We start from the raw sequence: 115343 nt of genomic DNA on the forward strand, positions 1-115343 counted from the left end.
TTTTTATTTGCAGGCTTATTTGAAAATTTATATGCTCTAATACATTTTTTTTCGCATCTGGATATCTATAAGATACATCTAGAAATTCTATCGCACTTGAAAAGTTTAGATCTATTTTTTTTCTCTAGATTTCATGTGTATCATTTGAAGACTTTCTAATAATCTATCAGTATAAACTTTTTGAGCTTCCAATTCTGCATCTGCTCCTGATATATTTTTCACAGCATCAGAAAACATCGAATAATACATGGCAAATACCAATAGCTGACCTATGTCCAACTTTTGAAGTATAATAAGTATTCCTCCAAGAAAATATAAACAAAACTGCATAAAAAACTCATCCTTAAGCTTTGGAATAACCAATCTCCTTGCAGTCCAGCAGTTAATCCATTTTGCGTTATAAATCATATCTTGATGTGCAAACTTATAGAATCATCTGGATTCATGTTTTGATATATCAAGCGCTTTTACTTCTCTCCAGCCAAGCAGATCTTCGTGAAGCCATGTCATCCATTTTTTCTGATTTTTATATTGTTCCTTCACTATTTTATTTTCATAGTTACTTACCAAATGATCCAAAGCAAATGTTAACGGAACTACAATGCTAGAAAAAACTGCCAATCTCCAATCAATGCCAAATAATAAAATCACACAAACTCCTGCTGTAATATATGCTAATATATAGTTAATGGTCTGAGATTCCACAAATTTATCAATATGTTTTGTATCATCTTCCATTCGCATTTTTAAATCTCCAATATCAATCTTTTCATTCCCTTCAAGCGGAACATCAAGAAAATAACTCAAAATGTTGCCTTTTACCGCTTTTGTAATTGAATTACTAAGATGAATTTTGGTAGCAATACGAAAATATTCCATTGCTGTTTCAATTAAATAAACCCCTAAAGATCCCACTATAACAACAAGCAGCTTTCCTTTTTCTCTTTGAATAATTACCATATCAATAAAGATTCCATAAAGAATTGGTTTCAAAAACTGTACACTCATAATTATCACATCAGCGATATTTAAGATTAAAAAATAGCGTTTTATTCCAAATGCATAGGCCTTCAATTGTTTAATTACGTTAATACGATATATAATCTTATTAAGCATTTTCTTTCTCCTCACTTGTAAACAATTTCTGAAATGCACTTTCTGTCTGATTCAACTTATCTACCGATTCTACTTCAACAATTTCTCCATTATTCATAACGGCAACTCTATCACATGCTAAAGCCACTTCTTTCCTATGAGTTATAACTATTGAAGTCTTATCCGAAAATAATTTTTTCCAATAACGCAAAACTTCTTTTTCTGTTTCTAAGTCTAATGCTGATGTAGCCTCATCAAAAATAATAATCTTAGGGTTTTTTAAATAAATTCGTGCAATAGCAATTCTTTGTTTCTGCCCTCCTGAGAGATTAATACCATTATTACCGACTACCGTATCTAATTTTTCTGGAAATGAATGTATTAATTCTTCTATTCCAGCGGCCTTACATGCATCCCAAATTTCCCTTTCTGTTGCATGTATATTCCCTAGTAAAAGATTTTGACGAATAGAACCACTAAAAATCAATACATTCTGCTGAACTAAGCCAATTTGATTTCGAATAGACTTTAAACTACACTCATTTAAAGATTTTCCATCAATAAGAATTTTACCTTTTTGGAGCTTATAAAAACCAAGCATAAGGAATGCTAATGTTGTCTTTCCACAACCACTTTTTCCAACCAGTGCAATGCTTTCACCCGGAAAACTTATTAAATTAATATTTTTCAAGGTAATGGATTGGTCATTGTATGAAAAGTATAAGTTACTAATTTCAATCTTCCCTTTTGAAACCTGTAAATTGTCCTTTCCATCCCATACTTTCTCAGTTGGTGTATGCAGAAAATCATATATTTTTTGAATATAAGATATTCTATTCTCTGAATCAAGATACCTTTGACTTACAGAACTTACATTCCTGGTTAGATATCCATAAAACGTCAATATTACAGTTAATACACCAACACTCATTGTATTTTCCCAAACCATAACGGCCGATAAACTATAAAGGCATAATTTAATCAGCAAATTTATAAGCGAAATAACACTATTGGCATTCATTACAGAAAAACTTGTTTTTTTAGCTTCATATAATATTTTCTCTTCTTGCACATAATAGTCTCGCACAACTTTTTTTGTGCCCCTAAAAAAACAATCTCTTTTAGAGAGTCAATCTTCTCCAAAAGCCACCCCATGTACGCTTGATATGCTTTACTTTCTTTTTCTCCATGATTACGAATTCTTTTCTTAAATTTAAAATTAATAAAAGTAGAGAGAGGTGCTGATATAACCGATAACAATCCAATTCTCCAAAGATAAACCGCATAAATTACCATCATAATACTTTCATTTATAATATGTATTATGTTTCGAATCACAAAATGCATACACTCTTCCGGATAATCCTGCAATAAAGTAATATTTTCTCCTGAGCTTACTCTTGATAAATAACTTGCGTTACATTCCTTTAAATGCTCAAATATGTCTTTTTTTATCTCAAAGTAAAACATATTCAACAGATACCCATGCTGTGAATAGCAAAGAAAAAACAATACACAAGACAACAAACAGCATCCAATTAAAAAAAGGAGAGTTGAAGAAACGTATTAAAGTTATGATAATATACCACTTCATCAATCATAATACCAAAGACAACCGGTAAGAGAAAATTTAAAAATAATTCAAATACTCTTCCCAAATAAAACATGATAAAATTTTTCTTATATCTATCTATGTATTTTTTTAAAAATCGAATACAGGAAAAGTAAGTTAATTTTTCTTTCATGATCCTCCTCCTACCTTTATAAATAATATATGAATAAGAGTTCTTTTTTCTGTGACAAATTCCACCGTTACATTGCCTGACAATTTATTGGCTTTGTTTTGCATAGTCAAGTATGTTTGTCCATTTTTTGTATTTACATTCAAAACTTTCTCTTTCCATACACTCTGGCTTTTATCTTTATAAATAAAGATTTCATCATCTATCGGGCTTTTAATTCTTTTATCCAAGATAATTTGATTATCCATTAAAACTCCTGGAAGTGTTTCTCTAACATCTAATTTGATGTAGTTGGCCACAAATATAATAAAAATTAAAAAAAATATTAAATATCCATAATACAAAATTGGTGACTTTATGATATATTTCACAAAAAGATACTGCCATCTCTTCCTGTTATCTTTTATTTTGTTTCCCAACATCTTGAACACCCCTTTGTTTTATAATTTCTAATCAAAATTAGTATTTCGGAATACCTATTATTATATGTATTCTATCAGCTACATGTCAATAATGCTTAATGTGTTCTTTACCACCACCTGCTCGGCAACTAAAATTAAATAACTTCTATTAATATAAACTTGTTCTTTGTATTCCAAAACTCTACACTTAAAATAAAATACAGAATTTTTTTGGGGGATAGCGCAAAAGATATTTTGCAATAACATGAGGACTCATTTCTTTTCATTCTTTGCAAAAAGTCTCATCCTTCGAAAAACGCAAATGGATAAGATTAATTCTCGTATCATTGATACTATGATGATCGCTGACATGAACTTAAAGTCCTACTCAAACATATCTTACCACAATGAAGAGCTAAAGTCACTCACTCGTTATTGTTTTAATAAAGTCGAAGAACAGACAAAGATAAAAAGTTATCTTTTAAGACTGGTCTATATTTTTTTCCAGAACAGAAAAAACTTGTTCCCACACTTCATATAGCGTCCGTGTATGCTGTGCTTTTCGAATTTCTACGCACTAATACTGTCGCATCCGCACACCTCCCAAGACTTTCTAATCAACTTACTGAGACTTAGAAAGTTAGATATAAAGTAAACGCTAAATAATGCAAACCACTTTCTGCAGACAACAGGGCAGAGAGTACTCTGCCCTCCTGATCAGCATGAATCGGTTGTTTATGACCGAGATCAACTCCTTATAATCAACGTGGTTCCTCCTTAAAATCACTATTGTTAGACAATTGCAATTACTCATTCATACCTTGATAACATTTATCAATGCATTACCGAAATTAAGAATTTCACCGAGATAGCGTTGCAAATGAGTCCTTGAATTTTCTGCAATTTATTTATATTCTATAAAGTTACATAAGTATACAGTGACGATTATAGGGAAGCATTATGACGAAAATGGGGAAATTGCTCGCCGAAAACACCGCTTACGCGTCCGGATGGGGGCACCATGTTTGTTATAGACATGGATTTCTTTTGTACCAACCCGGATTTCAAGTTCCTATCACAGATATTTCCGGGGCATGCTATAATGAATCTTGACGAAGGTGAAGGAAAAATCTTGTGCTATTTTAGCAGTCTTTCGTTCAAAATATTCAAAACAGCTAGTCGAAAGATGTAGGAGGGTCTCTTTTTCTTCTGTTGTAAAGAGATGTACCGGGAATAGGTAAGTCCTTCAAAGGGCTTCCGATTCTCGGCATTCACCTCTTCCATCTGAACACAGTTTAAATCATCCAGCGAATCAAAGACCATATCTTCCATATCCATAAGGATGTGCATGGTAATAATTTTTACGTAGCTTTCTACAACTGGTTTCCTGCAGGGTGATTTCACTTTATCTGGGGTTAAAACCGTATTGTTATGTTCTTCCCATGCCTGGAAATTTTTATTCAGGACAGGGCTGATCCAGTCTTTGTTCCGGGCAACTGCTACTTTGCAATTATCCGTGACTATTCCAGGGCTCTTTGAGCCACCATTCCGTAAAATGAGTGTTGCATATTCTGGTAATTCAGCGCCACCTTAGGCTCTATTGCATAGATTTTTATACTGTGAGAACACATCATCAGATGTGAATCCAGTTAAAGGAGTTCACAATTATGGCCTAGTATCGAGAAATCCTCCGTCTGAAAAGCTTAGGATTCAGTGATCGGAACATCGCACACAGCTACGGTGTATCCCGTAACACAGCTGCTAAGATCGTCAAAAAGGCTACGGAAATAACCCTTTACTGTCCAATGGATCTGAACTGAATGATCAGTTTTAACCAATGTTCATTATTTGAATCTGTACTCATTTGACTCATCTCCTCCAATGTAAGATTGGGGAGTAACCAAGTACAACAAAAGCGACTGAAGATGTGACGTTAAAGCGAAGCTTTTGTAACTACGAGAACCAAATAGGAAGTGAATTACTCCAAGTATCGGAAGTATTAGTTGACACATTTTCCTCAAGGATATCACTAACTATGCCGCCAATTCCAAAGTCTCATAATACTGCCTGCGTTTTATCATGGGAGGAAGCCCACCATTGGCAGAGCAGATCCTCCGGTTGTTCCAGTAGCTTAGGAAGTATCTCCAAATGAGTACCTTTAGTTCCTCTACCGTCATCTGCTTTGTGTCATAGCGGTCGTAAAGAAGTTCTGTCTTCATCCTGGCCCACATGCTCTCGCAGCGTGCATTATCATGGCAGCGCCCTCCGGCACTGTTCATGCTTTGATGGATGTGATGTTCCCGGATAGTCTGACGGTAAGCCTCGCTGGTATACTGTGTCCCACGGTCACTGTGGATGACAGCGCCTTCCAGCGCGGGATAAGCAGTCAGGGCGTTTTCCAGTGTATGGATACAAAGATCTGCTTTCATGTTTGTTTCCATTGCCAATCCGAGAACGCTAAGATCAAAGCAGTCAAAAATTGCGGATACATCCAGTTTCCCATTGGATTCCGGAATCTCCGTGATATCTGTAATACACTTTTTCAATGGGGCATCGGAATGGAAATCCCGCTTCAGCAGATCATCCGATTTCATGGCTTCTCGATCCGCCTTTGTAATCCCATTTGGCGTTCTCTTTGGCCGATGGCTCAGGCTGGTCTGATCCATAACCCGGTATACAGTCCTCTCACTGGGAATATGTACTCCCTCCGGCTGTTTCAACAACAGTGCCTGATACATCCGGATCCGTCCGTAAGTAGCGTTACATTCGTCCTCATTGACGATTTCATTCATGGCATCCGCCAAGTCCTGGTACTTCCAGGGACGGTCTTTATTCGCGAGATATTTGTAGAAACCTTGCCAGCTAACACCAAGCATCCGGCAATAAAATGAGATTTTCCCGGTAATCCTGCCGTCCTCTGTTTTCAAAGCCAGAAAGATCATTCTCTGGTTTTTGCTGACTTCCGACGGCTGGAGGCGAAAAAAGCGCTGGCTTCCTCCAGAAATTCGTTTTCTTCCTTCAAGCGACGGATTTCTTTATCCTGCTCCTTAACCCGCTTACGCAGCATAGTAATCTCTTCTGACAGGCTTATTGCACTGGCAGGAGTATGGGAACCTTCCCCGATATCTAACTTACCGACCCTTACGGCTTTCAGCCATGTATGGATGGTTCCTTCAGGGATTCCTAATTCTTTAGCAGCCTTAGCGCCGCCGATATCTTTGGCAAGTTTTACTGCCTGTACTTTGTATTCATGGTCATATTTGCGTGCCACTTTGAATACCTCCTTATTCTCTTGATTTTATTATGAAATCCCTGAGAATAAGCTGTCAACTTTTTTATACCACACCATAATGTGTGAACAGCGAAAAATTTAAACGACTGTGGAATTTAACTCTGAACTGGAATTTAAAATTTCAAGTCAGCTAAAATTTTTTTAGACTTGACTTTTAATAGTTAGTCTTTCCGTTCTATAAAAGTTCTCCATAATGCCTTACATATGCTTTTTTCAAACTGGTGGCCAGCGCCATATACAATAAAATACAAGGTATCAAATAGGCGAAAAATACTGTCGGAGGCGCAAGAAAGCCCAGCAAACGTCCAAATCCTGTAAACGGAATGAATGTCAGAACTGCAATACCTGTAAACGTCAATAAAGTTACAGGCGCCGATGCCATACTCTGAATAAAGGGAATCTTCGGTGTCCGAATCATATGAATCACAAGTGTCTGGCTCCACATAGATTCAATAAACCAGCCTGCCTGGAACATTGCCGCATAATCGCTCTGTATTCTCGCCAGCTCCGCTCCTCTATAATGGGCAGCCAAATCATTATACAGGATTCCATGTGATACAAACTTTGGACAGAATACGAAATACATAAAGGCATAGGTCGTCCAGTCAAACACAGAACTGGTTGGCCCGATCCAGATCATAAAACTTCCAATGGAAGATGCATCCCATGTCCTCGGCTGTATCAAAAATTCCTCGTCTACATTATCCCATGGAATTGCGGTGCAGGATAAATCATAGATCAAATTGAGTAAAATCAGGTGCATGCTCATCATCGGTAAGAACGGGAGCAATGCCGACGCTGCCAATACCGAAAACATATTTCCAAAATTGGAGGAAGCTGTCATCTTAATATACTTGATCATATTGGCATAAGTCTTTCTTCCTTCAATGATCCCTTCCTCCAATACCATCAGATCTTTTTCCAGCAGGATAATATCGGCGGATTCCTTCGCAATATCAACCGCCGTATCCACTGATATTCCAATATCCGCTGATTTCATTGCCGCCGCATCATTAATTCCATCTCCCATATATCCGACCGTATGTCCGTTATTTCTTAATATCGTTACCACACGGGCTTTTTGGTCTGGAGAAAGCTTTGCGAACACGTCTGTTACTTCCGCTGCTTTAGCAAGCTGGCTGTCATTCATATGTGCAATATCTTTTCCAAGCAGCATATTCCGTACTTCCATCCCTACTTGCTTACAGATACACCGGGTTACTTTTTCATTATCCCCTGTCAAAATTTTTGTGGTTACTCCGTATTTCTTTAAAGCCAGAATTGCATCTGCAGTGGATTCCTTTGGCGGGTCTAAAAATGCCAGATAACCTAACAGCACCATGTCACACTCATCCTTTTTTCCAAAGGCTCCCACCGGGGAAGGGTTGGTTTTCTGTGCCACAGCAATCACTCTCATGCCATCTTCATTCAGATCTTCTACTTTCACTAAAATTTTCTTTTTCAGTTCTTCGGTAAGCGGCTCCACTTTTCCTTCATACTCTACGCTGGAGCAAATAGACAGCATTTCTTCGACTGCTCCTTTGGTAATCATCTGTGTTTTTCCCTGTGTATCCCGGACAACTGTAGACAGCCGCCTTCTGCTGAAATCAAAGGGAACTTCATCGATTTTTTCATACGCCTCTGACAAATCTAAAAGCTGCGGATTTTCGGATTCTTCCTCCTCTGTCTTTTGAATGATTGCCAGATCCATCAAGTTCTTATACCCGGTCTGGAAATAACTATTTAAATACGCATGGCGCAGAACCCTTACGTCCTCATTTCCAGTAACGTCCATATGATATTCTAATACTACTTTATCCTGAGTCAAAGTGCCTGTTTTATCTGTGCATAAGATATCAATGGCTCCAAAATTCTGTATAGAATTCAAATTCTTTACAATCGTTTTCTTTTTTGACATGGAAACCGCTCCTTTTGCAAGGCAAGTTGTTACAATCATAGGCAGCATTTCCGGAGTCAAACCTACCGCAACAGAAATTCCAAATAAAAATGCTTCCAGCCAGTCTCCTTTTGTCAGTCCATTAATCATAAAAACAATGGGAACCATGATCAGCATAAACCGGATCAAAACCCAGGAAACTGCATTTACACCCTTGGTAAAATTTGTTTCCACCGCCTCCTGGGCTACGGATGATGCCATAGAACCAAATAATGTATCATCTCCCACCGCCACAACTACGCCCACAGCACTTCCGCTGATCACATTACTTCCCATAAAGGCAATATTCGTAAAATCCGTAACGGAAACGGATTTTCCAGAGCATACGTCCGCCGTCTTTTCAACAGGATCGCTCTCCCCTGTCAGAGAAGCCTGACTGATAAACAAATCCTTTGCCTCTAAAATCCTCAGATCTGCAGGAACCATATCGCCGGCAGATAAATGGACAATATCGCCAACTACCGTTTCCTCTAATGGTATTTCCATTTTCGTTCTTTCTTTTCTGTCTACCGTACAAGTCGTGGTAATCATCGCCAATAATTTTTCCGCTGCACTCCCTGAACGGGATTCCTGTACAAACCGCAGCGTTCCGGAAATGAACACCATGGTACAGATAATGATAACCGTCAAGGGATCCACATCTTCCGGTGTTCTCTGCATGATTGGCATAATAATATCCGTAATGGCAGATACGACAGCTAAAAAAAACAAAATCGCCGTAAATGGATTGACAAAAGCACCTACAAGCCTCTGAAACAATGTTTTTTTCTTTTCATGGGTCACTTTATTCTTTCCATAGGAAGAACGGCTCTCCAATACTTCCTCCTCTGAAAGTCCCCGCAGCGTTGTATTCATATTCAGTAAAACCGGTTTGATTTTATTGGTCGCCACAAATTCCAGAATTTTATCTGCGTGATCCCGGCGCACCCTTCTTTCCGCAATTTTTTTCGTATTGATTCTCTTATCTTCTCTTGTCATAGCACGCCTCCTGTTCTTCCTGATTTTTCAACAAATATCTTTTCGATTTTTCCATATCGTATACATCAATTCCCGTCAAAACAAGCCATGCAATCATACACCAGACAAACGCCTTTTCCTGAAATCCCGGAAACCAGGCTGACATTTCAAAAATGATTCCCGCACTCATAAGTACTGTACCGACATTTTTTCCTAAAAGACTCATATTGATCCCTTTTCGTTCCTTTTCTGAAAGATTTTTCCAGCCTTTCAGCATTGGAATTGCTTTTCCAATAAAAAAGAAAAAGCCAATTCCGAAAAAAAGTAAGCCTAAAACCATACATTGCAGTCTCATCTCTATTTCCTCCTCTCTTTTGCTTACGAGAAAAGTATACTGAAAGCAAGGCGAGAATCCTATGGATAAAACCTTGCGATTTTCTTGCGATTTGGCATGATTTATATTGACGAAGAATGAATAATCAATTTTTAAACATATATTTTTCTCTGTCTTATTGTAAATCCCTCTGAATCCTGCTTCATAAAGAACGCATAAAAATAACGGGGTAAATCCGACTGCCTGCTCTGTACAAATCCTGCGGTGTTTAGTATAATTATCATCAACCTTTAAGAAATGAGATGATAGTTTGCAAGTATAAATCCAACCTACAAGAAAAAACCATTCAAAGAGGTATAAAATGATAACCGAAAAAAGAGAAAAACTGAGTTTAAAGATGTCCTTTTTTTCTGGACTTTTATTTGCAATAACGGAGTTTATCTTTGCCATATACAGCCATTCCCAATCATCCTTGACGGACGCTGTGTATGACACGGCAGAGCTTGTATTTATTGCCCTACTGCTGTTCCTTACCCCACTCTTTCATCGACCAGTTTCGGAAAAGCATCCTTTTGGCTACTTTCAGATTGAAACGGTATTTATTATTGTCAAAGGTATTATGATGTTATCTGTTACTCTGGGGGTGTCTGCTGAGGTGCTTCATTCTACCCTGTCCGGCGGGAATCCTGTGGATAGTGCACTGGTTTCCATATTCCAGTGTATTCTGGGAATTGCCAGTATCATTATTTTTGTAACCATGAAAAAGCTGAACCGAAACCTTTCGTCGCCAACCATAAAGGCAGAACTTCTGGGCTGGAAACTAGATATTGCTTACAGCTTAGGTATGTCCTTTGCCTTTTTTCTGTCGCTCTATCTGGAAAAGACACCTCTTGCTTTCCTTGCTCCCTATTTTGACCAGATTATCGCTGTCATCATCATGGCATTGATTCTTCCAGAAAGCATTAAGATTTTGTTGCGGGCTATCAGGGATATATTTTTATTTTCGCCAGATAAGGAGCTCATTGAAGAAATCAAAGGGCTTTGCAATCCGATTATGGAACAGTACCGATTTGTTCCTGTTTTCTATGATATTACAAAAACAGGCCGGCATTTATGGGTAGCCATTTACTTTCAGATTGAAATGGGCAGTCTCGCCGTCCATGATTTATCCGAAGCATTAAAAGCAACCAATAGAACGGTCAATGAGAAGTTCCATAACTGCACCTGTGAACTGATTTTAGAGCCGTAGGCAGGATAACAAGAGACGGCCGGGTTATTGGATCTTCCATGTTCCTATCACTTAAACGGTATAGAAGAAAAATGCTATATGGATGATAAGTTACCGGGAAAGAGGCTTTCCCTAGGAGTAAGGTCATAGAAGCAATCCTTATTTATATAGTCGTTTTCATACTGACGGAATTTTTAACAACAGTATTACTACATGGATCATAAAGAACCGGAACACTACCCTGCGATTTGACAGATTCGTGAAATACAGTTTCCACTTTTCTTCTGTCATATAAGAAATATGGATTTTGAAGTAAATAACCAGTATCAGCAGTAATTTTTCAAAAAAATTGCTGCTTTTTTTTCATAAAAAAAGACACTCTATTTCAAGTGTTCTTTTTCCTTTAACTGATTGCTGATAGATACTGTATTTATACGGGTGTTCTCCACTTTTCAACTGTTTTTATATAGAGAATAGCCTTACCCAGATTCGAGTCATTTCAATAATCTTTTTCTTTTATACTATTTTTTACCTTTAATAAACCTGCGGCAATCTCATCTTTTGTTGATTTTCTATACTTGCACAGACTGTATACGAAGCCTGCAAGAAAAATCATCAAAGCAAGAAAGAATGGATATAAAAAGTTCAACCAACATAAAAGCAAATAACAGATAAATACAGAAATAATAGCCGATAAAAGATAGAGAGAGATTGCAAACTGGAGAACTTTTCTTTCTTCTAGGCTAAGAAAATATTTATCCCACTCTGACGAATTTTTATGTAAAGCTTTTCCCTTTATTGCCATACACAGGAGCAAGAAACCTAACATAAGTCCCTTTGTCAATAATATCTTTACACCGATAATCAGTAATAAAAGAATAACCTTACTCATACTTGTTTTTTCCTCCTTGTTATTGAAGTCAAGACTGTTCAACAATTTTAATCATAACCTGTGTGATGTACTCTTTTTCGCTGGCAATCGTATAATCGGTAAGCTCACGCTCAAAAGAATATCCTGTAAGCCTAAGTCCATGTTCGTCGGCATAGCTTAACATTTTTTCATATAGCTCTGGAAGTCTGCTCCACCTACCTTTCAGATACCCGCACAGGTACGCTCCCTTGGGTTTTGTCATAGAACCGTTTTGCAGTCTATGCTCTGTTATCACAGTGTATAAACCGTCATATTTGTCAAACTGTCCTGCCTGTATCTTATCTAGGGAAAGATAGCTCCCCACGCCTGCTCGATACTGTTCAGGCGTCCAGACGCTTTGTATATATGCAAAAACTTTCATAGGATTATCTTCTTCAAATTCATAAGGGACAGTCAACAGATATTCTTCTTTTAAATCGGATATTTCTATACGCATATCACTGATTTGCCGGCAAAACAGAAGATGTTCCTTTTTCTGTTTCAGAACAGACTTTACCGTTTTCAATTTTCTGATTTCCCTGTCGATTTCCTTTTGCTTACTGGATACAATTTCAAGAAATTTCTGTTCATCAAAGGAATGTATAAAAGCTTTGATTTCCTCAATGCTTAAATTGATTTCTTTCAGCATACGAATATACTCAAAGTCTATACTCTGGGAATAGTCGTAATATCTATATCCGTTCTCTCCCTTGTGACATGGAGAAAACAAACCGATATCATCATAATAATGCAGTGTCCTCTTATTGACGTTGTGCAATTTTGCAAACTGTGCTGTCGTAAGTCGTATAGTTTCCTGTTGCATGAAATACCTCCTTGACATTACACTTACTGAATAGTTTACGATTAGTATATACCAAAGGAGAACAAAAGAAAAGGAGTTAGACAGAATATGGAAAACAACATAAAATTAAGAGAGCTAAAGAAACAGGATTTACCAGCATTGGAAAATGTAATAAGAAAAACATGGGACTATGATAAGTTCGCAACACCAAAGACAGCCCGTAAGCTGGCAAAAGTCTATCTTGCGACCTGTCTGACAAACCAGACCTATACACGGATTGCGGAAGTAGACGGCGTTCCTGCGGGACTGATTCTGGGAAAAAATATAGAAAAACATCACTGTCCTTTGAAATACCGTCTACGTCAAATCTCGGCATTATGCGGACTGCTGATTTCTAAAGAGGGACGTGGTATTCTGAATTTCTATAAGAATGTGGACGAAATATACAGCCAGCTCTTAAAACAGTGCGACAAGGACTATCAGGGGGAGATTGCTCTATTTGCTCTGTCCCCTGAATACAGGGGGCTTGGGATTGGAAAAATGCTGTTCCACAGTGTTTTAGCCTATATGAAAAGCCAGAGCATTAGCGACTTCTACCTTTATACCGATACAAGCTGTAATTTCGGCTTTTATGAACATCAGGGCATGGTGCGCCAACAACAGTATAAACATCTTGTCAATATGAAAGGGCAAAAAGTCGAACTGGAATTTTATCTTTATGATATGGCTGTATAGCGGCATTGCAGGCTGGTGCAAAGGTGACCTACGCCAGAGGAATATATACACCATATGGCAGGAAATACCCTTCTCTGGTTAATATATTCCTCTGCTAAGTTTGTGCCTCCGGTAAATGCCACTTTCCCATCAATCACAATTTTCTTTCATTCCTCAATCTTCATTTCCTTTTATTTCTCCGCATGAACACCTACCAGGCCAATTCCCAGACCTCCCGGTCCGATATGAGCTCCAATACTCATGGTAAGCGGCATATAGATACATTCCATATCCGGATAATGTTCTTTTAATTCCTGCCGGAACATAGCCAGTTTTTCCGGTTCCATCCAAGTACTTGCGATTCCCGCCTTTAGTCGCCCCTGCTTATACAAATCATAAAACCTTTCCTCCAACTCTGCGTCCAGCGCCTGACACATCTTTTTAAAGGCCGTCTTCATTCCCCTGCATTTTGCGTATGCATCCAGCTTACCGCCTTGTATCGTAAGGATTGGTTTCAAATTTAACGCTGTCCCCAGTAAAGAGGCCGCTGTTGTAATTCTGCCGCCTTTCTTTAAATATGTCAAAGAATCTACGGTAATATAAATCGTCGCATTCATTGCCTCTTTTTCCAGTGTTTTTCGTATCATTTCTCCGGAGTATCCCTGCTTTGCCATCCTTTTTGCGTCATAAACTGACTGGGCCTGCGTAACAGAAATTCTATGATTATCTACCACATGCACCCGGCCCCGAAACGGTTCCTCTTCCGCAAGTAATTGGGCGGTCTGGCAGCTACCGCTCAAACTGCTTGACATTGGAATATAGACAACCTCACCATAGTGTTCCAAAAGCCGTTCCCAACTTTCCATTACCACACCGGCTGATGGCTGAGAAGTTGTTACAGAATTACCGTTTTGCAGCCGTTCGTAAAACTGCTGCTCGTTAATTTCGTATCCTTCATAAAATATCTGTTCCTGTATGATGACCGGCATAGGGAGAATATAGATTCCCTGCTCTTTCCCCTCTTGTGGCGAAATCCCGCAATTACTGTCCGTTAAGATTGCTATTTTTTTCATCTGCGCCTCCTGCTTTCCTTAATATTGGATTCATATATTCAGGTATATAAGTAAAATATTATGCTGTACAGTTAGTGTAAAGTCAATGTTTTTCCCGTGAATTACTATTAAAAAAGTATAAAATTTTCATGCCAGATAGTTTTGCAAAGAAGATCTGCAATACGAATGATACAAAATCAGAAAAGTTTATGGTCATCCTTGAATTATTTAAGTCCAGATCAAAAAACAATCTGGACTTTCTATTACAGTCTTTCATTATATTTATATCCCACACCCCAGATTGTCAGGATATATTCCGGCGCATCCGGATTCGGCTCAATCTTTTTGCGGATCTTCCTGATAAATGCCATGATATTACTGTCCGCCATCATATATTCATCTGCCCATACAGCCTGATAAATCTGCTCTTTCGTAAACACTTCCCCCTTGTTTTGGAAAAGGAAATAAAGAATGTCAAATTCTTTGGGAGTTAGATTTACTTCCTGACCTCTGCATAAAACCCTTCTGCTTTTTGGATTAATCATCAATTCCCCGGACTGATATTCTCTGTCTCCGTCCGATTCTTCCGACTTTTCTAAAAACAGGGCGTTTTCCTGGCTATGTAAAAGCCCTTTTAAACCCTGTACAAATTCCTCTGCCTCCTTTATGTCCTGATACTCTGTCTGCACTTTTTGTGAAATCCACTGAATTAAATCAGAAGGAAGGGTAATATAAGTAATATCTTTTTTCATGGCGACCCTCCTTAAATTAATTCATGGTATTGTTTTACATATCTTCGCTTGATCCGGTTTGTCAGGAACATATACACTAAAACAACTACAAAAAGGAAAACAAAATATCCTGCCGGAAGTGTTGTTAATCCTAAAATGGTTCCTAATGGAAGCATTGTAATGCCGGAAAATACAACAACTCCAAGCGCGGTAATAATGACCACACTTTTTGACGGCCTGCTTTGGATAAAAGGTATCTTTGCTGTCCTTAGCATTTGCAGAATCAATATCTGTGACCACATAGATTCGAGAAACCATCCTGTCTGGAAAACCGTAATATATCTTGCAATCATTGCCGGATCTGATAAACCCTCAAAAGTCACACCTCCGCAAACTGAAGGACACAAGATGAAATACAGGAATAAAAATGTCAATATGTCAAACGCAGAACTGATCGGTCCAAACCACCGCATAAATCTTCCCAATGTTTTTCCCGACCACTCTCTCGGTTTCCGGTAATCTTCCGGATCTACAAGATCCCATGGAAGAACGATGCAAAGCGTATCATACAGTAAGTTCAACAAAAGAAGCTGTATGGCTGTCATAGGTAAAAAAGGAAGGAACGCACTGGCGCATACAATAGAAAAAATATTTCCAAAGTTAGAACTGGCCGTAATACGAATGTATTTTGACATATTGATAAATGTCTTTCTGCCCTCTAAAATTCCTTCTTCCAGTACATTTAAGTCTTTGTCCAACAAAACAACGTCCGCAGCATCCTTTGCCGCATCCACCGCAGTATCTACAGAAATTCCCACATCAGCTTCGCAGATTGCCGGAACATCGTTTAGCCCGTCTCCTAAAAAACCTACTGTATGCCCATTTTCCCTTAATACCTGAATAATTTCTACTTTTTGGTTCGGTGTCAACTCTGCAAATACTTCCCCATACTCTACGGCTGTTTGAAGCTGTGATTCTTCAAGATTTTCTATTTCCTGCCCAGTTAAAATCCTGCTGCAATTTACCCCTACCCTCTGACAGACAGATAATGCTACATCTTTTCTGTCTCCCGTCAAAATCTTTGTCCTGACCTCTAAGTCCCTTAATTTTTTTATTGCTTCCTTGGCAGATTTTTTAGGTGCATCAAAGAATGTAAGATAGCCTAATAAGATCATATGGTTTTCGTCCGCACAGGTAATTTCTCCGGTAGTTATCATCTCTTTTTTCGCTACGGCAATGACTTTCATTCCATCTTCCAGCATTTCTCCGATGATTTCATCCATATTCTTTTTTGCATCGTCCTGTATCGGAAGTATCTGATTCTGGTATTCTACTCTGTCGCAGCATTTTAGCACCGCGTCTGGTTCACCCTTTAAGACTAACTCCTGCCGTCCTTTCTGATCCTCGATCAAGACACTGACACACTTTCTTTCATAATCAAAAGGTATTTCATCTTTCTTTTGATAGGTTTCCGTCAGTGTTTCGTAATAGTCCTGCTTGTCCGGCATTTCAGAACATTTTAATACCGCTTCATCAATCGGATTTCGGATTCCCGAATGATAAAAGCTATTCAGATACGCATAGTTCAAAACCATTTTGCTGTCATTCCCCAGAATATCCATATAATATTCCAGTATCATGGTTTCATTTGTAATTGTACCTGTCTTATCAATACACAAAACGTCCATGCTCCCAAATCCCTGCATGGAATTCATATTTTTTATCAAGGTTTTCTTTTTGGACAACTGCAAGCTCCCTTTTGCAAGGCAAGCCGTAATAACCATCGGCAACATTTCCGGCATCAGCCCGACTGCCACCGACACCGCAAACAAAAAAGCTTCCAGCCAATTTCCTTTTGTAATTCCAGAAACAACAAATACGATGGGAACTAATACAAACATAAATTTCAGCATCACTCTTGCAATTGAATTAGCGCCTTTTTCAAAACCATCAGAGCTTCTTATTCCCTCCATGTAGGATTTTCCATATAGTGTATTGCGCCCCGACGCAAGAACAACCCCTTCTCCTTTTCCACTAATCACAGTAGTTCCCATGAATGCCAGATTGGGATAGTAGATTGGCGATCTCTGAATTTCTCCTTCGTATTTTCTGCTGTTTTTTTCTACAATCGCGCTTTCCCCACTTACCGCAGCCTGAGAAAGAAATAGGTCCTGTGTATTCGTCAACCGTAAATCCGCCGGAATCCTGCTCCCTGGCATTACATACACACAATCTCCCGGAACTAATTCTTCTGCTGCTACTTCTAAAAGAACTCCCCCTCTTTTTACTTTCACATTCGTATGAATCAGGCGCTCCATTTCCTCGGATGCGTGGTGTGATTTCATCTCCTGAATCAAACGTATCCCACCGCTGACAAAAACCATAATCAGCAAAATAAAAGAAGAATATAAATTTCTTTGTTCATCTGCCTGCATCCAATGATTTGTAAGAAAAGAGATTCCTGCTAAAAAAATTAATACCCCGGTAAATGGATTTAAAAAAGCCCTCCTTATGCGATACCATATAGTATCTTCCCTCTTTTCCAACAAGGGATTGTCCCTTTTTCTTCTTTCTTCTACTTGTTTGATACTTAACCCCTGCCCAGACGTCTCTAAAAATGTATATACTTCTGAAACTTCTTTCCACGCTGCCTGAATCAAAAATTTTTTAGATTCTGTCTGTTGTTCCATATCTGCCTCCTTTTGGATTCTATTTAAACATAGTCAAAACAAAAAGTTATTTTCCGACCTATCAAGCATCTCTTTAAGTTTAGAAGTAGCTTGTATTTCTGAAAGCATCCCCTTATAAAACGTCTGTACGTGATTATTTCTTATTCTCTACAACTCATGCGCTCGTTTTGTATAGAGTTATTGCCCTATTTTAGAAAGTTTAAAGTTGTACTCTCGAATAAAAGAAGGAGCGTCATAATCTATTTCAAAAGTATCTTTCTTAAAAGAATATATTGGTTCTCCGATAGCTCCCTTAAAAAGAAATGTTCGGGCAATCCTTATACACCCTGGGGAATCCAACTTATCTACGTCAAAAAGTATTTTTGCCTCGATACTTTTCGGATAATTCTCTCCACGAAAACGATGGGTACGAATACATTCTTGAATATGCTTTATTTGATAAACTGTATAAGGAAATCTGCTTAAAATATCTTTTCAAGTTCCCCTCCTCGTTCCGCATGACAAATAGATACTAAAAAATTATCTATATCTCCTTCCTGCTACAATATATTTTCAATAAATAGTATAACCATTTATTAAACTTGGTTCAATCCAGATTTACTGTTTGAGCCACTTCTTTTGAAAAAGATATAACGGCCAAGCCCCATTATTCTATTTCATCGATATCCGTCTTTCTGATATACTCAATAGTTTCTGTTTTTAGATAAGGTTCCATTGATCCGGACAATGTGTTCACAGGTTTTATTCCGATCCATGTGGGATACAAACTTGAATGGTATCCTTTACAGTACCATCTTGATTTCTGTCTGCCAAAAGTTCAAATGTCTGGAATTTTTCTTTCCTCCTTTTGATTTTCATTGACTTTTTATTAGTCTACATTTAGATATCTCTAAACACAAAAAGGACGAATCCCTTTTGTGCTTATAAGGGTTCGTCCTTAATAGAGTGTCAAATATAAATATTTTATACTATCTTCTATTTTCCTGCATTGTTGATAGCTGCCTGTGCTGCTGCAAGTCTTGCGATCGGCACACGGAACGGTGAGCAGGATACATAATCTAAACCAATCTTGTGACAGAACTCTACGGAGCTTGGATCTCCACCGTGCTCTCCACAGATTCCAAGATGCATCTTGTCGTTTGCACCCTTTCCTAATTTAATCGCAGTTTCCATCAGCTTGCCAACGCCTGTCTGGTCAAGTTTTGCAAACGGATCGTTCTCGTAGATCTTAGCGTCGTAGTAAGCGTTGAGGAACTTACCAGCGTCGTCACGGGAGAATCCGAATGTCATCTGAGTCAGGTCGTTTGTACCGAAGCAGAAGAAGTCAGCTTCTTTTGCGATCTCATCTGCTGTAAGAGCAGCTCTTGGGATCTCGATCATAGTACCAACTTCGTATTCAAGGTCGATTCCAGCCGCTTCAATCTCAGCGTCAGCAGTCTCAACAACGAATTTCTTCACATATTTCAGCTCTTTTACTTCTCCAACAAGCGGAATCATAATTTCCGGTTTGATGTTCCAATCCGGATGAGCTTTCTTTACGTTGATAGCAGCACGGATAACCGCTCTTGTCTGCATCTTCGCGATTTCCGGATAGGTAACTGCAAGACGGCATCCACGATGCCCCATCATCGGGTTGAACTCGTGCAGACTGTCGATGATCGCTTTAATCTGCTCTACAGTCTTGCCCTGAGCGTCAGCCAGTTTCTTGATGTCCTCTTCCTCTGTCGGAACGAACTCATGCAGCGGCGGATCCAGGAAACGGATCGTTACCGGGTTGCCTTCCAGAGCTTCGTAAAGAGCTTCGAAGTCTCCCTGCTGATATGGAAGAACTTTTTCAAGCGCTTTTTCTCTTTCTTCTTCTGTCTCAGAACAGATCATTTCACGGAATGCATCGATTCTTCCTTCACCGAAGAACATATGCTCTGTACGGCAAAGCCCGATACCCTCTGCACCAAGTTCAACTGCTTTCTTAGCATCTTCTGGAGTATCTGCGTTTGTACGAACTTTTAATGTTCTGTATTTGTCAGCCCAGTTCATAATACGCTCAAACTCTCCAGCGATTGTAGCATCTACCGTAGGGATTACTCCGTCGTAGATGTTACCTGTTGTACCATCGATAGAGATAAAGTCTCCTTCGTGGAACTCTTTTCCACCAAGTGTAAATTTCTTGTTTGCTTCATCCATCACGATATCACCGCATCCGGATACACAACATTCACCCATACCACGAGCAACAACGGCTGCATGGGATGTCATACCACCACGAACTGTCAGGATACCCTGAGCGCTCTTCATACCTGTAATATCTTCCGGGGATGTCTCAAGACGTACAAGAACGACTTTCTCTCCTCTTTCCGCCCATTCTACAGCATCGTCAGCGGTGAACACAACTTTACCACAAGCAGCTCCCGGAGATGCTCCAAGACCTTTCCCCATCGGTGTAGCAGCTTTTAGAGCCGCTGCGTCGAACTGCGGATGAAGTAATGTGTCAAGGTTACGAGGATCGATCATAGCAACTGCTTCTTCTTCTGTTCTCATACCCTCATCAACGAGGTCACATGCAATCTTCAAAGCAGCCTGAGCTGTTCTCTTACCGTTACGTGTCTGAAGCATGTACAGTTTACCGTGCTCTACAGTAAACTCCATATCCTGCATATCTCTGTAGTGTGTCTCCAGAGTCTTGCATACTTCTTTGAACTGTTTGAACGCTTCCGGGAATTTGTCTTCCATCTCGGAAATGTGCATCGGAGTACGAACACCGGCAACAACGTCTTCTCCCTGTGCGTTTGTAAGGAACTCTCCGAACAGCCCGTTTTCTCCAGTAGCAGGGTCACGGGTAAATGCAACACCTGTTCCACAGTCGTCTCCCATGTTACCAAATGCCATCATCTGTACGTTGACAGCCGTTCCCCAAGAATACGGGATATCGTTATCACGACGGTATACGTTCGCACGTGGGTTGTCCCAGGAACGGAATACAGCCTTTACAGCACCGATAAGCTGCTCTTTTGCGTCAGACGGGAAGTCTGTTCCGATTTTCTCTTTGTATTCAGCTTTGAACTGTGATGCGAGAGTTTTAAGATCCTCAGCCGTCAGCTCAACGTCAAGCTTCACGCCTTTTTCTTCTTTCATCTTGTCAATGAGTTCTTCAAAATATTTCTTTCCAACTTCCATAACAACGTCAGAATACATCTGGATAAATCTTCTGTAGCAATCCCATGCCCAACGTGGATTTCCGGAAGCCTCTGCCAGAGTTTCAACAACTTCTTCATTCAGACCAAGGTTCAGGATCGTATCCATCATACCTGGCATGGAAGCTCTCGCACCGGAACGTACAGAAACGAGAAGCGGATTCTCTTTGTCTCCGAATTTCTTTCCTGTGATTTCTTCCAGCTTTGTCATTGCCTCCATGATCTGAGACATAATCTCGTCATTGATCTGTCTTCCGTCTTCATAGTACTGTGTACAAGCTTCTGTGGTAACTGTGAAGCCCTGCGGTACAGGAAGTCCAAGGCTTGTCATCTCTGCAAGATTGGCACCTTTTCCGCCAAGAAGGTTTCTCATGGTAGCGTTACCTTCTTTAAACATATACACCCATTTCGTAGCCATGTTTCAAAGTCCTCCTAATATAATTTTTGTAATATTGACACGCAAAACACGACTTTTCGATCTGTTTTTGCAAAAGCCGTACGTTTCTGTCTCAAATATCACGTTCTTTCGCAGTTTCCTGCTGGTAATATTGTAAATGTTTTAACATAGTTCGTCAAGAAATTTATCGCATTTCTAGCCGATCTTTTCGATAAATGCCTTGTATCCTTTGACTGCTTCATATACGTCTGCCTTACTGGAGATTTCGTACAATGCATGCATACAAAGAACTGCCACACCGCTGTCGATGACTTCCATTCCATACTGTGCCATGATGTATGCAATCGTTCCGCCGCCGCCGACATCAACCTTACCAAGCTCTGCGTACTGATATCCGACTTCTGCCTCGTCCATGACTTTGCGAATCTGTGCAAGATACTCTGCGTTTGCGTCATTGGACCCGTTCTTTCCGCGGCTTCCTGTGAATTTGTTAAATACAAGCCCTTTTCCGAAGAATGCGGAGCTTCTCTTTTCAAATGCGGATGCAAACATCGGATCATAAGCAGCGCTTACATCTGAGGAGAGCATCTTAGAATTCTGAAGGGCACGTCTTACTTTCAATTCAGATTCCCCTTCTGTCATAGCGATCAGCTCTGCTACTGTGTTCTCAAAGAATTTGGAGTGCATACCTGTTGCGCCCACGCTTCCGATCTCTTCCTTATCTACGAGGATGCAGCATGCAGTACGGCTGATCTGCGGATTATCGAGCATTGCAAATAAAGAAGTAAACGCACACACTCTGTCATCCTGTCCATAGGATATAATCATGCTTCTGTCAATCCCACAGTCTCTTGCTTTCCCCGCCGGAACTATCTCAAGTTCAGCGGACGTGAAATCTTCTTCTCCAATGCCGTACGTCTCAGCAAGAAGACGAAGCACACCTGCCTTTACTGCCTCTTTTTCTTCTTTATCCAGTCCCTCTGCTTCTGTGAGCGGTCGGCTTCCGATGAGAAGATCCAGGTTGTCTCCTTCTACCACCTCAGACGCTTTCTGTGACATCTGTTTCCCTGCCAGGTGAACTAATAAGTCTGTGATCACAAATACCGGATCATTCTCGTTTTCACCGATATTAACACGCACTTTTGTTCCGTCTTTCTTTACAATCACTCCATGCAGAGAAAGCGGGGTGGCAAGCCACTGATATTTCTTAATCCCCCCATAGTAGTGGGTGTCAAGATATGCCATCTCATCTGTCTCATAGAGCGGATTCTGCTTAATATCAATTCTTGGAGAATCAATATGCGCTCCAAGAATGTTCATTCCGTTTTCCAGAGGTTCCTTACCGATCTGGAAGAGAAGGATCATTTTTCCCATGAAAGATGCATAAACTTTGTCCCCTTCTTTCAGCGTTTCGCCCGCTGCTTTATAGGCGCAAAGCGAACGATATCCTGCTTCCTCCGCAAGGCGCTCCGCAACTTCCACACATTCTCTCTCTGTCTTCCCTTCATCCAGACAGCGTTTGTAACGTGTACTGATGTCCTCCATCTCTTTCAATTCTGCCTGTGTATAGGTCTTCCATACATTTCTTCTGTCCACTGTTTTGTTCCTCCTTCAGACATATAAATTGGAGCGCTTGGCTCCCCATTGGCTTCATTATACCTCATTTTTATCAAAAGTCACAGAGATTCTTTCATTTTCTTTACATATTCTTTTACATAAGGCACACACTTCTCTTTGTACTGTCGGCAAAGCTTTACGATTGCCGAGCCGACGATCACACCGTCCGAGAAACCTGCCATCTTTTTGGCCTGCTCCTCCGTAGAGATGCCAAATCCCACCGCACATGGAATCTTGTTTATTTTTTTTACCAGTTCAACCATGCCCTGAATATCTGTTGTAATCTCTGAACGCACTCCCGTAACTCCAAGAGATGAGACGCAGTAAATAAATCCGGCGGCCTCTTTTGCTATGTTACAGATTCTCTCTTTTGATGTAGGAGCGATCAGAGAAATAAAGTCAATCCCGTGCATTTTACAGACATGGTCAAACTCTTCTTTCTCTTCAAAGGGAACATCAGGCAGGATCAACCCATCCATACCCACTTCCGCGGATGTCCTGATAAACCGCTGTGTTCCGTAAGAAAATACCACATTGGCGTAAGTCATAAATACAAGTGGAATTCTCGTCCGTTTCCTCAGCCTTCTCACCATCAGAAAGATGTCATCCGTAGTAACACCTCCGGACAGAGCCCGTAAATTGGCTTCCTGAATGACCGGGCCTTCCGCTGTAGGATCAGAAAACGGGATCCCAAGTTCTATAAGATCCGCTTCTGCCTCTTCCATGGCAAGAACCAGCTCCTCCGTCACATCAAGCGATGGATCGCCGCAGGTGATAAATGGGATAAATGCCTTTCCCTTTTCAAACGCATGTCTGATATTACTCATAAAGATCCTCCCCTCTGTATCTCGCAATAGCTGCACAGTCTTTATCCCCTCTCCCGGACAGATTGATCACAAGACATTCTTCTTTTTTCATCTCTTTCGCAAGTTTCATGGCATATGCCACGGCATGAGCGCTTTCAATGGCCGGAATGATCCCTTCCGTTCTTGACAGATATTCAAATGCGTTTACTGCCTCGTCATCCGTTACCGCCACATATTCTGCACGTCCTTTATCGTACAGATCCGCATGTTCCGGGCCGATCCCCGGATAATCCAGTCCGGCTGAAATCGAATAAACCGGCGCAATCTGACCGTATTCATCCTGGCAAAAATACGATTTCATTCCATGAAAAATGCCGGGTTTTCCGGTGGCAATGGTTGCCGCTGTCTCTTTTGTATGTATCCCTCTTCCTGCCGCTTCGCATCCGAACAGCCGGACGTCTTTATCTTCAATGAAATGATAGAACGCTCCGATGGCATTGGATCCTCCGCCTACGCAGGCCAGAACGGCATCCGGCAGTTTCCCCTCCATCTCCATCATCTGCTCTTTGATCTCTTTGGAGATCACTGACTGAAAATCCCGTACAATCGTTGGGAACGGGTGTGGTCCCATCACAGATCCCAGAACATAGTGAGTGTCGTCAATACGCTTTGTCCATTCCCTCATAGTTTCGGATACCGCGTCTTTTAAAGTTGCCGTTCCTGTCGTAACCGGATGAACCTTTGCTCCCAGAAGCTTCATCTTATAAACATTGAGTGCCTGTCGCTTCATATCCTCTTCTCCCATGAATATTTCGCACTCCATTCCCATCAGAGCGGCAACTGTTGCCGTTGCTACTCCGTGCTGCCCTGCTCCTGTCTCGGCAATGACCCTCATCTTACCCATCTTCTTTGCAAGCAGCACCTGTCCCAGGACATTGTTAATCTTATGTGCTCCCGTGTGGTTCAGATCCTCCCGTTTCAGATAAATCCTGGCTCCTCCCAAATCTTCTGTCATATGTTTTGCAAAATAAAGACGGGATGGTCTTCCGGCATACTCGTTCAGAAGGTCTGTCAGTTCCCGTTGAAACTCCGCTTCCCCTTTGTAGTAATAATACGCTTCTTCCAATTCAATCACCGCATTCATCAGGGTTTCCGGAATATACTGCCCTCCATGGGCGCCAAATCTTCCTTTTGACATCTCTGTTTCTTCCTTTCTTCTATCTTCTCTTATTCGGCCAGCGTCCGAAGCATCCGAACTGCCGCCAAAATTTTCTTTCCATCTTTTTGCCCGTCCGTCTCCACGCTGCTGTTTACATCAAGCGCAAACGGTGAAAAACGTCGAAGGACTTCTTCCATATTGTGCGTCCCGATCCCTCCTGCCATAAAATACGACCTCGGGATATCCTCAAGCAGATTCCAGTCAAAGGTCTGTCCTGTACCGCCCTCTCCACAATCAAATAATAAGTAATCAGCCGGAGACAACACCGCTGAGCGTACATCCTCTTTGCTTCTGACAGAAACTGCCTTAATGACAGGCACCTGTGCCTTGCTTTGAATCGTATGGATGATTTCACCATTTTCCTGTCCATGAAGCTGAACCATCCGGATTCCGGATTCTCTTACAATTCTCAGGATAACATCTGTCTTCTCGTTGACGAAGACTCCGATTGGGACAATCTCCGGATTCAGCATGTCCACCAGTATGTTAAGCTGCTCAGCCCCGATGCTTCTTCTGCTTCCCGAAACATTGAAAATAAATCCACAGTAATCCGGCTCCGCCACATTGACAGATATTACATCCTCGATTCGTTTCAGGCCGCAGATTTTGATCTTTGTTTTCATCTATGTTTCCCTCTCAGCACATCCAGTGCTTTCCTTTTATCTGTTGCCCGCATTAACGTCTCCCCAATCAGTATCGCGTCTGTTCCATTTTCCCGCAGAAGCCGGACGTCCTCAGGGTTGCGGATACCGCTTTCAGACACATACACTGTCTCCGGCGGCACCAGATCTCTCATCCGGATACTGGTTTCCAGATCCACCTGAAAGGTGTGCAGATCCCGGTTATTCACTCCGATCACCCTTGCCCGACACTGCTTTGCCATCTCCACCTCTTCTTCTGAATGTGCCTCCACCAGAGCCGAAAGACCGAGCTGCTCCACCAGTTCCAGATATTCCATCAACTCTTCTTCGCGAAGAATAGTGCAGATCAGAAGGACGGCATCCGCCCGCATGGCTTTCGCTTCATAAATCATATATGGATCGACGGTGAAATCTTTTCTCAGGACAGGGAGCTTTACTTTCCCTGCGATCTCTTCCAAAAACACATCACTTCCCTGGAAATAAAAGGGTTCTGTCAAACACGAAATTGCCGATGCCCCGGCTTTTTCATACTCCCTTGCAATATCCAGATACGGAAATGTTTCCAAAATGACCCCTTTGGAGGGAGAGGCCTTCTTCACTTCACAGATAAAGGAAAGTCCTGGCTGCTTCAGGTTTTTCTCAAACAAAAAAGGCTCTTTTTCTCCGGCCCGTTCCGCAATTCTTTCTTTCAGAAGTAAGACAGGGACTTCCCGCTTCCTATGCTCTATCCGTTCTTTTGTCTTTGCCGCAATTTCACTTAGTATCGTACCCATAGAGACCTCCTACCGCTCTTTTTCCAGGCCGCCGGATTCCTGGATAAATTCATCCAGCTTCTTTCTGGCTGCCCCACTGTCAAGCAGCTCCTGAGCCATTCTGACGCCTTCTTTCATTGTCGGAACTTTCCCTGACAGGTAAAGAGCAGCTCCGGAATTCAGCGCAACGGCGTCTCTTTTTGCCCCTTTCTTTCCATTTAGAATCTCCATGGTAATCTTTGCGTTCTCCCGCGGCGTACCGCCGGTCAAATCTTCTTTTCGGCAGCGAACAAATCCAAAGTCTTCCGGACAGATTTCATATGTCCGGTAAGAACCATCCCTGATCTCGCAGACTTTCGTCGGAGCGCTCATGGAAATCTCATCCAGTTGATCCATGCCGTAGACGACCATCCCCCTCTTCACTCCCAGATTGTTCATCACCCTTGCCAACGGTTCTACCAAAGTCTCCTCGTAAACTCCCATCAGCTCCATATTGGCTCCCGCCGGGTTGGACAGCGGTCCCAGAATATTAAATATCGTACGGATTCCAAGTTCTTTCCGGATGGGTGCCACATATTTCATCGCAATGTGATAGTTCTGAGCGAACAGAAAACAGATTCCGATCTTTTTCAGCATCGCCGCACTTTTCTCCGGAGAGACGTTGATTTTCACCCCCAGCGCTTCCAGTACGTCTGCCGCGCCGCTTTTGCTGGAAGCGGCGCGGTTGCCGTGTTTCGCCACCGGTACACCCCCTGCCGCAATGACCAGGGCGGAAGTGGTGGAGATATTAAAGGAATTTGCTCCATCCCCTCCCGTCCCCACAATCTCCAGTACATCCATCTCATGCAGCAGACGGATACAGTGATCCCTCATTCCTTTCGCCGACCCTGTGATCTCTTCGATGGTTTCTCCTTTCAGGGAAAGCGCCGTCAGATAGGAACTCATCTGCACCGGACTTGCTTTCCCGTCCATGATCTCATTCATCACTTCCAGCGCCTCCTGCGCTGTCAGATCATTTCGCTGTGCCAGTTTTAAAATTGCTTCTTTAATCATGTCTGTAACCCTCCACTAAATTCTGAATTATCTTTTCCCCTTCTGGTGTAAGTACGGATTCCGGGTGAAACTGCAGCCCGTAAACCGGATATTTTTTATGTTCCACTGCCATAGCTTCCTGGTCGTCGGCTCTTGCCGTAACTCTCAGAACGTATGGCAGCGTCTCCTCTTTCTGGTCTGCCGGAAATTTTCCGTTATAAAACCAACAAAAAATCCCTGATACAGACAACTTGCATATATCTGTATCAAGGACGATATCTACTTACCGCGGTGCCACCTTGATTCACGGAAATATCCCGTGCGCTTTGCGAAATACTAACATATCTCCGGCAACTGACGTATGCCCTACGTCGCAGAGTACTGGGCAGGAATATCTGCTTTTGACTGCGCCCTCCGTGGTCCATTTGGCTGACTGCGTTCCATCCGGCTCTCACCTTCCCGGACTCTCTGTGGGTGCATGACAACTTTGATCTCCACTTCAACGGTTTATCTGGCTAAATTCAATTTTTATTTATTATATGATCAATTCAGGGATCTGTCAATACTTTTTTCAAGGTTTTCCATCTCCGTCAGAATCTCTTTCTGACGCTCATCAAAGAGGAGCCCTTTATTGTATTTGTAATAATACGGGCAATCATTCTCCCGCAAGAATCGGATACTGTCACCGTTTGTGTGAAGCTCGGCCAGAAAAGCCGCCATCTCCTGACTCTCCCCGAAGGCTTCCTCCAGAAAGCAAAACGTATGTTCCAACGCATCCATCGTTTTGTCAATAACATTCTCCCGCTGCTTTGTCTGTAGGGAAAATCGTTCCTTGATAAAAGCGAACTCCGCCTCCCAGCCGCTATCCCCGGCCTTCTCTGTTCTCAGTTGCCACTGACGGCTATAGGATTCCAGTTCTTCCAGAACTGCCCTCTCCAGTTTCTCTGCTTCTCCTGATAAAAGATCCGCACGCTTCTTTGCAAGATAGTCTTCCCGTCTTTCTCTGATGACTGCCTCCAGATCCTTCTTTTCCTTGCAGTTTTTCAGTGCATCATAGAGACGCGCAGTCTTTTCATCCTCCACACAATAGGCACGGAAAAACTCGCAGAGCTTTCCACTTAACATCCCGACGATACTGAACCGCTCGTCAAAGGAAGCAAACCGAAGTTTTTCCAGCGTCTCCTTACTGTAGACGCCCTGCACAATCTTTTCGAGCCCGTAATCCTTTTTATATTTTTCATAAAGTTCCATGTAGTTGGCAAACTCCTTTGCCACCTCCCAATTTTGCAAATACTGGTGTACCACTTCCCGGTCCGCCTTTTTTCCTAACATACGGTAGACTTTCAGAAGCTCAGATAAGTCCTCCCACCCCCTGGCAGTCACAAACTGTTTCCCGTCTACCGTATTTTCCACCCGGTAAAAATGAGATTTTCGGAGTTCCAGGTAGGCCAGAATCACCGGGTCAATGCCTGCTTCGTAAGCATATTCCCGCCACACATTATAGTTTTCCTCGATATCGATCCTCTTTAAACGGTCCAATGTTACGATATCAAACTCCCGGACAGATTTATTGTACTCCGGCGGATTGCCTGCCGCCACGATGATCCATCCTTCCGGAACCTTTTGATTTCCGAACATCTTGCACTGTAAAAACTGCAGCATCGTCGGCGCCAGCGTCTCCGATACACAGTTGATCTCATCCAGAAAAAGAATTCCTTCCTTTAACCCGGTCCGCTCCATCTTCTCGTAAACAGAAGCGATAATCTCGCTCATCGTGTACTCCGTGACCGAACAGGTTCGATCCTGGTAAACCTTCTCTCTGATAAAAGGGAGACCCACAGCGCTCTGTCTGGTATGATGGGTGATGGTGTAGGAGACCAGAGCGATCCCGCATTTTCTTGCGATCTGCTCCATAATCTGTGTCTTCCCGATACCAGGAGGCCCCATGAGAAGAATCGGCCTCTGCCGGAAAGATGGTATCAGATAATGCCCGTCCTCGTCTTTTTGCAGGTAAGCCTCAATGGAATCCAGAATCTCCTGCTTTGCTCGTTTGATATGCATCCTTATGCTTCCTCGCTTTCCGTAAATATTGCCTCATCCAAAATGAGCCGGATGGCCCACGCCGGGGTTCGTATGTCTCTTCTGCCGTCATCAATAAAGACAAAGGCTGTGTCATACGCCGGCATCTGCGACGGATAAGTACCGTATCCGTCTGTAAAATAGATCACGCCCCGCAGGTTTGTAAATTCTCCTTTTTCGATCAGACTGTCAATATAGGCAAAGGACGGACGGAAGTCTGTTCCTCCGCCTCCGTAAAATTTCAGATGCTCCATATATTCTTTCCAGTCCTTCCGCTTCGTAATACGGACGTCCTCCCGGACTTTCTCGTCACATTGCAGGATGCGGATGTGAACTTTCCGGAAGAAACTTTCATTCTCACTTAATACATCGTAGGTCTCCTCCAGAAACTTCCGGACCAGTTCTCCGGAACAGGACATGGAGGTATCCACCACAATGACAAATTCTTCAATCTTTTTGACCTCTTTTGTCTCTTGGGGCTCGATCAGCGGCATATTGCCGTACATGGATAATCCGTAAGTGTAAAAGGTGTAATCAAAGCTGTCGTCATCCACCCCGATCTCCTCTTTCCACACAGAAAACTTCCTCAAAAATTCCCGATAGTCATACCGCTTTTTGTTGGCAATCCGCAGCTCGTCCATCAGATCCCCGGATGTTTCATCCTCCTCTTGTGCGAAGGTGTCAAGATCCAGCTCCATCTGTTCACTGATCTGCTGCCAGTTGTTCTGTGTTTCATTGGGCTGTCTTCTTTGCTCGTCCGGTTTTGGCCAGTAGAGATGGCTGTCTGTGGCAAATTCCTCCTCCATCTTTTGCCTCCTCGTCTCGCTTAGTCCCCATGCCGTCAGACAGTGGTAGATCTTTTGGGCACTCAAGACGTCCGTCTTTTGTTTTAGCTGTCGGTATGTCTCCTTGCGGAGCCAGGAAGACGCCTTTCGGACACAGGGGTGGGAAAGGCTGTCGATCACCGACTCCACCGCAATATTACAGGCCAGATCCCAGAACACTTCATTGCGCTTCCCTTTTAAAAACAGGTGGCCGAACAGACAGTGCAGTACTACATGGAGGTACGCCCGGTTCACCCCTCTTCGATCCGTCCGGTACGTACCGCCAAGCCATCCGGGATGGAAATACAGCATCTGCCCATCTGTTCCGATAGAACCAATCTCCCCGTCCATCTGAAACCGGAGACTGGAAAGCGCCACATCAAGGTAACGCATCTTCAAATACAGCTCATTTCTGGCTATCTTTAAAATCTCCTGTCCGAGCAGCTCCAGACGCCGAAGCTGCTCTTCTTCCTGATTTTTCTCCATCTTTTTCTCCTTTTATAGCTCAAACGTCTTTTTGCCTGCCGTCCCCCGGCGTTTTGAAAGAAGCAGGGCGGCCGCCTCCGCCTGTCCTATCTCCTGGGCTTTATCAAGTGCCTCCTCCAGACTCTCTCCCTCCCAGATTCGATGCTCCAGGAGAAAAAGAACCGTCTCCATATCGTCCCGGACAAAAAGCAAATCTGCCGTGTCCCCGGCACATTTTCTCAGAAAAGAAGTATACTCCTCCCTCGCCTGTTCTGACAACCGGTAGGGAAAACAAAGCCGTGCCAATGCGATTTCAATCAATGTCCGCACGCTCTCCCTTGCCTTTGCTTTGGCAAACAGGGAATCGTACTCCTCATAGTCGATCTCCTTGTGATAGACGCACTGCCGATAATCCCCACCCGCCCCATGGTAGTGGGTTTCCACGATCCGTGCCGGAGTATTCTCCACCGCCTCTTCATAGTGTTCCGGGAAAATGAGCCGTGCCACTTCCACGTTGTCCCCGTCTTCGTAAGAAATCCGTACCTCCAGCTCAAAGCGCTGTTCCTCCAGAAACTGTCTGAGACAAGTCCGCCTTGTCTGTCTGCATGCTATATCCAATCTGGCAAGCTGGCATCCGGTAAACGCTCCGCCCTCGATGCTTTGGAGGCTGTCTGTAAAAGACAGACGTTTCAACCGGGAGCACCGGTAAAAGGCATACCGCCCGATCTCCCATACCTGAGACGGCAGATGGACCTCCTCTACAAGCTCCCCGCAAAGCCGTCTACGTTCTTCGGGCATATTTCCCTCTTCTTCCGGCAAAAAAATGAAAAGGCTGCGCTTCTCATCTGTCTTTGCAAAGCCATAGTCCCCGATCTTCGTCACTGGAACACCATGAATCTGTGCCGGAAGATAAATCTCCGGACTTACACCGTAGCATCCGAAAACTGTGGCCGTCCGGGCACCGCCCGACTGTCTGCTTTCTTCTATTTGATAATGGATTTCCGGATACATGTCGTCCCTCCTTTTTTAAATTTCACCTTATCAGCACTATGCTCATCACCGGAAGTACCAAAAGGCACCTTCCGGGATCGCAGGCATCCGACAAGGTTTCTGACAAGCCTGTATTTCGGCTTACCGCCAAAACAAATAACGGCCGGAAGACAACTGCTCCCGGCCTCATTTTTAGTATTCAAACTTCTTTTCAAAATATGCTTTGAGATCTTCGATCTTGACTCTTTCCTGCTCCATGGTGTCACGATCACGGACAGTCACTGCTCCATCCTCCTCGGACTCAAAATCGTAAGTCACGCAGAACGGGGTTCCGATCTCATCCTGACGACGGTAACGCTTGCCAATGTTTCCACGGTCGTCGTATTCACAGTTGTAATATTTACTCAGTTCGGTATAGATCTTTTCTGCGCCTTCGTTTAACTTCTTGGAGAGCGGAAGAACACCGATCTTCACCGGAGCCAGGGCCGGATGGAAATGAAGGACAGTACGCACGTCGCCGCCTTCTAATTCTTCCTCATCGTAAGCCGCACAGAGGAACGCAAGAACCACGCGGTCCGCTCCCAGAGACGGCTCAATGACATATGGGAGGTATTTCTCTTTCTTCTCATCGTCAAAGTAGGCCAGATCCTGCTTGGATACGTCCTGATGCTGTCTCAAATCGTAATCCGTACGATCCGCGATTCCCCACAGTTCGCCCCATCCGAATGGGAATAAGAATTCCAGGTCAGTCGTCGCACGGCTGTAATGGGAAAGCTCTTCTTTCTCATGGTCACGGGCACGCAGCTCGTCCTCTGTCATTCCAAGACCTCTCAGCCAGTTATAGCAGAAATCTTTCCAGTACCGGAACCACTCCAGATCTGTTCCCGGCTCACAGAAGAACTCCAACTCCATCTGCTCGAACTCTCTTGTACGGAATGTAAAATTTCCAGGTGTGATCTCGTTACGGAATGACTTTCCGATCTGACCGATACCAAACGGGATCTTCTTTCTGGAAGTCCGCTGAACATTCTTAAAGTTTACAAAGATGCCCTGGGCTGTCTCCGGACGAAGATATACAACATTCTTTGCGTCCTCTGTTACGCCCTGGAATGTCTTAAACATCAGATTAAATTCCCGGATCTCCGTGAAATTGTGCTTGCCGCAGCTCGGACACGGGATCTGATGCTCATTGATGAATTGCATCATCTTCTCATGGGACCAGGCGTCTACGCTTTCCTTGATCTCAATCCCATGCTCTTTCGCATAATCTTCAATCAGTTTATCTGCACGGAAACGCTCCTTACACTCTTTACAGTCCATCAGAGGGTCGCTGAAGTTCCCAAGATGTCCGGAAGCGACCCATGTCTGCGGATTCATCAGGATCGCGCAGTCTACACCGACATTGTAAGGATTTTCCTGAATAAATTTCTTCCACCATGCTTTTTTTACGTTATTTTTCAGTTCCACACCGAGATTTCCATAATCCCATGTATTGGCAAGACCTCCATAGATTTCAGATCCCGGATATACAAACCCCCTGGTTTTGGCAAGAGCTACGATTTTTTCCATTGTCTTTTCTACCATCGTCTTTTACCTCACATTCTTCTAAAATTGTTACCATTATACGGTAATTTTCCCCCTTTTGCAAGCAGTACACTCCATTTAAAGGAATTCCAGCATCTCCAGAGACCGGAACGTATGGCCTATGTATACATCCACGCATCTCTTCGCCGACTGTTTTAACTCCTCCAGTACTTTCTCAGTGACGGTAAAGGTGTAGAGCTTCTCTACCGGAGTGGCCACAATAAAAGCAAGCGCATAGACTGTGGACTGCCCCACTCTCCGGGCATCGGACGCTTTCGACACACAATCCCGGCAAAGGAGCCCTCCTTTCGCGGCACTGAACCAGTACGGCTCACCCTGCTTTCCACATCCGACACAGGAAAAGACCTGTGGGGCCTCCCCTTCAAGACAGATCATCTTCAGCTCGAAAATGCATCGGATCAGCGAAAGAGAAATGCTTCTCTTGACGACAATCCGCATCGTCTGGTAGAGAAGCTTTAAAATTTCCGTCTCGTCGTTGTTTTCTCTCGTAACATATTCTGCAAATTCCAGGAAATAAAACCCATATGATACAGCCTCAATATCTGTCCTTAGCTCCCCAAAATAATTCTGGATTTCCGCCTGCTGCATTGTATAGGAGGAGCGTCCCTCGTACAACGTAAACGTGCCGAACAGAAACGGGCTTGTCGTTCCGACAAGCATACTGTTCGGCCGCCTTGCGCCTTTTGCAAAAGCGGAGATCTTCCCCCGCTCACGGGAGAGGATCACCACTCTTTTATCGTATTCTCCAATCGGAAGCGCTGACAGAATCATTCCTGTCACGGTAATCGTCTGGCTCACTTTCTTCATCCTTCCGGCTTTCGTTCTGATACCGGTTCATCACGGCTTCACACCGTGCCATCCCTCTGTAGGTCAGATAATCTTCCACCTTTCCGGTTTTTACAAACCGTTCCCAGTAGTCTTTTTTCATCGGATCACCTCTTCATCTTTTGGAATAAACTTAGGTTCTCCGATTTTCCCTTTGTTATTCTTCTTCCCGGTATCCAAAATTTCTCATCAGAAATTCACTGTCTCTCCAGTCTTTTTTGACCTTCACCCACAGCTTTAAATTTACCTGGCAGTCAAGCATCCGCTCGATCTCAAACCGTGCTGTACTGCCGATCTTCTTCAGCATACTGCCCTGCTTTCCGATGATGATCCCTTTATGGGAATCCCGCTCGCAGATGATAGTCGCGTCAATGTCTGCAATCGTCCCCTTTTGACCTTTCCTGAATTTCATCCGGTCAATCACAACCGCGATCCCATGCGGGATCTCCTCATTAAGGCTGTGGAGTGCTTTCTCCCGAATCAGTTCAGAGACGATCTGACGTTCCGGCTGGTCCGTCACCGTGTCCTCGTCGTAAAACCGCGGGCCGTACGGAAGGTACTGTAAAATGACTCTCACCAGCTCGTCTGTGTTCTCCCCGGTTCTTGCACAAACCGGAACAATCTCGGCAAAATGATAAATATCTTTATATTTTGCGATACACGGAAGCAGCTCTTCCCGTTTCACCTGATCTACTTTATTCATCACAAGAATCACCGGCGTGCGGACCTTCTCAAGCTGCTGTGCGATGTGCTGCTCACCCGCTCCGATAAAGGTAGACGGCTCCACAAGCCAAAGCACCACGTCTACCTCGTTTAACGTACGCTCCGCCACATTGACCATATAGGCGCCAAGCTTATTTTTCGCCTTATGAATTCCCGGTGTATCCACAAAGACGATCTGTCCCTCCTCAGTCGTAAGTACCGTCTGGATCCGGTTTCTCGTCGTCTGCGGTTTATTCGATGTGATGGCGATTTTCTGCCCGATCATACGGTTCATCAAAGTGGATTTCCCTACGTTCGGACGGCCGATCAGCGTTACAAATCCTGATTTATACTGTTTGTTTTCTATCAAACCATGTTCCTCTTTCCTTCGTAAGCATGTTTTTTCACATGTCTGTTTCCTTTGTCCGGGTCTGCTTCTAAAAGAGCGCCTTTATCTCAGTGAATACTTCCCGATCCTGCTCAATCTTCTCCTCGTTTCCGATCACGCAGACCTGATCTTCCCGTAATACCTGCTCTACAATCCCGGCCAGATTGCGGATATCCTGCTGTGTAGCGTGGAGAACCTCTCTTCTCTCCTGTTCCATCATCTCTTTTGTCACATGGTTCATATAGAGATTCATGGATCGGTCTCCCTTGACAGCCGGGGTCATCGGCTGATCCATGTTGCTGATTGTACCGATGATGAATTTCGTCATATCCCGGTCGCTGACCGCAAAATTTCTCAGATAATCCGTTACGCCCTGATAAATATCCAGCGTATTTTTGAGATGCGGATCCCGGTAGGATGCAAAATACCCCTCTCCCAATCTGTTGAAGCTGCTCATACAGCCGTAAGCTCCGCCCTTGACACGGATGTTCTGCCAAAGATATTCATATCCCATAATCACTTTCAGAATCTGAAGCGCTCCATGGTATTCCATTCCCGCATCAATAAAGTTTCCTGCCATTGCCACATACTGTACTTTAGACGCAGTCTGGAAGCCCTCGTTTTTCTTTGTACAGGTGAGAAGAAAGCCGCCCTCTTTTACCTTTTCTTTCCACAGGCGCCCAGAAAATGCCGCAATTCCGGCAAGAACCGCGTCAAAGCTTTCTTTTGCTCCTGTATAGCTTACGATCATCCGCTCTTTCCGGAAGATCTTCTTACAGAGCTCTGTCAGGATGCTCACGAGCCTTCCCTTCTCCTCATCAAAATGATCGGCAATCCGACTGACAGTCTCGTAGTACTCGATACCGTTTGTCATATCCTTAAAACGGGCCGCCGGAGAATGATAGGACATGGCCCGCAGCACGGCGGAACTATGTCCCGCGGAGAGGAATTTCATCTGGAGTCTCGATTTGAGCATCTCAAGAATCTCCTTCAACCGCTTCTCATCGCTTAAGACGGACCGCATCAGAATCTCTTCCATCATGGAAAGAGCGAATGGAAGCTCTGCGTAGAGTGCCTTCGCCTTGATCTCAAAGGTCGGACGAAACTCCTTTTCCTTTACCTTGGTAACGTCGGTATACATCTCCAGGGACGTCTCAATCCCCCCGGTACGCCGGTTAATCTCATGGAAGAGCTTGCCGTACTCGTAGTGTTCTGTATCGATGATACCAAGCACTGCCTGCAGGAGTCCTGCATACGGGATCTCTTCTTCCGTCAGTGTCCTGAGGTCAAAGATCATCGTCAGATATCCGATGCCGTTCGTCTCAATCGGATGACAGATACAAGTGACGTCGCCTGCTTTTCTCTCCTCGTTATAGACCGGAGCTGCCTCCTCAGAGATATCGCTGACTTTCAGAACCGGAATCTTCTCCAGAATCTCCGGCGGGGTCGGCTCCTCCTGGTACGCGCGCAGCTCTTTTGTATCCTTTACAAGCTTTTCCACTTCTTCCCGGCTCAGGCTTCTTTTATAGTCCTGAAGCCTTTTCTGAATCTTCCGGTCTGCCTCCGCCGCCATCCCTTTCTTCGGACAGATCATCACAATAGAAGCGTGGGTATTGTCAAGCAGATACTCCTGAATCAGATCTTCATAATATGATGTTCCAATCTGCTCTTTTAAAAACGCAAACGTGTCAAGCGCATCGAGGTGAAGAAACGGTCTCTTCTCATCATAAAGCCAACTGTCGAGCATCTGAAGACCATACATCAGTCCCTTCGGATAGCTTCCAAAATCAGCTTCCCGGTAACGGAACTCATGGTAATGAATACCCGCAGCCAGCGCATCCGGATCGATCCCTTCTTTTACAAGCCTTGTAAGGGTAGACTCAATCACCTGAATAAAGGCATCTTTTTGGGACTCCTCCGCATTTTTGGCAATGACGGAGAAAATAGGCTGGCATATTCCATTTTCGTAAGAGCCGAGAATATCGTGTCCGATTCCGGCGTCTGTCAATGCTTTCTTAAGCGGCGCCCCAGGGGCGGACAATAACGCATAATCCAGAATGGAAAATGCCAGATACAGCTTCTCATCGAGGCTCGTTCCCACAACCTTATTATAAGAAAGATAGGTGTTCATCTCCTCTGTCTCCGTATTGGAGATGGAGTAATACCGCTTCCATTCCACCGGATGTTCAAATGGCTTTTGCATCTTGATCTCAGAGTCAATCCAAGCACAGTCAAACCGGCTCAGATAATGCTCATCCAGCCAGGTAAGCTTTGCTTCCATATCCATATCGCCGTACAGATAAAGATAACTGTTGGAGGGATGATAATACTTGCGATGAAAATCCAAAAAGTCCTCATAAGTCAGGGACGGAATCTCATCCGGATCCCCGCCGGACTCGTTAGAGTAAGACGTATCCGGAAACAGGGAATTCAAAATCATCCGGTCTAACACACCGTCCGGCGAGGAGAATGCTCCTTTCATTTCATTATATACGACGCCATTGTATTTCAGTTCTCCGTCTGCATCCTCCAGTTCGTAACTCCATCCCTCCTGACGGAATGTCTTATCATTTTCATAAATATTCGGGTAAAATACCGCATCCATATAGACGTGCATCAGGTTCTGAAAATCCTGGTCATTGCAACTTGCAACCGGGTATACCGTCTTATCCGGATATGTCATCGCATTTAAGAACGTATTCAGCGACCCTTTCACCAGCTCCACGAACGGATCTTTGGCCGGAAATTCTCTTGACCCGCAAAGCACCGAATGTTCCAGGATATGTGGAAGTCCTGTACTGTCCTGCGGAGGCGTTCTAAACCCCACGGAAAAAACTTTATTTTCATCCTCATTCTCAATCAAAACAATCCTTGCCCCACTCTTCTTATGGCGGAGCAGATATCCCTTGGACTGGATCCCCTTTAATTCCTGCTCCTGCATGAGCTCGTATGCCTGTAATCTCTTTGTCTCCATTTCCAACCTCCTCATTGTGACATCTTGTCTCTGCTCTATAGTATACCATGATTTCCCTGCCCGTAAAACACGAGAACCGGAAATCCTCTTGTTCTTTCCCTACTCCGTCTTTCCATTGCTCTTTTCAATCATATTGCGGATATCCTGCATTTCCTGGTCAAGCTGGGAGATGATCGTAGCGCACCGTTTCAGTTTTCTCTGGATCTCTCCCTCATCATCGATCTCTTTTTTGTATCGGAGGCGATGATCCACACTGGCCCAGAAATCCATGGCGATCGTCCGGAACTGCACTTCTACTTTCATATACCGCTTTCCATCAGCCAGAAAAATCGGAATCTCCAAAATCAGATGGAGGCTTCGGTAGCCGTTCTCCTTTGGATTTTGTATGTAGTCTTTCGTCCTGAGCAGTCGGATATCGTCTTGTCCTGTCAAAAGCTCAGCCAGCTTATAGATATCCTCCTGGAACGCACATACTACCCGAATTCCTGCCACATCAAATAAATGCTCTTCAATATTTTCCAGCGTCGGCTCCAATCCCTTTCTTTTCAGCTTTTCCATAATGCTGGCCGGAGACTTCAGCCTCGTTTCTATGGATTCAAAAGGATTCCGGTCGTAATTCAGCGAAAACTCGGCGTCCAATACATTAAGCTTCGTCTCCACTTCCATAATCGCGCATTTATATTGATTCATCAATGCTGTAAATTCCACGCTGTTTGCCATATCACAGCTATCTGTACGCTGTGTATAGATCTCCTTCAAGTTTTCTTTCATTGACTACACCTCTTTTATCCAATATCGCATGATTAATCCTCAGTATAGTATAGCAAAGGCATGGGGGAAACTCCAATGAAAAATCTATAAACAATTTCTGTCCTAAAGTTCAATTTGTGCTATTATAAGAAAGAGAAATCTTTTTATCGGGGAGGAATGTTATGATGACAGAACATACACGTACATGGCTCAAGACCGGACTTGTCTCCGGATTGATTTATCTTATTTCCATCACACCACGTCTTCTGGGAAGAGCCAGACGAATGCCAGGAAAATTTTATGCTCACCGGGGACTTCACAATCTCTCCGAAGGTGTCCCGGAGAATTCCATGGCTGCTTTCCGACGTGCGGCAGAGCATGGCTACGGCATTGAGCTGGATGTCCAGCTTACCCGGGACGGACAGGTTATCGTAGCCCATGATTATGACCTGAAGCGCATCTGCGGTATCGAAAAGGAAATCGATTCTCTCACTTATGAGGAACTTTCCCGTTTCCCGATTCTCGGGACGGAAGAACGAATTCCACTCTTAGAGGATGTGCTGAAACTGGTAAAAGGGCAGGTGCCGCTCATCGTAGAGATCAAATATAAGCATCTTGGCAGCACCATCTGCAAAAAAACAGCAGAACTTCTGGATCATTACAGCGGCTCCTTCTGTATTGAGTCCTTCCATCCGGCAGCTCTGATCTGGTTTCGGAAATACCGCCCATATGTGTGCCGTGGACAGCTTGGAATGAATTTCCATAAGGACGACGGCCGGGTGCACCCGGTTTACTATTTCCCACGCCACCTGCTGACAAACTTTCTAACAAAGCCGGACTTTATCGCCTATGACCATCACGCAAGAGGCGCGTTATCTCTGACACTTTGCCGGGTCATTTTCGGCACGCCATGCTTTGCATGGACTGTAAAATCCAGCCGGGAACTCTATGCGTGCGAGCAGGCCTTTGATTATTTTATCTTTGAGGGTTTCCTTCCAGAAGACCAGGAACGGTCCTGAATTTTTTATAATTTAAGCTTGATACTTGGAAAGAGGGGGCATAAAGCCCCCTCTTCTGATGTGGCGGACAGAATCCGCCGAACTGATTTTTATTTGTCGTAGATGGTTTTAATCTCAAGAAATTCTTCGTATCCTTCCACTCCGCCTTCTCTTCCGAGTCCGGATTGTTTATATCCTCCAAACGGAGAAGTAGGATCCCACTGTCCTTCATTGACATAAACAGTTCCTGTCTTCATCTGGCGTGCAACTTTATTTGCCTCTTCTTCCGGCCCGTATACAGCGCCCGCCAGTCCGTAAATGCTGTCGTTTGCAATTTTTACCGCTTCCTCTTCCGTCTCATACGGAATGACAACAAGTACCGGTCCGAAAATTTCTTCCTGAGCAATCCTCATATCCGGTTTTACATCGCTGAAGATGACCGGTTTTATATAATAGCTGCCGTTATCCTCCGGAACTTCTCCAGATACCATTCTTGCCCCTTCCTGAAGTCCGAGTTCAATATACCCTTTCACACGGTCAAACTGCTTCTTCGATGACAGTGGTCCCTGTGTCACAGCCGGATCTTCTGCCGGCCCATATTGATACTCTTCCAACTGCTTTTTGATGATTTCCTCTGCTTTTGCAAGTCCGTTCTTTGGTACAAGAAGCCTGGTTAATGCATTGCATGTCTGTCCCGCATTCGGCACAACGGTTTCCAAAACGCCATGAATACCGTTCTCCCAGTCTCCACCGTCCAGAAGGATTGCTGCTGATTTTCCACCCAGTTCCAAAGCGATCTTCTTAATATTTCCAAGCGCCATTCTGGCCACTTCCCGACCTGCTCCTGTAGATCCGGTAAAAGAAATCATATCCACATCTTCATGGGTAGCAAGCGCGTTTCCAACTTCTCCACCCCGTCCTGTCACAAGATTGAAGACGCCGGCCGGATATCCTGCTTTATCAATTTCTTCGGCAAGAATATATGCGGTCAGTGGTGTAAACTGACTTGGTTTTAATACGACACAGTTTCCTGCCAGAAGAGCCGGTACTACCTTCTTTTCAATCTGTTCCAATGGGAAGTTCCATGGAGTCAGACCTCCGACAACTCCGACCGGCTCCCTTCTTACGACGGAAGTGAGGCGTCTCTGCTCATACGGGAATTCGGACGCTGTCTGGATGTAGTGCTTTGCCTCCAGAATAAACGGATCTGTATGCACTTCAGCGGAAACTTTGTACGGGGAGCCAAGTTCTTTTGTGATGGTCTCGATCAGTTCCTGGCGTCTGCTCTCCAGTCCTTCCACCACTTTTTTCATCAGCGCCACTCTTTCCTCCAGAGGAGTATACTGCCATGTTTCAAAAGCTGCTCTCGCCGCCTTGACCGCTTTATCCACATCTTCTTTGTTTCCTCTTGGTACTTTTGCGATGATCTCATGTGTTGCCGGATTCTCGATCTCAATCCACTCGTCGTGAACAGAATCTACCCATTCTCCATTAATGTACAGTTTACGGATTTCCATACTGCTCTTACCTCTCTTTCTGAACTGTAACAAACTGCTTACCCTCTCTTCTATCGAAGTGTTTCAAACTTCATAGCTTCCGAAAGATATGTCTTCTCTTCCTCATTTAATTCCATACGTGGTCTTCTGACATATCCTCCATTTAATCCTTTCTTGCTCAGGCCGTATTTCAATGCCTGCACCGGTTTTGGGAACGATTCCAGTACATTTAAAGCAGGCAGGATCTCTTTGTAAATTTCCTTTCCTTTCTTCAGGTCTTCTTCCACATAAACAGCCTGGTAAAGATCCACGCACTGTTTCGGAGCTACGTTTGCCAACATACAGATCCATCCACATGCACCGTCCGCAAAACTTTCGTATGCAAGATTATCGCATCCGCAGAATACAGAAACTTTCTCCGGGGCGTCGATCAGTACTTCTGTCAGTTTTTGCATACTGCCGCTGGATTCTTTCACAATCGCGGTATATGGGAGCGCCATGATCTGCCGGAAAGCATCCTGTCCGATCTCGATGCCTGCGGAGCCAGGATTGTTGTACGCGACAATCGGAAACTGTGTCTGCTCTTCAATATAGCGGTAATGCTCCACAATTTCGTCCTGTGCCGGATGACAATAGAAAGATGGCAGCACCATCGCTGCATGCGCACCACATTCCTTGATATTGTTGACCAGCTTCACCACATCCTCCGGCCGCTCTCTGGACGCACCTACGATCACGCTCACACGGTCTTTTACATACGGCACAATCTCTTTGACATAAGCCATATGCTCCTCGTCTGAAATACTCTGGTATTCTCCTGTCGCTCCCAGAATACAGACTCCCTGCACACCTTGTTCAATCAGCCAATCCAGATTTTTCTTTGCTGACTCAACATCAAACGTCCCATCCTCGTGAAACGGTGTGACTACTACGGCATAAATACCTTGAAATTGTTTGTTCATTGCTTACCTCCTTGATTGATTCTCTTTCTCTATAAATTCCAGCCTATTCTTACGCAAAACGGTCAAATCGAAGCGGACTTAAATCCATGAACGGAGTTTCCCCCGCAATCATATCCGCCATCACTTTTCCAGTGATTGGGGAAAGTCCGATCCCGTCTCCTTCGTGTCCGGCCGCAATATAGAAACCATCCACCGGTGTATCTGACACGATTGGCATATGATCCGGCGTGTACGGCCGAAGTCCGCTGTACGACCGGATTACCTTAATATCCGCAATCACCGGGAAGAACCGGATGGCCCGTTCTGCCATAGCTTTCATTACCTCAATACTGCTTCTGGTATCTTCTCCTGCAAAGGTTCTGGAAGAACCGATGAGGAAATTGTTGGAGGCCGTTGGTTCAAAGACAAAAGCGACTCCATATTTCTCCACCCGTTCTGATACCGGACGCTCATAGCCGTCGCTCTGGAATTTGGTAGACATATAACCAAATTCATGTACTTTCCTTCTCGCCACCTGGAAAGTCTGCTCCGAGACAAGGATCTGTCCCTGACGGGCTTGAATCGGAATGGTAAGCCCAACCATCTGTCCGATTACCGGGGACCATACTCCGCAGGCATCCACAATATTTTTAGCCGCAATCTCCCCGTTCTGTGTATCAAGGATAAACGCGTCCCCATCCCGTCGGATGCCTCTGACACGATTATGCAAAGAAAGCACCGCACCCTTTTTTTCCGCGCCCAGCGCCATACCATACGTCAGGCCGATTGGATAGACAGATCCATCCGACATCGTCTCCAGTCCTCCGTAGACGTCTTTTGCAAGATACGGTTCATCGTCCTGCACTTCTTTTTGATCCATCATCCGCATCGGGATTCCGCATTTTTTCATAGATTCACAGAACTCGGACGCCATCTGGAATTCTTCCTCTGTCTCTGTCAGGAAGAGACTTCCTCTTTGTTTCCATTCAAAATCATAATCCAGCTCTTTGCTCAGTCCCTCGAACATATCCTGACTTGCCTTTGCAAACAGAGCGTCAAATCCCGGTTGCTTATCGCAGACAAGGACATTCCCATCACTTCGGCTGCTTGTAGACTGGGCGATGTCTCCGGCGTCGATCAGGACGACAGAGGCTCCCTTTTTTGCGTTAAAGTACGCCACAGATGAACCGATGGCGCCGGCCCCGATAACCGCTACATCATATGCTTTGCCCATGTGTTTATCCCTCCTGATCTTCTCCATCTTCTGCTAGTTCTCCAAATGTCACAGGGCGTACCGGCGGCCGGTCCGTGCTTCCCTGGATTTCACTCATCTTCTTTCCTGTCTCTTCCGCAATAATCCGGCTGACCAGCTTGCCGCATGTTCTTCCCTGGCAAAGCCCCATTCCGGCGCGGACTCTCCTTTTGACTTCTGTCACGGTAGTTGCATGGTATTTTCGAATCGCCTTCCTGATCTCTCCCGCCGTAATCTCTTCACAGCGGCATACAATCACGTCATCGTCCAGCGGGCCTTCTGGTTCCACCGCACGGAATCCCTCATGTTCTTCCGGAAGCTTCAATCTTCTCATCGTCCGGACAGTGTCTGCGTATTCCTTTGGAATCGCCAGTGTGACAACCGGTGTGTGATCGTTTTTCTTCGGATTCATCACTTTGACGACATGACCCTTGCAGACATACTCTCCCCCACGGGAAAGGGCGTCCACTTCTGCTCCCGGCTCCGGAAGTGGGTCGTATTCGAACGGAAAGCTTACTGTAGCCTCCGTTTCGGAATAACTTTTATCCACAAGGAAAATAGCCAGTCCCGGACAGGCTGCCACGCACATGCCGCATCCGATACATGTTTCTTTGTCCACTTTCGGCGTGTTGGTAATCGGTTCCCCGATGTGAATCGCATGGAACGGACAGGCAGATTCACAAGGATTACACGGGATCTGCTGTACACATTCTACGACTGCCACCGGTCCTTTTAAAAAGCGCTCTTCGTCCGGCCAACCATTTGCCTCTTTGATCTCTTCCATTGACGGAAACCCGTCATAAATGATTCCTGCTGCCATTTTTCAAACCCCCTTCTCGATGATCCGTTCCTTTGCCGCCATTCTTCGGTCGCCGAACGGCCCTTGTCTCAGGGAATCCAGTCTTTCTCTGATCCCGGTCTTTATCTTTTCTGCTTCTTCCTTACTCAGATATCCAAGCGCTTCCGCAGCAGCCGCAGCAGCGAGCCTTCCTTCATCCATGGCTGTGCTTGCCTCCTCTACCCCTGCCGTATCACCTGCTACATAAATTCCCGGTACACTTGTCTCCATATCCATATTATGAAGCGGCATCCATCCACCCATTTCCGGAATGAAATCATGCTGTACGCCTGCCATCTGCGCGAGTTCGGAAAGTGGCCGCAAGCCGACCGCCACGCAGATAACATCCACATCGGTCTCCATCTCTGTTCCTTTTACAATCTGTCCGTTCTCAAATTTGGCGATCACCGCTTTTTCCACATGATCTGTCCCTTTTGCCTCCGCAATCGTACTGCCAAGATAAAACGGGATTCCGGCACGTCGAATCTTCGCCGCATGGACACCATAGGCGCCGATCTTTGGCATCCCCTCCACAATTCCGACGACATCCGCCCCTGCCTGAAGAAGCTGGTACGCAACAATCACGCCGACATTTCCAGATCCGATCATCAGAATTCGTTTCCCAGGAAGCACTCTCTGTACATTCGCCATTGTCTGCGCTGCTCCGGCTCCCATCACACCTGGGAGCGTCCAGCCAGGAAATCTGAGTGGATTTTCCGCGCCTCCGGTACACAGAAGAAGCTTCTGTGCCTCCACAATTTCTGTCTTTCCATCTCTTAAAATCGCTGCTCTTTTATCCGGAAAAATTCCGATACAGGCACTATTCAGCCAGAAATCGATTCCCAGTTCCTCTGTTTCCATCAAAAGCTGCTTTCCGATATCAATCCCTCGCACGCCCGCACGGTGCGCCCTGGAGCCAAAAAATTTATGTAACTGTTTAAAAAGCTGACCTCCCGCACGTCTGTTCTCATCTACAAGAAGCACGTCACAGCCATCCCTTTTCGCTTCGATTGCCGCGGCAAGCCCCGCAGGACCTCCGCCAATGATTACTACCTCTCTCTTCATTCTTTCGTGCCTCTCTTTCCGAATCCCTGCTGTGTCTCGATTACCATTCCTTCTTCCACCGGAGTGATACAGGTACGGACGTTTGGCTTCCCATTGACTGTCATCACACAGTCTGTACATTGTCCTATTCCACAGAATACTCCCCGTGGCTCATGCTTCTTTGTCGTATATCTATGAATATGGATTCCATTCGCCATTAACGCTGCCGCAATCGTTTCTCCGCTTTTTGCCCGAAGTTTCTTTCCATCCACGATAATCTCCACGTAGTCATCCTGACTAAGTTCTCCCAAAATCGGATGGTGTAATACTCTCATTGTATCTGTTTCCATCTTGTTGTCTCCTTTCCTCCTTTATGCCAGTTGATATCCTTCCTGAAAAATATCGTCCGGATCCAGCAGGAACGTATGAATCCCTGTCACCCAGGCTCTTCCAGTCACCTTTGGAATCACGGCCGGACGTCCGGCAACCTCCGCGTCGTCCAGGTATTCACACCGGAACTGTCCTCCGATGATACTTTGGTGAATGAAGCTCTCTCCTTTTTTGATCTGCCCCTTTGAGGCCAGGACAGAGAGCTTTGCGGACGTTCCTGTTCCACACGGCGAACGGTCGATTGCTCCCGGAGGAATAATCACCGCATTTTTGATTGCTCCATCTTCCTGGTCCGTCGGCTCATAAAATTCAATATGAGTCACATGGTTTTCAAACGGGATCGTCGGATGATGAACCTCAATCTGTTCGTTAATCCGTTGTTTCAGATAATTTCCGGCCTCAATCAGAAGCATGGAACTCTGTGGATTGATATGAAGTCCTACCGATGCCGAAGGAAGAATCGCGTAGATATTGCCGCCATATGCGATGTCAGCTCTTAAGGTTCCGTATTTTCCTGTCCTGATCTCCGCGTCCTGTACCATTACAAATGCCGGAGCATTGACAAACGTCACGCTGACAGCCGAACAGTTTCTGACTTCTATCTGAAGCTTCACCAGCCCTGCGGCGGTGTCCAATGTCACATAGGTGTGCGGCTCCTGCACCTCTACCATACCAGCTTCCACAAGAGCCGTTCCTACGCCGATCGTATCGTGTCCGCACATCGGCATCCATCCGCCTACCTCAAAATAGAGAACTCCAAAATCCGCCTCCGGATTGCAGGGCTCCATAATCAGTGTGCCAGACATAACCTCATTCCCCCTTGGCTCATATGTCAGCAGTTTCCGAAGCCAGTCGCCCTTTGTGGACATATAGTGCAGTTTCTCCTGCATCGTCTCACCCGGTATATGAGGAATTCCTCCAATCACATTTCGCGTCGGTTCCCCACAGGTATGTGTGTCTATCGTGTGAAATGTTTTTCTGATATTCACCCCAGTTTCCTCCTCTTTCTGCTTTTCGTACGTATTTGTGTTTTTAGACCGCGTTCTACTTTATAGATATATTATATCATAAATTTCATTTTCGTCAATCTTTTTATTCATATTTATGAAATAATTTATTTATTTGTGAATTAAATATCGAAGTATTTTGTCATTTTTTTATCATTTTTGAAATTTGTGAAATAATTAGCGGTTTCGTTTTCATATATATGAATTCTTGTCATAAGGGATCTCTGTTGACTCAGACATAAAAAATGAATATACTGTTAGTACAATAGATTGGAGGAATTCCATATGAACCAAAATACAAGTATCGGAGAAAAAATCAAGGCTCTACGGACTTCGCAGAACCTTACACTCAAACAGCTTGGAGAAATGACAAACCTTTCTACCGGGTTTCTTTCTCAGATGGAGCGGGGCCTGTCCTCCATCGCGATTGACACCCTGGAAACCATCGCCGGTGTGCTCGGCGTAAGCCTTGGCAGTTTTTTCAGCGAGGAACCGCACGCAGACTGTTCGGATCCGGTGGTCCACAGCTTTTCCATGCCCACCACACCTGTGGGCCCTCAGATTATTCAGAATACCCTTAGCCACGATGTAGCCGCCTTCGATTTTCTCCCCCGCATTTTTACCCTTCTTCCTCTCGCCAACACGGAGGAGGAAAACCTGGAGATGTACAGCCATTCCGGGGAAGAATTCATCTATATACTGGAAGGTATTGCGACGATCCAGTTGGAGTCGATTCAGTATACGCTCTATCCGGGCGACAGTATCCAGATTCATTCTAATGAAAGGCATAACTGGATGAACCACACAAACAAAGTTGTCCGTCTTTTAACAGTCAATATTCCAAACCCATTTCGTTCGATTGAAAGCGGACACATCATGCCGCCGGACCTTACCCTTTAGACGCACGGAAAAAGGAGATATCGCTTTAGACGATTTTCGTTCAAGCGATATCTCCTCTTTTCGTTTTTCTTTATTTTTCATCCATGAGATGACATGCTACTTTATGTCCTGGACATACTTCCCGTAATTCCGGCACTTCCTTAAAGCAACGCTCTGTCGCGTATTCACATCTCTCTGCAAACCGACAGCATGCCTTCGGATTAATCGGGCTTGGGATCTCTCCCTTAATCGGAATCCGGCGGTTCGCTTTTGCCTTGTCCGGATCCGCCTCCGGGATCGCGGAAAGCAACGCTTTCGTGTACGGATGCTGTGGATTGCTATAGAGCTCTTCTGTCTCTGCCTCTTCGACAACCATACCAAGATACATAACGATTACACGGTCCGAAATATATTTTACGACACTCAAATCATGAGCAACGAACAGATAGGTCAGACCTCTCTGCTCCTGAAGATCTTTCAGCATATTGATGACCTGAGCCTGGATCGAAACATCCAGAGCTGAGATCGGCTCATCACAGATGATGAATTCCGGATCCACAGAGAGCGCTCTCGCAATACCGATACGCTGTCTCTGTCCTCCTGAAAACTCATGAGGAAACCGTGACATATGGTCTTTGTTCAGACCAACTGTCTCCAGAAGCTCCTGCACCCGCTTCTCAATCTCTTTTTTCGGCGTTCCGTGCTGTTTTAATCCTTCCCCGACAATCTCTCTGACCGTCATACGAGAATTCAAAGAAGCATATGGATTCTGGAAAATCATCTGTACTTTCTGGCAGAACTTCTTCTGCTCCGCTTTGGAAAGCTTGGTGATATCCTTGCCGTCATAGAACACTTCTCCTTTAGTCGGCTCATACAGGCGAATCATGCATCGTCCTGTTGTAGATTTCCCACATCCGGACTCTCCTACGAGGCCAACCGTCTCCCCTTTATAAATATCAAAGGTTACATCGTCCACGGCCTTCAATTCCGCATGTCTTCCTACTTTGAAATATTTACATAAATGCTTTACCTGAACGAGAGGCTGTTTTTCTTTATTTTCCATCTGCTACCTCTCCTTTCTCTACTGCCACGGCTTCTTCTTTCTTAAATTCCGTATCCGGGGCAAATTCATGCTGTAACCAACAATTTGTCACATGTTCTTCTGATAACTGATATTTATACGGCGGATTCTCCTTACATACGTCCATCGCATATTCGCAACGAGCTGCAAACGGACATCCCTTTGGCGGGAAAAACAGATCCGGCGGAGTACCTTCGATCGGTTTCAGTCTCTCGCCCTTTTTCGTATCGAGTTTTGCAATCGAATCCATCAGTCCCTTCGTATATGGATGTGCGGTATTATAGAAAATCTCCTGTGCAGTTCCCTGCTCTACCACCTTGCCACCGTACATGACAACGACACGATCGCACATTCTCGCGATAACACCGAGGTCGTGCGTAATCATAATGATGGAAGTACCAAGCTTCTCCCTCAGTTCCAGAAGCAGATCCAGGATCTGTGCCTCAATCGTAACATCTAAGGATGTCGTAGGCTCATCACAAATCACCAGACTCGGCCGGCTTACCAGCGCAATCGCTATCATCACACGCTGTTTCATACCGCCGGAAAGCTCATGCGGATACTGACGGTAACGCTTTTCCACATCAGAGATTCCTACCAGCTTCATAATCTCCAGTGCCTTCTCTTTGACTTCCTTTTTAGAGACGCCGGCTCGTCCGATAAAGACCTCCTCAATCTGCGCCCCGACTCTCATCGTCGGATTTAAAGACGTCATCGGATCCTGGAATACAAAACCAATGTCTCCTCCACGAAGCTGACGCAGCTCTTTTTTATCCATCTTTAGAACATCTTTTCCATTGAAAAGAATCTCTCCTCCCTCGAAGAATCCTGGCGGCTCCGGGTTCAGACGCATAATGCACTGTGCTGTTACGGATTTTCCGCATCCGGACTCTCCTACGATTCCGAGGATCTCTCCTTTGCGTACTTCAAAGCTGACGTCGCGGACAGCCTTGACCTCCCCACCATAGGTATGGAAAGAGTACACGACATTTTTTAATTCAAGAAGTTTCTCTTTTTCTGCCATTTCTTCCGTTCCTCCTATTCCGTTCCACGCAGTTTCGGGTCAACCGCGTCTCTAAGTCCGTTTCCAAGAAGGTTCAGCGCCAGCATTGTCGTACAGACAAAGAATGCCGGAACCAGAATCTGATGCGGATAATAGCGCAGATACTGAATTCCCTCTTTACAGATCACACCCCAGCTACAGTCAGGAGGTGTAATACCAAGTCCGATATAGGACAGGAATGCTTCCTGGAAGATCGCTCCCGGAATTGCCATACACAGGTTTGTAACAAGCATTCCAAGGATATTAGGAATAATATGTTTGATAATAATCGTAAAATCCGGTACTCCGAGCACTTTCGCCGCCATGACGAAATCCTGCTCCTTGATCCGGTAAACCTCACCACGGACAAAACGACAGGTACCGATCCATCCGACAACGCACATTGCGACGATCAAAGGCGTCACGCCTTTCCCAAGTACCATCATAACAAGGATCGTAATAATCAGACTTGGAATACCATAGAGCAAATCAACGATTCGCATCATAATCATATCCAGTTTCCCGCCGTAGAATCCGCAAAGTCCTCCGATGACGGCGCCCACACACATATTCAGGATAGCGGAAATCAAACCGATAGAAAGGGATACACGGGCTCCCATCCAGATACGCGTCCAGAGATCACGCCCGGTAGAGTCGGTTCCAAGCCAATGCGCCGCCGACATCATCGCGTTTCTATTGTCTACGTCCATCTGGGACTGTGTATACTGGCTGAACATCGGAGCAAAAATCGCAAGCAGCGCATAGAGTACTACGATACAAAGTCCGATGAACGCACTTTTATTTTTCCGAAGCCGTCTCCACGCATCCGACCAGAAGGAGAGGGACGGCCGACTGATACTCTCCATGCGGACAGTATCTTTTCCTTTGATAATAAATTGTTCTTTTTTCAAATCTGCCATATCTCTCACCTACTTCTTTCCAATACGTACACGTGGATCAGCCACACCGTAAAGCACATCGACTACCAGGTTACAGAACACAAGGAAGATGCCATAGAATACAGTCATTCCAAGTACCATAGAATAGTCGCTGTTGGAAACACTTTCCACATAATATTTACCCATTCCAGGGATCGCGAAAATGGACTCGATAACGAACGTACCGGTAAGCACGGACGCTACGGTCGGTCCCATGACGGTCATAACCGGCATGATCGCGTTACGGATCTGATGCTTGCATGTGATCCGAAGCTCGGATACTCCCTTAGAACGTGCTGTCTTGATGTAATCCTGAGACGTTACTTCCAGCATACTTGCCCGCATGATTCGCGAGACGGAAGCTAACGTATAAAATGCCAGGGCAAAGGCCGGCAAAATCGTATACTCAATTCCCTCATATCTGGCGACTGGGAACAGCCCCCATTTGATTCCGAAGAAATACTGAAGCGCGGCACCCATGATAAAGTCCGGAATACTGGTTCCAAGTACTGCTACGATAACACAGAAGAAATCAAGCTTCTTTCCCCTGTTTCTCGCGGAAACGATTCCGAGTACAAGACCGATGGAAAGCGCCAGAAGAAGGGCACGGATACCGAGATCCGCGGAGAACGGGAATGTCTCCCCGATAATATCATTGACCGTCTTATTTGTATATTTCATGGAATAACCGAAATCTCCATGAAGCAGATTCACCATATAGATTCCATACTGCACAATCATCGGCTTGTCAAATCCATAGTACGCTTCCATATTCGCACGGACTTCGTCTGTCAGCTTGGCGCTTGTAAACGGATCACCTGGCATCAGACGTACAAGGAAAAATACGATGGTAATCAATACCCAGATCGTCAGGATGGCAGCAATCACTCGCTTGATAATATATTTTGCCATATTCATCCTCCTGCTGTATATGAAATCATCCAGGAAAGATCAGATTCCCCTGCTTGGGCTTTCCTGGATCATTTCTTGCTTTCAATATTTCCGCTGTCCGGACATCTTTCCGGACAGCGGGATTTTATCTCGTCTGTTTTTTCAATTCACTTTTATTCTGTCATGTCTACATATACCCAGTCAAGATTGATTGAGCTGTAAAATTGTACAAGACCTTCCACATTGTCTCTGACAAGGTAATGAACCTCTCTTTCTGCCTGAGGAAGAAAAGCAGCATCATCTACGATGATCTGGTCTGCCTGATGAAGCATATCCATACGTTTTGCAGCATCCACTTCTAACTGTGACGCATTCAGAAGTTCGTCAACCTTTTCATTCTTATATCTGCTGTAGTTGTACGGGCTGTCGGACTTGAAAAGCTCCAGATAGCTGTATGGATCATCGTAATCTGATACCCAGCCGCCCCATGCGATCTCATAGTCGCCGGACTGCTGACGTGTCAGACACTCATTATATGTAACCTGTTCAATTTCAATTTTAATGCCAAGGGCTTTCTGCCACATTTCCTGGCATACTTCAGCCTGTTTCTTAGCAGAGTCACTATCTGTCGTCGTGATTGTCACAGTGATATCAGACGGATTGGAAACGCCCAGCTCGGACATCGCCGCGTTTAAGTACTCTTTTGCTTTTGCCTCATCTCCGTCAAGTGGATATGACTGCAGATTCGACTCCTCTCCCCATGTACTTTCAACGCCTGTCAGGCCACTGAAAACGACATCTACGCTCGGCGCGTAAAGCCCATTGTTTACAAGGGTATTGTAATCATTTCTGTTCAGCGCATAGTTGAGGGCAAGACGGAAGTTCTTGTTTGTCATCGCCTTGTTCTCCCCGCCACAGTTGAAGTAGAAGTAGTCTACGTTACCATTACGGAAGACTTCAGCTTCATCTTTATATTTATCTGCGGATGCGGAAGGAATTTCAACGTAATCCAGTTCGCCGTCCTCATACATTGCAAGGGCAGTCTCCTGATTCTGTACATAGCTCATCTCTGCACGATCCAGTTTAATGGAATCTTTGTCCCAGTAATTTTCGTTTGGCTCAAATACATATTTCTGATTTGCGGAGCTTGTCAGTTTATACGGTCCGGAATATACATTCTTTTCCGCGTCCGCCGCAAAATCTTTGCCGTATTCTTCCACGATATCCTGACGAACCGGCGCAAAGTTTCCGGAAGCACCGATCAAACTCAGGAAATAAGCGGTCGGGTGAACCAACGTAACAACGAGTGTCGTATCATCCTGTGCTACTACGGCGAGTTCAGACGGATCTACTTTCCCCTTTTCAACTTCTGCGCCATTTACAATATATTCACCGATGAATGCATATGGAGCCGCTGTTGCAGGATCTACCAGTCTCTGCCATCCATATACGAAGTCCTGCGCTTTGATCTGCTCTCCGTCGCTCCATTTTGCGTCCGGATTCAGATGGAATGTATATGTAAGGCCATCTTCCGAAACCTCCCATGACTCCGCAACTCCCGGCTTAATCTCTCCACCGGTGTTTCTTACAAGTCCTTCTGTGATCGCATGTTGAAGTTCGTTGTCAGGAATACAATTTGCCTTTGTCGGATCCAGAGTTGTAGGCTCTGTTCTCGTAGAATAGCGGAATACTTTCTCATCGCTGTCTCCGCCCTTATCCTTGCTTCCCGGTGTGCCGCATCCTGCAAGAAGTGTTCCTGCCATAGCTGCTGCCAATAATGCTGCCAAAACTTTTCTTTTCATAATACCTTCCTCCTTTTTAAGGTTTTAGAGCTCTACGAGCTCGTGTGTAGCACTTATCAGGTTTTCATATCCGCTCTGAGTGATGATCCCCTGGTCTTCGACCCGGATGCCTCCCCAGCCCGGAATATAAATTCCCGGTTCTACCGTCATAATGTTCCCCTCCTGGAGAACAGCGCTGGAATTGCTTCCGATAAATGGTAGTTCATGTACGAATAATCCAATACCGTGTCCAATTCCGCCATAATTATATTCCATATATGGTGTGTCCTTAATGGCCTTCAGTGATGCCTCATAACATTCTATGCCTGTCACACCCGGTTTAATGACCGCTTCTACATCTTCTGTCATCTGTCTGCAAAGATCATATACCTTTCTCTGCTCCGGTGTCGCCTTCCCGACTATAACCGTCCTTGTCATATCAGAGAGATAGCCATGATACTGACATCCATAATCCATCAGAACCAGGTCTCCATACTGAATCGCCTTATCTGACGGAATTCCATGGAGAAGAGACGTCCTCGCTCCGGAGATCAGGATTCCTCCATATGGCTTGGTGTCTGCTCCTTCCATCACCATATAATGGGAAAGTCTGGACGCAAGCTCTTTTTCCGTCACGCCAACGTGGATATCCTGGATAATTTTATCAAATGCCCGGGACGCAATCTCACACGCAGCCCTTAAATATCCCTCTTCCTCTTTTGTCTTAACGGATCGGAATTCCTCAATCACATCGACCGTAGGTACCAGTTCCGCGTCTCCCTGGCTTCGGATCGACTCATAAAAAGAAAAGGTGAGATAATCTTCCTCGAAAGCGATCGTTTTTACTCCCGCTTCCCTTGCCAACCGTTGTACCGTCATACCAATCGTATTCTTTGGTGTCCTCCAGTTTACCACTTCATAGTCCGGACACTCATAAGACGCCTGCTCCGTATATCTCGGATCTGTGATAAAAAACTGCTTCTTCTGTGTCACAAGCAAATAAGAGTCGTCCCCTGTGTAGGAACTGATGTATCGGACATTGGCCGGTTTCGCAATAAAGAAAGAATCCACCTTTTTCTCTTCCATAAAATTTCTCAGCTTCTGGATGGTATCCATCTGGTATTACCCCCCCCCTATCGAAAATGTATATTTATATTATATCTATTTATCAATGATTGTCAACCTGACAACAAACATTTTGTCATGTTTTTCCCCATTTTTCGATATTCTTTTATTATATTCGTTATTCTTTTATCATTTTCATTTATTTTTCGTTTACTATTTATTATTTTCTAACAATTTGTTTTTGTCAAAAAAACACTTGTGCAATATACACTAGAATAAAGTTCATTTTTTGTCTACTATTTCACATAATTGAAAACTTTATAAATTATATAAGTTGTCACTTTTTGTATTTTTATTCTTTAAATATGCATTTTTATTCCAGTATTTGCTATTATTACAACTGTTTTTATCAATACCTATTACCCTTTCTGGATCCTTTATGCAAATTTATATCCCGCAGAAAGTTGTCAGAGCTCAAATAGATTCGCAAGTACTAAACATTACATTTTAGAATGACAACTAGCCTATAACGCAAAAAAGGATACAGGGATGATCGTCCCTGTATCCTAAAAGTATCTGTCATATTATGACCGTTCTTTATTCTGTTTTTCCGTACAGTGCAACAAGTTTGTTCAGATATTCATATCTCTCTTTTGCTTCCTGCTCGTTCTTTTCGAATAATACTTTTGCTTTTTCCGGATCCTGTCTTACAAGAGAGTTGTAACGAACTTCTCCGTTCAGGAATTCCTGATAATCTCCGGTCGGAGCCTTGCTGTCCAAAGTGAACTTGTTTTCCGCAGCTGGATTGAAACGGAAATTGTTCCAATATCCGCACTCTACCGCAAGCTGTTCCTCTGTCTGAGCTTTGCTCATGCCCTTCTTGATACCATGGTTGATACATGGAGCGTAAGCAATAATCAGGGATGGTCCCGGATAAGCCTCAGCCTCAGAGATCGCCTTCACTGTCTGGTTGAAGTCAGCTCCCATTGCGATCTGAGCAACATATACATAGCCATAGCTCATTGCAATACCTGCCAGATCTTTCTTCTTGGTTTCCTTTCCGCCTGCCGCGAACTGTGCCACTGCACCTGTCTTTGTAGCCTTGGAGGACTGTCCACCTGTGTTAGAGTAAACTTCAGTATCGAATACCATAATATTGATATCCTGTCCGCTTGCAAGGACATGATCCAATCCACCGAATCCGATGTCATAAGCCCATCCGTCTCCGCCGAAAATCCACTGTGACTTTTTAGCGAGGAAATCTTTATTATTTACGATATCCTTACATACTTCACAGTCACATCCAGAAAGTGCCGCTACCAGCTTATCTGTAGCAGTTCCATTTGTAGCTCCACAGGAAAAGGTATCAAGCCATTCCTGACATACTGCCTTCACTTCTTCGGAAGCTTTATCAGATGCCGCGACAGATTCTACTTTTGCTTTCAGTCCATTTCTGATCGCTTTGTTTGCAAGCATCATACCGTAACCAAACTCTGCGTTATCTTCAAAGAGGGAGTTAGACCATGCAGGTCCTTTACCTTCTGCGTTCACAGTGTAAGGTGTAGATGGTGATGAGTTACCCCAGATAGAAGAACATCCTGTTGCGTTCGCAATATACATTCTGTCTCCGAATAACTGTGTAACGAGTTTTGCATAAGGCGTCTCTCCACATCCCGCACATGCTCCCGAGAACTCAAGAAGCGGCTGCTTGAACTGGCTTCCCTTTACTGTATTTTCTTTAAATTTGGCTACTACTTCTGGTTTTACCGGAATCTCTCTTCCGAAATCGAAGTATACCTGTTCTCCTGCATTCGCTTCCATGTTACCCATAACAAGAGCCTTCTCGCCCTTCTTACCAGGACATACATTTGCACAGGAACCACATCCTGTACAGTCGTAAGCAGAAACCGTGATACTGAACTTCATATCAGGCATACCGATCATCGGAATTGTCTGGATTCCTTCCGGTGCGTTTGCAGCCTCTTCCTCTGTCAGAGCTACCGGACGGATAACAGCGTGCGGACATACATACGCACAACGGTTACACTGAATACAGTTCTGAGGCTGCCAGATCGGGATATCTACCGCGATACCACGTTTCTCATAAGCGGCCGTTCCAGACGGTGTGGTTCCGTCTACATAGTCTGTAAACGCAGATACCGGCAGGGAGTTTCCTTCCTGAGCGTTTACTTTTGCCTGAATATTCTTAACAAAGTCTACAACTTCTTTTCTTCCGCCTTTGACTTCCGGTGTGAATAATCCTTCATCAGCAGCGTCTTTCCAGCTTTCCGGTACAGCAACTTCTACAACCTGTTTTGCACCTGCGTCGATTGCGTCGTAGTTCATCTGAACAATCTTGTCACCTTTTCTTCCGTAAGTAGCTTTTGCTGCCTTCTTCATCAGGTCGATCGCTTCTTCCTCCGGAATGATGGCTGCCAGCTTAAAGAACGCAGACTGAAGAATCGTGTTGATACGTCCTCCAAGTCCGATCTCCTTACCAATCTTAATACCATCAATCACATAGAACTTGATGTTGTGGTTAGCGATAAATGCCTTCACCTGTCCCGGAAGGTGTTTTTCCAGTCCTTCCATATCCCATGGGCAATTCAGAAGGAACGTACCTCCGTCAACAAGTTCCTGTACCATGTTGTACTTGTTGATGTAGGACGGATTATGGCATGCTACAAAGTTTGCCTTCTTAATCAGGTATGTGGACTTAATCGGTTTCTTTCCAAAACGAAGGTGGGACATCGTCACACCGCCGGATTTTTTGGAATCATAATCAAAGTATGCCTGTGCATACATATCTGTATTGTCACCAATGATCTTGATAGAGTTCTTATTTGCTCCAACAGTACCATCAGCACCAAGTCCCCAGAACTTACAGTTGATTGTTCCTTCTGGTGTAGTAACAAGTGCTTCGCCCTCATCCAATGACAGGTGTGTTACGTCATCAACGATACCGATTGTGAATCTTTCTTTTTCTGTGTTGTTGTATACAGCAACGATCTGAGCCGGTGTCGTATCTTTGGAACCTAATCCGTAACGTCCTGTAAGCACTTTCACGCCGTCGAACTTTGTTCCCTTTAATGCTGCGACAACATCAAGGTAAAGCGGCTCTCCCTGTGCTCCAGGCTCTTTTGTTCTGTCAAGGACAGAGATCACTTTCACACTCTCCGGAATGGCCTCAATAAGCGCTTTTGCGCTGAATGGTCTGTAAAGTCTTACCTTTACAACGCCGACTTTCTCGCCTTTAGCGAGCAGATAATCTACTGTCTCGTCGATCGTCTCACAGACAGATCCCATTGCGATGATCACATGCTCCGCGTCTTCTGCTCCATGGTAATTGAACAGCTTGTAGTTTGTACCGATCTTCGCGTTTACTTTATCCATGTACTCCTGAACAATAGCCGGCATAGCGTCATAGTACGGGTTGCATGCTTCTCTTGCCTGGAAGAATACGTCCGGATTCTGCGCGGACCCTCTTTCGCAAGGATGATTTGGATTCAACGCATGTTTACGGAATGCGTCGATCGCATCCAGATCTACCAGATCTTTCAGATCTTCATAATCCCATGTCTCAATCTTCTGGATCTCATGAGATGTACGGAATCCATCGAAAAAGTTGATAAATGGAAGGCGTCCCTTGATTGCCGCACAGTGGGCAACCGGCGTCAGGTCCATGACTTCCTGAACACTGGATTCACAAAGCATTGCACATCCTGTCTGACGGCATGCGTATACGTCAGAGTGATCTCCGAAAATGGAGAGCGCATGGCTTGCAAGCGCACGGGCAGATACATTGAATACACCCGGAAGCTGTTCACCTGCAATCTTATACAAGTTCGGGATCATCAGCAGAAGTCCCTGAGATGCTGTGTAAGTAGTTGTCAGAGCGCCTGCTGCAAGAGAACCGTGTACAGCACCTGCTGCTCCGGCCTCAGACTGCATCTCCGTAACCTGAACTTCCTGTCCAAAAATGTTCTTTCTTCCCTGGGTAGCCCACTCATCAGTAGCTTCTGCCATAACAGATGAAGGGGTGATCGGATAGATCGCGGCTACATCGCTGTATGCATATGAAGCATGAGCGGCAGCATGGTTACCATCCATGGTTTTCATTGATCTTCCCATTTCTTTATTCCTCCTTAAGTTTCAAAAAATGTTTCTAAATTCATAGATATTCATATTATATCGCCATTACCTACAAAAGTCCAGTAGACTCGTCCCATAATTTTGTACCTTTTTGTGAACAAAATAACTATTCACAGCCAATATCTTTCTTTCAAAACGAGCAGCAAAACGGGCGTCCTGCCTCTGCCGTTTCCGACAGCTTCATGGCGCCCGTCTCCCTTATACGTTAAACCGGAACAATACTACATCCCCGTCTTTTACAACATACTCTTTTCCTTCGGACCGAACCAGACCCTTTTCCTTTGCGGCTGTCATATTGCCGGAGGCGATCAGATCATCGTAGGCCACGACCTCTGCCCGGATAAAACCTCGTTCAAAGTCAGAATGAATCTTTCCGGCTGCCTGAGGTGCTTTTGTACCTTTCTTAATCGTCCACGCCCGGACTTCCGGCTCACCGGCTGTCAGATAACTGATAAGCCCAAGCAGACGATAGCTTGCCTTAATCAGCTTCTCAAGGCCGGACTCTTTCAGGCCGAGGTCTTCCAGAAACATTGCTTTTTCATCCTCTTCCAGCTCCGCAATCTCCTGTTCAATCTCCGCACAGACTACGAATACCTCGTATCCTGCTTCTTTTGCGAACTTGCGGACTTCCTGTACACCTTCGTTCGCGACACCGTCATCCGCCAGATCGTCCTCCGAAACATTGGCCGCAAAAATCACCGGTTTGGCAGTCAGAAGATTGTAGCTATTCATCCACTCCTCTTCCTCCTCATCCCTGAAATCCGCAAAGCTGCCTGCCATCTTTCCTTCTTCCAGATGCGCTTTGATTCTCTGCATCAGCTCTACTTCCTTGGCGACCGCTTTGTCGTTTCTCGCCGCACGGATCTGTTTGCTGATCCGTCTCTCCAACACTTCCAGGTCAGAAAAAATCAACTCCACGTTAATCGTCTCAATATCTCTAAGCGGGTTGATGGATCCATCTACATGGACAATATTGCCGTTTTCAAAGCACCGCACGACATGGACAATAGCATCCACCTCACGAATGTTGGCAAGGAACTGGTTTCCAAGTCCCTCTCCTTTGGAAGCCCCTTTCACGAGGCCCGCGATATCCACAAATTCGATGACCGCCGGAACGATCTTTTTCGTGTGATACATCTCGCCCAGAACATTTAACCGCTCATCGGGCACCGTCACAACCCCCACATTCGGGTCGATAGTACAAAACGGATAGTTTGCTGACTCCGCTCCCGCTTTTGTCAGAGAATTAAACAGGGTACTTTTCCCTACGTTAGGTAATCCGACAATTCCAAGTTTCATTTCATTTCTCTCCATTCTCTTTGTAAATTTCTTACTCGTCTTTTGTTTCCATCAAAATGAGTGTCCCGGATGAGAAGGTGATGACAAGCTCATCCTCCTCGATCTCGTTGCTGACACACAGACTGTCATTCGGGAGCAGATGATGATGATCCAGCGGATATTTCGCGCCCACAAGCGTCAGGTTCTCCACCTCTCCCCCAAACGGGAACAGGGAAAAATACTTCCCAAATGCCTCTCTTCTTTTCAAACGAACTTCCCCGTCGCAGAGTCGGATTCTGTTGCATGTATCCCGTATCTCCGCATGGACTCCCGCCTTTCTCGCAATCTCCAAGGACTGGACATTGGCCCAGATATGATCGATCCGGCTCCCGGTAGCGCCAAGAATGATCATCTGATCACATCCAAGGGCAAGCGCCGTCCGGATGGCAATCTCCGTGTCTGAAGCGTCCTTGACCGGATTGTATTCCCGGATCGGAACCTTCGTCTCCTCCCTGTAATAGCGGATGACCTCCTCGGAGATACTGTCAAAATCTCCTACAATATATTCCGGAAGGATCTGGTGCCGATATAAGAATTCGACTCCCTTGTCTACTCCGATAATACGTTTTGATTCGTAAGATTCCAGAACGGAAAGGGCAAAATCATCCTCGATCGCCCCCCCGCTGATGATGATTGTCACTCTACTCATATTGTTTTAATCTCTCCATCATAACCCTTGTGTTCTCTCCCGGATTTCCCCCAAATACAGCGGAACCGGCCACGATTACATTTGCCCCTGCTTTCAGGACTTCCTCTACGTTCTCCTGGTAAATGCCCCCGTCCACTTCCAGATCGATGGCCTGTCCACTCTTCTCGATCATGCCCCGTACTTTCCGAATCTTTTCCAGGGACTCCACAATAAACTTCTGCCCGCCAAATCCCGGCTGGACGGACATGACAAGAATCATATCTGTCAGATCCAGATATGGCAGGAGCTCCTCCGCCTCCGTCTGAGGACAGATGGAAAGCCCTGTCTTTTTTCCACAGGCTTTAATCTCTCGAAGCGTATTTCCCACATCAGAACACGCTTCCAGGTGGACGGTGATGATATCTGCTCCGGCCTGTGCAAAGTCTTTTACATAGCGGATTGGTTCCTGCACCATCAGATGCACATCCATCACCTGATTTGTGGCACCTTTGATAGACTTTAACACCGGCACTCCAAACGAAATGCTCGGCACAAACATGCCGTCCATCACATCAAAATGCAGATACTTTGCCCCGTTTTCCTCTGTCTGCTTCATCTGTTCTGCAAGACATTGAAAATCCGCCGCCAGAAGAGACGGCGCCAAAATATAGTTCATACTTTTCCTCCTCAATATCGCTGTTTCTGTTCCAGTTCACGGTACAGTTCCAGATAGTTTTCATATCTGCTCTTCGGGATCTTCCCTGTCTCCATGGCATCCTTAACGCCGCATCCCGGTTCGTGAATATGACTGCACCCCTGAAACTTGCAGTTCCCCTCATACGGCTCAAATTCTCGAAAATAATATTTCAGATCTTCTTTTTCAAAGTCATTGACATACAGAGAGCCGAATCCCGGCGTGTCCATGATGTACGTCTCCCCGCCGATGGCAAAGAGCTCAGAGTGCCTTGTCGTATGCCGTCCCCGCTCGATCTTTCTGCTGATCTCCCCGGTTTCCATATTGGCGCCCGGTTCCAGAAGATTGATCAGAGAAGACTTCCCTACTCCAGATGGTCCTGCAAGAGCGGTTGTCTTTCCCTCTAAAATCCTGCGGATCTTGGTGATGTTTTCCTCCTTCAGGGCACTTGTAAATACAACCGGATAGCCGCAGGTCTCATAGACCTCCTTTAACCCCCTCCACTCTTCATCCGCTGCCAGATCTTTTTTATTGAAGCAGAGTGTTACCGGAATGTCTTTGCTCTCCATCATGATCAGAAACCGGTCCAGTAGATTCAGATGCGGCTTTGGCTTTGTCACCGCAAACACGATGAGCGCCTGATCGATATTGGCTACCGCGGGACGGATGAGCTCGTTCTTTCTCGGACAGATCCTCACAATATTCCCGGTCTTTTCTTTCTCATCGATCACATCCATCTCCACGTTATCGCCTACCAATGGTTTGATCTTTTCCTTGCGGAAAATTCCTTTTGCCTTACATTCATAAACACCGGATTCTACTACGTGAACGTAGTAGAATCCGGCAATTCCTTTCACAATCTTTCCCAGCATGAAAGTCTCCTTGTGTGTTTTCTGTCGTCATCCTTCTTCTAGCTGATGCTGACATAGAAGGTGTAGCTTCCGTCAGAATTCTCCTCGTACCGGATGACTCCGCCGTGTGGTACGGAAGTATCTTTCTCGTACTCAACATTGTATTTAACGCCCTTCTCCTTCGCCCAGGCATCAATATTACTTTCCCATTTCGGGCCGTCTGTAGATGAGGAACCGGAATCATCCCCATTCTCCTTATCGTCAGTATTGTTATTATTGTTGCCGCCGCTATTATTACTGTCGCTGTTATTATCGTTGTCAGACGGCTTATCCTGATCCGGATCTTTTCCAAGGCTTACCACATAGCTGATCGTTGTATCCTTGGAGATCTCACCGGAAGTCAGAGACTGGGAAATAATTCTTCCCTCGTTCACCTCATCACTATAATCCTCAGAGCGGGAAACATTGATCCCATTCTCCTTTGCCCAGGAAGTCAGGCTACTTTCCGGCATTCCGACAAAACTTTGCACAGTCACCTTTTCGTCTTCCGGATCGATCCCCTTGCTGACAACAAGGTTGACTGTAGATCCCTCCTCGACCTCTTTCCCGGAAGACGGAGTAGTCCGAATGACTTCGCCCTCATCGTATTCATCGCTGTACTCTTCTGTTGTGGAGCCGGCTTTCAGACCTTCTGCTTCAATCTTTTCTGTTGCCGTGCTGATATCATCACCTGTTACATCCGGCACGGTCACGGTGGACGGTCCTTCACTTAATACTACAGAAATGGTAGCTCCTCTTTTCGCTTCCTCTCCGTATTTCGGATCCTGATCGATCACAGTGCCCTCCTCCTGGTCGGACTTCTTCGTACCGGAAACTTCCAGCTTAAATCCGGCCTTCTCAGCAGCTTCTCTTGCCTGCTCTTCTGTCAGCCCGAGATTGGAGAGATTCGGAACTTTCTCTTTTCGCTCTTCCTCTGTCTTTTTGGAGTCGCCTCCGAACAGACCGACAGCGTTTCCGATCCCGTATCCAGCCGCGCAAACAACCAGTACCGCAATCAGAATGATTACCATCTTCATCACACCGCTCATTTTCGGCTTCGGTCCATCGTCCCCGCGGTTTTGCCGGCTCTTCACGCTTCTTGTATCATAATCGTCCTCGTCATACCGGTCATTATAGTCATCTTCATAATGTTCATCATACCGGTCGTCGTAGTCGTCCTCGTATTCCTCATCATCATACTCATCATCGTACTGATTCTGAATCTTTCTGCGGTCCGCCTCTGAGATCATCACGGTATCCGCTCCGACACCATAAGCTGACGCGCCGTTCTTTACGAAATCTCCGTTTGGATCGGAGAGAGATCTTCTTAAATCCTGCGCCAGCAGTGTCACATTCGGATATCTGAGATCCGCATTTTTCTGGGTACATTTCAAAATGATCTGCTCCAGAGAGTACGGCATTGGAACGTACTCTGACGGCGGCACGATCTCCTCCTGGAGATGCTTCATGGCAATCGCCACAGTTGAGTCTCCATCAAACGGCACCCGTCCCGTTACCATCTCGTACATGGTGATACCGATGGAATAGATATCACTCTTCTCATCGGAAAATCCGCCCCTTGCCTGCTCCGGTGATGTATAATGCACGGATCCCATGGCATTGGAACTTGTCGTATTGGAACTTGCGGCTTTGGCAATTCCAAAGTCCGTTACCTTCACTTTTCCTTCGTTGGAAATAATAATATTCTGCGGCTTAATGTCACGATGAATGATGTGACCTTTATGTACCGCTTCCATTCCGGCACATACCTGCAGCGTGATGCTGATCACCTCTTTTGGCGACAGCTTCTGTTTTTTCGCAATATATTCTTTCAGCGTGATCCCCTCGACCAGCTCCATTACCATATAGTAAAGCCCCCGGTCCACGCCTACATCATAGACATTGACAATATTCGGATTCATAATTCCGGCTGCGGCCTGTGCCTCGGACCGGAACTTCTTTACATATGTTTCATCTTCCCGGTATTCTTTTTTCAGTACTTTTACGGCAACGTAACGATTCAGCACATTGTCGCGTCCTTTGTAAACATCGGCCATCCCGCCGGCGCCGATCTTACTGAGGATCTCATACCGCTCCCCTAATACAATACCATCTTTTACCATATACTCACCTCATCTGCATACGGCTGCGCCAGTACAATGCCAATATTATCGGAGCCGCCGTTCTCATTTGCTCTTTGAATCAGAGTTTCTACTGCTTCTACAATATCACGTGCGCTTTTTACAATTTGAAAGATCTCATCATCGTCTACCATATTTGTGAGGCCGTCACTGCACATCAGAATCGTGTCTCCGCCTTTTAAGCGGTACTCAAAGAAGTCCGGCTCCACCTTGTCTTTGACACCCATCGCACGTGTAATAATGTTCTTATCAGGATGGTGCTTTGCCTCCTCCTCAGTCAGTCCGCCAAGCCTGACCATTTCTTCAACCATGGAGTGGTCTTTTGAGAGCTGGCGGATCTCTTTGTTGATCAGATAGAGTCTGCTGTCTCCAACGTTTGCGAAATAAAGTACATGATCCAGAATCGTGGCCGCCACAAGGGTCGTCCCCATTCCCTCCAGCCGGCTGTCCTTTGCCGCCTCCTCCATCAAACGCTCATTGGCAGTCTGAATCGCGTTTCCGAGTATCTGCTCAGGATGGGTCTCTTTGCTGTTCTGAACTTCTTCTGCCAGAACTTCCACAGTAAATCGGGACGCAAAATCCCCTGCGCGATGTCCGCCCATTCCGTCAGCTACCACAAGAAGATTCGGAAGATTTCCGATCGTTTCATCCGTGGCGAACACATAATCCTGATTAATCTCTCTTTTTCTACCAATATCAGTCATTGAAAATGTTTTCATTTTCATTCTCCTTATGATTGTCTCTGTGTTTTATTCTGAGCTGACCACAAGCCCCGTCAATATCAGAGCCCATTTCCCTTCTTATAGTAACATTAATCCCATTTTTTTCAAGTTTATTTTGAAAAAACAGTGCAGTTTTTTTGTCCGGCCTACGGAAATTCTTCTCCCGCACCGGATTGACCGGAATGAGATTGACATGGCAATTACGGTGCTTTAAAAGGGATGTCAGCTCCAGAATATCCTCTTCGGTATCGTTCACTCCATGTACGAGACTATATTCAAAGGTGATGCGCCGTCCTGTTTTTTCAAAGTAGGCGTCACACGCCTCCAGCACTTCCGAAAGGTCATATTTGTGGGCTACCGGCATGAGCCTTCGCCGCTTTTCCTGGTTAGTCGCATGGAGGGAAAGCGCCAGGGTAATCTGGAAATTTTCCCCCGCCAAACGAAGGATATTCGGAACAATTCCACAAGTGGACGCCGTGATATTTCTCTGACTGATATGAAGTCCGTGTTCATCACTGATCATCCGAATAAAACGAACGAAATTGTCGTAATTGTCAAGCGGCTCCCCCGTTCCCATTACAACGATATTGGAAATCCGCTCGCCCGTAATCTTCTGCACTTCGTAGACTTCCCGGAGCATCTCAGAAGCTGTGAGATTTCTCACCAGTCCGCCAATAGTAGAAGCACAGAACCGGCAGCCCATCCGGCAGCCCACCTGAGAAGAGATGCAGATGCTGTTTCCATGTTTATACCGCATCAGTACGCTCTCGATCATACTGCCGTCCCACAATTCAAAAAGGAATTTGTTCGTACCGTCAATAGATGAAATCTGCCGCTCCACCAGGCGGACCAACGCGATTTCATATTCTCTGTCAAGCTTCTCCCTAAGGGTTTTGGAAAGATTTGTCATCTCTCCAAAACTCTCTGCCATCTTCACATGAATCCACTCGTAAATCTGCTTCGCCCGGAAACCTTTCTCCCCGGAAAGTTTCATCTCCTCCTCCAGTTCCTGGAACGTATAGGAAGCAATATCTTTTTTTTTCATCTATTCTGACTCCTGTTTTTTCAAAACTGCTATGTAAAATCCTTCACACGGGTCGATTCCCGGAAGGAACTGCCTTTCTTTTTCCATCATAAACTCGCCATGGTCCCCCAGAAACCATGCCGTATTCTCCTCGTTTTCCTCCCTGTTAATCGTACAGGTGCTGTAAAGGAGCGTACCGCCCGGTTTCACGTACCTGCAAACAACAGACAGAATCTCCCGCTGCAATGCGGCAAGTTCCGCTTGTTTCTCCGGCGTCATATTGTACCGGATATCCTTCTTAGAAGCAAGAACCCCAAGCCCGGAACACGGCAGATCAGCAATGACGATATCCGCCTGTTCCACGGACGCTTCCTCCAGAATTCTCGCATCCTGCCGCCGTGCCCGGATATTCGTAAGACCACTACGCGCAATATTCTCTTCGATGAGTTTTACCTTGTAGTCTGTCAGATCCCTTGCGTCCACCTCCCCGGTGCCCGCAAGCTTTTCCGCCGCGTGAAGCGCCTTCCCTCCCGGCGCCGCACACACATCAATGATGTAATCTCCCTGCCGGACCTGCAGACTCTCCACCGCTATCATGGAGCTCGCGTCCTGTACATAGAAGAGCCCATCCTCAAAGGTAGAAAGTGCTCCCAGATAATCATACCCCGAAATCCATAACGCATACGGAAGAGCCGGATGGTCTTTGATTTTTGCCACACCATCCTCCTTAAGTCGTGCTTTTAACGTATCTTTAGAAATCCGTTCCGGGTCAAACCGGATACAGGTTGGATGCTCTTCCATCATACTGGCAAGCATCTTCTCCACCGTCTCCTCCTGGTAAACGGCCATCCACTTCTCCACCATCCATTTCGGAACGGAATACTGAACAGATAGCTTTGTCGCCGGCGGCTCCTGAGGAAGACGAATATGCTCCATCTCCCTTGCAATCGTTCGAAGCACTCCGTTTATAAATCCGGACAAACCTTGCAAGCCCTTCTTTTTTGCCAGTTTTACAGCCTCGTTGCAGACAGCCGATGCCGGCACATGATCCAGATAGCGGAGCTGATAAACTCCGCTTCGCAAAATGGCAAGCACCACCGGTTTCATTTTCTGTATCTTTATCTTTGAAAACTGGTCAATGATATAATCGATCTCAATCATATGTTCCAGCGTTCCCTCCGTCACTTTCGTGATGAAAGCACGCTCTCTTTTATCAAGGTACTGATACTTGCCAAGCACTCTCGAGAGAGCCAGATGAGCCGGGATCTTGTCCCGCGTCACCTCCAGCAAGATGGCAAGCACCAGTTCCCGTTCCCCGATTGTTTTACTCACGCCGCCTTCCTCCTGTCAGTAAAATAATACGAAGCAACTGCAAAATCGCCGAAGCGGCTCCCGCCACATAAGTAAGTGCCGCGGCACCTAATACTTTTCTCGTCATGGAGAGCTCGTCCGCCGATAGAATCCCACTCTCTCCCAGAATCCGCACCGCCCGGTTTGAGGCGTTAAATTCCACCGGAAGGGTAACGATCTGAAAGAGGACGGCAAAAGAAAAGGCTATAATTCCGATCTGAATCAGCATATAAGACGAACGACTGTTGAACAGTAAACCAAATAGAATCAAAGGCCACGCAATGGCTGACCCAAAATTCGCAATCGGCACAATGGCGCTCCGGATACGAAGCGGTGCATATCCTTTTGTATGCTGGATCGCATGTCCACACTCGTGTGCCGCCACACCTACCGCCGCCACAGATGCCGATTGATAGGTGGCATCCGATAGACGCAAAACCTTGCTCCTTGGATCATAGTGGTCTGTCAGGTTCCCTCCCACATGCTCCACTCTCACATCATAAATCCCCGCTCCCCGGAGAATCCTTTCAGCCGCCTCCTTTCCGGTCATCCCCGACCTGCTCCGGACCCGCGCATATTTTGCGTAGGTGGACCGGACTCTGGCCGAGGCCAGCACACAAAGGATCAGACCGATCAGTACGAGACTGTACGTCGGATCAAAATAATAGTAAAATGGCATTTCTACCGCTCCCTTCACCTTTCAAAATCAGTTCTCCCCCAGAATCAATCCTTCTTTCAGCGAATACCCCCGCAGAAACGCTCCGGCGTCCATCCGCTTTTTCCCCGGAATCTGAAGCTCACGGATTGTGAGACTCCCTTCTCCTGTTTTCACTGTAAACTCCTGCTTTGACACGGAGGTGATGGTACCGGGCTTTGCCTCTTCGCTTCCCGGCACATCTCCTGCCACATCCGCGTCCCAGATTTTCATTGTCTTTTTGTCCCAAGTAGTATATGCACTTGGCCATGGATTTAAACCACGAATCAGACGTTCAATCGAAACCGCGTCCCGGTTCCAGTCAATCCGCCCCAGTGCCTTGTCAAGCATTTTCGCATATACGGTCGGGCTTTCGCTCTGCTTTTCCGGCCGGATACTTCCCTCTTCCATTCTCCGTAATGTCTCGACACAGAGCTTGGCCCCTGCATCGGCCAGCTTGTCGTGGAGGCTTCCTCCGGTCTCCTTTTTATCTAGTTCAATCACTGTCTTTAAGAGAATATCCCCGGTATCGAGCCCTTCGTCCATCTGCATGGTCGTCACGCCGCTTTCCCTTTCTCCGTCAATCACAGCCCACTGAATCGGCGCCGCGCCCCGGTATTTGGGGAGCAGTGAAGCATGGACATTGACACATCCATAAGGCGTCATCTCCAGAATCTCTTTTGGCAGAATCTGCCCAAAGGCAACGACAACCATAATGTCCGCCTGATAGGATCTCAGCTTTTCCACACACTCGTCTTTGCGGATCCGCTTTGGCTGGTAGACCTCAACGCCATAGCGCAGAGCCGCTTCCTTTACCGGTGGAAACTGCATTTCCTTTCCTCTGCCCTTGGGCTTGTCCGGCTGTGTTACCGCAAGGACAACCTCATGCCCAGCCTCAATCAGCGCTTCCAGCGTCCCCACAGAAAAATCCGGTGTTCCCATAAAAATGACTTTCATACTCTGTCACAATCCTTTCTACTCTTCTTCCACATTATCATGGATTCCATCTTCCGCAAGTCTCATATACATCTGTCCGGAAAGATGATCAATCTCGTGGCAGAATGCTCTGGCAAGTAGACCTTCCCCCTCCCAGATGACCTCTTCCATTTCCTCATTAAGTGCACGGACTTTTACGTGGCTTGGTCTTGTCACAATCCCGTATTTCCCCGGAAGGCTTAAGCATCCCTCTTCTCCGGTCTGGGTCCCGTCTGACTCGATGATTTCCGGGTTAATCAGAACGATCGGTCCTTCTCCCACATCGATAGTAACGATCTGCTTTAAGATACCTACCTGTGGCGCCGCAAGGCCTACACCCATCGCGTCGTACATCGTATCCAGCATATCTTGAATCAGGATCTTGGTCCGAATTGTCATTTTATCCACCTTTTTGCACTGCTTTTCCAGTACTTCATCTCCTACTTCACGTATTTTTCTGATTGCCATGATTATTCCCTCTCTTTACTATTAAAATGCCTGGACCGGATCAAAATCAAACTGAATCCGGATCCTGGAAAATCCTTCATTGATTTCAATATATTGCTCTATTTTATTCTTGACCGCGATCAGCACCTGGTAATCTTCATGCTTCAGATAAAGCGCTTTCCGGTACAAATCCCGGATCTTTGCGACCGCAGGGCTTGCCGGTCCGATAATCTCAAGCTTTGGATCGGAACCGACCGCTTTAGCAAAAATCTTCAGATAGTAGGCTCCTTTTTCCAGGAGCGCCTCATCCTCGCTTATCATCAAAATTGCCATTAAATGTGCTGAGGGCGGATATCCCATCAGGGAGCGGAACTTCATCTCCTGCTCAAAGAAGGCCTCGTAGTCCTGTCTTGCGGCTGTCTGAATACTGTAATGCTCCGGATGATAGCTCTGGATGACTGCCTCCCCGGGAACACTCCCACGTCCGGCACGCCCCGCTGCCTGACAAAGCAGGGCAAATGTCCGCTCCGCCGCCCGGAAATCACTCATATACAAAGACAAATCCGCCGCCAGCACCCCTACCAGGGTGACATTCGGAAAATCATGGCCCTTGACGATCATCTGAGTCCCGACCAGGATATCTGCCTCCTGATCCGCAAAAGCAGAAAGAATCTTTTCGTAGCTCTCCTTCTCCCTTGTCGTATCCAGATCCATCCGAAGTACCCCTGCCTGCGGAAATTCTTTTTTGATCAGCTCTTCCACCTGCTGTGTTCCGGCCTTAAATGCCCCGATATGGGGGGAACCGCAGGACGGGCAGACCGAAATCACCTTTTCCTCGTAACCGCAGTAATGACATACCATCCTGCCGCCCTTGTGCCAGGATAATGATACGTCGCAATGAGGACATTTTACTACATATCCACAGGACCTGCAAGACAGGAACCCCGCAAATCCTCTCCGGTTCAAAAAGAGCATAATCTGTTCTTTCTTTTCCAGACGGTCGTAAATCTTTCCCCGCAAGGCATCACTTATAATAGAACGATTTCCATTTTTCAGCTCGTCTCGCATATCTACGACCGATACTTGTGCCATCTGCTGCTCTTTTGCCCTTTTTGTCAGGCGCAGCAGTCGGTATGTGCCCTTTTTGCACCCTGCAAAAGCCTCCAAAGACGGGGTCGCGGATCCAAGCACAACACTTGCCCCCTCGATCCTTGCCCGCTCGATGGCGGTCTCTCTGGCATGATACCGCGGAACCTGCTCACTTTTGTAAGTCGCCTCGTGCTCCTCATCCATAACAATCAGCCCCAAATGCTCAAATGGTGTAAACAGCGCCGATCTGGGACCGATCATCACATCGATTTCCCCGGATCTCGCCCGCATCATCTGGTCATAGCGTTCCCCGGCCGAGAGTCTGGAATTCATAATCGACACGCGGTTACCAAATACTTGCACAAATCGCATCACGGTCTGGTAAGTCAGGGCAATCTCCGGTATAAGGACAATCGCCTGTCTGCCGGCAGATACCACGGTACGGATCATTTCCATATAGACTTCCGTCTTGCCGCTTCCGGTCACACCGTAGAGCAGATAGGTATCAAACCGGGCTCTTTCATAGTCCTCCTGGAAGATCCGTATGGCTTCCTGCTGCTCCTCCGTATAAGTTATCCGCGCCCGTCCGGCGCCGGATGCCCGCACCGGATTACGAAATACCGTTTCCCGCTCCACTGTAAGGATCTTCTTTTCTTCCAGGGCACGTACGACCTGAGCTGTTACGCCAAGCTTTCTCGTAATCCATCCATAATCTACATCCTCGCTCTTCAAAAGCACTTCCAGAAGCCTTGCCCTTGCTTTCTGGTTCTTCCTTTGGAAGAAAGACAGCCACTTTCTTCCCTCCTCCACAGAAACCGTCCTGTGAATCATCCGCTTCTCCTTGGGCCGCTCCTCCTTCTTCACTGGCCAGACCGTCTTTAATGCCTGAATCATCGTCCCGCCATAGTGCTCTTTCATCCAGACGGCAAGGGAAACCAGATTCTCCTCAATACTGACGCTTTTTGGCGCTTTGCCGTGAATGGCCTTGATCTTCTCCGGATCAAAACTACATTCTTTGGCAAAGCCGACAACAAACCCCTGACGCAGCCGGTCCTGGTTTCCAAACGGTACCAGCACGCTGCTTCCGATGGCCAATCCATCCTCCATGTCTTTTGGTACCTCGTATTCAAAGGTCCGGTCCAGTTTTTCATGTGTGATATCTATAATAATTTTTGCGTACATGCTTCCTCTACTAATTCCTGTTCATCCATATGATACAATCTTCCCTGAATTTCCTGGGTTGTTTCGTGACCTTTGCCTGCGATCACTACCAGATCACCAGGACCTGCCATCTGCACTGCCCGAAAAACCGCTTCCCTGCGGTCCACAATTCGGAGATACGCCCCGCCCGTCTTTCGTACTCCCGTTTCGATATCATTTATAATCGTCTCAGGATCCTCCCATCTTGGATTATCCGAAGTGAGAATCGTAAGATCAGAAAGCCTTCCGGACACCTCGCCCATCTGAAATCGCCTCTCCCTCGCCCGCTGTCCACCGCATCCAAACACTGTGATCAACCGAGTCGGATGGTAGCCCTTTAGAGTTTCCAAAGCACTCTGCAGACTCATAGCATTGTGAGCATAATCGATCACTGCCTCCGCTCCTCCCGGAATGTGGAGGAACTGCATCCGTCCCCGGACCTGAAAATCTGCAAGTGAGGCTGATGCCGTTTCCCACGGTACGTGGCACCTGGCACAAACTGCCATTGCCGCCAGAGCATTATACACTGTAAAACGTCCCGGTGCCGGAATGGCGACATGGACTTTGCAGACGTCAAACTCTACCCCCGGATGCCCCTGCACGAATCCCTCGGCCTGAATGTGTTCCGCCCGGATCTCTCCCTGCCGGATGCCAAACGTCCCATACGGGCACCCCGTACCCGAAAAGATCTGCTCTGTGGCCGGATCATCCCCGTTTCCCAAACCTTCCCGGCTCTGAAGAAACAGTTTCCTCTTACACGCCAGATATTCCTCCCGGCTGGCATGTTCGAGCTTTCCAATATGATCCTCTCCAAGGTTTAAAAAGACACCGAGATCAAAGCAGATCCCACAGGTCCGTTTAAGCTTGAGCGCCTGAGAAGAAACTTCCATCACACAGACTCGACAGCCATTTTGGCGCATCCGTCCAAGAAGCCTCTGCAACGTGACGGCATCCGGCGTCGTATGCTCTGCCTGTTCTTTTCGTACTCCATCAAACTGACCGACCGTGCCGATCATTCCTGTACGTATCCCAAAATCCTCCAGGATCTTCCGAATCATGCACACGGTGGTCGTCTTGCCTTTCGTACCGGTCACTCCGATCATCGTCATCGTCTTCGATGGCTCCCCTTCGTATCTTGCAGCAAGAAGCGCCGCCGCTTCCCGTTCGTCATCTACCAGGATCCCTTCACACTCCGGGAATTCTCCCAAAATCTCTCCGATCGTCTCCCGCTCCTCTTTTGCGGCCACAAGAAGCCTCGCTCCACGCCTTAGCGCCTCCCTGGCATACCGGCTCCCGTTACAGAGACTTCCCCTGATACAAACAAACACCGTACCCTCCCGGCACTCTCTGGAATCGATACAGATCCCATGAATCTCACGTTCCGGAAAGTGCATACACTTAGCAAACGGTTCATACGAAAGCGCGCCCAATAATTCCGATACTCTCATAAGCCTGCATACTTTCTGACAGTTCTTACTATCAATATAAGTAATCATAGCATAATTGTTACTTTTAGCCAACCGTCATCTTCCCCGTCTCCTTGTCTTTTTCATTTCCCCGTGTTATACTGGTGGAACAAAAATGATATCATTTGGAGGTTGCTATGTTCAATATTTTTGGATGCCCGATGCACTTTGGGGTTGGTGCGCCGGGGTTAAAATACAGTCTTGATTATTTGCGAAACCGCTATGAAAATTTAAGAATTGTCAAATTGCCTGAGATTCCGATGGAGGAGGATCCGGATTGTGTATTGAAGAACCGCAATACCGTGGCCGCTACCTGTCAGAGCATTGCCCAGTATATGTATTCGGTCTTTGAAACCGGGAAGATCCCACTGTTTCTTGGCGGGGATCACAGTGTTGTCATGGGTTCCGCCTCTGCCACCAGTGTCTATATGCAGGATCATTTTGGCGAGGATACCGGCCTGATCTATATTGATGCCCATGCGGATATCAACACGGACGCCACTACCGTGAGCGGAAATATCCACGGTGTTCCGGTGTCTGCTCTCCTTGGCCTGGGAGATGAAAAGCTCACCGGATTTCTCCGTCCGGGTGCCAAGTTCCACCCGGAGAACATCGTCTATCTTGGTCTTCGTGATATTGATCCCCCTGAACTTACCATCTTAAAAGAGCAGGGGATCCGTTACTATACTTACGATGAGATCTGTGAACGGAGCCTTTCTGTCTGCCTTGAGGAGACGGTATCGTATCTCTCCCACCTGCACTACGTTCACCTAAGCTTTGACATTGATTCTATGGATCCTGCCATCATGCCTGGAGTATCTGTTCCGGTGAAAGGGGGCTTTACCGAGGCGGAGGTATACGAGATGTTCGGTACTCTGATGAAAAAGCTTCCGATTGCCGCCTACGATATCGTAGAGTTTAACCAGGAATACGACCGTGGAAACCGGACCGCTGACTTCGTATCCGAACTGGTGCATTTCATCACAACCTCCGACCGAAAAGATGCATGATAATATAGTCGTAAGGAAAGGGTGCCGCAAGATGATCTGTCTGATCATCCGCGGCACCCTGAACTATTTTCTCCGGCAAGTGCTTTCGTGAATCTGGTCATAACTTTCCAGATACTTTTTCACATATTCTACATCTGACGGACAGTCGATATACTCGCTTCCATACTTCTGACGTGTCTCATTCCCCTTGCCTGTCACGAGAATCACGGTCCTGTCTTCTGACTCCTCAATAGCTGTACGGATCGCCTCTCCCCTGTCTTCGATCATCACGTACGGACAGTTCTGTGCCTGCACATACTGTGCAATATCTCCGGAGATCTCCTCTACCGGCTCATAGCCCGGATCCTCCGCGGCCAGGTACACCTTCTGTGCGTACTGTCCGGCAATGGTCCCCAGATCCTTTCTGCGGATATAGGCTTTCTTTCCCGGACAACCAAAGACTGCCTTGATGGCATAGTCCGGATATTCCTCCCGGATGGAGGAAAACAGCTTCTCAAAGCTTAGTTTATTGTGGGCATAGTCCACAATGGCAATGATCTTTTTATCCTTGCTTGCGTAGAGTTCCATACGGCCGCTGGATCTGGCTCTTAAAAGTCCCGAATGAATACAGGAATCCGGAATGTGCAGGATCTTAGCCGCCGCGATCACCGCCAGTGCGTTCTCTACATTGAACAATCCCGGCATAGTCAGACAATAGTCCTCCTCCCCCTCTTTGGAGCGCACGGAAAATTTCGTCTCATGGCCGTCTTTCCGGATTTGGTATGCATAGTAATCCGCATTTTCATCTTTCTGGCTGATCGTCGTCACATCGCCAGCCGCCTGAGCTGCCTCCAGAATCCGGTCCGCAAAATCCGCATCCAGATTCACCACCGCATGGTCGGTCTGTGCGAACATCCGCATCTTGGATGTAAAATAATCCTCAAAGTCCGGATGCTCGATCGGGCTGATATGATCCTCCGAGATATTGAGGAAAATCCCAACATCAAAGCGCATCCCATCGACCCGGTTATATTTCAGTGCCTGACTGGAAACCTCCATCTCGGCAAATGTGATGCCGCAATCGGCCGCATTGCGGAAATGCCGCTGCAGCTCCATAGCCTCCGGCGTGGTAATATGAGACTCCACTCTGCTCTTCCCGTCATAAATATCAATCGAAGAAATAACTGCGCTTTCCGGCTTTCCCGTCTCCTCCATATAATCGTCCACGATGGCTTTCATGTAATATGCGGAAGTCGATTTCCCTTTCGTGCCGCCGACCCCCACAACCGTCAGCTCCTTCCACGGAGAGCCATAAAAAGCATTGGCCAGAATCGCCATCGCCTTTCGTATATCACTCACAAGAAGAAATGGCACATCCTTTCCGGTCTCGTACTTCCTTTCACTGATATAGAGTACCGCACCCTTTTCAATCGCGCTTACTAAATATGTTTCCTTAAAAGCCGCACCTTTACAGATAAACATAGTATTGGCTTTCACTTCACGTGAATCATAGGTCAATACATCCGGATGCGTCTCCTCCTGTCCGTAAAGTGCCGCCTCCATGAGCAGGCCACTTGCCTCCATCAAATCTGCATATGTTTTCAAGGTATCGCTTTTCCTCTGTGACATCTGTCTTCTCCTTTACTTTATTGATAGCAGGCGCCGGATCGTATGATAGACTCCCGGACAAGAACGTCCATAGCGTCCAGACAGATCTCCGGAAGCACATGATCCTGTTTAAAAACGGAAATTTCCGTACACGCCAGGATCACCACATCACAGTCCTTTTTGATGAACTCCTCCATCACCCGCTCAAATTTGTGATAATTTCCTTTTTTCCCGGCCTTGACATCATCATAGATCAAAGACATCACATCCCTTTGCCGCTGTTCGGACGGTATGATCTCCTCAATGCCATGGGACTCACATTCTCTGCGGTAAATCCCTGCGGACACGGTGCCGTCGGTTCCCATAATCCCGATTCTTCTGACATTCTCAAAATGCTCTTTTGCGTATCGTACCGTCTCGCGCGGCATGTGGATGATCGGAATTTCTGTCATTGCCTGAATCTGGTCGTAAAAATAATGCGATGTATTACACGGGATGGCGATATGCTCTGCTCCGGCTGCCTCCATAACTTTCAGATCCCCCTCCATCGCCTGCAAAAGCGGATCGCACTCCCCGCTTTGAATCGCCTTTGTCCGGTCCGGCATGGAGGCATGGCTTAAAATCGTCATGTCCAGATGTTCCTGATCACAATCCGCCTTCGTATGCCGGATCACTTCCTCGTAAAAATATGCGGTAGCCTCCGGGCCCATGCCGCCGATAACCCCTAATTTTTTCTTCATAGTCCCTCCTTACATTCTATCATGTCCACCGGTCAATGATAATATTTCTGAAACTTGATGAAGTGGCTGAAATGCGTCCGCATCATCCGGTACAATCTCGGAAGTCCTAAGTCCCCTTTCTTAAAGACCGGGTTGACGACCTTTCCTTCCCGGATCAGCTTCTTCATCTTTGCCTTGGACTGTGCATCCTTTACATACTTAAAAGCCACCGCTTTCGGGACAACCATCCAGAGATGCTCCTCCTTCGCCGTCTCAAAGCTCAGCTCTTTTCCATAGACGTATTCCTCCACAATGTACTTCGCCACATTAAAACCGGAACCGGTCACATAGTAATTGCTTCTTCCCTGTCTCGTATTGATCTCAAAGAACTTGTACTTTCCATCTCTTCTGTCAAACTTGATATCAAAATTGGAAAATCCCACATAGTGCAGATCTTCCAGTAAATTTCTTACCCTCTTCATCAGTTCCTGATTCGGTTCCGTGATAATGACCGCATGATTTCCAAGGCCGTGCGGCGTATGCTCCTCAAGCAGCACATGTCCCAGGCACATCATCTTTACTTTCCCATTTCGGTCTGAGTAGGAGGTCAAAACCCGCATGTACTCATCGTTTCCCGGAATCATATCCTGAATAATCAGATCATCGTCATAGCCTGCATCGTAGATCTCCCGGATCACAGAATTCAGCTCCTGTCTGGATTGGATCGTGTAGACTTTCTTCTGGGTGTCAAACGGATGCTCCCAGTACTTGATACTGTCAGACGGTTTCAAAATCACCGGATACGGAAAATCAATGGTAAAATCCATGGACATTCCATTCTTGAATACAAAAGTTCCAGGATAGTCAACGCCATGTTTCTCGCACAGCTTATAGAATGTCTCCTTCTGCTGCAAACTGTTCATCAGATCAAAATCAATATATGGGGCGATGATGTTGTCGTCAAGCTGATCTTTATGCTTGCTGATCAGCGCCACATAGCTGTCTCCACATCCGATCAGTATGATCTTTTTATCCTTATGCTTCCTTGCGAAGCTGTGAATGGTCTTTAAAAAGTAATCGTCCGTATCAATCTTCGGATTGGCATGATATTCAATCATCCGGCTCTGATAGCTCGGTCCGGTCGGATATTTCCCGAAGATATATGTCCTGACCTGGTACTGCTCATAAAAAGCTCTCGCAACACTGTAAGTATTGATATCCCCGCCCAGCAGAACCGGTATGAATTCTCTTGACACAAATTCCATAATTTCTTCCTCTTTTCTCCTGTTTCACGTCGTTTTATTATACCCCTCACAGAAACGGCTGTCAAACGCTATCCCTGATCTTGTGGATCCTTTTCTTCTTTCTTCTCCTGTTTTTTGAGAAATGCCGCACGCATGACCGCATCGTCCCCAAACTTTTTGCGGATCTCATCGAGCGCACGGTCAAGCTTCCGGTGCTTCTGATCCTGTTTCCTCTCATTTTTCGTTTCCCGCACCTCTTCCAGGTAATCAAAGAGATTCATCTGCTGGGGCGCGCTCTCCTCTTCCAGCCGGGAAGCGCGAATCCCAAGGAGCCGTATCGGCGTCCCGTCCCAGAGTTCTTCAAAGAGTTCACATGCTCTCTGATAGAGAATCGTGTCTGACTGGGCAGATGGCGTCACCTGCATCTGGTGGGAAACATTGCGGAAAGTAGCGTAACGGATCTCCACGGTAATACTCCCCGCTTTTTTTCCTGCTTTTCTCAGCCGCCTGCCGACACTTTGGGCAAGCATCAAGAGGACTTTTTTTGCCTCCTCTTCCGTCTTCGCATCCTCAGACAGGGTGGTGGAATTGCCGATCCCTTTCGCCTCTTCTCCTACTGCCTTCACAATATCGTCCCCCCGGCCGTTGGCAAACTCCCAGAGAAGTCTGCCATGGCTTTTCAGATGAATCTCCAGATAATCCGGATCTGACCGGGCCAGTTCCCCGATGGTACGGATCTCCAGCTTTCTCAGCACTTCCACGCTTGCCCTTCCCGCCATGTAAAGCTCAGAGATGTCAAGCGGCCACATCTTATCCCTGATCTCCTCTGGAAAGAGGGTGTGCACCCGGTCCGGCTTCTGAAAGTCGGACGCCATCTTTGCCAACAGCTTATTCGTAGAAATTCCGATGTTGACCGTAAAACCTAATTCCTCCCGAATCCGGTTTTTGATCTCAAAGGCAGCGTCAACAGGCGTGGAAAAGCGGTGTGCGATTCCCGTAAAATCCAGAAAGCACTCATCAATACTGAGCTGCTCGATATCCGGAGTATAGCTCTTTAACAGTTCCATCAGTCTTTTGCTGTACCTGGCGTACATCTTGTGGTCCGGCGGTTCCAACCGAAGCATCGGACATTTTCTGAACGCCGATACGACCGGTTCTCCGGTGCGGACCCCGTATGCTTTCGCAGGTATCGATTTGGCAAGTACAACTCCATGTCTGGATTTCTTGTCCCCGCCGATAATACAGGGGATCCCACGGAGGTCCTCCTCCCCACGCTTTAAGTATTCGATCGCTGTCCAGCTTAAATACGCAGAATTGACGTCAATATGAAAAATAATATGCCGCATCGTCATTCCCGCCTTTCCTCTTTGCTACTTTCTATGGTAACAGCAAAAGACGCGGGATTCCAGTGAAATCCTGCGTCTTGGGTCATCTTTTTTATTGTGCGTATTATCCTTTCATTCCGCTGATGGTGATTCCCTCTTCAAACTTGGATTGGAGAATCAGATAGAAGAGAAACGGTGGAAGGAAGGTCACGGCCGCTCCTGCCATGACAAGTCCTACATCGGTGTCATAGGCTGTCCGCATCGTGCTGATGGCAAGGGGCAGAGTACGCATCGCATCCTCCGTCGTCGCAATCAAAGGCCAGAGGAAATTGTTCCATGCCCCTACAAAGGTAAAGATCGCAAGGGTCATCATTGCCGACTTTACAAGAGGCAGAATCACCTTCCACAAAATCTTCATATCTCCCGCACCGTCAATCTTGGCGGACTCAATCAGCTCTTTTGGCACCCCGATGATCGCCTGCCGCATGATAAACACCCCAAAGGCAGTCGGAAGCGGCAGAATCAGCGCCTTGAATGTATTGATCCAGTCAAATCCCCTGACGATGAGGTAAAGTGGTACGATGATGACTTCAGATGGTACCACCATCGTCATCATCAGGAAGAAAAAGATCTTGTCATTCCCCCGGAATTTGAGCTTTGCAAAAGAATATCCCGCAAGGCAGCTAACCAGAAGGCTCAGCCCCACTCCTCCAAACGCGACAATCATACTGTTCAGCAGATACCGAAAGAAATGATTCTTCGTAAAGATTTTAACGTACTGCTCCAGCGTAATCTCCGACAGGCTGATGCTGAAATCGTAGGCATTCACCGTACTTTTCAGCGACATCAACAACATATAGATAAACGGGAGTACGCAAAACACCGCAGTAATCAAAAGAATGATATCACCGAGAATCCCCGGCAGCTTTTTCTTTATTTTCATGGCCTGTCCTCCCTTTTTCTATATTTCAGAAGCTTCTCTCTTCATAAAGCCCTTTTGCAGCACCAGAACCGCCAGAACAATGAGGAACAAAATATTGGATACCGCCATTGCGTACCCGGCTTTTCCCGTCTTAAACGTCAGATTGTATGCGTAAAGTACCATGGTCGTAGTCGAGTTTGCCGGACCTCCGCCTGTCATCGTGTAGATCAGTTCAAAGCTCTGCAAAGAACTGACAACGCTTAAAAAGATATCCATAATAATAGCCGGCTTCATCAACGGCAGTGTGATGTAGCGAAAGCGCTGTAAACGCCCGCCACCATCCACTTTTGCCGCCTCATAGTAACTGTCCGGAATCGACATCAAAGTAGACAGATTCAAGACCATATAGTATCCGAACCCTTTCCACACCATAATCATAGCTACCGTCACGATAGCTGTCGTACTGCTTCCAAGAAGCATCGCCGTATCCACGCCAAAAAGGGCAAAGAAGTCCGACAGTACCGGCGTTCTGCCGTTTAAGATCGTCTTCCATACCGTTCCTACGACTGCATTCGAGGAAATGACAGGAATAAAAATCGCTGCCTTGGCAAACTTGCCGATCAGAGAATGTTTTCTGGATGCCACCAAAATGGCAAACAGCACAGACAATACTACCTGGAGCGGTACTACAAGTACCATCACTTTCAACGTATTTATCACGGCAAGATGCATCTTCGGATCCGTCAGCATCTTTTTGTAATTGTCAAACTGGATAAACTCCGGGTCCAGAAGCAGGTTGTACTTTGTAAAACTGAACACCAGCGAAATCACCACTGATCCGACCACGAATGTCAAAAGGATCAGACTGATCGGCATCACATACCCGTAAGGCGCGATGGAGGATAAAAATTTTCTCCCTTTTTTCATCTTTACTCCTTTTTCAATCCGGAAAGAAAACTACTCTTTGTCTGCCCAGTATTCATCCAGCGCCTGATCTCCATAGGCTGCCGCGTCATCCAGTGCTTCCTTCGGAGTTTTGTTCCCTTCCATCATTCCCTGAAGCTCGGAAGCCAGATTCTGAAGGATATCACTTCCGCAAGGTCCTACCTGAAGTGGACGATATTTGTCTCTGTCCTCAGTTACGATGCGTTCCATCTTCGCGTCTCCTTGATATGGTTCGCTCTTTGTAAGAGGAGCTCCGGACGCGATCTTGTGATACTCTGTCATAAATTCAGATCCTGTGATGTACTTGATAAGCTTCATGCAAAGCTTAGGATTCTTGGCCTGGGAAGATAAAGTCAGACAGTCTGTTGCGCCGAATGTACCGTAATCTTTGTTCTTTAAGGATGTCACATAATTCCAGTTCAGATTCGGATAAGATTCCTTAAAGAGTGTCTCCTGAATCGCAGAAGAACGTGTCACGCCAAATGCAGCTTTACCCTGACCGAAAATCGTGGAGAAAGCATCTTCTGCTGCCAGTGACATCATATTCTCCGGCATATAATCCTTCAGGCTCAGGAAAAACTCTGCCGCCTCCTGACCTGCTTCATTATTGAATTTCACCGTCTTATAATCATCATTGTAGATATCCGTACCGGACTGCCATAAGAGGCTGTAGAAGTACGCATTCAGAAGATACAGCATGTTCATGCTTCCGTTATTAAAGCCAACCGCATATCCGTACTGATCCACTTTGCCGTCGCCATCTGTATCCTTCGTCGCTTTTTCACAGATGCGCTTGAAGTCATCCCATGTCTGCGGCGGCTGTTCTCCCAGCTCGTTTAAAATATCTTCATTATAGTAAAGAACAAACGGGACGCCTGTTACAATCGGGAATCCATACTGTCCGTCCATCATATATCCGTGATCCAGGTAGAGATACTCCTCTTTATCCTCGTCCGTAATATATTCGGTCATATCCGCAACCGCTCCGGAATCAATGTAAGTCGGGAACATCTCCGCATACATATATCCAATATCCGGAAGTTCCCCTGAAGCCGCCCCTGAGCTCCATTTCTCCTCATAGTTCTCCCACGGCTGAACCTGAATATCAATCTCACAGTTGTTTTCCTCTTTGAAGTCTTCCAGAAGCGGCTCCCAGTTTTCCAACAGATTGTCGTCCAACGGCGGGCACCACATTGTGATTGTTTCTTTTTCTCCGTCACCGCTCTTCTTGTCATCGTCCCCGGACTTTCCGCATCCTGCCAGAAGTCCTGTCACCATAGCAGCACAGAGCAGCACACTTACCAGTTTCTTCTTCATGTTCTCTCCTCCAAACATCTTTTGAAATAAATTGATAGCATATCTATTATAGCTGTGTCAGTCCGCCTCAACAAATCATTAATTTCTATACCTCTATAGACATTCTCTATAGTCCTGCCATTGTCCGCACTTCATCCATCCAGATATCCAGTTTTTTTAAATCCGTATTGTACGGAACATCACACCCACTCGCACTGATATAACCCTTTGGGCTTCCCTTTGCAAGGTCTGTTTCCCTGCGGATTTCCTCCCGCAGAGTCTTCTCGCTTCCCTCCAGCAGACACTCCACCGGAGGAAGATTGCCCACGATCGTCATCCGGTCTCCAAGCGCTTCTTTTGCCTCCCCAAGATCCATGATATTGTCAAGGCTGATAGCCCGGATCGGCATCTCCCGGAAATACTCCCACACTTTTTTGGTATTCCCGCAGATGTGAAGAGACGGTCGTTTCCCGGTTTTTTCCTCGGCATACTCCATAATCTCTACAAGATACGGGTACACCAGCTCCCGGAAATACCGTGGGGAAATGAGCGCCGGGGAAGCAACCGGATCTGCCAAGCGAATCCCGTCCGCAAAAGGAGCGACCATATCTACACAGTTTTTCATCGTATCCGTCACGAGACGCAGCAGTCTTTGCACCTGCTCCGGCTCCTTCCTCAGATCCCGGAGAAACTGCTCCACGCCCCGGAGATTGGCGGCAATGGTAAAAGGCCCTCCGATACTTGGAGCCACGTCCACAATGCCGTCCGCCGCCTCTTTCATGCGCTCCATTGCTTCCCGGAAAAACAAAAGGCGTTCTGCGTTTGCGGCACTTGCCGGCTCCATCTCATCTAACATCCGGTAATCTTTAAGATACGCACCATCAAAGTACGGCATCCCCTCCTCCGGGTAGACGACCGTACCGCCAAGGGACTCCAGAATGCCGCAGGTGTTCGGTCCAAGACTTAGCTCATCGTGTCCCAGCCTGGTAAATGCCGCCAGTTCTGCCTCCACCATCTTTGCGGCGTCATGCCAATACTCCCGGCTGGAGATTCCCACAAGCCGTCCCGATATCTCTCCAATAAACGGAATGACCGGAATCCGATCCGTCTCCTCTCCCCGCTCCATGGCAATCCTGCGCTCATGGGGCGTCATGCGGTCCCGTCTGTTTGCTTCTGCTCTCATCTTTCACTGCCTCCCTTTTTCCCCGGAAAGATCATACTCTCCGTAAAGATCCGCTCATAATTCTCCGTTTCCGCCAGCTCCATATATTCGATATCTGACGCCAGCGCTTCCATCTTTGCTTTCATCTTTTCGGACATGAGGGTCATGTACGCCCCGGTCTTGGAGGAATTCCCCACATACACCAGGCGGTTCTCCACCTCTTCTGGCAGGATGCCCACCCCGGTCAGGAATTCTGCCGGTAGGTGTGCTCCGAACTGACCCGCAATGAGTACCTTGTCCAGATCCTCCATCCCGATGCCTGCTTTCTTTAACAGTGCCGTAAATCCGGACAGAATCGCTCCTTTGGCAAGCTGCACCTGGCGGACGTCTCCCTGGGTGATAAACAGATCCCGCTTCTCGTCGAGCACAAACTCCCGCTTTGTACCATTGAGCCGGATCAGATGCTGCCGGTAATCTTCCTCACCCAACGCTTCTTTCTTCACAAAAACACCTGTTTTCTTTACGATACCTGTGCGAAGCAGTTCTTTGACCGCGGCCAGAATCCCGCTCCCACAGACACCCTTCGGAGGCATGTCTCCGATGGACGTAAGAAGAACACCTTTCTCGGTGATTTGCACGTCCTCCACCGCACCGTCCTCCGCCCGCATCCCACAACTGATGTTCATTCCTTCCAGAGCCGGTCCTGCCGCGCAGGAACAGCTCAGAATCCGTCCGTTACTTACCAGAACAATCTCGCCGTTGGTTCCGATGTCGATAAACAGTACCCGGCCCGGTTCCTCTTGCAGACCGCACACACAGACTCCTGCCACAATATCCGCCCCGATATAGGCGGAAACCGACGGCAGACAGTAAACGATCGTCTCCTCCCCTGCCGTCAGCCCGATCTCTCTGGCACGCATGGTCTTCGCTTCTGTAAAGGCAGGCTGATACGGCGCCCTTCCGATGGACCGTGCGTCCACGCCAATCAGCATATGCATCATCGTACAATTCGCTGCCACATCGATTTCCCGGATCTCCTCCCGGGAAATCCGCGCCTCTTCACAAAGCTTTTCCAGTTCCATATTTAACGAATCCACGATCGCTTTCCGCAGCTCTGCTGCTCCGGTCTCTGGATGATCATACTCGTAAGTGATTCTGGTAAGTACATCTTGCCCGAACCGTTTCTGGGCATTGAGCATGGAACCTTGAGAAAGTACTTTCCCGTCTGAGAGACGCACCAGATCCATCGCCACCGTGGTAGTACCAATATCCACTGCCACCCCATAGCCCTCCCGGAATTCCTTTTCAAATTCCGGCATAAAACCTGTTGTCAGCACGTTTCCTTCTTTCTCTTCTCCCAGAAGCTCTACCTCCAGATCTTCTGTCACCTCTACCAGACAGGAAAGTCGAACCCCCGCCTTGTCCCCGGACAGAATGTAAACCTTGCACTTTCCACAGGTGCCGTTTCCATTGCACGGATTATCCACAAAAAAGCCCTCCTTTAAGAGGGTTTTTAATAGATTGGCTCCGGTCTCACAAAGAATGATTTTTTTGCTTCCCTTTACGCGAATCTCAGGCATGGGTTTCCTCCTTTCTGACCGCCGCTAAAATTGCCCGGATATTAGCAAGCGGAGAACGCATCCCCAGACCGCATGCCGGTGCGATGATGTCGGAACCATTTTTCACACAGTTTTCGGTCAGAGTTTCTACCTTGTCCGGCTCCCCGAATTCCAGGGTGTAGGTGCTCACATTTCCCATGAGCGTCCGGTCTTTGAGCTCACTTCTCGCTTCTTTCATCGGCACGACCGAATCAAAACTCAGTGCGTCGCTGTGAATCTCATTCACCTCTTTGTACACCGGATTCATATGACCGCAGATATGCACGATCGTCTGTGCTCCCGCTTCCTTCATGGCATCCACAATCTGATTGACATAACGAACGGTAAACTCTTCGAAAAATTTCGGTCCCAGGATTTCCCCGGTGGCACTCGGATCGGAAAGAGCGATCACGTCCGCTCCTGCCTCAATCTGCGCCTTTCCAAAACGGATAAGCTGATCGGTCACGAACTGCATGTACCCATGGGCGTCCTCATTCTTTTTACGGAGCTCTTTATAAAAGATGACCGGCTCCATCACCGAACTGGCTGTACTTACCGGTCCGGTTAAATTTCCAACAATCGGGACGTCATTTCCCTCCGCTTTCAGAATCCGGATGGCATCCAGCACGACACGTGCCCGCCCATGCTCCGGATCAACCGACGGCAGCTTCTTCCAGTCGCTCACTGTCTCCATAACGTACTCCGTCACATGAGGCTCATAGGCACTGGAGCCTAAATCCACTTTCGCCCCCATCTCTTCTGCCTCGATCGTCATGCAAAACGGAACCCCGTAATTTTCAAAGCATCCCTGTTCGTAGACTGCTTTTGCAAGTCCCGACATCATCGCCGCATCCGTGTGCGCCTGCGGCAGGTAAATCTGAACGGTCTGCATCAGTTCTTCTGTTATCATATTCATCATGCCGCCAGGACAGATACATGGCGTCCGATCCGCCTTTTTCCCGGAAAGCACGGTCTGTAATCGTTCTTTTGGTGTAAACATTTCTTTCTCCTCTTCTTTTTGCTTCCCCATTCGTTTCCTATGCGATCTGAAGCAGATTTTTCGCAAGCCGCACCGCCTCCACCGCATTCTGGGAGTAGCCGTCCGCCCCGATCTTGTCCGCAAAGTTTCTGGATACCGGGCCGCCGCCTACCATGACTTTGACATCCTTCCGGATTCCCGCTTCCTCCAGGAGATCAATGACCGTTTTCATGCCACCCATCGTTGTGGTCATCAATGTAGACAGGCAAACCAGATCCGCATGGGTCTCTTTTGCCGTATCTACAAATTTCTGAAGCGGAACATCTCTGCCCAAATCGATCATCTCAAATCCGGCTGTCTCCATCATAATTTTAACGAGGTTCTTTCCGATATCGTGGGTGTCTCCTTCCACAACGCCGATGACTGCTTTCTTTTTACTCTCCGGGTCCTCTTCCGGGAGATACGGCTTTAAGACACTCAGCCCCGCATACATGGCATCCGAACAGAGCAGCACGTCAGTGACGAAATACTCTTCTTCTTCAAACAGGACGCTGGTACGGTTCATCCCATCGATGAGCCCTTCCATAATCCCCTCCAGCGCCGGATACCCGGCGTCGATAAACTCCTGGGCAGCCTCAGCCACATCGTCTTCTTCCATATCGACAACACCGTCGGACATTCTCTTTAATAATTCTTCTTTCAAACTCATGGTTTTCCTCCTTTGTCTGCTTTCCGGCAGATCTGAAATCTGTTTTCTGTCTGCCAACACAGGCTCTCTTTTTCTATTTCTTTCTTATGCGTGGCTTTCTTTAATCTCTATCGTCATCAGCTTTCCATTTGTAATCTTTGTCCCGCTCCGGTTGATGCACATCTGGGATGGAAACTGCGCTTTCCCAATCGCACAGACACAGGCTTCCTGGTACGTCATCTCTCCCGGAAGTGGACATTCGCCTCGCTTTCCAAGGTCTGTCCCGATCAGGGCAAACACTGTCTTCGGACAGAGAATCATCGCCATATCATCTCCCAGAATGTCAGCGGCCTTTTTCAGAAACGGGGCAGTAAACGTTCTTGTCATCCATTCCATGGATTTCGGCCCCAGAATCCGCACACTCCCGGCGGAATCCGCATAGCTTACAAGCCGTACTCCCGCCTTTTTGACTTCCACAAGCAGGCGGAGCATCTCCGTCTCTATCATCCCGAAAATCTCCTCCATCTGATCCGGAGTTTTCCGGATTCCTTTGAGAATGTGCTTCACATCAATCAATGTATTCCAGATCGTCAAAGGACCGGACATCTGAAACAGCACTTCCTCCCCCTGCTTTCGCAGTTCCCGGCAGACATCGAGGGTTTCTTTCATCCTCCCGCTGTCAAAATCCATTCCCGAAATCGCTTTTAACTCCTCAAGACTCTGACAAATAGGCTTCTCTGCTCTCGGCCCTGCCGTCTCATTTCCATAACGCACGTTCCCGCCCATCGCCCCGGCTTCCAGTGTATGATCAAACGGAATCGTACAAAACGGTTTCCTGTTCTGTTCTTTTTCCAGCTTTGCAAACCGCAGGATCTCTTCCATCTTTACATAAATCTCCGGCACCGGAAGCTGGTATGTCCGGATCACTTCTAACATCCCGTGATCGCTGTCTTCCGGTCTGCACTCATAATCCTGAATCATAGAGTTTCCACCTCGTTTCTGTCTCATTCCCTTCTCTGTCTGTTAGTACTATTATACATGAGAATGGGGAAAAAACAATTTCTTAAAGAAAGAAAAAAGAAAGACGCTTGATCTAGGCGCCTTCCTTTCCTCTTTAAAGCATTTCCACAAATGCTTCCATCCTTGTCTTTAACTGTCCTTTGTCTGCTGTAGAATAATCCGTTTCCAGACAAAGATATGGAACCTGACACTCTTCTCTTACCATCTGACCGACTACGCCACTCTCAATCATGTATGTATGACAGGCTGTCAAAACAACCTCAATCACCCCGTCGATTCGGTATTCCCGGATCATTTCCTTTAATAATGCCATCCGGTTTCGATCCGGAGACATAACAGAGCAACCAATCTGAAGATAATAATCTGCCAATGCCTCATAAATATCTTCTGCTTCTTCATCCACCAGCCGGTCAAAGGCTTTCATTCCATTACAGTTTTCAAAAGCAGCCACCGTAGCTCCACATGTCTTGGCAGTCTTTACTACTTTATCCACAACCCCGCCAATCGGGCAGCCCGTAATCAAAATCCTTGGTCCTGACGTTGTTCTCCTGCTCTGCGTTTCCTTGCGGATACGTTCTGTCAGATTTTGTACTTCTGTGAGAATCTCATCTGTATAAAGCTTAAACCAGCTTCCATACAGCACCTGGAACAGCTCATAGCCTGACATCGGAACCGGGTCCTGTTTCATCAGCCCACAGAATTCCTTTAGTGCCTTTCGGATCTGATTATTCTTCCTGACTGCCAGCCTGACACTCTCATCCGAAATGGAGATACCAAACTTTTCTTCTAATCTTTCTTTCAGACGAAGAATTTCTCCCTTCCAGAGCACTTTCCCCGCTTCATCCTGTACATTTGGAAGATGCATGACGTGGACATCTTTGATTCGTCCCAGAAATTCAAACATTTTTTTCTTTCCGTCGCAGGTTGTCTCTCCCACTACCAGGTCAGAAAAATAAAAGTACGGGCAAGTATCTGTCTTTGCAAATCCATAGCTGGACTGAATCAGGGGACACAGATTCTTCGGGAGATCCTTTTGTGCCTCTTGAATCGGCTCTTCTGACGTTCCGCAAAGTCCAACTGTCACCGCTCCCATTGCCATGGCGATCTCTTTCGGAAAATAGGTGCAGTAGGAGCCGATCACGGGGATTCCTTTCTCTTTGATCTCTTTCACTTTCAAAAAGGAGGCCTGACGCTGTCCGGCAAATTCCGCAAACTTTTCTGGCAAATTATTCCGACTGTTCATCTGCTTTTCTTCCCCCGGTTTCTAAAATTTTCATTCCTTCCGGCATCTGTCCCTTTCTTGCGTGTCTTCCATAAATCCATGCACTGTTCATTAGTGCAATCAGATTTTCTTTTGGAGTCAGTACCGGAGTCGTACAGCCCGGACAAAGCGTAAAACCTTTTGGATTATCCACCGCCTGGGACAGGCACCGGATCACGGACTGCCGGATCATCTCCGGCGTCCCGTTCTTTAAAACATCCACAGGCTCAACATTGCCGCTGATTCCGATCCTGGTTCCATAGGCGTCTTTTAACTCTTCCATATTTTCGCAGTTATCAATACTAAAAGATGAAATCCCGCTCTCCACAATCGCGTCCCACCGGTCTTTTGTCTTTCCACAGATATGGATTCCCGTTCCACCTTGAAAACGGTTCATCGCCTCCACTGTTTCAGAAAGATATGGCAGTACAAGATCCTGGAACTGCTTTTTACTGATGATATTACCGGATGCCATCGGTTCCGAAAGACTGATGGAAATGCCGAGCCTCTCATGCAGATCTCTGGCACAGGATATCACACAGTCTGTACTATAACGAAGCAGTTTCCTGATCTCGTCCTTTTTCCTGACGCTGTCCCGTAAAAACCGTTCTGTTCCCACCAGGCTGACTGCCGTCGTAAAGGGTCCCGCCATTCCGGTAGAAATGATCTTTTCTTCATGAAACCGGTCTGCCAGACGGTCAAATGCTTCTACAAGAATCGGCAGTCTTCCGTCTTTTGTAATATCCGGAAGCGCCCTTCCTTCCAGCTCCCCATAGGACTCGATGGCCGGTTTTTCGATATAGGAAACATTATTTTGCGAATATTTCAGCTTACATCCCAGTGCCTCCGGCAGAGTCCGAAGACCCAGGCCCATTCCCATATTATCGATTCCAAAATCCTCCGCAAGCCGGGTTTCCACTTCCACCATATCATCCACTGAAAAATAGCATCGGCTGATCGGAATCCCATACAGCAGCGGACCCGTTTCACTGGCCGTCAGCGTGACCGGAATCCGGTCTACTTCCTCCCCTTTTTGGTAGGCAGTCAGTCTCTCTTTCGATGTCATCTCTGTTTTGATTCGTTTCATGTTATCTCCTGCTTATCTTAGAATAATGGAATTAGAACTCCGCCTGCTTCCGCAAAATATTCCGACAAGGCGTCGCACTGCGCAGCCTCATCCAGATCTTTTACCCACTCGGCATCCTGGTCTTCTTTTCGCACGACAAAACCAAGGCTGTAATCCGGGCCATCGGAAGATTCCGCAATAAAATCATCCGCATCCAGTCCCGCATTATACATATGCTGTCCGGCAACGACAATCGCATCCACATCTTCATATGACTGTGGCAGTACGCTCATTTCTGCCTCAATGAATTCCAGATTTTTCGGATTTTCCACAATATCGTACACAGTCGGGGTCTCAACATTCTCATCCAGTTTAATCAGTCCCTGCTCTTCCAGAAGTTTCAGACCTCTTGTTTGATTCGTCGCGTCATTACACAGTCCGATCTGTCCTCCCTCCGGAATCTCTTCCACAGAATCATGTTTAGAAGAATACATCGCAAACAGCGGGTAATGGGTATATGGCTCAATCATTACAAAGTCTGTTCCATTTTCCGCATTGTAGCTGTCGAGATACGGCTTGTGCTGATACCAGTTAACGTCGATACTGCCCTCCTCCAAAGCAACATTCGGCTGAATACTATCGTCAAAAGTTGTAATATCCAGATCATATCCTTTCTCTTTTACGCTGTCACGGATGGACTCCGCCATATCAATACCGTCCGCTCTCACTCCTAGTTTGATCGTTGTCTTCTGGTCTTCCCCTTCTGTCTCCTTGTCTTTTGACGCTCCACAGCCTGCCATCGCGAGCAGAACGATTGCCATCATCATACTTACCATTTTCTTTTTCATGTTTTCTCTTCTCCTTTGTTTTATTTTAATTTTTTATACAGCCAGTCTCCAAAATACTGGATAAAAATAACGAGAATAATTAAAATTACCACAATGCTGTACATGATCTTTTCATTAAAATTCTGATATCCATACTGTAATGCTGTCGCTCCCAGACCTCCTGCCCCGATAGCGCCTGCCATGGCAGTCGCCCCTAACAGATTAATAATGGAAAGGCTCAATCCGGAAATAATCGACGGAATCGCTTCCACAAACATCACTTTGAAAATGATCTGGATCTTGGATGCTCCAAACGATTTTGCAGCCTCAATCAAAGCCGGATCGACCTCCTGAAAACTGCTCTGGAAAATTCTTCCCATAAACGGAGCCGCCGCTACCGTCAGCGGAACGATCGCCGCCTCATCGCCTATAGAGGTGCCCACAATCAGTCTTGTAAGCGGGATGATGGAAATCATTAATATGATAAACGGAAAGGACCGGATGACATTCACTACGAGATCCAGACACTGGTGGACAACCCGGTTTGGAAACAGCCCGTCCTTTCTCGTCCCTACCAGCACCACACCAATCAGAAATCCGATCAGTGTTGCCAGGATTCCTGAAATCAGAAGCATCTTGATCGTTTCCAACAAAGACGGAACAATCAGAAGTGAAAAAATCTTATCCCATGTATAGTTTTTTAATCCCATGATTCTCCTCCTTTTTCCGTCTCCAGTTCTTTCCACTGATAACCCTTTTTGTCCAGGTACTGTTTCACATTGTCTGCATTACCATCCGATACATTGATCACAAACAGCCCCATCATGCTGCCCCGGTATTTTTGAATCTTTCCATCGATCACGGAAAAACGGATGTGCAATTCTTCTGACATGGCGGTAAAGAGCTCCCCGTCCTTTTCATCTCTGATATCATAGGAAATCTGAAGCGTACATCCTGTCTTAGGCAATTCTCTTCCTTCTTCCCCCATCAGCCTCATCAAAGCGGCCGGCTGGTTTAAAAAGATCTGACGCACATCACCCTGTTCTGCAATTTTCCCATTTTCCAGAATAGACATCTTATTACAGACTCTTCGTACCACAGACATCTGATGGGTAACAATCACAATAGTAATTTTCAGTTCTTTATTGATCTTAAGCAGCAGATCCAGAATCGAATTGGTAGTCTTTGGGTCCAATGCAGATGTTGCTTCATCACACAGCAGAATTTTTGGGTCCATGGTCAGTGCCCGAGCTATTGCCACCCGCTGCTTCTGTCCTCCACTCAACGTCCTTGGTTTCACATACAACTTCTCTTTTAGTCCCACCAGTTCCAAAAGCTCTTTTACTTTCTGATCCCGCTTCTGTTTCGGCCATCCCCAGCACTCCATCGGAAGAGCCACGTTGTCATACACGGTCTTGCGTTCCAGAAGAGAAAACTGCTGAAAAATCATACCGATATTCTTCCGGAATTCCCGAAGCCGGAGTCCGGACAGCTCTTTTACCTCACAGCCGTCTACTTTCAGGCTTCCCCCCTGATATCCGGTCAGACCGTTAATACACCGAAGAAGGGTGGATTTACCAGCTCCGCTGCGCCCCACAAGTCCATAGATATCACCGTGTTCTATTTTGAGACTGATATCTTTTAAAACGGTCAGATCGGAATCTTCAAATGTTTTCTGTAAATTTGTGATCTCAATCAAATTGCCTTCCTCCTTACTCATCTAAATGAGTATATCGTACAAAAAAATGAATTTCATCGTTGGGAATTCCAATTCCACTTCCCTTCTCTGTGCATAAAATATAAAAATCTGTTATATTCAATGTTTTTTTCTATAACATTACTTTTGTTCATTGCATTTATCTATAAAAGCCGGAGCACTTGCAGTATTCTCTGCCCGTGCTCCGGCTTTGTTATCCTGTTTCTGTTTTAACTTAACATTTCCACAAATGCCTCAATTCTGACTTTTAAACTTTCCCGATCTGCCTGGGAATAGTTGGTCGTTACGGCGATGTATGGGATGTGTTTCTCCTCATTGACAAACTGAGAGATACTGATTGATTCCATTGCCGTAGAGTGGCATCCTGTCAGAATCATCTCAATCACTCCGTCCACCTGGTATTCGTCAATCATTCTTCCAACCAGTTCGATCCGGTTATGGTTCGGTGACATAATGGAACAGCCAATTCCGAGATACCGCTCGGCAATGGCTCTGTAAATATCATCACTGTCCTCCTCGATCATCCGGTCAATCGCTTTGACACCGGTACAGTTTTCAAAGGCAACAGCCGTTCCTCCACACTCCTCGATAATATCGATCAGTTTTTCCGTATCTCCGCCCATTGGACATCCTGTAATCAGAATCCGTATCTGCCGCTCTGTTTTTTCTTTCTCTTCATATCTTTTCAGAATCTCATCTGCCAGATGATTCATATCTCCAATCTGATTCTGAAAATCCAGATTATACTTACTTCCGTACAGAACCGTAAACAATTCCTTCCCTGTCATCGGAGCCGGATTCAGTTTCATTGTTTCATAAATCCGCTTCATTGCCCTTCTCTGCTCATTGCTCAGTCTGACTGCTTTTTGTAAATCTTCTTCCGTAATCACGAGATTGAAGTGTTCTTCCAGATATTCTTTAAACCGTATGATCTCTTTTGTCCACAGTCTGAGTGCCTCCTCAGACTGGGTATTCGGAAGATTCATCACATAGACTTCCTTAAACTCTGCCAGCATCTCATACATTTTTTTCTTTCCGTCGCAGGTTGTCTCCCCCACGACAAGGTCCGAAAAATAAAAATACGGACATCTGTCTGAAACAGCATATCCATAACTTGACTTTATCAATGGACAGATTTCTTTGGGAATTGTTTTCTCCGCTATTTCAATCGTTTCATCGGAGGAAGAACAAAGGCCGATTGGAATTGCCCCCATCGCCAGAGCAAGTTCCCGCGGAAAATAGGAGCAGTACGCCCCAATCACCGGAATTCCTTTATCTTTATACTCTTTTACAGTCAGAAAAGACTGCTGCTTTTTCTGTGCCAGCTCTTCAAAAATCTCCGGCAGCTCCCTGATTACATCCATATCCTCAATCTCCGCTCCTGCTTATGATACTTCATCTTATCGCAAATCCCCTTCTTCATCAACCTTTTTATTGCTTTTATCTATCAGCTCCTGCAGAACCATACTGATCAAAAGCATTCTTGCTGTATCTGGTTCATTCAGATTGATCTTCAGCAGTTCGTTGATCTTCTGTAGTCTGTAAATCATGGTATTGCGGTGTACAAACAGTTTTTTCGCTGCCATCCCGACGTTATTGCCGGAGAGAAGATATTGTTTTAGCGACTCATAAAATTCCGTTCCTTTCTGGACATCCTCTTTTCTAAGTCTCTCCAGTTCCTCACAATAGTATCCCTGAAATTCATTTTCTGCCATCATGTAGGAACAGATCGTCTCGAGAAAACACTCTTTCTCCCTGAAAAAATCCTTGCACGGGTCCATTTTAGTTCCTGTTTGCATTACTCGTTCCAGAAACTTTTTCCTGCTTACAATTTCCTCTTTGTCTGAAAATAAGCTTCCCACACAGATCCGCACTCCAAAAGCCTGTCCAACTTCTCTTAAAAATTCCGCGGTCTTTTGCTCTTCTTTTCTTCCGGTAAAAAGGAGGTACAGTTTATCCCCTGAAAGATAGCTTAATAATTCCTGATCCTTTTCATAAATCTGATTACGGATGCTCTGTAATTTTCCCAGATGCTTATGATCGGTACATCTTACGATTCCAAGTAAAAATCCGGGAATCAGATAACTCTGTTCCATTTTTTCTTTCATATGGATGCCTTCTCCGATTTCATGTTTTCCACCTAAAACAATCTCGGAGACAATCTGGCGTTCCATAGAAATACTGCACCAGGCTCTGTCTTTATGATGCTCCAGTTCAATCGCCACCGCCTTGACAATCACATTCACGACCTCTGTACAGTTCTCCTTTTCTTCATGGCCCGGAAATAAAATAACCGCAAATCCTTCTACGTTATGCTTGACTTCTATCGGTCTCATGACGCTTCCTGCCGAAAGCTTAAAATCCACTTCTTTATTCCCGCTATCCAGATTCGGGAGAACCAGATTCCGGATCTTCCTGTCAAAGTTCTCTTTCTCATTTCTGAGATGCAGGATATCACATTCACTTACTATCTCTCCATAAATATTCGTAATTATTACTGTAGCGCCGATACGCCTCGCAATTTCATGAATCATCCGCTCGATTCCGTTTTCTTTCCCAATACATTCAAATGCTACCCTGTAACAAAACCCCAAATCCTTACTATCCATGTGCATCCCTTTCTACACTTTTTACCTGACTCTTCCATTTATTGTATACATGGAAAAAATAGAATTACCAATACTTTTTTTCTATAAGTGAATTTGATTTCATCTATTAACACGCAAAAACAGGAGGACTTCTCTCTTTATGAGAATATCCTCCTGTCCATATGAATCTCAATTTTCTATTCCCGGTACTCCATCGGCACTTTCCCGCCTGTGGACGCGGTCAGGTCTCCGTCTTTTTCATCAATGATGATCGTATCTCCGGACCCCACATTGCCTGCCAGAATCAGTTTTGCCGCCAGTGTTTCCACATATTTTTGCAGATACCGCTTCAATGGCCTTGCGCCGTACATCGGATCGTATCCGCCGTCCACAATGTGCTGCTTTGCCGCTCTCGTCAACTCGATATGCAGATCCCGATCCGCAAGCCGTCTGTTGACGTCTTTTACGAGCAGATCTACGATGCCTGTAATATTCTCTCTTGTCAGAGGTCTGAACATGATAATCTCATCCAGACGATTTAGAAATTCCGGACGGAAATGGGCTTTCAGCTCATTCATCACAAGCTCCTCATTTTCAGGACGAATATTTCCGTTGTCGTCGATTCCCTCCAGCAAATAAGAGGAACCGATATTGGATGTCATAATGAGAATCGTATTCTTAAAGTCTACCGTTCTTCCCTGGGAATCCGTGATCCGTCCGTCATCCAGAACCTGTAACAGGACGTTAAACACATCCGGATGTGCTTTCTCCACCTCGTCAAAGAGGACAACGGAGTATGGTTTTCTCCGGACTGCCTCAGTAAGCTGTCCGCCCTCGTCATATCCGACGTATCCCGGAGGCGCTCCGATCAGACGGGACACGGAATATTTCTCCATATACTCGCTCATATCGATACGGACCATATTTTTCTCATCGTCAAACAAGCTTTCCGCAAGTGCTTTCGCAAGCTCCGTCTTTCCGACTCCGGTCGGTCCAAGGAAGAGGAAGGATCCGATCGGCTTGGTCGGGTCTTTGATCCCTGCCTTGGAACGGATGATCGCCTCTGTCACTTTTGTGACGCCTTCATCCTGTCCAATCACACGTTTGTGGAGTTCCTGGTCAAGATGAAGTGTCTTGCTCCGCTCGCTCTCGTTGAGCTTTGCAACCGGAATTCCTGTCCACCGGGAAACGATCCGTGCAATCTCATCTTCCGTAACACTCTCGTGTACCAGAGACATCTCCTCGTCTTTGACCTTGGCTTCCTCTTCTTCCAACTGCTTTTTCAACTGTGGCAGGCGACCATACTGAAGTTCCGCTGCCTTTTCCAAGTCATAGCTGCTCTGCGCTTTTTGAATCTCCTGGTTAACGCTTTCGATCTCCTCACGAAGACGATGTACCCGCTCCAGCGAGGATTTCTCATTGTCCCACTGTGCCTTTTGACGGGCAAATTCTTCCCGGTTCTCCGCCAGTTCTTCCTGCAATTTCACCAGACGCTCCTGACTTAATCGGTCATCTTCCTTTTTCAGTGCTGCCTCTTCAATCTCTAACTGCATGGTTCTGCGGCGAAGCTCATCCAGCTCCGTCGGCATGGAGTCAAGCTCTGTTTTGATGAGGGCACACGCCTCATCCACCAGGTCAATCGCCTTGTCCGGCAAAAACCGGTCAGAAATATAACGGTTTGACAAGGTTGCCGCCGCCACAAGAGCGCTGTCTGTAATCTTGACACCGTGGAAGACCTCATACCGCTCTTTGAGTCCACGCAGAATGGATATGGCGTCCTCCACCGTCGGCTCATCTACCATAACCGGCTGGAATCTTCGTTCCAGTGCCGCGTCTTTTTCAATATATTCCCGGTATTCATCCAGGGTCGTGGCCCCAATACAATGAAGCTCTCCTCGTGCCAGCATTGGTTTGAGCATATTTCCCGCATCCATCGAGCCCTCCGTTTTTCCGGCACCCACGATGGTATGCAGCTCATCGATGAAAAGGATCATCTCTCCATCACTGTTTTTCACTTCTTCCAGAACGGCTTTCAGACGCTCCTCAAACTCGCCCCGGTACTTCGCCCCGGCAACGAGCGCTCCCATGTCCAGAGCGAACAGTCTTTTATTCTTTAGTCCCTCCGGCACGTCGCCCCGCACAATCCGCTGTGCCAGCCCCTCGACAACCGCCGTCTTTCCAACACCCGGCTCTCCGATCAGAACCGGATTATTTTTCGTCTTTCTTGAAAGGATCCGCACAACATTCCGAATCTCCGTATCCCGTCCGATAACCGGATCAAGCTTCTGCTCTCTCGCCCGCTCCACCAGGTCGTAACCGTACTTATTGAGTGTATCGTAGGTCGCCTCCGGATTGTCGCTTGTCACTCTCTGATTCCCTCTGACTTCGGAGAGGACCCGGAGAAAATTCTCCCGGTTGATACTGAATTCTTTGAAAATATCCTTTACTTCACGGTTCGCATATTTCAAAAGCGCCAGGAAAATGTGCTCCACAGAGACGTATTCGTCTCCCATCTGCTTCGCCTCATCCTCCGCATGAATCAGCACTTTATTCAGATTCTGTCCAATAAAGAGCTGACCGCCCTGCACTTTCGGACGTTTCCTAAGCGCCTGTTCCACACGCTCAATCAAAAGTGTCTTCTCAATCCCCAGCTTTTCCATCAGCTTTAAGATGAGGCTCTCATCCTGAGTAAGCAAAGAATAGAGGAGATGCTCCTGTTCGATCTCCTGATTTCCGTATTCGTCCGCGACTTTCTCACACCCCTGAACCGCAAGCATAGAATTCTGTGTGAATTTGTTAATATTCATACGCTTCTTCCTCCTTACGAATGTATAACTCTATCTCGTCTCATTGTTCGTCTGTTCTATTGACAATATAACAATAGCACTTGTTGTTAGCAGTGTCAAGGTTCGAGTGCTAATATTTTTTGAATTTGTTCCAAAACCCAAATCTATATTCTGAACAGGAGCCCTTATCATCATTATACCAAAAGACCCATTCCCTGGCATCTCGACATACCATATACTCTTCACTGTCAAAATTTACGTTTCATTTCATTTTACTGGTCTTCTTTCATTGTATTATATGTCAGATTCTCTGCAGCAGCCAACCCATTTTCTGGCACATGATACTGATGAATCTTAGAAGATTTGACAGGTGCACAATCTAATATGGATATATCTGAATGTTCCTCAAAGTTTTCAACCTGCTCCATGACCTTACTAAATACTTCCGGACTGTACTGTGGGGGATATCCATTTTTAACCAGGCATATTTTGATATCAAGTTTCAACTGGTTGCGAATATTCTTGTTGTTCAGCCAATCCGCAAACGAAGACTTTGTATCGATGATTTCTTTTACCTTTTTCGCCAGTGCCCTGCACTTCTCATTGATCGTAACACCATCGATTTCTCTGTCGGTGCCGTATTCAAAATGATATTGATTTCGTAAGGCAATCAATATATCGTAGAACGCTTTTTCTTCAAAAGTTAGCCCAATCTTACGAAAACTTTCCCTGTCCTCGTCCATCTGCCGGAGGATAGTCAGAGCTTTCTCCGTTGCAATCCTGATGATGTCCTCACAAGCTTGTTCCTGTGTCTCTCCGGCTTCCTCCGCGGTAAGATGCTTACGCCTTTCGTGATATTCCTCGATTGTCTTTTCCAGCATTTCCTGGAACGTCTTTGCGGCTAATCGGTTGACTTTTCCGTATTCCTGAATCTGTCTGCGAAGCATTTTTACAAGAAGTTCCAGTTTCGTTGCCGGCATTTTTACATCCGACAGTTTTTCAAAGTATTCAGGAGAGAAAAGGTCCTCTTCCTCCCCGCTTTCCAGAACGCTTTCCACCCGATTGTACTTTAATGCTGCCTCAACCATTTTCGCGACTGTACGATTCATGGTATCTGTGTCCACTCCACTTGTTCCACTCATTTTTCGCACAAATCCTGCTATAGCCATAAAACACTGTGCAAGTGCTGTTTCCTCCTCGCTAAGCTCACCGGAAGGCTGACAAATGTCATATGCCGCTCTCATTCTCTTAACAGTTTTTAAATAGTATGTTTTGAATGAAACTTTCTGAATCCCTCTATTTCCTTCTGTTTTCAATTCCTGTGTCGACACAAATACATATTCAGCAGCCATTGCAAGCAGCCGGTAACGCTCTATCGGATTGCAATTTGGATTTAAGAAAGGGCTCAAATCATAATCTTGAAACAAGACTTTTAAGATTTCCAGTTCTTCCCTGAATGTTGTTGCAGCCTGTTCGACATCATCAGATGTGGGCGCGACGGACGTATTGCCGCCATACATCTTCATAGCTTCACGCATATTGTCGCGAATCCCGATATAATCTATAATCATGCCAAACTCTTTCCCAGGATATCTTCTGTTTACACGGCTGATCGTCTGGATCAGTAAATGTTTTTTGAGCGGCTTGTCGTTATATAGATATGTAAGAGATGGAACATCAAAGCCCGTAATCCACATATCTACAACAATGGCAATATGGAAATTTGACTTTTCCTGCTTAAAAGCCGCATCCATCTCTTCCGAGCGCTTGTCATTGCGAACGCCGCCGAGATAACTGTACATCTCTTTCTCATCGTTCTTCCCAACACTTGCAATCATGGCAATAAAAGGCATCGGTTTTAATTCTTTTTGTTCTTCTGCTGTGACAAAAATATCGTCAGGCGCTTTCTTTTCCTCAAACCATTCTGGGTATTGATCCTTAAATTTCTGTAATAAAGCATAGGCAATCTTACGATTGGAACAGACAATCATTGCTTTTTGTATTCTGTCCGGGTCTCCTAAACAGGAAGAAACATAATGATCGTGGATATCAATAGCAAGGCGTTCTAACCGTGACGGCTCACCAAGAATCACTTCCATGGAGCTCATTGCTTTCTTACTTGCCTCAATATCTTCATAGGTCGCTCCGTCATCGGCACATTTCCTGTAGTAATCTTCGATTTCTTTCGCTTTCTGTTTATCAAGCAGGACTTTTGCGATGCGCGGATGATATTTGATCGATACCGTCAAGCCATCCGCAACCGCCTGATCCATGGTATATCGATCGATTTCGTCACCAAAAGTCTGGTAGGTTTCCGCAATCGGAGTGCCTGTAAATCCCACAAAAATTGCCTGTGGAAATGCCTCTTTCAAAACTTTGGCATATGGTTTTGAAACCATTGCTTTCATATTTTCGTCAGCGTCTTTGCTGAACCTGATTTTTTTGGCATGTTCTAACTGGGTTCTATGTGCCTCGTCAGAAAAGCAAATAATATTCTGCCGGTCATTGATCAGACCGATTTTATCCTCTTTACGGTCGCAAAACTTCTGGATCGTACAGATATAAAACCCACCACTTTGCCGTGCTCCAAGTTCCGCCCTTAACTGCACTCTGTCTTTCACAACAGACACTTCGCCAAGATTCAGAAATTCTGTACTCTTTGTAAAAAGCTTGGCACCCTGCTTTTGCAGTTCATCCCGGTCAACAATCAAGATGATTGTCGGCGATCCGATTTGCGGAGTTTCTGTACAGCGAAGTGCAAGCTGGCGGGCAAGAAATGCCATGGTATAGGTTTTCCCACATCCCGTCGCTCCAAAATATGTGCCTCCTTTTCTGCTCTTTTGCATAACTGATTTTACAATGCTCTGCTTCAATAATCTTGTAGCAAAAAACTGAGGATAACGGCATACGATTTCTCTCTCTTCGCTGTCATAAATACTGTCCTGAAAATAAATATAATCTCTGAATATCTCCAGAAAACGCTCCGGCGCATACACTCCTTGAATCATGGTCTGGGTTTCCGCAAAAGGAAGCGTAGATATCGCGTCGCCGTCATGGACTCTTCTCCATGCATAGAAATGCTCATACGGTGTACGAGCGGTCCCAAGTCTTGTTTTTACCCCATCCGAAATGCACGCTAACGGGCAATAGTGTAAAAGATGCGGAATATCTCTCCAGTAACGAATATTGATCTGTTCCCATGCGTCATAAATAGTAGCATTGGCGTCAGCAGGATTTTTCAGCTCTATGATACATACTGGTATTCCATTCACAAATAAAAGAATATCCGGTCTGCGTGTTTCTTTCTGTCCATTGTCGGTATACTCTACCGTAAACTGGTTAACAACACGAAAGATATTATGTTCTGTGTTTTCAAAATCAATCAATGATATCATGCGTGCCTGTCCATTCTGAGGAGTAAACTGAATCCCGTTTACCATCCATCCATAAACCTTATGTAAAGTAGCAAAATCGCTTTCACTACCAACAAGACGCACAGTATCATAGATCCGTGTCACTTCCTCATCTGTCAAATCCGGATTTGTGTCGGCGATAAATTGTTTGAAATCATCAGCAATCAATACATTCCTTTTCGTGATACGTGCAATTTGATTACCTGAAGCATATTTCCATCCTTCCGCTTCCAGAAAGCTGATAAAAGCATCTTCGTACTCCGATTCACAGTACCGACCGTTATATTCTTTTAATTTCGCCATCCATTACACCTCCTTCGTATTTCTCGCTTCCTCGATAGAACCTTTTATCAAAATCGGACAGATATTTTTGATTTGTGTTTTCAGTTTTTCGTTTATTCGGGTTCTCGTTATGAGAACTTTGTGCAACTCAGAAACAACTTGCTGCTCTCTCTCATTTGCCTCTGGAATTGTCAGATCTAAAAATTCCTCCCATGATAAACTCCCTCTTGCACTTGTATCACAGGAGAACCATCCACGCCGTTCAAATTCTGAACGGTTCACATTGGCCATAAAATAATCTGAATTGATATTCTCTGTTTTAAATGTGTAATACGCAGGGGATATTAAATAATTTTCTTCAGAATCATTTCTCGCGATAGTTAATCTGCCATCTCTTCCTACTTTCATTAAAACTCCACCGTATTCACCAGGTGCTACAATTTTGTAATTTGAAAAATTCAATCCATTTGCATCCGCTATCGAGTTTATAAAATAATTATCCATACTAAGTCCTTTAAATGAATAAGGTTCCCCAGATGTATTTCTATTATCAATTTGACGTACATAATTTCTGATAGGCACTCTACGTTTTGAGTGCTTTAATCTGTCAATATACGCATCACAAACAAGTTTCAAATCTTCCAATCCTCGTTCATAGCTTTGCCGATTGGTAAGCATAGCGTTGTAAACATCTACATATTTTTGCTGAATTGAAAGTGGCGGTAATTCGATAGTTATATCACACATATCCTCCCAACTAAATGTCTCCCTTGCAGACCCCCAAGAATAAAACCGCGAATAACGATCAAATTCAGGGCGATGAAAGTACATAAAAAGATAATCTGAAAGTAGTAAATCCTTCTCCTTTACGCAGAATACAATATAAGAAGAAGAAACAATATATGTATGATCGCTTGTATTATGTGCCAGGGTGATTTTCTCCCCATTTCTAGATGTTACAGTAACATAGGCAAAATCATCCGGTTGAACTAAGTAATAGGGTTTTAGAGATACACCAGACATATCGGCTTTTGTCTCTATAAAAATCTTTTTAATTGAAATTCCTTTTACATCATCTATTCCGAACCGCAAATCATCGTTTTTCTCATCACATATCTGTATTAAATTACCCAGCTTATACTTAGTCAATCCCATATCCAATCCCCCTAAACGCATCTTCCAACATCTGACGGGATTGCTTTTCCTGACGCATGATTTCTTTCATTTCCTCCTGAATACGAGTCATTTCCTTTTCATAGTCAATCTCTAAATCATGGTCAACAAACTCAATATATTTGCTTGGAGTAAGCGTCCAGCCTTTGTTTTCAATTTCAGCAATTCCAACACTTCGGTAAAGCTCTGGCATCTGATAATTGTCTCCATCTGTACTTTCACTTTGCCATATATGATAAATCTTTGCTGCTCTTTCTATCTGCTCTGTTACGAAACAAACTTTCTTTTTATTTTCCCCTTTCACCGGATTTCCTCTCCATTGCCGTAAATCCATGAAAAGGATCTCATGCTCACGGTTACGAAGGATTTTTCCATGATAATCACCGCCTTTTTTGTTCTGATTTAAAATCCAAAGTGTCACACTGATATCGGTAGTGATAAATAAATCTCTTGGAAGAACAATAATCGCCTCCACTTTATCCTTTTGAATCAGCCTCTTCCGAATTTCCATTGTGTCACTATCGTTTAACGCACCATTTGCAAGCAGGAATCCTGCAACACCATCTGATGGTTTCAAATGTGACAATATATGTAAAATCCAAGCATAATTAGCATTGCTTGCCGGTGGTGTCGTATAATCCGACCACCTGGCATCATTCTTTAGATTATCGTTATACCAACCTTTCAGATTAAACGGAGGATTAGCCATAATATAGTTAAAATACAGGCCCCTATGCAGATCGTGGGTAAAGGAGGAGTCATTTGTTTCACCAAGGTGATGGCTGAGACCTCTCAGGGCAAGATTCATTTTTGCAAGACGATAGGTCGCCGCGTCCTTTTCCTGTCCATAAATATTAATTCGATTGATATCACCCTGTTTTGATTTTACAAGTTCCGCGCTCTGAATAAACATCCCACCAGAGCCGCAGCAAGGATCATATAAAGTACCGTCATAAGGCTCTATCATTGTCGCGATCAGTTGTACGACATCATGTGGAGTATAGAATTCCCCTTCCTCTTTGGTTGCATTAACGGCAAATTCCTTGAGAAAGTATTCATAAACACGGCCAATCAGATCTTTTTCCTCTCCAAATGCTTTATGACTGATTTTATTTACTTCGTCCACAAGCTTCTTAATATCATTCGGAGCAAGGTTACGTGTAGTAAAGGTTCCTTCGATAAAGCAACCTTTCAGATCTTTTGAGCTTGTCGCAATACTATGAAGCGCAGCATCGAGAGCGACATTCAAACCAGGTGCAGGTGTATTGATGATAGTTGACCAACGTGCTTCAACAGGCAGATTATATGTCCCGTCTGTAAAGGTGGCATCATCAAAAAAAGCGGCTCTGATATTCTCATTGTCCGGGTCAAGTCCCTGTTCCACTAAAATCTGACGGAGCTTTTCCACTCCATCCTCATATTTCTCGCCGATAAAGCGTAAGAATACAAGCGTAAGCATCATATCTCTTTTTTCAAAAAATGAACCCGAATTACGTGCCGCCCGCAAAATATCTCTACAGTTAAATAAAATATGATCTATATTTAATGCTTTTTCAGCAGTTTTCTTTTTAGCCATATTGTTTTTGTCCTTTCGAATTTCAAGCATTTTTATTATATAATTGCTTTTGTTTATAACACAGCATTATTATATCAATATTTTTAAATATTTCCAGTAAATAAAGAATAACACAACAAATATCATATCTTCGTTTCCCCTGCCTTCATTATACTGTATCCGCTCTAAAAAATACAGCTATCTTATCCATCCTCTTCTTTTCATTCCTTCCCTAATAGCAACATTTTGTTGCTTTATTTCATTAAGATCCATTCCGTTGCACTGTCTGAATTTTTTATCCAGAAACTGATATACTGTTGAAAAATGGAGGTATGTTATGGCAAATGTGCAGCTTGCAAAAAATTTAAAGATACTTCGTAAAAAACACAACTATACACAGCAAGACTTGAGTGATATTTTAAATATTACCAGACAAGCATACTCCCACTATGAACAGGCTCTTCGAGAACCGGATCTCAATACTCTGGTCCATCTCTCCCATCTTTATAAAGTCTCTTTGGATGAACTCATTGCAGGCAATATTCATCCCGACGAGGTCCGGGAATCCATGCCCGTCTACAAATATCGCCTTGGTGAGACGTCTGACCATAAATGGTCTATTTGTCTGACTGAACAAGATCTAAATTTGCTTGAAAAGTTCCGTAATGCGAGCGAAAATACTCAGCAGGTAATACTAGAATTTCTCGACAAAAGCTGAAACTTCCTAGAATATCATTGTAAGACTCTACCTATCGAAAAACTGCCGACAGCACAGCTATCGGCAGTTTTCTATTTCTCTGTCTTATTAATCATTCAGTCCGAATCCGTCATGGATGGCGATCATCGCTTTTTCCGTATCTTTCTCATCAATCAGAACCGTGATCCGGATTTCTGATGTAGAGATCATGCTGATATTGATATTGGAGTTAAACAGAGATTCAAACATCTTTGCGGCAACGCCCGGATTGCTGAGCATTCCGGCTCCTACGATAGAAACTTTTGCTACATCAGTGCTGTATGTAATCTCCTTGATCGTAAGAACGTCCTTTTTCTCCTCCAGAATCTGCAGTGCTTCCTGCAGATCATCCTCTGACACGGTAAAGGAAATATCTTTTGTTCCGTTTCTTCCAACAGACTGTAGGATGATATCTACATTAATATTATTTCTGGCAAGTGTATTGAACAGTTTAAACGCAATACCAGGCTCGTCTTTCACTCCGATCGCTGAGATTCTTACTGTATTTCTATCGGCCGCCACACCGGTGATTAACATTTTTTCCATTTTTACTACCTCCTTGACTACGGTTCCTTCCTCTGATGTAAGACTGGAGCGCACAACCAGCTCCACGCCATATTTCTTTGCCATCTCGACGGAACGATTGTGGAGCACCTTGGCTCCGGACGTTGCAAGTTCCAACATCTCGTCATAAATAATCTCATCGATTTTTCTGGCATTTTTAACAATTCTCGGATCCGCTGTGTATACACCGTCCACATCCGTATAGATCTCACACTTGTCAGCATGAAGAGCCGCTGCCAGTGCCACTGCGGTCGTATCAGAACCGCCTCTTCCCAGAGTAGAATAATCATCGTACTTGTTAATACCCTGGAATCCGGTCACAATCACAATCTTTCTGGCCTCCAGCTCATGCTGAATCCGCTCGGTATCAATCCGTTTAAATCTTGCATTCCCGTATCTTGCCGTGCAGTGCATCCGCACCTGGAATGCGTTTAAGGAAATGGCCGGAATATCATAAGAATGAAAGGCCATTGCCATTAGGGCAACCGACACCTGTTCTCCCGTAGTCAGAAGCATATCCAATTCTCGTTTTGGCGCATTCGGATTGATGTTCTGCGCCAGTTCCAAAAGCTCGTCTGTTGTATCTCCCATAGCTGAAAGTACTACAATAATATCATTCCCTTTTTTGTAGTCCTCGATGCAGCGTCTGGCTACATTGAAGATTCTTTCTCTGTTCGCGACAGAGCTTCCCCCGAATTTCTTTACTATCAGCATAATTTCCTCCTAGTATTCAAATAAGTGTTCTATCAGATGATATCCATCCTTCACCCATCTTCCCGACTCCCTGGCTGCCCGCTCACAGTAGCTTGCCCCGCAGAAGCAATGTTTTCGGCTGTCATAGAGAAGATAAGGAACCGGATCTGCTGTGTGTGTCCGGGCCGAAACCGGCGTCGGATGATCCGGCAGAATCAGCATCCTGTACTGCTCCCCTGAAGCGTCCATGGCCTCGCAGACGATCCGTATCAGCCGCTGGTCCAGATACTCAATGGCCTGAATCTTCTTCTTGGCACTTCCCTGATGTCCCATCTCATCCGGTGCTTCTACATGGATATAGGCAAAATCATATCCCTCCTTTAAAAGCGCATGAACTGCCGCCTGTGCTTTACCCTCGTAATTGGTATGAAGACCCCCGGTCGCGCCTTCCACATGGAGATTGGTCATCCCCCCTGCGGCCGCGATCCCTTTTAAGAGATCCACAGCTGAAATCATCACGCCCTTTTTCCCAGTCTTTTCATAAAAATCCGGCAGTTTCGGCCTGCTCCCGGCTCCCCAGAACCATGCCGAATTTGCTGGACGAAGTCCGCACTTCTTCCGTTCCATATTCAGCGGATGCACCTTTAAGAGCTCGTAACTTTGCTCCATCATAGAGCAGAGTAAAGCATCCTCCGGCAGATAAGCGCGGATCTCCTTTGTCAGAATGTCATGGGGTGGCGTCAGTTCATAGCGTTTCCCCTTTTCCCATAAAAGGAGGTGGCGGTACGATGTTCCCGTATAAAGTGAAAATCCCATTCTCAGAATATGCTCCTTCAGATATGCAATCAGAATCGCAGCATCCTCGGTACAGATCTCATCGGAACTGTGATCTACCATGTGCTGCTTTTCATAGGAGAGTCTCTCATCCTCAGTCAGAGTGACCAGATTGCAGCGGAACGAAATATCGTCCTCTGCCATATTCACACCGATACTGAAAGCCTCAAGAGGGGAACGCCCTGTATAATATTTACGGGGATCATACCCGAGAACCGACAAATTGGCAGTGTCGCTCCCCGGCGCCATCCCTTCCGGCACCATGGAGGCCAGACCGATCTCACCTTTCGCCGCAAGCCGATCCATTTCCGGAGTCTTTGCCCACTCCAGCGTCGTCTTGTCTCCAAGCCTCTCTAATGATTCTCCTGCCATACCGTCCCCAAGAATGATCAGATACTTCATCTACTCCCATTCCCTTCTGCTTTCAACTATCCTCTTCTATCTATCTTATGACGCCACACGGATCATGTGAATCAGATTGCCAAATTCCGCTGCAGCCGATTCATATTTGCCTTCTTTTATCTCTCCGGTAACAAATGCGAATTCCCCTTCACATCCATCCGCCGTCAGATACTGAACCTCTCCAAACGCCTCCCGAATCCGGTCTGCATACGCTTCTTTCCTGCCAGCCATGCGGATAAAGAACTTCCGTTTCACATCCATACGACTCTTGAGTTCCATCTTATTCCCGGACCAGTATTCACAAATCGTCCGATCCTGATACCGTGCAGCCTCCACAATATCCGCCGTCACAGCGCTTGCCGTAGGCATCTTGCCTGCCCCGCTGCCATAGAACATGGAGTCTCCCAGGGCATTGCCCCGTACGAAGATCGCATTGAACACACCATGGACGCTTGCAAGCGGATGCTCTGAGTGAAGTAAAAACGGAGCCACGATCGCACCGATTGTTCCGTCTTCCTGCTTCATCGTCGCAAGCAGCTTAATGACCATATTCATCTCTTTGGCATAGCGCATATCCTGAGCTGTAATCTTTGTGATGCCTTCGGTATAGATATCCTCAAAATCCACCTGTCTTCCAGATACAATGGAAGATAAAATGGCAATCTTCCGGCAGGCATCCCTTCCTTCCACATCCGCTTCCGGATTACGCTCTGCATATCCGTTCGCCTGAGCTTCTCTTAACACTTCATCGTAATCGGCTCCCTCATAAAACATCTTCGTCATCATATAGTTTGTCGTTCCATTGAGGATACCTGTGATCTCTTCAATCTCATCCGCTGTAAGTGAGGAGACTAAAGGACGGATAATCGGAATTCCGCCGCCAACGCTTGCCTCAAACAGGTAATTCACATGATGCTCCTTCGCTGTCTGTAAAAGCTCCGACCCATGTGCCGCCACAAGAGCCTTGTTGGACGTCACTACGTTTTTTCCTGCCTCCAGGCTTCGTTTTACAAAGGTATAGGCCGGATCCAGTCCTCCCATGACCTCCACTACGATATCAATGCTTACGTCATTGATAATCTGTTCAAAATCATGCACAATCAGCTCCTGTGCCGGATCCCCCGGAAAATCCCTGAGATCCAGAATATATTTGATCCGCACCTGATCCCCCGCACACCGGTCGATCTTCTCCTGATTCATTCGGAAGACTTCCAATACGCCGGAACCGACTGTTCCATATCCAAGTACCGCAACATGTATCATGTTTATTCCCTCCCTACTATTTTCAGATAATGCACTCCTTCTTTCTCCTCAATCTTCGCGACCATTTCCGAGAGATTTCCCGTGGTAGAGAGCACCTCCACACTCAGAGTCAATGTCGCCACACCGTTGAGCGGGATACTCTGGTGGATCGTCAGAATATTTGCCTTATACTCTGCCACCTCGCTTAAAATCTCCGCCAGCAGTCCCGGAATATCCTCCATCTGCAGGACGAGGGTGATTGTCTGCCCCTTTTCATTTTCATGGAAAGGGAAAATGTCATCTTTATATTTATAAAAAGAACTTCTGCTGATTCCGGCAGCTTCCGCAGCCTCGCCTATAGTCATTCCCTTACGGGTGGCAAGCAGATGCTTGACCTCCACAACTTTCAGAAGCACTTCCGGAACTGCCTTTTTGTTCAGAACATAGTATTTTGTCTTATCCATTGGCACTCTCCTGTTTCAGGTAAGCGTTGATAAAACGGTCGATCTCGCCATCCATCACCGCACCTACATTGCTGGTTTCCTCATTTGTTCTATGATCCTTCACCAGACTGTACGGGTGCATGACATAGGAACGAATCTGGTTTCCAAAGCCTATATCTTTAACCTCGCCTCGAATACCCGACATCTTCTCCGCCTGCTCCTGCTCCATCATCAAATACAGCTTTGCTTTGAGCATCTGCATTGCCTTATCCTTATTGTGGTGCTGTGAACGCTCATTCTGACACTGCACAACGATCCCGGTCGGAAGATGTGTGATCCGAACCGCGGAAGACGTCTTGTTGATGTGCTGGCCGCCTGCCCCACTGGAACGGTAGGTGTCAATCTTCAACTCATCCTCATTGATTTCGATGTCAATATCCTTGTCTATATCCGGGATGACATCACACGACGCAAAGGACGTCTGGCGTTTGCCCGCCGAATTAAACGGAGAGATCCGCACCAGTCTGTGAATCCCTTTTTCTGATTTCAGAAATCCATAGGCATTCTCTCCGTGTACCTCAAATGTCACGTTTTTGATTCCCGCAATATCTCCGTCAATATAATCCAGGACCTCCATAGAGAAACCATGACGCTCCACGAACCGAGAGTACATCCGGTACAGCATCTGATTCCAGTCACATGCCTCTGTTCCTCCAGCTCCTGCATGAAGAGTCACAATGGCGTCGCAGTTGTCGTACTCTCCCCCTAGGAGGGTACTAATCCGCACCTCCTCCAGGTGCTCGTCAAGCCGCCGGATCCCCTCCCGAATCTCCCCTGCAAGACTTGCGTCCTCCTCTTCTTCCGCCATCTCCAGAAGGGTATCTGTATCCTCAAACTGACGATTCAGCTCCTCGGCTGTCTGAATCGTATCTTTTAACATCTTAAGCTCTTTCATCACTTTCTGGGAACCTTCCGTATCTTCCCAGAAATCCGGCTCTTCCATCTTTCGTTCCAGTTCTTCTACTCGTTTCTCTTTTCCCGGCAGGTCAAAGTGAATCCCTTACTTCCTGAAGAGGTCCCTCATATGCCTGCAATTCCAGTCTTAGCTGCTCAAGCTCGACCACTATTCTCACCTCTTTTATGATTTCTTTTTACCGCAGCACTGTTTATATTTCAGGCCGCTTCCACACGGACACGGGTCGTTCGGGTACACCTTTTTCTCTGTACGAACTTTCGGTGCATGAACTGCTGAATTGTCCTTGTTTGTCCCTGTCACTTTTACTACCTGTTCTCTTTCTACTTTCTGTTCCATCTTAATATGGAAGAGAACACGGATCGTATCGGCTTCAATGGCCTTTGTCATCTCACCGAACATATCATATCCAAGCATCTTGTACTCTACAAGCGGATCTTTCTGTCCATATGCCTGAAGTCCGATTCCCTGACGGAGCTGATCCATATCATCGATATGATCCATCCACTTGCCATCGATCGCTCTAAGCAGTACGACACGCTCCACTTCTCTGACATGCTCTGCATCCGGAAACTCGGCTTCTTTGGCCTCGTATGCTTTCACAGCACGCTCTTTTAAGAGGTGCTTAAGCTCTTTTTGCTCTTTTTTGTTGACGTCATCCAGTGTCACCGCCGGAATCATCGGGATCGTCTCATGGAGCACCACATCCATGCCTGCAATATCCCACTCCTCGCTGGACTGATCTGCCGGAGCGTATCTGTCCACCAGATCTTCCACATACTCCGTAATCATATGGTAGATGGAATCCCGCATACTCTCTCCATCCAATACCCGGCGTCGCTCCTCGTAGATGATCTCTCTTTGCTCGTTCATTACCTGGTCGTACTCCAGAAGGTTCTTCCGGATTCCGTAGTTGTTGAACTCGATCTTCTTCTGCGCCTTTTCGATGGCTCCGGAAAGCATCTTGTGCTCAATCTGCTCCCCATCCGCAACGCCCAGAGCATTGAAGACGGACATCAGTTTCTCAGATCCGAACAGGCGAAGCAGATCATCCTCCAAAGACAGGTAAAAACGGGATTCTCCCGGATCCCCCTGACGTCCGGAACGTCCACGGAGCTGATTGTCGATCCGCCTGGACTCATGCCGCTCGGTGCCGATGATCTTCAGGCCTCCGGCCTCCCTCGCTTTATCGTCCAGCTTAATATCGGTACCACGTCCCGCCATGTTGGTAGCGATCGTCACCGCTCCATGTTGTCCGGCCTCAGAAACAATCTGAGCCTCCAGCTCATGGAACTTCGCGTTTAGTACATTGTGCTTGATGCCTCTCTTTCTCAGCATCTTGCTCAAAAGCTCACTGGTCTCGATGGTAATCGTACCGACAAGAACCGGCTGTCCCTTTGCGTGCGCCTCCTCGATGGCGTCGCAGACCGCACCAAATTTCTCTTTCTTCGTCTTATATACGGCGTCGTCCAAATCCTTCCGGATCACCGGCATATTCGTTGGAATCTCCACAACGTCCATTCCGTAAATATCACGGAATTCCTTTTCCTCTGTAAGTGCGGTACCAGTCATACCGCACTTCTTTGCGTATTTATTAAAGAAGTTCTGGAAGGTGACAGTAGCAAGTGTCTTACTCTCCCGGTTGACCTTCACATGCTCCTTTGCCTCGATCGCCTGATGCAGACCGTCAGAATAACGTCTACCTGGCATGATACGTCCGGTGAACTCATCGACAATAAGAACCTCGTTATCCTTTACCACATAATCCTTGTCACGGAACATCAGATTGTGTGCCCGCAGAGCAAGAATAATATTGTGCTGAATCTCCAGATTCTCCGGATCCGCCAGGTTCTCAATGTGGAAGAAATTCTCCACTTTCTTGACTCCGTCCTCTGTCAGGTTGATCGCTTTTTCCTTCTCATTGACAATGAAATCGCCGGTCTCTTCGATTTCCTCACCCAGAATAGCGTTCATCTTGGAAAACTCGCCGCTTGCCTCGCCTCGCTCCATCTGTCTTGCCAAAATATCGCATGCTTCATAGAGCTTCGTGGACTTGCTGCTCTGTCCGGAAATAATCAGCGGAGTCCTCGCCTCGTCAATCAGAACGGAGTCGACCTCATCGATAATGGCATATTTGAGCCCTCTTTGTACGAGCTGCTCTTTATAGATGACCATGTTGTCCCTTAAGTAGTCAAATCCGAGTTCATTGTTAGTCACATAGGTAACATCGCAGGCGTACGCTGCTCTTCTCTGGTCATTGTCCATGTCGTTGAGTACGACTCCGACTTTCAATCCCAGGAATTCATGTACTTTCCCCATCCACTCAGCGTCACGCTTTGCCAGGTAATCGTTGACTGTGACGATGTGTACACCTTCTCCTGTGAGGGCGTTTAAGTATGCCGGCAGCGTGGACACGAGGGTCTTACCTTCACCGGTCTTCATCTCGGCAATACGCCCCTGATGAAGTACGATACCACCGATGAGCTGCACACGGTAGTGTTTCATCCCAATGGAACGAACAGCCGCCTCTCTCACGGTCGCAAATGCCTCCGGCAAAAGATCATCAAGCGTCTCTCCCTTTGCGTATCTTTCTTTATATTCTCTTGTTTTATCTCTTAACTCTTCGTCAGAAAGCTTCTGCATCTCAGGTTCCAAAGCTTCAATATGATCTACGATCGGGTAGATTCTCTTTAACTCATGCTGGCTGTGTGTACCAAACACTTTCTGTATCAGTCCCATGTTTTCTGCTCCTTATCGTTTCTAAAAAATTAATCCATTCTTCATTTTAACACTATCCACGGGCTTGTTCAACCTGTTTCTAAACTGTTCACAAACTCTTTCCATCGTGTTCACAAACCACAGCACCATATCTCTGACGGAGCACATCGTAACCGAGCGTCCCGCCAAAAAGATCCAGCGCGCTCCCAACGGTAAAATCAATCCGTCCTCCGGAAGCTTCTCCCAAAATCCGGATGTCTTTTTCCGAAGAAATTCCACCCGCATACGTCACCGGATGCGTCACTCCCTTCTTCCATGAAGCAAGGAGCTTCACAAGCTCCCTGTCAATCCCACGGCAGCTCCCCTCCACATCCACACCGTGGACAAGAAATTCCGCACAGTACTCAGCAAGAAGATCCAAAAGCTCATGTGTTACCTCCGCATCTGTAAACGTCTGCCATCGGTCCGTCACAATCAGATACCTGCCGTCCCGTTTTCTACAGCTTACATCCAAAACGAGCTTTTCCCGTCCGACTGTTTCCTTAAGCCTCGCCAGATTCTCCCAGCGGATCGCTCCTTCCGCAAACACATAGGAGGTTACAATCACATGGCTTGCTCCTGCTCTTAAATAATCTTCCGCGTTCTTCGGACGGATCCCGCCACCAATCTGCAGACCTCCCGGAAACGCGGAAAGCGCTTCCATGGCCTGATGCCTTGTCTTTTCAAAGTAACGCGAGGCTGGTGAATTCAGTAAAATCACATGCCCTCCTGTAAGCCCGTCGTCCCGGTATCTGGAAGCAAACCACTGTGCCGGACGTTCCGCCACAAAATTCGTCTGAGCCCAGTCCCCTGTATCTGTCAGGCTTCCCCCTACAATCTGCTTTACTTTTCCATTATGAATGTCGATACAAGGCCGGAATTTCATCACTTTGCCCTCCTTGCTTTTTTACGTTACTACGTCAATTTATTTTTTTACCTTACCACAAGAATCCCTCCGCCGTCAAGCAAAAACACCCTGTAGAACATTACAATAAATAAGAGAGCCCGAAGGCTCTCCTATCTTCCCATATCTGTTCTGCCGTCCCCGTCCAGTGCATTTTCTACGTCATCTTTGATATCCCTTGCACCGTCTTCGACATCATCTTTTAAGTCTCTTGCACCGTCTTTCATGTCTTCGCCCAGATCGTCGGCACCGTCTTCCAAGGTGTCTTTTCCGTTCTTGCGGTCATCATCCGTTGTATCCTTGGTGTCGCTACCGTTTGTCGCGTCATTGACACGGTTTTCACCCGCACATGCGGTCATACTTCCAAGCATGAATACACTCAGCAGAACCAGAGCGGCTCGTTTCCAAGATTTCATGTTTCTTCCCTCCTGCAAAATAGAATTTGCACTACTTACTATCCGCAGAAAATGAATTTTTATACTTTTTTCTGTTTTTTTCTTTAAAATGAAATCACATCGCTCATATCATATTTTCCCGCCGGTTTCCCAGCCAAAAATTTCGCTGCTTCCAACGCCCCTTTCGCAAAGACTGCCTTGGAATAAGCTGTATGCTTAAACTCAATCACTTCGTCCTCGCCGGCAAACAGTACTTCGTGCTCTCCTACAATCGTTCCGCCCCGTACCGCGGAAATTCCGATCTCCTGTTTCTCTCTTGGCTTTCTTTCCTGACTTCTGTCATAGCAGTATGCATATTTCATATCCTGTGTCTCATTGATCGCGTCTGCCAGAGCAAGAGCCGTCCCGCTCGGAGCGTCTACTTTCTTATTATGATGCTTTTCCACAATTTCAATATCGTATCCTGCAGGTGACAGCACCTTTGCCGCATCCTGCAGCAGCCGCATCAGCAGATTGATTCCAAGAGACATATTCGCAGATTTGAGCACTGCCGTCTCTTTTGCTGTATCCTCCACCTTCTGAATCTGCTCCTTAGAAAGTCCGGTTGTGCAAAGGACGACCG

The 115343-nt window shown here is 45.9% G+C and carries 97 protein-coding genes (1 of these 97 running past the window's edge); 6 read left to right on the forward strand and 91 right to left on the reverse strand.

Going from position 1 to position 115343, the window contains the following annotated elements; genetic code table 11:
* Positions 1 to 111: 111 nt before the first annotated feature.
* From AOA56_RS13060 to AOA56_RS16055, 10 genes are all read right to left on the reverse strand, one after another.
* Positions 112 to 330, reverse strand: coding sequence for a hypothetical protein (locus AOA56_RS13060; protein ID WP_152334154.1), 219 nt, complete (start codon positions 328 to 330; stop codon positions 112 to 114).
* Between the two features lie 102 nt (positions 331 to 432).
* On the reverse strand, positions 433 to 1116 hold the full coding sequence (locus AOA56_RS13065) for an ABC transporter transmembrane domain-containing protein (RefSeq protein ID WP_024733101.1): 684 nt from the start codon (positions 1114 to 1116) through the stop codon (positions 433 to 435).
* Positions 1109 to 2167, reverse strand: coding sequence for an ABC transporter ATP-binding protein (locus AOA56_RS13070; RefSeq protein ID WP_147323265.1), 1059 nt, complete (start codon positions 2165 to 2167; stop codon positions 1109 to 1111). The genes AOA56_RS13065 and AOA56_RS13070 overlap by 8 nt, the downstream gene beginning before the upstream one ends.
* A complete protein-coding gene (locus AOA56_RS13075; protein ID WP_330376516.1) occupies positions 2116 to 2622 on the reverse strand; it encodes an ABC transporter transmembrane domain-containing protein in 507 nt (168 codons plus the stop codon). Before AOA56_RS13075 ends, AOA56_RS13070 begins: the two co-directional genes overlap by 52 nt.
* Positions 2623 to 2633: 11 nt before the next feature.
* Positions 2634 to 2840 (reverse strand): hypothetical protein, encoded by a 207-nt coding sequence (locus tag AOA56_RS13080; RefSeq protein ID WP_053769842.1) that lies wholly within the window; start codon positions 2838 to 2840, stop codon positions 2634 to 2636.
* Positions 2837 to 3259, reverse strand: coding sequence for a hypothetical protein (locus AOA56_RS13085; RefSeq protein ID WP_053769843.1), 423 nt, complete (start codon positions 3257 to 3259; stop codon positions 2837 to 2839). The genes AOA56_RS13080 and AOA56_RS13085 overlap by 4 nt, the downstream gene beginning before the upstream one ends.
* A gap of 2012 nt (positions 3260 to 5271) precedes the next feature.
* Entirely contained in the window at positions 5272 to 6180 is a 909-nt protein-coding gene (locus tag AOA56_RS13100; RefSeq protein WP_053769846.1) for an IS3 family transposase, read from the reverse strand.
* Entirely contained in the window at positions 6177 to 6509 is a 333-nt protein-coding gene (locus AOA56_RS13105) for a transposase (RefSeq protein WP_053769847.1), read from the reverse strand. Before AOA56_RS13105 ends, AOA56_RS13100 begins: the two co-directional genes overlap by 4 nt.
* Before the next feature lie 196 nt (positions 6510 to 6705).
* Positions 6706 to 9465 carry a magnesium-translocating P-type ATPase gene (mgtA, locus tag AOA56_RS13110; RefSeq protein WP_053769848.1) on the reverse strand — a complete coding sequence of 920 codons (2760 nt, stop codon included), beginning with the start codon at positions 9463 to 9465 and terminating at the stop codon, positions 6706 to 6708.
* Complete coding sequence (locus tag AOA56_RS16055; RefSeq protein ID WP_024733139.1) at positions 9449 to 9799, reverse strand: DUF3784 domain-containing protein; 351 nt, start codon at positions 9797 to 9799, stop codon at positions 9449 to 9451. Before AOA56_RS16055 ends, mgtA (AOA56_RS13110) begins: the two co-directional genes overlap by 17 nt.
* 340 nt (positions 9800 to 10139) lie before the next feature.
* Between AOA56_RS16055 and AOA56_RS13120 the strand changes: the two genes are divergently transcribed.
* Complete coding sequence (locus AOA56_RS13120) at positions 10140 to 11027, forward strand: cation efflux transmembrane domain-containing protein (protein ID WP_053769849.1); 888 nt, start codon at positions 10140 to 10142, stop codon at positions 11025 to 11027.
* Positions 11028 to 11505: 478 nt separating this feature from the next.
* Here the strand turns inward: AOA56_RS13120 and AOA56_RS13125 are convergent, their stop codons facing one another.
* A complete protein-coding gene (locus AOA56_RS13125) occupies positions 11506 to 11898 on the reverse strand; it encodes a hypothetical protein (RefSeq protein ID WP_024733141.1) in 393 nt (130 codons plus the stop codon).
* Between the two features lie 28 nt (positions 11899 to 11926).
* Positions 11927 to 12739, reverse strand: coding sequence for a MerR family transcriptional regulator (locus AOA56_RS13130; RefSeq protein WP_053769850.1), 813 nt, complete (start codon positions 12737 to 12739; stop codon positions 11927 to 11929).
* An 87-nt stretch (positions 12740 to 12826) separates the two neighbouring features.
* Between AOA56_RS13130 and AOA56_RS13135 the strand changes: the two genes are divergently transcribed.
* A complete protein-coding gene (locus tag AOA56_RS13135) occupies positions 12827 to 13453 on the forward strand; it encodes a GNAT family N-acetyltransferase (RefSeq protein ID WP_053769851.1) in 627 nt (208 codons plus the stop codon).
* Positions 13454 to 13623: 170 nt separating this feature from the next.
* Here the strand turns inward: AOA56_RS13135 and AOA56_RS13140 are convergent, their stop codons facing one another.
* The 20 genes from AOA56_RS13140 to AOA56_RS13235 all read right to left on the reverse strand — a co-directional run bounded on the left by AOA56_RS13140 (position 13624) and on the right by AOA56_RS13235 (position 39183).
* Complete coding sequence (locus tag AOA56_RS13140; protein ID WP_053769852.1) at positions 13624 to 14505, reverse strand: DegV family protein; 882 nt, start codon at positions 14503 to 14505, stop codon at positions 13624 to 13626.
* Between the two features lie 242 nt (positions 14506 to 14747).
* The gene (locus AOA56_RS13145) at positions 14748 to 15236 is read right to left on the reverse strand and encodes a winged helix-turn-helix domain-containing protein (protein WP_053769853.1); all 489 of its coding nucleotides are present in this window, start codon (positions 15234 to 15236) and stop codon (positions 14748 to 14750) included.
* Between the two features lie 11 nt (positions 15237 to 15247).
* Positions 15248 to 17905, reverse strand: a complete 2658-nt coding sequence (gene mgtA / locus AOA56_RS13150) for a magnesium-translocating P-type ATPase (protein ID WP_053769854.1) — start codon at positions 17903 to 17905, stop codon at positions 15248 to 15250.
* Positions 17906 to 18880: 975 nt separating this feature from the next.
* On the reverse strand, positions 18881 to 21514 hold the full coding sequence (ppdK, locus tag AOA56_RS13155) for a pyruvate, phosphate dikinase (RefSeq protein WP_024733146.1): 2634 nt from the start codon (positions 21512 to 21514) through the stop codon (positions 18881 to 18883).
* A 174-nt stretch (positions 21515 to 21688) separates the two neighbouring features.
* Positions 21689 to 23089, reverse strand: a complete 1401-nt coding sequence (locus AOA56_RS13160; protein WP_048622145.1) for an aminopeptidase — start codon at positions 23087 to 23089, stop codon at positions 21689 to 21691.
* An 80-nt stretch (positions 23090 to 23169) separates the two neighbouring features.
* Positions 23170 to 23937, reverse strand: coding sequence for a tryptophan synthase subunit alpha (gene trpA, locus AOA56_RS13165; RefSeq protein WP_053769855.1), 768 nt, complete (start codon positions 23935 to 23937; stop codon positions 23170 to 23172).
* The gene (trpB, locus tag AOA56_RS13170; RefSeq protein WP_053769856.1) at positions 23930 to 25114 is read right to left on the reverse strand and encodes a tryptophan synthase subunit beta; all 1185 of its coding nucleotides are present in this window, start codon (positions 25112 to 25114) and stop codon (positions 23930 to 23932) included. The genes trpA and trpB overlap by 8 nt, the downstream gene beginning before the upstream one ends.
* A gap of 29 nt (positions 25115 to 25143) precedes the next feature.
* Complete coding sequence (locus AOA56_RS13175; protein ID WP_053769857.1) at positions 25144 to 25758, reverse strand: phosphoribosylanthranilate isomerase; 615 nt, start codon at positions 25756 to 25758, stop codon at positions 25144 to 25146.
* On the reverse strand, positions 25755 to 26549 hold the full coding sequence (gene trpC / locus AOA56_RS13180; RefSeq protein ID WP_053769858.1) for an indole-3-glycerol phosphate synthase TrpC: 795 nt from the start codon (positions 26547 to 26549) through the stop codon (positions 25755 to 25757). Before trpC ends, AOA56_RS13175 begins: the two co-directional genes overlap by 4 nt.
* A gap of 9 nt (positions 26550 to 26558) precedes the next feature.
* Positions 26559 to 27581 carry an anthranilate phosphoribosyltransferase gene (trpD, locus tag AOA56_RS13185; RefSeq protein ID WP_053769859.1) on the reverse strand — a complete coding sequence of 341 codons (1023 nt, stop codon included), beginning with the start codon at positions 27579 to 27581 and terminating at the stop codon, positions 26559 to 26561.
* The gene (locus AOA56_RS13190) at positions 27574 to 27810 is read right to left on the reverse strand and encodes a glutamine amidotransferase-related protein (RefSeq protein WP_053769860.1); all 237 of its coding nucleotides are present in this window, start codon (positions 27808 to 27810) and stop codon (positions 27574 to 27576) included. Before AOA56_RS13190 ends, trpD begins: the two co-directional genes overlap by 8 nt.
* 293 nt (positions 27811 to 28103) lie before the next feature.
* On the reverse strand, positions 28104 to 29621 hold the full coding sequence (locus tag AOA56_RS13195) for an ATP-binding protein (protein ID WP_053769861.1): 1518 nt from the start codon (positions 29619 to 29621) through the stop codon (positions 28104 to 28106).
* A 2-nt stretch (positions 29622 to 29623) separates the two neighbouring features.
* Positions 29624 to 30949, reverse strand: coding sequence for a vWA domain-containing protein (locus tag AOA56_RS13200; protein ID WP_024733153.1), 1326 nt, complete (start codon positions 30947 to 30949; stop codon positions 29624 to 29626).
* 12 nt (positions 30950 to 30961) lie between these two features.
* On the reverse strand, positions 30962 to 31939 hold the full coding sequence (locus tag AOA56_RS13205; RefSeq protein ID WP_053769862.1) for a leucine-rich repeat protein: 978 nt from the start codon (positions 31937 to 31939) through the stop codon (positions 30962 to 30964).
* 171 nt (positions 31940 to 32110) lie between these two features.
* The gene (locus AOA56_RS13215) at positions 32111 to 33502 is read right to left on the reverse strand and encodes a glycine--tRNA ligase (RefSeq protein WP_053769864.1); all 1392 of its coding nucleotides are present in this window, start codon (positions 33500 to 33502) and stop codon (positions 32111 to 32113) included.
* 78 nt (positions 33503 to 33580) lie between these two features.
* Positions 33581 to 34330, reverse strand: a complete 750-nt coding sequence (gene recO, locus AOA56_RS13220; RefSeq protein ID WP_034594755.1) for a DNA repair protein RecO — start codon at positions 34328 to 34330, stop codon at positions 33581 to 33583.
* Positions 34257 to 34451 (reverse strand): hypothetical protein, encoded by a 195-nt coding sequence (locus AOA56_RS15645; protein ID WP_082350018.1) that lies wholly within the window; start codon positions 34449 to 34451, stop codon positions 34257 to 34259. The genes recO and AOA56_RS15645 overlap by 74 nt, the downstream gene beginning before the upstream one ends.
* A 54-nt stretch (positions 34452 to 34505) precedes the next feature.
* Positions 34506 to 35420, reverse strand: coding sequence for a GTPase Era (gene era, locus AOA56_RS13225; protein ID WP_024733159.1), 915 nt, complete (start codon positions 35418 to 35420; stop codon positions 34506 to 34508).
* Between the two features lie 67 nt (positions 35421 to 35487).
* Positions 35488 to 38412: an insulinase family protein gene (locus tag AOA56_RS13230; protein ID WP_053769865.1), complete on the reverse strand. Its 2925-nt coding sequence runs from the start codon at positions 38410 to 38412 to the stop codon at positions 35488 to 35490.
* A gap of 99 nt (positions 38413 to 38511) precedes the next feature.
* Positions 38512 to 39183 (reverse strand): GTP pyrophosphokinase, encoded by a 672-nt coding sequence (locus AOA56_RS13235; protein WP_024733161.1) that lies wholly within the window; start codon positions 39181 to 39183, stop codon positions 38512 to 38514.
* Between the two features lie 161 nt (positions 39184 to 39344).
* Between AOA56_RS13235 and AOA56_RS13240 the strand changes: the two genes are divergently transcribed.
* A complete protein-coding gene (locus tag AOA56_RS13240) occupies positions 39345 to 40181 on the forward strand; it encodes a glycerophosphodiester phosphodiesterase family protein (RefSeq protein ID WP_242843463.1) in 837 nt (278 codons plus the stop codon).
* Between the two features lie 89 nt (positions 40182 to 40270).
* On the opposite strand, the gene AOA56_RS13245 is transcribed toward AOA56_RS13240, so the two are convergent.
* Genes AOA56_RS13245 through AOA56_RS13275 form a run of 7 tightly spaced genes read right to left on the reverse strand, consistent with a single transcriptional unit; the run spans position 40271 to position 47110 of the window.
* Complete coding sequence (locus AOA56_RS13245; protein ID WP_202030957.1) at positions 40271 to 41710, reverse strand: aldehyde dehydrogenase family protein; 1440 nt, start codon at positions 41708 to 41710, stop codon at positions 40271 to 40273.
* 17 nt (positions 41711 to 41727) lie between these two features.
* Entirely contained in the window at positions 41728 to 42618 is an 891-nt protein-coding gene (locus tag AOA56_RS13250) for a dihydrodipicolinate synthase family protein (protein WP_048622156.1), read from the reverse strand.
* A gap of 49 nt (positions 42619 to 42667) precedes the next feature.
* Entirely contained in the window at positions 42668 to 43831 is a 1164-nt protein-coding gene (locus AOA56_RS13255) for an NAD(P)/FAD-dependent oxidoreductase (RefSeq protein ID WP_053769866.1), read from the reverse strand.
* Between the two features lie 4 nt (positions 43832 to 43835).
* Positions 43836 to 44669, reverse strand: a complete 834-nt coding sequence (locus AOA56_RS16660; protein WP_024733165.1) for a (2Fe-2S)-binding protein — start codon at positions 44667 to 44669, stop codon at positions 43836 to 43838.
* 3 nt (positions 44670 to 44672) lie between these two features.
* A complete protein-coding gene (locus tag AOA56_RS13265) occupies positions 44673 to 45752 on the reverse strand; it encodes an NAD(P)/FAD-dependent oxidoreductase (RefSeq protein WP_024733166.1) in 1080 nt (359 codons plus the stop codon).
* Complete coding sequence (locus AOA56_RS13270) at positions 45749 to 46081, reverse strand: (2Fe-2S)-binding protein (RefSeq protein WP_238117692.1); 333 nt, start codon at positions 46079 to 46081, stop codon at positions 45749 to 45751. Before AOA56_RS13270 ends, AOA56_RS13265 begins: the two co-directional genes overlap by 4 nt.
* A 21-nt stretch (positions 46082 to 46102) precedes the next feature.
* Positions 46103 to 47110, reverse strand: a complete 1008-nt coding sequence (locus tag AOA56_RS13275; protein WP_024733168.1) for a proline racemase family protein — start codon at positions 47108 to 47110, stop codon at positions 46103 to 46105.
* Positions 47111 to 47413: 303 nt separating this feature from the next.
* Here AOA56_RS13275 and AOA56_RS13280 point away from each other — a divergent pair, with 303 nt between their 5' ends.
* The gene (locus AOA56_RS13280; RefSeq protein WP_024733169.1) at positions 47414 to 48028 is read left to right on the forward strand and encodes a helix-turn-helix domain-containing protein; all 615 of its coding nucleotides are present in this window, start codon (positions 47414 to 47416) and stop codon (positions 48026 to 48028) included.
* A gap of 70 nt (positions 48029 to 48098) precedes the next feature.
* Here AOA56_RS13280 and AOA56_RS13285 read toward each other — a convergent pair whose 3' ends face one another.
* From AOA56_RS13285 to AOA56_RS13380, 20 genes are all read right to left on the reverse strand, one after another.
* Complete coding sequence (locus tag AOA56_RS13285; protein ID WP_024733170.1) at positions 48099 to 49070, reverse strand: ABC transporter ATP-binding protein; 972 nt, start codon at positions 49068 to 49070, stop codon at positions 48099 to 48101.
* Entirely contained in the window at positions 49060 to 50112 is a 1053-nt protein-coding gene (locus AOA56_RS13290) for an ABC transporter ATP-binding protein (RefSeq protein ID WP_048622161.1), read from the reverse strand. The genes AOA56_RS13285 and AOA56_RS13290 overlap by 11 nt, the downstream gene beginning before the upstream one ends.
* A gap of 14 nt (positions 50113 to 50126) precedes the next feature.
* Positions 50127 to 51050, reverse strand: coding sequence for an ABC transporter permease (locus tag AOA56_RS13295; protein WP_024733172.1), 924 nt, complete (start codon positions 51048 to 51050; stop codon positions 50127 to 50129).
* Positions 51051 to 51059: 9 nt separating this feature from the next.
* Positions 51060 to 51980, reverse strand: coding sequence for an ABC transporter permease (locus AOA56_RS13300; protein WP_024733173.1), 921 nt, complete (start codon positions 51978 to 51980; stop codon positions 51060 to 51062).
* A 152-nt stretch (positions 51981 to 52132) separates the two neighbouring features.
* A complete protein-coding gene (locus AOA56_RS13305; protein ID WP_048622162.1) occupies positions 52133 to 53761 on the reverse strand; it encodes a peptide ABC transporter substrate-binding protein in 1629 nt (542 codons plus the stop codon).
* Between the two features lie 24 nt (positions 53762 to 53785).
* Positions 53786 to 54856: a M24 family metallopeptidase gene (locus tag AOA56_RS13310; protein ID WP_053769867.1), complete on the reverse strand. Its 1071-nt coding sequence runs from the start codon at positions 54854 to 54856 to the stop codon at positions 53786 to 53788.
* Between the two features lie 546 nt (positions 54857 to 55402).
* A complete protein-coding gene (gene nifJ / locus AOA56_RS13315) occupies positions 55403 to 58936 on the reverse strand; it encodes a pyruvate:ferredoxin (flavodoxin) oxidoreductase (protein ID WP_048622163.1) in 3534 nt (1177 codons plus the stop codon).
* 219 nt (positions 58937 to 59155) lie between these two features.
* Positions 59156 to 60256, reverse strand: coding sequence for a redox-regulated ATPase YchF (gene ychF, locus AOA56_RS13320; RefSeq protein WP_053769868.1), 1101 nt, complete (start codon positions 60254 to 60256; stop codon positions 59156 to 59158).
* Between the two features lie 31 nt (positions 60257 to 60287).
* Positions 60288 to 60944, reverse strand: a complete 657-nt coding sequence (locus tag AOA56_RS13325; RefSeq protein ID WP_024733211.1) for a thiamine diphosphokinase — start codon at positions 60942 to 60944, stop codon at positions 60288 to 60290.
* Entirely contained in the window at positions 60937 to 61599 is a 663-nt protein-coding gene (rpe, locus tag AOA56_RS13330; protein ID WP_053769869.1) for a ribulose-phosphate 3-epimerase, read from the reverse strand. Before rpe ends, AOA56_RS13325 begins: the two co-directional genes overlap by 8 nt.
* An 11-nt stretch (positions 61600 to 61610) precedes the next feature.
* Positions 61611 to 62489, reverse strand: a complete 879-nt coding sequence (gene rsgA / locus AOA56_RS13335) for a ribosome small subunit-dependent GTPase A (RefSeq protein WP_053769870.1) — start codon at positions 62487 to 62489, stop codon at positions 61611 to 61613.
* Between the two features lie 38 nt (positions 62490 to 62527).
* On the reverse strand, positions 62528 to 64630 hold the full coding sequence (gene pknB / locus AOA56_RS13340; protein WP_082350022.1) for a Stk1 family PASTA domain-containing Ser/Thr kinase: 2103 nt from the start codon (positions 64628 to 64630) through the stop codon (positions 62528 to 62530).
* On the reverse strand, positions 64624 to 65367 hold the full coding sequence (locus tag AOA56_RS13345; RefSeq protein WP_024733215.1) for a Stp1/IreP family PP2C-type Ser/Thr phosphatase: 744 nt from the start codon (positions 65365 to 65367) through the stop codon (positions 64624 to 64626). Before AOA56_RS13345 ends, pknB begins: the two co-directional genes overlap by 7 nt.
* A complete protein-coding gene (gene rlmN, locus AOA56_RS13350; RefSeq protein ID WP_053769871.1) occupies positions 65345 to 66415 on the reverse strand; it encodes a dual-specificity RNA methyltransferase RlmN in 1071 nt (356 codons plus the stop codon). Before rlmN ends, AOA56_RS13345 begins: the two co-directional genes overlap by 23 nt.
* Entirely contained in the window at positions 66416 to 67726 is a 1311-nt protein-coding gene (gene rsmB, locus AOA56_RS13355; RefSeq protein WP_053769872.1) for a 16S rRNA (cytosine(967)-C(5))-methyltransferase RsmB, read from the reverse strand.
* A complete protein-coding gene (locus tag AOA56_RS13360) occupies positions 67719 to 68423 on the reverse strand; it encodes a zinc metallopeptidase (protein WP_024733217.1) in 705 nt (234 codons plus the stop codon). The genes rsmB and AOA56_RS13360 overlap by 8 nt, the downstream gene beginning before the upstream one ends.
* 27 nt (positions 68424 to 68450) lie before the next feature.
* Positions 68451 to 69395: a methionyl-tRNA formyltransferase gene (fmt, locus tag AOA56_RS13365; protein ID WP_053769873.1), complete on the reverse strand. Its 945-nt coding sequence runs from the start codon at positions 69393 to 69395 to the stop codon at positions 68451 to 68453.
* 18 nt (positions 69396 to 69413) lie between these two features.
* Positions 69414 to 69881 carry a peptide deformylase gene (gene def, locus AOA56_RS13370; protein ID WP_024733219.1) on the reverse strand — a complete coding sequence of 156 codons (468 nt, stop codon included), beginning with the start codon at positions 69879 to 69881 and terminating at the stop codon, positions 69414 to 69416.
* Positions 69882 to 69902: 21 nt separating this feature from the next.
* Complete coding sequence (priA, locus tag AOA56_RS13375; protein WP_053769874.1) at positions 69903 to 72131, reverse strand: replication restart helicase PriA; 2229 nt, start codon at positions 72129 to 72131, stop codon at positions 69903 to 69905.
* A complete protein-coding gene (locus AOA56_RS13380) occupies positions 72110 to 73669 on the reverse strand; it encodes a UDP-N-acetylmuramoyl-L-alanyl-D-glutamate--2,6-diaminopimelate ligase (RefSeq protein WP_117533950.1) in 1560 nt (519 codons plus the stop codon). The genes priA and AOA56_RS13380 overlap by 22 nt, the downstream gene beginning before the upstream one ends.
* A gap of 83 nt (positions 73670 to 73752) precedes the next feature.
* On the opposite strand from AOA56_RS13380, the gene AOA56_RS13385 reads away from it, so the two are divergent.
* A complete protein-coding gene (locus AOA56_RS13385; protein WP_024733222.1) occupies positions 73753 to 74625 on the forward strand; it encodes an arginase in 873 nt (290 codons plus the stop codon).
* 63 nt (positions 74626 to 74688) lie between these two features.
* Here the strand turns inward: AOA56_RS13385 and AOA56_RS13390 are convergent, their stop codons facing one another.
* The 23 genes from AOA56_RS13390 to AOA56_RS13500 form a co-directional block, all read right to left on the reverse strand.
* Positions 74689 to 76233, reverse strand: coding sequence for a Mur ligase family protein (locus AOA56_RS13390; protein WP_053769876.1), 1545 nt, complete (start codon positions 76231 to 76233; stop codon positions 74689 to 74691).
* 17 nt (positions 76234 to 76250) lie between these two features.
* The gene (gene cuyB / locus AOA56_RS13395; protein ID WP_024733224.1) at positions 76251 to 76952 is read right to left on the reverse strand and encodes a cysteate racemase; all 702 of its coding nucleotides are present in this window, start codon (positions 76950 to 76952) and stop codon (positions 76251 to 76253) included.
* Between the two features lie 32 nt (positions 76953 to 76984).
* Positions 76985 to 78196, reverse strand: a complete 1212-nt coding sequence (locus AOA56_RS13400) for a carboxylate--amine ligase (RefSeq protein ID WP_048622181.1) — start codon at positions 78194 to 78196, stop codon at positions 76985 to 76987.
* A gap of 68 nt (positions 78197 to 78264) precedes the next feature.
* The gene (locus AOA56_RS13405) at positions 78265 to 79521 is read right to left on the reverse strand and encodes a DNA polymerase Y family protein (RefSeq protein WP_053769907.1); all 1257 of its coding nucleotides are present in this window, start codon (positions 79519 to 79521) and stop codon (positions 78265 to 78267) included.
* Positions 79522 to 79624: 103 nt separating this feature from the next.
* Positions 79625 to 80443, reverse strand: coding sequence for a carbohydrate ABC transporter permease (locus AOA56_RS13410; RefSeq protein ID WP_024733226.1), 819 nt, complete (start codon positions 80441 to 80443; stop codon positions 79625 to 79627).
* An 18-nt stretch (positions 80444 to 80461) separates the two neighbouring features.
* The gene (locus AOA56_RS13415) at positions 80462 to 81349 is read right to left on the reverse strand and encodes a carbohydrate ABC transporter permease (protein WP_053769877.1); all 888 of its coding nucleotides are present in this window, start codon (positions 81347 to 81349) and stop codon (positions 80462 to 80464) included.
* A 30-nt stretch (positions 81350 to 81379) separates the two neighbouring features.
* Complete coding sequence (locus tag AOA56_RS13420) at positions 81380 to 82684, reverse strand: ABC transporter substrate-binding protein (protein WP_024733228.1); 1305 nt, start codon at positions 82682 to 82684, stop codon at positions 81380 to 81382.
* A gap of 106 nt (positions 82685 to 82790) precedes the next feature.
* Positions 82791 to 83846, reverse strand: coding sequence for a uroporphyrinogen decarboxylase family protein (locus AOA56_RS13425; protein ID WP_053769878.1), 1056 nt, complete (start codon positions 83844 to 83846; stop codon positions 82791 to 82793).
* On the reverse strand, positions 83843 to 85405 hold the full coding sequence (locus AOA56_RS13430) for an ASKHA domain-containing protein (RefSeq protein ID WP_053769879.1): 1563 nt from the start codon (positions 85403 to 85405) through the stop codon (positions 83843 to 83845). Before AOA56_RS13430 ends, AOA56_RS13425 begins: the two co-directional genes overlap by 4 nt.
* Positions 85398 to 86423 carry a methylcobamide:CoM methyltransferase MtbA gene (locus tag AOA56_RS13435; protein WP_024733231.1) on the reverse strand — a complete coding sequence of 342 codons (1026 nt, stop codon included), beginning with the start codon at positions 86421 to 86423 and terminating at the stop codon, positions 85398 to 85400. Before AOA56_RS13435 ends, AOA56_RS13430 begins: the two co-directional genes overlap by 8 nt.
* 37 nt (positions 86424 to 86460) lie before the next feature.
* The gene (locus tag AOA56_RS13440; RefSeq protein WP_024733232.1) at positions 86461 to 87111 is read right to left on the reverse strand and encodes a corrinoid protein; all 651 of its coding nucleotides are present in this window, start codon (positions 87109 to 87111) and stop codon (positions 86461 to 86463) included.
* 84 nt (positions 87112 to 87195) lie between these two features.
* Positions 87196 to 88098, reverse strand: a complete 903-nt coding sequence (locus AOA56_RS13445; RefSeq protein WP_034594797.1) for a uroporphyrinogen decarboxylase family protein — start codon at positions 88096 to 88098, stop codon at positions 87196 to 87198.
* A 106-nt stretch (positions 88099 to 88204) separates the two neighbouring features.
* Positions 88205 to 89353 carry a double-cubane-cluster-containing anaerobic reductase gene (locus AOA56_RS13450; protein ID WP_053769880.1) on the reverse strand — a complete coding sequence of 383 codons (1149 nt, stop codon included), beginning with the start codon at positions 89351 to 89353 and terminating at the stop codon, positions 88205 to 88207.
* Positions 89337 to 90458, reverse strand: coding sequence for a uroporphyrinogen decarboxylase family protein (locus AOA56_RS13455; protein ID WP_053769881.1), 1122 nt, complete (start codon positions 90456 to 90458; stop codon positions 89337 to 89339). The genes AOA56_RS13450 and AOA56_RS13455 overlap by 17 nt, the downstream gene beginning before the upstream one ends.
* A gap of 17 nt (positions 90459 to 90475) precedes the next feature.
* Positions 90476 to 91285: a MetQ/NlpA family ABC transporter substrate-binding protein gene (locus AOA56_RS13460; protein ID WP_053769882.1), complete on the reverse strand. Its 810-nt coding sequence runs from the start codon at positions 91283 to 91285 to the stop codon at positions 90476 to 90478.
* A gap of 20 nt (positions 91286 to 91305) precedes the next feature.
* Positions 91306 to 91974: a methionine ABC transporter permease gene (locus AOA56_RS13465; RefSeq protein WP_053769883.1), complete on the reverse strand. Its 669-nt coding sequence runs from the start codon at positions 91972 to 91974 to the stop codon at positions 91306 to 91308.
* On the reverse strand, positions 91965 to 92963 hold the full coding sequence (locus AOA56_RS13470; RefSeq protein ID WP_053769884.1) for a methionine ABC transporter ATP-binding protein: 999 nt from the start codon (positions 92961 to 92963) through the stop codon (positions 91965 to 91967). The genes AOA56_RS13465 and AOA56_RS13470 overlap by 10 nt, the downstream gene beginning before the upstream one ends.
* A 227-nt stretch (positions 92964 to 93190) precedes the next feature.
* Positions 93191 to 94345: a double-cubane-cluster-containing anaerobic reductase gene (locus AOA56_RS13475; protein ID WP_053769885.1), complete on the reverse strand. Its 1155-nt coding sequence runs from the start codon at positions 94343 to 94345 to the stop codon at positions 93191 to 93193.
* Positions 94346 to 94381: 36 nt separating this feature from the next.
* Positions 94382 to 95590 carry a PucR family transcriptional regulator gene (locus AOA56_RS13480; protein WP_053769886.1) on the reverse strand — a complete coding sequence of 403 codons (1209 nt, stop codon included), beginning with the start codon at positions 95588 to 95590 and terminating at the stop codon, positions 94382 to 94384.
* A gap of 176 nt (positions 95591 to 95766) precedes the next feature.
* Positions 95767 to 98376: an ATP-dependent chaperone ClpB gene (gene clpB / locus AOA56_RS13485; protein WP_053769887.1), complete on the reverse strand. Its 2610-nt coding sequence runs from the start codon at positions 98374 to 98376 to the stop codon at positions 95767 to 95769.
* Between the two features lie 251 nt (positions 98377 to 98627).
* A complete protein-coding gene (locus AOA56_RS13490; protein ID WP_053769888.1) occupies positions 98628 to 102071 on the reverse strand; it encodes a type I restriction endonuclease subunit R in 3444 nt (1147 codons plus the stop codon).
* A gap of 3 nt (positions 102072 to 102074) precedes the next feature.
* The gene (locus AOA56_RS13495; RefSeq protein WP_053769889.1) at positions 102075 to 103205 is read right to left on the reverse strand and encodes a restriction endonuclease subunit S; all 1131 of its coding nucleotides are present in this window, start codon (positions 103203 to 103205) and stop codon (positions 102075 to 102077) included.
* Positions 103192 to 104799 carry an N-6 DNA methylase gene (locus AOA56_RS13500; protein WP_053769890.1) on the reverse strand — a complete coding sequence of 536 codons (1608 nt, stop codon included), beginning with the start codon at positions 104797 to 104799 and terminating at the stop codon, positions 103192 to 103194. Before AOA56_RS13500 ends, AOA56_RS13495 begins: the two co-directional genes overlap by 14 nt.
* A 316-nt stretch (positions 104800 to 105115) precedes the next feature.
* Here AOA56_RS13500 and AOA56_RS13505 point away from each other — a divergent pair, with 316 nt between their 5' ends.
* Positions 105116 to 105496 (forward strand): helix-turn-helix domain-containing protein, encoded by a 381-nt coding sequence (locus tag AOA56_RS13505; protein ID WP_024733238.1) that lies wholly within the window; start codon positions 105116 to 105118, stop codon positions 105494 to 105496.
* An 87-nt stretch (positions 105497 to 105583) separates the two neighbouring features.
* Here the strand turns inward: AOA56_RS13505 and AOA56_RS13510 are convergent, their stop codons facing one another.
* The 9 genes from AOA56_RS13510 to dapB form a co-directional block, all read right to left on the reverse strand.
* The gene (locus AOA56_RS13510; protein WP_053769891.1) at positions 105584 to 106792 is read right to left on the reverse strand and encodes an aspartate kinase; all 1209 of its coding nucleotides are present in this window, start codon (positions 106790 to 106792) and stop codon (positions 105584 to 105586) included.
* A gap of 9 nt (positions 106793 to 106801) precedes the next feature.
* A complete protein-coding gene (locus AOA56_RS13515) occupies positions 106802 to 108007 on the reverse strand; it encodes a cofactor-independent phosphoglycerate mutase (protein ID WP_053769892.1) in 1206 nt (401 codons plus the stop codon).
* A gap of 45 nt (positions 108008 to 108052) precedes the next feature.
* Complete coding sequence (locus AOA56_RS13520) at positions 108053 to 109270, reverse strand: homoserine dehydrogenase (protein ID WP_053769893.1); 1218 nt, start codon at positions 109268 to 109270, stop codon at positions 108053 to 108055.
* A gap of 2 nt (positions 109271 to 109272) precedes the next feature.
* Positions 109273 to 109713 carry an ACT domain-containing protein gene (locus AOA56_RS13525; protein WP_024733242.1) on the reverse strand — a complete coding sequence of 147 codons (441 nt, stop codon included), beginning with the start codon at positions 109711 to 109713 and terminating at the stop codon, positions 109273 to 109275.
* Positions 109706 to 110816 (reverse strand): peptide chain release factor 2 gene (prfB, locus tag AOA56_RS13530; RefSeq protein ID WP_117493680.1). Its coding sequence is split into 2 segments (ribosomal slippage): positions 109706 to 110740 and positions 110742 to 110816, totalling 1110 coding nucleotides; the frame shifts between segments, so codons are not numbered across the junction. Before prfB ends, AOA56_RS13525 begins: the two co-directional genes overlap by 8 nt.
* 14 nt (positions 110817 to 110830) lie before the next feature.
* A complete protein-coding gene (gene secA / locus AOA56_RS13535; protein ID WP_024733244.1) occupies positions 110831 to 113404 on the reverse strand; it encodes a preprotein translocase subunit SecA in 2574 nt (857 codons plus the stop codon).
* Positions 113405 to 113492: 88 nt separating this feature from the next.
* Positions 113493 to 114308, reverse strand: a complete 816-nt coding sequence (hisA, locus tag AOA56_RS13540; RefSeq protein WP_053769894.1) for a phosphoribosylformimino-5-aminoimidazole carboxamide ribotide isomerase — start codon at positions 114306 to 114308, stop codon at positions 113493 to 113495.
* 131 nt (positions 114309 to 114439) lie between these two features.
* Complete coding sequence (locus tag AOA56_RS13545; RefSeq protein WP_024733246.1) at positions 114440 to 114742, reverse strand: hypothetical protein; 303 nt, start codon at positions 114740 to 114742, stop codon at positions 114440 to 114442.
* Between the two features lie 83 nt (positions 114743 to 114825).
* Positions 114826 to 115343, reverse strand: the 3' portion of a protein-coding gene (gene dapB / locus AOA56_RS13550; protein WP_024733247.1) for a 4-hydroxy-tetrahydrodipicolinate reductase. Its footprint extends 241 nt past the window's final position; 518 of the gene's 759 nt are visible here — the last part of the coding sequence; its start codon lies off the right edge, out of view; it ends in the stop codon at positions 114826 to 114828.

It is taken from the genome of Sellimonas intestinalis (assembly GCF_001280875.1).
Taxonomy (GTDB): Bacteria; Bacillota; Clostridia; order Lachnospirales; family Lachnospiraceae; genus Sellimonas; species Sellimonas intestinalis.

Coding starts and splice junctions, on each gene's coding strand:
- AOA56_RS13100 (WP_053769846.1), bottom strand. CDS start 6,180: ATGATCTTTCTGGCTTTGAAAACAGAGGACGGCAGGATTACCGGGAAA.
- AOA56_RS13460 (WP_053769882.1), bottom strand. CDS start 91,285: ATGAAAAAGAAAATGGTAAGTATGATGATGGCAATCGTTCTGCTCGCG.
- pknB (WP_082350022.1), bottom strand. CDS start 64,630: ATGGTAAAAGATGGTATTGTATTAGGGGAGCGGTATGAGATCCTCAGT.
- cuyB (WP_024733224.1), bottom strand. CDS start 76,952: ATGAAGAAAAAATTAGGGGTTATCGGCGGCATGGGCCCGGAGGCTACC.
- AOA56_RS13475 (WP_053769885.1), bottom strand. CDS start 94,345: ATGGATGTAATCAGGGAGCTGCCGGAGATTTTTGAAGAGCTGGCACAG.
- AOA56_RS13060 (WP_152334154.1), bottom strand. CDS start 330: ATGCAGTTTTGTTTATATTTTCTTGGAGGAATACTTATTATACTTCAA.
- mgtA (WP_053769854.1), bottom strand. CDS start 17,905: ATGGAACAACAGACAGAATCTAAAAAATTTTTGATTCAGGCAGCGTGG.
- AOA56_RS13195 (WP_053769861.1), bottom strand. CDS start 29,621: ATGCATATCAAACGAGCAAAGCAGGAGATTCTGGATTCCATTGAGGCT.
- AOA56_RS13520 (WP_053769893.1), bottom strand. CDS start 109,270: ATGATACATGTTGCGGTACTTGGATATGGAACAGTCGGTTCCGGCGTA.
- AOA56_RS13360 (WP_024733217.1), bottom strand. CDS start 68,423: ATGCCATTTTACTATTATTTTGATCCGACGTACAGTCTCGTACTGATC.
- rlmN (WP_053769871.1), bottom strand. CDS start 66,415: ATGAAAAAAAAAGATATTGCTTCCTATACGTTCCAGGAACTGGAGGAG.
- AOA56_RS13310 (WP_053769867.1), bottom strand. CDS start 54,856: ATGGATACCATCCAGAAGCTGAGAAATTTTATGGAAGAGAAAAAGGTG.
- rsgA (WP_053769870.1), bottom strand. CDS start 62,489: ATGCTGGGAAAGATTGTGAAAGGAATTGCCGGATTCTACTACGTTCAC.
- AOA56_RS13230 (WP_053769865.1), bottom strand. CDS start 38,412: ATGGAGACAAAGAGATTACAGGCATACGAGCTCATGCAGGAGCAGGAA.
- clpB (WP_053769887.1), bottom strand. CDS start 98,376: ATGAATATTAACAAATTCACACAGAATTCTATGCTTGCGGTTCAGGGG.
- AOA56_RS13280 (WP_024733169.1), top strand. CDS start 47,414: ATGAACCAAAATACAAGTATCGGAGAAAAAATCAAGGCTCTACGGACT.
- AOA56_RS13200 (WP_024733153.1), bottom strand. CDS start 30,949: ATGGAGAAAAATCAGGAAGAAGAGCAGCTTCGGCGTCTGGAGCTGCTC.
- fmt (WP_053769873.1), bottom strand. CDS start 69,395: ATGAAAGTCATTTTTATGGGAACACCGGATTTTTCTGTGGGGACGCTG.
- AOA56_RS13080 (WP_053769842.1), bottom strand. CDS start 2,840: ATGAAAGAAAAATTAACTTACTTTTCCTGTATTCGATTTTTAAAAAAA.
- trpD (WP_053769859.1), bottom strand. CDS start 27,581: ATGATTAAAGAAGCAATTTTAAAACTGGCACAGCGAAATGATCTGACA.
- trpA (WP_053769855.1), bottom strand. CDS start 23,937: ATGAGTAATATCAGACATGCGTTTGAAAAGGGAAAGGCATTTATCCCA.
- AOA56_RS13285 (WP_024733170.1), bottom strand. CDS start 49,070: ATGGAAAATAAAGAAAAACAGCCTCTCGTTCAGGTAAAGCATTTATGT.
- AOA56_RS13305 (WP_048622162.1), bottom strand. CDS start 53,761: ATGAAAAGAAAAGTTTTGGCAGCATTATTGGCAGCAGCTATGGCAGGA.
- AOA56_RS13415 (WP_053769877.1), bottom strand. CDS start 81,349: ATGAAAAAAGGGAGAAAATTTTTATCCTCCATCGCGCCTTACGGGTAT.
- AOA56_RS13290 (WP_048622161.1), bottom strand. CDS start 50,112: ATGGCAGAAAAAGAGAAACTTCTTGAATTAAAAAATGTCGTGTACTCT.
- AOA56_RS13270 (WP_238117692.1), bottom strand. CDS start 46,081: ATGGAAACAGATACAATGAGAGTATTACACCATCCGATTTTGGGAGAA.
- AOA56_RS13545 (WP_024733246.1), bottom strand. CDS start 114,742: ATGAAATCTTGGAAACGAGCCGCTCTGGTTCTGCTGAGTGTATTCATG.
- AOA56_RS13525 (WP_024733242.1), bottom strand. CDS start 109,713: ATGGATAAGACAAAATACTATGTTCTGAACAAAAAGGCAGTTCCGGAA.
- AOA56_RS15645 (WP_082350018.1), bottom strand. CDS start 34,451: ATGAAAAAAGACTACTGGGAACGGTTTGTAAAAACCGGAAAGGTGGAA.
- ppdK (WP_024733146.1), bottom strand. CDS start 21,514: ATGGCTACGAAATGGGTGTATATGTTTAAAGAAGGTAACGCTACCATG.
- AOA56_RS13295 (WP_024733172.1), bottom strand. CDS start 51,050: ATGGCAGATTTGAAAAAAGAACAATTTATTATCAAAGGAAAAGATACT.
- AOA56_RS13215 (WP_053769864.1), bottom strand. CDS start 33,502: ATGGTAGAAAAGACAATGGAAAAAATCGTAGCTCTTGCCAAAACCAGG.
- ychF (WP_053769868.1), bottom strand. CDS start 60,256: ATGAAACTTGGAATTGTCGGATTACCTAACGTAGGGAAAAGTACCCTG.
- AOA56_RS13490 (WP_053769888.1), bottom strand. CDS start 102,071: ATGGCGAAATTAAAAGAATATAACGGTCGGTACTGTGAATCGGAGTAC.
- AOA56_RS13435 (WP_024733231.1), bottom strand. CDS start 86,423: ATGTTTACACCAAAAGAACGATTACAGACCGTGCTTTCCGGGAAAAAG.
- def (WP_024733219.1), bottom strand. CDS start 69,881: ATGGCAATCAGAAAAATACGTGAAGTAGGAGATGAAGTACTGGAAAAG.
- AOA56_RS13455 (WP_053769881.1), bottom strand. CDS start 90,458: ATGAAACGAATCAAAACAGAGATGACATCGAAAGAGAGACTGACTGCC.
- AOA56_RS13205 (WP_053769862.1), bottom strand. CDS start 31,939: ATGTATCCGGAAATCCATTATCAAATAGAAGAAAGCAGACAGTCGGGC.
- AOA56_RS13445 (WP_034594797.1), bottom strand. CDS start 88,098: ATGAGACAGAAACGAGGTGGAAACTCTATGATTCAGGATTATGAGTGC.
- AOA56_RS13390 (WP_053769876.1), bottom strand. CDS start 76,233: ATGTCACAGAGGAAAAGCGATACCTTGAAAACATATGCAGATTTGATG.
- AOA56_RS13400 (WP_048622181.1), bottom strand. CDS start 78,196: ATGGAATTTGTGTCAAGAGAATTCATACCGGTTCTGCTGGGCGGGGAT.
- nifJ (WP_048622163.1), bottom strand. CDS start 58,936: ATGGGAAGATCAATGAAAACCATGGATGGTAACCATGCTGCCGCTCAT.
- AOA56_RS13425 (WP_053769878.1), bottom strand. CDS start 83,846: ATGAGAGCAGAAGCAAACAGACGGGACCGCATGACGCCCCATGAGCGC.
- AOA56_RS13515 (WP_053769892.1), bottom strand. CDS start 108,007: ATGAAGTATCTGATCATTCTTGGGGACGGTATGGCAGGAGAATCATTA.
- rpe (WP_053769869.1), bottom strand. CDS start 61,599: ATGAACTATATTTTGGCGCCGTCTCTTCTGGCGGCGGATTTTCAATGT.
- AOA56_RS13500 (WP_053769890.1), bottom strand. CDS start 104,799: ATGGCTAAAAAGAAAACTGCTGAAAAAGCATTAAATATAGATCATATT.
- AOA56_RS13495 (WP_053769889.1), bottom strand. CDS start 103,205: ATGGGATTGACTAAGTATAAGCTGGGTAATTTAATACAGATATGTGAT.
- AOA56_RS13135 (WP_053769851.1), top strand. CDS start 12,827: ATGGAAAACAACATAAAATTAAGAGAGCTAAAGAAACAGGATTTACCA.
- recO (WP_034594755.1), bottom strand. CDS start 34,330: ATGAAGAAAGTGAGCCAGACGATTACCGTGACAGGAATGATTCTGTCA.
- AOA56_RS13385 (WP_024733222.1), top strand. CDS start 73,753: ATGTTCAATATTTTTGGATGCCCGATGCACTTTGGGGTTGGTGCGCCG.
- AOA56_RS13410 (WP_024733226.1), bottom strand. CDS start 80,443: ATGAAAATAAAGAAAAAGCTGCCGGGGATTCTCGGTGATATCATTCTT.
- AOA56_RS13430 (WP_053769879.1), bottom strand. CDS start 85,405: ATGCCTGAGATTCGCGTAAAGGGAAGCAAAAAAATCATTCTTTGTGAG.
- AOA56_RS13235 (WP_024733161.1), bottom strand. CDS start 39,183: ATGAAAGAAAACTTGAAGGAGATCTATACACAGCGTACAGATAGCTGT.
- AOA56_RS13510 (WP_053769891.1), bottom strand. CDS start 106,792: ATGCTGATAGTAAAGAAATTCGGGGGAAGCTCTGTCGCGAACAGAGAA.
- AOA56_RS16660 (WP_024733165.1), bottom strand. CDS start 44,669: ATGGCAGCAGGAATCATTTATGACGGGTTTCCGTCAATGGAAGAGATC.
- trpC (WP_053769858.1), bottom strand. CDS start 26,549: ATGGGTACGATACTAAGTGAAATTGCGGCAAAGACAAAAGAACGGATA.
- hisA (WP_053769894.1), bottom strand. CDS start 114,308: ATGAAATTCCGGCCTTGTATCGACATTCATAATGGAAAAGTAAAGCAG.
- AOA56_RS13145 (WP_053769853.1), bottom strand. CDS start 15,236: ATGAAAAAAGATATTACTTATATTACCCTTCCTTCTGATTTAATTCAG.
- AOA56_RS13125 (WP_024733141.1), bottom strand. CDS start 11,898: ATGAGTAAGGTTATTCTTTTATTACTGATTATCGGTGTAAAGATATTA.
- mgtA (WP_053769848.1), bottom strand. CDS start 9,465: ATGACAAGAGAAGATAAGAGAATCAATACGAAAAAAATTGCGGAAAGA.
- AOA56_RS13120 (WP_053769849.1), top strand. CDS start 10,140: ATGATAACCGAAAAAAGAGAAAAACTGAGTTTAAAGATGTCCTTTTTT.
- AOA56_RS13265 (WP_024733166.1), bottom strand. CDS start 45,752: ATGAAGAGAGAGGTAGTAATCATTGGCGGAGGTCCTGCGGGGCTTGCC.
- AOA56_RS13085 (WP_053769843.1), bottom strand. CDS start 3,259: ATGTTGGGAAACAAAATAAAAGATAACAGGAAGAGATGGCAGTATCTT.
- AOA56_RS13345 (WP_024733215.1), bottom strand. CDS start 65,367: ATGAAAACATTTTCAATGACTGATATTGGTAGAAAAAGAGAGATTAAT.
- AOA56_RS13175 (WP_053769857.1), bottom strand. CDS start 25,758: ATGAAAACAAAGATCAAAATCTGCGGCCTGAAACGAATCGAGGATGTA.
- AOA56_RS13250 (WP_048622156.1), bottom strand. CDS start 42,618: ATGAACAAACAATTTCAAGGTATTTATGCCGTAGTAGTCACACCGTTT.
- AOA56_RS13130 (WP_053769850.1), bottom strand. CDS start 12,739: ATGCAACAGGAAACTATACGACTTACGACAGCACAGTTTGCAAAATTG.
- AOA56_RS13440 (WP_024733232.1), bottom strand. CDS start 87,111: ATGAGTTTGAAAGAAGAATTATTAAAGAGAATGTCCGACGGTGTTGTC.
- priA (WP_053769874.1), bottom strand. CDS start 72,131: ATGTACGCAAAAATTATTATAGATATCACACATGAAAAACTGGACCGG.
- AOA56_RS16055 (WP_024733139.1), bottom strand. CDS start 9,799: ATGAGACTGCAATGTATGGTTTTAGGCTTACTTTTTTTCGGAATTGGC.
- AOA56_RS13140 (WP_053769852.1), bottom strand. CDS start 14,505: ATGAAAAAAATAGCAATCTTAACGGACAGTAATTGCGGGATTTCGCCA.
- AOA56_RS13240 (WP_242843463.1), top strand. CDS start 39,345: ATGATGACAGAACATACACGTACATGGCTCAAGACCGGACTTGTCTCC.
- AOA56_RS13405 (WP_053769907.1), bottom strand. CDS start 79,521: ATGCGGCATATTATTTTTCATATTGACGTCAATTCTGCGTATTTAAGC.
- AOA56_RS13300 (WP_024733173.1), bottom strand. CDS start 51,980: ATGGCAAAATATATTATCAAGCGAGTGATTGCTGCCATCCTGACGATC.
- AOA56_RS13065 (WP_024733101.1), bottom strand. CDS start 1,116: ATGCTTAATAAGATTATATATCGTATTAACGTAATTAAACAATTGAAG.
- AOA56_RS13480 (WP_053769886.1), bottom strand. CDS start 95,590: ATGGATAGTAAGGATTTGGGGTTTTGTTACAGGGTAGCATTTGAATGT.
- AOA56_RS13465 (WP_053769883.1), bottom strand. CDS start 91,974: ATGGGATTAAAAAACTATACATGGGATAAGATTTTTTCACTTCTGATT.
- AOA56_RS13255 (WP_053769866.1), bottom strand. CDS start 43,831: ATGGGCAAAGCATATGATGTAGCGGTTATCGGGGCCGGCGCCATCGGT.
- trpB (WP_053769856.1), bottom strand. CDS start 25,114: ATGTCAAAAGGAAGATTTGGCGCCCATGGAGGGCAGTATATTCCGGAA.
- secA (WP_024733244.1), bottom strand. CDS start 113,404: ATGGGACTGATACAGAAAGTGTTTGGTACACACAGCCAGCATGAGTTA.
- AOA56_RS13420 (WP_024733228.1), bottom strand. CDS start 82,684: ATGAAGAAGAAACTGGTAAGTGTGCTGCTCTGTGCTGCTATGGTGACA.
- AOA56_RS13505 (WP_024733238.1), top strand. CDS start 105,116: ATGGCAAATGTGCAGCTTGCAAAAAATTTAAAGATACTTCGTAAAAAA.
- AOA56_RS13450 (WP_053769880.1), bottom strand. CDS start 89,353: ATGAACAGTCGGAATAATTTGCCAGAAAAGTTTGCGGAATTTGCCGGA.
- AOA56_RS13325 (WP_024733211.1), bottom strand. CDS start 60,944: ATGAGTAGAGTGACAATCATCATCAGCGGGGGGGCGATCGAGGATGAT.